Below are 115343 nucleotides of genomic sequence, written 5' to 3' on the forward strand. Positions count from 1 at the left end.
GATAGGCGCCCTCCTGTCAGCGTTCACTCCGCAAGAGTGCGCCAACTTCTTCGCCGCCGCAGGATATGACCCGGATTAAGCCGAATCCGCTCTAGCGCCAACATCGAAGACAACACCGAGTTCACGACAGCCCGCATATCTCTGGATGTCATAAATCCAGTTGCGACCAGGCCTGACCAAGCGCGTCAATGGAAACCACGACGCACTCAACACCATATGCTCAAATATATTGAGCCAACGCCCAATCAAGAACGCAAAGTTCAAAACGGCCTCCGCCAAATCAAATATGACATCTCCACTCGGCGCTGCAGACGAACCACAACGCACAAGAACGACCTTGAGCTTGGCGCTCACCACTGAGTAATAATATAAGGCTCCTGCCCAATCGTCGCTCCAGTGTATGAGGTACCCAATGCGCCATGAATATTTGAGTGTCCGTTGTTCCAATAACCGCCGACCGTGATATAGCCGAGCCCAGGATATACTCCGGTGATAATATAAGTTTCCTTGACATCAGTTGCCAGTTGCACACCGAGACCTGGAAAGAAAAGCGACGTGTCCGCAACGCGAACGACGAAGCTACCGGCTTGCGCCGACCAATCATTGGTGGGCAGCGTCTGGCCGTAGCTATAGAAGTGGTGATCGGACACAAGATTATAGTGCGGCTGGCTCCCGACATACCAGTCGCAAAGCTGATACGCTTGTCCTCCCCACAAGAGCGGATAATTGACAGCCCAACGGCCAGGACCTCCGGTGATTGGGGGAAGCGCTCCAGTCAGGGTCGACAGTTGTCCGGGTGTGATGCAGGGGCGGGTGTAGGAAGCAGGCCGAAATCCCCACATCGGCGCCTGGCCAAAGCCTGTGCTTCGATACCCATTGGCTTGAGAATTGAACAGACGCGCCAGAAAGGGAGTCCGGTCAAAATGACCGGCGCCTAGATAGGTGGACGACGTTTGGGTCGGTTGACCGTAAGAAATCCAGCCGCCAGACGATGTCACGACCCGCTCGTTGAACTGCGCCCCCAGCGACCTGCTCACGTAAAGGTCCGCCGTATTGGTTGCGGCCTCGTTGGCGAAGTCGATCAAAACCGGCTGACTGAGGCCAAACTGCGTATCGCTGATGTCGACGCTGCCATTCGATATATTGATGAAGGGATAGGCCATTTGCGCATAGTAAAGAGCCAACTGCGCTGGCGTCGGCCTGTTCTCGGGCGCAAAAGCCGCCATGCTCGCATCGTAGTTGAAATAGATGTTTTCAAGCTTGGAGAACCGGCCATTGGCGCCGAAGCCGGAGAATGAATTGATGAGCGTCGTGGGCGCCAACGGGTTTTCAATGTGAGCGCCGTTGACGCTCACCTGCTCACCTTTGATCACCGTGACCATTTCGGCGGCGTAGAGCGTCGTCGCCGCTTGAAGTTCGTCGGAAATATTTGATATCGTGGTAGCGACTAGGCGGCCGAAAAACGCATGTCCCCAGGTCGGATAGATCTGGAAATTGGCTAGGTTCGTTATGGAATTCCAGGCGGTCAAGACCACCGGGATCACGCCGTAATCTGGTGTGTAAATCGTGTAGGCGTTGTAAACGGGCGTCCCGACATAGGGGTCCGGGGACCCAATCGTCGCCGTAAAGGTATAATTGTGCAGGTTTCCGGCCGGTGCCGGCGTGAGCGCCGAAACGTTCGAGATCCTGAACGCGTTGGACTTCGCGCTGGTCACCGACAAGTTGCCGCCGAAGACATGGATATTCGTGCCGATATCGGCCATGATCGCCGTGGTCGCGCCGTTAAGCATGTCGTAAACCGAAGTAATATAGGCTTGTGTCTCCGCTGAGTGGATCCCGACGCAAGCATTGGCGGCGACAGGCCTAACAAAAGTGTTGGAATCCGCGAGATCGGGGCTGCCCTGCGCGCCTTCGCTGTAATCCGTGTAAAAATTCTCGACCCAGGTGTCTTCGATATGGGTCAGCGACGCGCCGACTGAAATTGCGACGCCGATACCCGCGGCGGGCTGCGCGCAGCGGTAGCCCTTATTGGGTCCAAGGATTGCAACACCCTTAAGCGTCATGCCCCTCCCCGGCCCGATCCACCAAGCAACGCCATCATTGAAATTCGGACGCACGACGCAGCCAGCGCCTTCATGGTTGCGGCCGGTCGGCCCTATGAAAGCCAGAGAGAAGGCGTGAATGGTCGGTTTCGCAAGATTCGCGCGCAGGTTGCCCGGCGCGTCCTGGAAAATTGGCCCGGAGGTCACGAGGTTTGCGCCGGCCGGGCAAAAAACGGCCTGCGATTTCCTCTCATAGGCGGCGTCGATCGCCGCCTGAAGGCACGCGGTCGCGTCGGATTGGCCGGAAAGCTGGGCCGAGGTGCAAAAATTGGAAAGATCGACGGCATTGGCTAAACCGAACGCCTGGGCGCGCGTCGAGGCCCCACGATTGGCGGCGGCGTCCTGCGCTATGGCCGGGAAGCCGGGACGCCTCTGGTCATGGGCGCGCAGAAGAGGCGAGTCGGATTCGGCCCGGCCGTGCTCGGCCGGAAACCCGGGACGCCTCTGATCATACGCGCGCAAAAGAGGCGAGTCGGCGCCCGCGCGGCTGTGATCGGCCGGAAAGCCCTGACGTCGCTGATCGTAGGCGCGCAGAAGACGCGACCGGGAGCCGTTTTGCGGGTCCGGTTCTGTCTGCGCCCAAGCCACGGTCTGGGTGCCGAGCACGATGGAGAGCAAGATCAGGATGGGCTTCACAACGACGCCTCCCTTCGCACAGACACAGTCTAAAAAAGGCGCTCAGACACCCCGGAGCGGCCTCCCTATTTTTCCTGGCACTCCGCGTGAATCCGCCGCACCGTCATGAAATACCATAATTTGTAGAAGGCATAATAGAATCCGGCAGAACCGTCCAATACGCCCAAGCGCAAAATATATGTATAAAAGAAATAAAAGTGCGCGAACCACCATTGATCGACATAGCCATATTTGACTTTTTGCCTGAGCGTAAGTCCGTTGGCGTTGCCCCCTTGGCGAAGTTCAAACAGGCGCCGCGCCTCCCAAGCCGCATAATCGGCATGCTTTTCGATGAATTTCAGGATCCCGCGATCATCTTCATGTCTGATCGGCATCCTGATTTCTCCGACGGGGCCATCGATAATCGGATGCTCATGCACCTCCATGTCCAGATTGCTCCAGCGCTGCTCATCGATCCTCTCATAAAGGCCTGCGCCACGCTTGATGAGCGCAATCTTGCGTTGCGGCACGCCAAAGTGCAATGTCTTGCCAAGAAAAACATTAGTATACCTAAGCCAGTAGGCGTTCGCTGCCCCTTCGCGCACAGCGCGGCTCACCTCGCCGACAAAGGCGTCGGAAACGATTTCGTCGGCATCGATGAACAACACCCATTCCGTTTTAAACGCATAATTGAGCAGCATCCAGTTTCGCTTCTTGGGGAAACGCCCGTTCCAATCAAACTGAACAAATTCGACGCCGTATTTTGCCGCGATCTCGGCTGTACGATCCGTACTGCTGGAATCGACCACCACCACTGCCACAAACTTGTCCACCAGCGCGTCCAGACAACGCGGCAGGTTCTTTTCCTCGTTCCTGACCGGCACGACGACGGTAATGTTCAGCAATGCATTCAACTCCGCACCTCGCGTCGTCCGACCACGCGGGCCGGATTGCCGACCACGATCGTGTCGGCGCCGACATCGCGCACTACGACCGCCCGCGCCCCGATGATCGCCATGCCCCCCACCTTGACGCCGGGACCAATAAAGGCGTCGGCGCAGATCCAGGCCCCCGCGCCGATGTCGATCGGCGGTTTGAGCAGTGGCATTGCAGGATCACGAAAATCATGCGTGCCCGCGCAAAGATGTGCCTGTTGGGAGATCGTCGCGGCGGCGCCGATGGAGATCCTACCGAGATTGTAAATCACAGCGCGGTCACCAATGGCGCAGGCGTCGCCCAACTCCAGATCCCACGGCGCGAAGATGCGCGCGGAGGGATAGACGTGAACGTCGCGGCCGACTCGCGCGCCGAACGCACGCAAAACGGTCCTTCTCCAGCCCCACAAGGGCCGGGGCGTCCAAGCGAACAGCGGGAGGCGCAAGCCTCCCCACAACGCGCGCGCCATGAGCACCCGCGGCGAGTATTTCTTCGCCTTTCGATTGGCGATGATGTCTGGCCGGATCAAGGATGACATCCCGCCCCTCATCAAGACTTGTAAACGGTCGCGGGCGCGTCGCCGCCCATCAACAGCCAGCGATAGACGTCAATCATGTCACGGGCGACACGATCCCAGCCAAAGTCGCGCGCCATCCAGGCGCGTCCGTGCTGGCCCATCGCCGCCCGCTCCGGCGGGGCGAGCGTAAGCGCCTGGCGCAACGCCTGCGTAAGCGGTTCAACCCCATGGTCGATCCACCATCCGCATCGTTCGCGTTCGAGGCCCGACCAGGGCGCCCCCTTGGTCGAGATCACCGGCGTTTCCAGCGCAAGGGCCTCCGCGACCGTGAGAGCAAAATTCTCATTCAACGTCGACAGCACGAACAGATCGGCGTTGCGAACCAGCGTGAGTTTCTCTGGCCCGTAGACCGGCCCCTCAATGGTCACGCGCCGCAGACCCAGGTCCTGCGCCAAGGCTCTGAGAGATCGGTCATGCCCCAACTCGGCTGGACCGACAATGCGCAACCGCCATGAAGGAAAGGCGGGCTCAATGGCGGCCCAGGCGCTCACAAGCCGATCCAGCCCCTTTTTCGGATGCACGCGCCCCAACGACAGAACGGTCGGCGCGTCGCCGGACGAGCGGGGAATCGCCTGGAGGTCTGGCAGATCAATCCCATTTGGGATAACGGCGACGGGATTCTTCAGACCCATGTCCCGGATCTCACCCAACTCAGAAAGCGCCGTGGCATGGAGACAATCGGCGGCGGCGAGCGCTGATCGCTGCGCCAGGGCCCAGACCAGCTTCTTCTTGCGCGCGGAAATCGCCAGGGCGGCAGCCCCGAGCATGCCGCGCGGGGTATGCACCAGTTTGACACTGGCCCCGATCCGGGATTTCGTCCACGCGGGATAAAGATTCGGCGCAAGCCAAAGCCCATGCGCATGCAGGATGCCGCCGGAACGCGCATCCGCTGCCAGCGCCCGCGCGAGCGCTGGCGAGGAACGCAGCACACCTCCCAAGACTGCGCCCGCCGGATGTGCGTCGCAGGCCTCTTGCGGCTTGAACGGCCTGTCGGCTTTGTTTCGGGTGACAAAGCGCGTCCGGGCCGCCAAGCCCGCATCGCGCAAGGCAGCAACGAGCGCGGGAACCGAATACGACGGCCCCCCTTCCTCAGGCGCAAGGCTGGGGACGACATGGGTCACCGAAATGGCGGAAACGACACGGCCCCTGCTCGTCATCCCGTGCACATCCCGCGCAATGCGGCTTCGACGCCGTCGACCGCGACGGAAAGACTGAAACGATCGGAGACGCGCCTAATCCGATCCGGTGTAGGCGGGTTATTGAGCGTCGCCGCCAGAGCCTTTGCCAAGGCGTTGACATCGCCCATAGCGAAAGTCCGTCCCACCTTGCCGTCGGCGGCGAGATCGGGCGCGCATCCGACGGCGTCCGACACGACGATCGGCGTTCCGCTGGCGAGCGCCTCGTTGGCGACGAGGCCCCAGGTTTCGCGTCCGGTGGAGGGCAGGACCAGCACATCGCTTGCCGCATAAGCGGCGGGTATTTGCGTCTGGTTCTGAAAGCCGAGGAGATGCGCAGGCAAGCTGGCCGCCAGCGACCGTGTCCGCACCTCATCTTGCAGCGGGCCGGAGCCTGCAACCATCAGATGGACGTTCATGCCTTCACCGCGCAAAGCCGCCGCGGCCGCGACCACGTCCAGGGGACGCTTAAACTCCACGAGTTTTCCAGCAAACAGGATCAGCTTTTCGTTTTCATTCACGCGCAATGCCCTCCGCAAGGCGAAACGGGCATCGGGGGTCGCTTGCTGGGCGAAACGTGCAGTGTCCACGCAATGCGGCGAGGCAAACAGTCTCGATTGAGGATAATGATAATGTGCGTAATAGGCGCGATTGCGCTCTCCGACAAACAGGGCGGCGTCGAAGACGCGCAAAAGGAACGGATAAACCGCGCCTTTTGCAAGGCGTTTCGGGAGACCTCGCGGCGTGTCGAGCTGGCTGTCGCCCCGCACCATGACGCGCAGGCCCAAGGTCTTGGCCGCCCAGATCGCCTGCCAATAGCTTTTAAGATGCCAGCCCATCACCAGCAGCGCGTCAAAGTGCCCTTCGGCGAGATGCTTGCCGACATCGGGCGTGTCACATCCGCCAAAATGATGGGAACCGGGATCACCGGCGACATTGTCCAAAAAGACATGATCGTAGCCGCCGAGAAGATCGACGTCCCATTCGAAGGGCGTGACAAAACCCGCAGAAGCCTGCTGCGCGGGCGTGGCGCGGTGCGCGAAAAACACGCACACATCCATTCGCCACGCAAGCTCCCGACAAAGCGGAGCATAATATTGGATTGGATGTGAAACGACGACAGCAAGTCGCGACCGCATTGCCGGCTCTCGATCTTCAGTCTGCCGAACGGAACGCCATCAACGCCCGACCGACGCAAAAATCTCGGCGAAACGCCGCGCGACCGAACTGGCGTGATAATCAGACCAGGACTCCGGCTTGGCCGGCGAATATCGCTCCGCATCGCTCGCCAGCCTAACGATTGCGGCGCCAAGGGCCGGTTCGAGCTCGGCCAATTCCTCCTGCCCGGCGAAAGCCAGACTTTCGCCGCCGCCCGCGCCGGACAGAATTTGGTGTGAACTGCTCGCTTGATGGAAAATTGAAAGATACGGCCGCCCGGACATGAGCGCGGGATAGATCTTTGAGGCGGTGTAGTGCGGCTCGTCGGAACCGATGAGAAGAAGCGCATGCGAGTTGGCGAGCAGACTCAAGGCTTCGAGATAGGCGACGCGCTGCGGGGTCTCGTGGACGAGGTCGCCGACGCCCTCCTCAACCGCCAGCGGCGCTACTTGGAACGCGCCATAGCCATTGGGCTGGTTGCTTGTGCCGACGAAATTGAAACGGATGCGCGCGGCCAGTTCGGGGTGTGACCGTCGCACTTGCGCCAGGGCGCGAAACACCGTCCGCGCCGCCGGCCCGGTCCGTGGCATAAAGGCTCCGACAAAGCTGAAGTTGATTTTTCCAGGATCGAGTCTCACCTGGGGATGAACAGGGGGATTGCGGCGCAGGGCGGTAAAATCGTCGGGATCGCCGCCGATGGGAACGGCGGCCATCCGCGCGCGATCGAGCCAGGAATAGCGCGCGGCCATTTCATCGTTCTGGCGATCGGACACCGAAGTTATGTAGCTTGCGTCGCGTATCGCGCGTGGTTCGAGCGCCACCGCGAGGCGATGCGCAGCGCCTCCCTTCGACCATTTCGGCCGCGACGAACCCTCGGCGGAAACCCAGGGATCCTGGAAATCAAGAACCACAGGGAGGCCAAACGAGCACCTGATCCAGCTCGTGAGCAGCATCTGGTAAAAAGGCCACCCTGTGAAGAATACGACGTCAGGCTGCTCAGCCTTCACGAGCTGCTTTATTTCATGCCACACCTGGAACATCGAGCGAAGCGCGAGATCGCCGACGCCCAAAAGTTTTCCAAGCTTGACCGGGAGGGCCCGAACCCTTCGCACATCGACGGTTTCAGGAACCAAACGACCCAATGCGAAATCAACGGGCTCTTTATGGAACTTTTCGTCCACGGCTAAGACGATCGGGCGCCATCCAAATTCCGGCAGGTGCTTCGCCAGGTGCCTTGCACGATGGACACTCGCGATGGAACTGGGTGGAAAATTAAGCGAGACGAGCAATGATGTCCGCTGTTTCATCGCGCCCTCGAAACAATCGGAGATTTCTCGAGCACCCAATTTCCGTTGGTCAGCGCGATGGCTTGAATGCGTGGGTCTTCGCTTCCCTTCAAGAGCGCCGAAAGTCGTTCGCAATTGCTCGCATTCACGATGCAGACAATGTCGGGCGAATGATGCCGTAGGCACGCCAGTACGTAAGCATACGCAAGACCGACATCGTTCAAATAGTCCACGCCGGAAAGTATTTTTTTGAGGGCAGGCGCGAGCATATCTTCGCCCTCCAATATTCGCGTTGCCAGGTGACCTAATTGAAAATATCTTTTTTCCGCAATATCCGGAGCACAATGGCGATCCAAAACGGAAATCTGCGCGATCGAAGCGACGCCATTGATGTTGTCGAGCATGGCTGAGACATTTTCGATCTCGCCGGAGCACCCGGCTCGGCCAATGCGTCCGACATGGATCAATTCCGCGAGTTCGTCGCGAATGTGATTCGTCACCTCCGAAGGGAGACGCTCGTGGGTCAGCAATCCCCCTAACCTATCCAAATTCATATTGATCAAACTTGCGCTCGCGGCGGCTTTGGCGGACTTCTTCCATCCTGCCGACGATGCTGAAGCTTGCCGCGTAATTGGAAGGGATGCGCTTTTGCAACGGCCGCGAAGAGAACGGTAGGGTTCTCGAAACCATGCCAAAAGCGGACCATATTTCGGAGGCGCAATCCCAAACTTAGTTGTAATGTCAACTTCAGGATCAAGTCTTCGTCGACCCAGCGCCTTTGCAAGCGTGTTTTCCGCGGTCCCCAGCCCATAGGAAGGCGCGACGTCAAATCTACGGATACCCAAGTCAAGCGCGCAGTGAACCAGCCGCTCCGATCGCCGGTAAGAACTGCCGCCCGTTAAATTGTGGCAACCTAAGGCAATTTTGTTCATGAACATTGAAGCGCCCGCTGATTTTCAATGATGAGCTTGTCCGCCAGACGCGCAGCCAAAGCCATTGCGAGCAGCGTCGGGTTGGCATATCCGCTGCGCGGGAAGACGGAGGAGCCACAACAATAAAGATTATCTGTTCCAAATACTTTCAGGTGGGAATCGACAACGCCGTCGGATGGCCGGGCTGCCATGCGGGCGCCGCCAGCGTGATGCAAGCCGTCATCGGCACTTTCGGCAAAGCCAAGCGGATCCTCCAGCAATTGAGAGGCGATCTCAATAGAGGCAATTCTATTGCTTTCCGCCCATCGTTTGACCTTTTTTGTTGTTTCAAGGAATGCGTCCGCCTCTTCTTGTCCCTTTATCCAGTTTATGCGGCTCAAGGGAATGCCCCTGGTGTCGACACGGTCTGTCGAGAGTTCAATTTTACTATCGAAACGGATGGGTTGCTCGACAGCGATCCGCAACAGGCCTTCTCCGCGCAACACAGTTCCAATCCGCTTGTGTCGCAGATACCGCAATGCAAGCGGCATCGTTTCCCGCGCTGAAGCCATGATAGCCCGAACCAATCGCCGACGTTCTGTCACCTGCATTTTCGGAGACAAGCCGCGCAACAAAATCCGCAACTCGGAAAGGGAATTGCGTATATTTCCTGGCATAGCTAGCATCGCCACCGAAGAGATGGCATTTGTTTGCGTAAACAGCTTGTATGTATATTTTGTCCCCTTGACGATTATTGGATCAAATACATTCATTAGACGACGTGCATCGAGCGGCTTGATCGTTGCGGTCATCGCGTCCAAATGTTCGTTAAAGCCTCGACCAAGCCATTTGAGCGATGACCAGCATTGTGGTCGCCCCTCGATCGAAAGTTGTAACAGCAACCGACTCGTCTCGATGGCTCCATTGGCGAGAACGACATGAGAAGCTCCAATGGAAATCTTTTTCCCATTCTGGCACAGAGCCGAAACGCCTTGAACCCGCGCGGACACGGGATCGACCAAGATTTTGTCTACAAACGCACCGTGGAGCAGGTGAATCCGCGAGGACTCTCTGATTTCATTCCAGATCTCCGGCCCTAATTTCGGCCGTTTCAACCAAGCCGTTGCAATGAGTTCGAGTTCCTGTTCGCGCAAAGCGCCCATTTCCGCGAGTATGGATGTGTTGTTTGGCGGGAATGCTACGTCGATTTGCGCCAACAATCGCGTGACCTTGGAGAAATAAGGAGTCAATTGCGCGTAATCGAAAGGCCAACTGTTCTGTCCGGCCACAGTCAGTTCGCAAAGGTGCGGACTGGCCAACTGTCCACCCCACAGGTTCAGCCCACCACCGATTTGACGCGTTCGGCCGACGCTCGCGCCGCTCAGGGGAGACGCCGAAAATTCGGCCTCCAAATCCAATGGCTGATCCAAAGCTGGAAGTTCGCCCCCTCCTTCAACAAGCGTGACGTTGATGCCGGCTCTAGCGAGGCACAAGGCCAGCACAATGCCTACGGGTCCGGAGCCAACGACCAGCGGATCACGCAATTGCGAGAGATCACCAGCTCCGTCTGCGTATCGCACAGGCATAAATCTATCCATTCCTATAAGCGCTCAGCAACGGCGAGGTCGCGGCGGTGAAAAGGGAGAGTTTTCTTGCTCGCCTTGAGCTGCTCGAAGCTTCGGATGTGACGATGATGCACAGCGCAAATATTCGTGTTGGCGCATTGGCGCGGAGTTATTGTTTCTGCGTATTTTGTCCGAACCAAACTTCAGCGCTAGCGAAGACCGGACACATTTTTTCAGGATTGTGCACTAGGTGATTCGCAAGATCTTGAGCAGTGATCTCAGTCGTGAGACCACAAACATTGCCAGAAATGTCAATGCAAACCCGCCAAGTATTTTAGCGGAGTTCGATTCATATTTGTAGAGCGCCGACCACACCGCCGCGACGAAGGCGCTGGCCACCAGCATCGGGACATCGGCGGTTAGGAAAAACCTTGTCGCCCGCCCCCACAAGAATCCCAGCAGGGCCAGCGGCGCCGACATCACCAACGGGCCGAAATCGGCACTCGCCTCGGCGACGTAGCCGATGCTGACCGACGTGTTCGATCCAAACTTGACGCCGGTCAGCATGGTCGTGATGGCGGTGTCGTCGAGGATCGCCTTGTCTGGGAAAAACACGCGAGGCATAAGGACGTTGGTGAGCGCGTCGCGCCAAAGGTGCATATCGGGCGCAAGGCCCGTAGCCTGCCGTTCCAGCAGCAAGGCGAAAAATTTGGTGTAAGAAACGCGCTCAACCAGCCGCTTCGCCGCCTCGCCGTAGTCAATCCGGCCTTCCGTGATCTGGCCAAGCACCCAACTGAGGCGCTCCGACGCGGGCATATCGGCGACAGCGATCAACTCGCGGAACTGTGGCTTGACCGCGGTCCAGACCACAGCGAAGAACACCAGAATGGCGCCGGCGATGGTCAGGGCAAGCATATCGCTCGCGCGCGCCGAGCTTCGTCCGCCATCGTTCACAAGCAAGGCGGCGATGATTGTGAAGAACGCTATCTGGAACGAAGCGATATAAGAAATTGTGCCGAACGCGCCTTCCACCAGCATGACGCCGGCGATCAGAGCGAGCCCGTTCGGCGAGCGCTTCAGACAATGAGCCAGGATGTACAGAGCGACAAGGCGAACAGCGGCAATCGCGGTGATCGGTTGCGCCAGGGATGGAACCGCCCGCGCGGCGAGCCCCAGCGCGACGGCCGCGATCGTCGTGGCGCCATAGGCCGCCCAAGCCCGCCGAAGATCCGGCTGCGCATATTGCTTCACCCGCCTCATGCGCGCCACGACGACGGCGCGATAGCCGAATCCCATCTTGACGCCGACCGCAAGCACAAGCAGCGCGATCCAACTGTAATAGATCGCCCATGCGCGATAGACGCCGCCGTCGAGAGAATCCAGCGCAGCCCCGTCTAGGTCGGCCACCAGAATGTCGCCGGCGACCGCGCTCCAATATAGTGAGATGAACAGGAAGATCGGAGGCGCCATATTGATCTCGCGGCGGAGCAGGACGCCGGTGAACAACACCGTCAGGCCCGACACCATCCACTCAAACAAATTTTTTGATGAGACAATGCCGCCAACAAAACACAGCAGCGCTAAACAAATGCAAAGTGTAAAAGGCAAGCCGCGCTGCGGTAAACGCAATGAAGGACCAGCAGCAGCCCTTGTCAAGGCAAATCGGGACAGCGTGAATTTACTGCCGGTCGATCGACCGTACATCAATTCACTATCTTGATACAAGCTTGTTCACGCATATTCTTGTGGATCGACCCCCTTAATTTAGCACCCCATTCATTTTCAGCCTGCGTTTATTTAGTACTGAATCTTGGGTGGTGTATGCAGGCACCTCATGCGCAGCATTGCTCAATTTTGCCATTCCTATAGTTAAACTCACCGGGACGGAGGCGCGCTTACTCTTCTATAACGAGACGCGATCTCGACCTTCTTATTTGCCTGACACCAAACATAGCCCGAAACACTCTCCGAAATCTATTCTTAAATGCCGCTTCAATAAAATACGGAGATGCAAATACACTGCTCAAAAGACCGGGAAATGGCAGCTTTTTCGCGTTTAACGCCAATGTCAAGGCCGCGCGCTTATACGCTGCAGAGTCGACGTGCTGGCCGAGGAAGTGAACAACCAACGGACTCGCCACCGCAGCCGGATAGCGTTCTTGCCGTCGAGGGTCTGGAGCGGGAGGGTTTCTCATAACACACCGCCCCTTGAGCACATCGAACTCTATTAGGTCGGGCCACCATTGAAAGTCTGCATAGTATCGCCCGTCGTTAGGCACGGGATAAATTGCATTTTTTGCTAAAGCTGCGCCAATGAGCATCTCATCATTAGGCTGGCCTCTCAAACGAACAAACCCAACGTCGTCGTAGCGAGGCTCCAACTGACGAGCTTCAGCAAAAATAACCTTCGCCTCTCGACTCTTGTCAATATAGTATATTCCACCATTGAAGTTCGGCATAAAGCTAATTCCTAGGCGCTCATTGTAACTTGATACATTTCCAAATCGCTCACCATCGCACAATACTTCGCCGAAAATGCCCACTGAGCTATCCGAAAACGCGTCAAACAATGGCTCGACGGAACCCAGAACAAAACAGTCTGCGTCAATAAAAATGGATTGCATTGTCGGGGCAAATCGATCAATTAGCAGCTTTATACTGAAACCAATACGCAGGTCATCGCACTTTAAAACTGACAGCCGAGAATGCTTCAAGTCAGAAGGAAGACGTCTTTCGACATCAGTGAAAATGTAAAACGCAATATCATTATTGCCTGCATTGAAATACTCAAATGACCTCGCAAGGTTAATCGCCATTTTAAAGAACGACTCCGACCCAGTAGCAATTGTGAAAACGGAACGATCCATGACTTACCCTCTCGCTGAGTTCAACACTTACTGTGAGGAGAAGTATATCAAATTTTAGAAATATATATTTATATAAAAATTATCTGCAAGCGTTAGCATTGACGAATAAACAAATCTACATAGGTCGCTTGTTCTCAGGAAGCCGCCATATTACGGATGCATGCAATAAAAGACGTAAGCTTCGTTTCATCGCAAAGAACAAAGATGAAATTGAAATACGCACGTAATCATCTGGGCTGGTCTTGTACATCCCGAGCGAGCCGACCGGCGGCAACCAAATCCTGTAATCCTCGCGGGATTGAAGGTGTTTGATGCTCCAAGCCAGCCTCTTGCCGCGTCCATGGACCATTTTTACGGCCCCGAGCAGCCGCGCGGAATCAAAGGTATAGGCTTGCCAAATGTCCGGCAGCATCGTTAGCCGCACATTGGAGTAATAGAGGGCGGCGCGCAGGCTGCGTTGATCCCACGCCCCCTCGCCCTCGGCACTCTGGATCAGGTCATAATGATGCGCCCACAATTCGAACAGCCTGTCGGTGCGCTCGTTCTTCCTCCAAGCAATAATGCCGGCGCTCGGTTCCGGGAACGCCTCCATGGGCACGCCCGGCAAGGTGTAATGCAGGCCACCGCTCGCGGGGCAAAATGCGATATCGAACACATCGAGAAGATCGAAAATCTGGTCCAGCGAACCCAAAATTGTCGTGTCCGTGTCCAAGAACACGGTTTTGCTGTATGGGCTTTGATTAATAAGTACCTTGTCTTTGTATGAATTCTGCAATTGTAAATTCACAACGCTATCAAATTGGCCGGGCTCAATCTCGTGATTCGTTATAAGTGTGCACGGGATTTGGTTATGGCGCTTCACGCTGGAAACTGAATTGCGGGCTTCTGAAATGAACTTCTCGCCCCAGGCAAGATATACGACGCCCTTCGAATAACGACCTTGCATATCCATTCAAGCAACTTTCTTAAGATATTGCTCAACCAGCCTAAGCAGCGTTTTCTGCTCTTCTTCCCAACAAAACCGCCCTGCGCCGAGCGACCACGACGCTTGGCGCGCCTGCGCGAGGCGCGAGCTATTTAATAGCAGATCGTCGAGCGCTTTCGCCAGGGCCTTGCCATTGGCGATCGGAACGACGGTCATCGCCTCACCGAGCGGCCCGGAAACCTGCCGGTGCGCAGTCGTACTCGACGCGCATATTGCAATCCCACTGGAAAGATAACTGAAAAGTTTATTCGCCAGCGCTTTGTCGTTGTTGAGTGAAAATCCGGTTTCACCACAATAACCAACGTCGAATTGCGCGCCGTCTCGTTCGAGTTCACCGGGCGCACAGGGTTCGAGAAAGTGCAGCCGGTCGGCGATGCCTAACCGGACAGCATGTTCTGCTAGGTGGCTTCGATAATCGGCAGAGACGGCGCCGCGAAGATACAGATGCGGACGGCTTTGCGCCAACGCCGCGCCTTCCAGCGCCGTCTCCAGCCCGCGGCCTGGTCCGATGGTCTGCGAGAACCAATACAGACTCGGCCCCGGCTCGACCGAACCGCACTCGGTGGGTGCCGGCGCCGCGTGAGTCCTCGGAAACACGTTCAGCAAAACAGTTGGCGCAGCGACCTCATACGTATGTGCGTAAGCCTCGCCGATCAGTGGCGCGGCAGCCGTCAAGAAGGCGGCACCCCGCAGAAAACGCTCCTCGATCGAACGGATCAGCCGTTTCTCAAAATCATATTCGGGGCGCTCCGGCAGATCGCCGAGATGGAAGTCTTCGGCGTCGAATGCATAAGAGGCGCCGTGGAGGCGTGCGGCGCGCGCCGCAGCAGGCAGCGCGGCGACATAATGCCCAATGTAGAGGTCGGCCTTGATCTTGGAGGTCGCCGCGGCGAGATCGAGCGCCACGGGGGAATGGGCGGCGGCGCTCACGGCGGGCGTACTCATCCCCATCCGCGCCAGCGCGCGCGCCAAAACCTGCGTCGCCTTCTGCCGCACGTGAACAGCGGGGCGCGCCATCCTGCGCCCGAACGGCGTGGACACGACACGCCAATCACTCGACGCCAACGCCCGGTCGTGTTCGGCGCCCCAAGGCAAATAGCTGCCGCAAACGATGGTGATGCGATATCCGGCGTCGTGCAGCGCCCGCGCTTCCTTGACGACGCGGGGGTTGGTGGACAGGTGGCCCGGCGTGAGGATGCAGATGTGCGGGGTCACGCTAGCCTTTGTTCCTGTCCACCGCCGCGTGATACATTGCCTCATAAGCGGCAACGATCGGCTCGGCGGAAAAGCGCGCCTCCGTATCCGCGCGGCACGCCGCGCGCGACAGACTTTCGACATGCCCCAGCGCCGCGACCAAACCCTCGACATCGTCCCGCACAAAGCCCGTGACGCCATCGACCACCACCTCCGGTACGGCGCCTCGCCGCAGGCCGACCACTGGCGTGCCGCAGGCGAGCGCCTCCGCCATCACAATGCCAAAAGGCTCCTCCCACAGGATCGGCATGAGAAAGGCCGCGGCGCGACCCAAAAGGGCGTTCTTCTGCGCGTCGTCGACCGGCCCGATATAGCGGATCGCGTCACCATCGACATGCGGCAGCACATGTGCCTCGACCCAGGCCTTTTTCTCTGCGGGGATGTTGCCAGCGATCACGAGGCGTCGCCCGGTCCGCCGCGCAATTTCAATGGCCAGGTGCGGCCCCTTGATCTCCTCGATCCGGCCGAGAAACACCAGGGGCGCGTCCGTCGCCGCCTGCGGCTGGAACGTGTAGGTCGCGAGGTCCACCCCGTTGGGGACGATGCTCCAAGAACCGATGTGCTTGACCGGCTCGATCATCCAGCGGCTGATGGCCGAAAACTGCAGCGTGCCGCGCGATGCCGCATGGGCGAGACGGGTCGTGCGCGGGCTGATCTCGCGCTGGTAGCTCATGATTTTCGGCGTACGCGCAGGCAAAATTGGCGCCAGATAGGCTAGGCGGGAAAAGCTGTGCACCACATCGAACCGCTCGCGCGCGACGTGCGCGGCAAGGATGGAGGCGTTGCGCAGCGTGTCCAAGCGCGAACCGCTCGATCGCCCAGGCCAAGGCACAAGCCGCCCCGCCGAAACAGACTCTTCGTGCGCGAAAAGGGTGACCTGGTGTCCGCGCGCCTCCAGACCACGCGCCAGCATATCGACGATCCGCTCGATGCCGCCGTAGAGTTTGGGCGGAACCGGGAGTTCGGGATCCGCAGTCAGGGCAATGGAAAGAGGCATGGTCAAAGAGGCGATCGATTACGAGATTTTACGCGCGGCGCGATTCAGGCCAATAGCTTCGGCGTAGCGCTGCGCCCGGCGCGCGAGCCGCCAGCCGACCAAGCGACGCAGTTTTTGGAATCCGGGCGGGCCATCCGGCTCCAACTTGGAACCGCCCAGCTCCGCGACGCGGGCGCGGGCGCGGGCGCGTAAATCCGGATGCTCGGGATAATAGGTGAACTCGAAATCCTGAAGCAGGGTCGCACATGAAGCTCGGGCTTCCGGCGTGTCGCAGACCTTTAGCAGATGCTGGGTTCCGAGAAGGAGCGACAGCAAGGCGGATTCGACTGCCGCGCGGCTCTTGCGGCTGGAAAGGCTGCCGGCCAACCCGGAGCGATAATGCATGCGCGCGCCGGGCGTGTAGAGTATTTCGGAAGCGCCCAGAAGCAGCCGGGAGAAATATTCGAAGTCGTTGATCAGAGACAGCCGCTCGTCCCAAAGTCCGTGCGCGTCGATGATCGAACGCGGGATCAGCCAGAGTCCGCATTGCATCATCGGACGGGCATTCGCCCATTCCTGAACAAGCCACTCGGCTGGCGGGCAATCACGGTACATCGGCAAACGCGGAAAGGGTTCCTGATCTGGAGCGTCGCCGTGAAACCGTTTCCACTCACCCATTGCGATCGCATCGGTGCGACCGGCGAGGCGGGCCACCTGAAGCGCGATCATCTCTGGCGCCATGACATCATCGGCGTCGAAAAACTTGATAAGGCCCCCGGTCGCCTCGCGATAGCCTCGGTTGCTAGCCGCGCATTGGCCCCGATTGGCCTGAGCGATCACCCGCAAGCGAGGATCTGAGATGGCGCGGAGCGCTTCAAGCGAGCCATCGGTCGATCCATCATCGACAACGATGAGCTCGACCTCCCGCCATGTCTGGCCCAAAACGCTATCCACGGCCGCTCGTACATAGCGCGCGGCATTGAAACAGGGCATGATAATGGAGACGGCTCGAGACGACATATTTAGGCAGACCGGCGCCGCAGTTGAGGTTTAAGCAGCCGAATGGCTGCCTCGCGCGCCGCCAACGCCGCAACAGGATTGATTGAGGCCAGAGCGCGAAACCAAGGCTTTCCGGCCGTTGCCGGAGGAGACCCCAGCGAAGCCGCGAGTTGAACGGCCGCCTTCGCGATCGACCATTCGCCGAGTGCAGCGAGAATGCCTGCGTTCGCCCAGAGTTTGGCCGCTATTTCCACATGGTAAGCAGTAGCTCCCGGCAATGCGAGTGTCGTTGTCAGCACGTGAAAATGCGCGATTGCACAACGAACTGGATTCGCGCCTGACATCGATCCGGCAATCCGCCAATTGATGATCGACACTTCATCTTCCGCGGCGAAGGTCAGACCGGCGAACGCCATCCGGATATGAAAGGCCACGTCCTCGTTGTAAAGGGTTTTGGGATCGAGGGCATACCCGCCCGCGGCAAGCATGCGCTCGCGCCGATAGAGTCCGCAAAACGGATTGATCTGCCTCGTGATTGCATAGCGCCTGGGATCGGCGCGCAGTGCGGCGTCGTCGAAAGTCGACACAGCCAGGAGTGCGCCCGACTCTTCGTCGCGATATTCATACGCGAACAGCACAGCGTCCCGATTGTCGGCGTCGATCCACTTGCGAGCGAGCGACACGAAATTCGGCAAGAGTTCATCGTCGGCGTCGTGGAAGTGGACCCAATCCGCGTCGACGTGGCGCGCCAACGCCTGTTTGCCGGCGCTGCAGCCTTTGTTCACCTCGCCACGCAGGACTTTTGCTCCGTATTTAACTGCGACGGCAGCCGTGTCGTCACTTGAGAAGTCATCGTAGACCCAGATCTCGTCAAATGGCACGGTCTGGCGATGCGCTGACTCTAAGATGCGCGGCAGGAAGCGCGCTGCATTGTAGGCCGGGATTAGAAGCGAAAGCGTCGGACGCTGGGTCATGCCTTTAGGCCGGCCTTGTAAAGCGACCGTTCGACGACATAGTTTACAAGCTCGCGAAGCGCGTGTTGGTCAAGATGAGTATGACGCGAGCCGCCATGCTCACGCGGCAATGCCATAGCCTTGAACCAATCGGGAATGCCGACAGCAGGCAGGTCGGACGCTCGGATGGCCGCCGCATAACCGTCAAGGTGTTCCAGTGCTCGGGTTTCCGGCCGAAGGGCCTCAACAATGCACGCTTTCCCCTCCGCACCGATCTGCGCGAGTCGTTTGGGTCCCAACGAAAGTGCGGATCGAACCGCATCAGCGAGAGCATGCGGCGAATCGCCATCGTAGACGAAGCCATTCCGTCCGTCCTCGATCATCTCACTGGCGCCTGCTTTGTCAGAGCAGAGAACTGGCCTGCCAGACGCCATCGCCTCGACGGCGGTAAAGTTGAATACGTCCCAAGTCGAGGGGACTAGATTGAGAAGTGAACGACTCTGAAGGCGAGCAACCTGCTCCGGGGCCACAGGTTGCCGGGGGTGGATTCGAACACCCCAGGTGTGATGATGGTTCCGACGCAGTTCAGCATCGGTCGATCCTCCCCGCGCGCTCGTGGCGACATCGCGACCGTGCCAATCAATATCTGGAAGGTCCGGCGCGCTGGACCAAGCTTCGGCAACAACATTCGGTCCTTTCCAAGCCTGGATACGCCCGAAAACGCGAATTAGACCATCTACCTCCGACCGACTGGTAACCTCGGAGATTGGTTTCCAGCAGGGACGGACGCATCTGACAGGGCGACCCGATTGACGCTTCCAATAGTCAGCATTCGCCACGGACGGGGTTTCGCAGGCGTCGACATGCTTCAGAATTTCCGTTTCGAGCGCAAACGCAAGAGCGTGATCGACCGCCAGCCCCGAATTTGGCTCGAACCGGGAGATTTGACCCATGCTGCCGTGCAGGCGAAACAGCGTCGGCGCGATGGGTTCAAGTATGGCGGGGGTAGCCAAGAGCGCGAAGTCGACCACCTCGATGACATCGAACGGACCGGCGCGTCGCACTTCATTCCAGACCCGCCACGCCGCCCGCAACATTCGCTTCAAACTGGGCGCCGCGTCCAAATGCTGGAATTCGTCTCCGGCGCTTTCGACCTGAACCACAATGTCGCGGGGCAGAATCCAGCGCGGCTGCGCGAACCCAGACCCCTCGATCAACGATACATCCAGGCCCATATCGCGAAGCGCGTGGACCAGATGTATATAATAGGTTGCAATGCCGCCGTGAGCAGCGCCATATTCTGGAACGATGAAGCAAATTTTCATAGAGAGCTACGACGACCGCCACAAGACACTCGCTTCAGCGCGGGAAAGGCCTGCTTCTAATTTCCGTTGGATTTCCAGCGCGGAAAAATCCGTCGCCGCGAGCATTCTAATGCGTGACGCGGCGATCCGCCATCGGCTCGCGTCTCGCAGCGCCTCGACCATCGGGTCCAGGCAGTCAGCATTCAGGTCGGACACAAACAGATCGAAGCCTGTTTTCCTGCACCAATGACCAATCGCAGAGTCTTCGGGAGCCAAGATAAGCACGGGGACGCCAGCGCGCGAAAAGTCAATTAGCTTGCTTGGAAAACTGCTCGCACCCCATGGTTGCACGTCACGATCCAGAGCATAGGACACCAGACAAGCGGAAGCTCTCTCGGCAATCGCTTGCACCACCAGATCGTTTTCCCGCGGGGGAGGCATACGCTCGGTTTCCGGAAAGCGCTCCGAGACAATTCGATAAACCTGGTTGCCAGCGTCCGTTACAAGCACGAGCTTCCCGCCCCGCGCCGAAAGACTCGACGCGAGCGCAAGGAAATTGTCCGCTTGCCAGGGATGCAGGCTCCCCGCATGAAAAACCTTGAGCTCCGGGGGGGGGACGAGGTGATCGGGAGAGAAGAAAATCGTTTCGCCTGGTGCCGGGAGCAAAATTTCGCCTTTTTTACGGCAAACGCCATAGGCATTGAGGATTTCCTCAGAGACCCCAAACACGATGTCAGCTCTGGAGAGAACAGCCTGATTGCGGCGAACGTAATATGCGCGCCTCGCAGGGGACGCCGCCCAGAACTCCTGCTGATCGTGGACGATCGCGATGAGAGGTCGACCGATCCGGCGCGCAAGCATCGCCGCTGAATACGACTCGACGCCCCATAACACAGTCAGGATGTGGGTTGGGAGATCGCGCCCAAGGGCACCAGCGACTTTGCGCGCGATCAGCGCCGCACGACAGATGTTGGAGGCATGGACATAATCCCGGAAAGGCGGCCACCACCAAACCCGCGGAGGGATCGCGATGGTCCGCCAGCCCGGGGAGACGTCCACGGCGCTGGCCAGTTCCCGCTCTGGTGCGCAGATCGTGATCCTCCATCCCGCCGCATCCAGGTTCTGCAAATGCCTCAGCAGGACGATGCCGCTGCCCGTTCCCTGGCCAGGCGCAATGAAACTGATCACCAGCAGATGGCGCGTCTTCTTGTTACGGCACTCGCGCTTGGCTTCGCTTGCGCTCGTATCCAAATCGTTTGAAGCTACAATTTCCAAATGAACCCCAAGTGTCTTGACCATCGTAGCTGCGAATTTAGGCAATCTTGCCATCTGCCGCGAGACCGTTACGAACAAAGAAGAGACTAGACAATCGCGCGAGCGTCAGGAGATCCTTCTAACCGTGCATCGAGCTGTAGAGAACCAAACCCATAAGATTGATCGAGGCACCTTGTCGAACCATCAAAGGACAGAGGTTCGACGGCAACCGAAAGAAAATCATCTGCCTTATCGAAATAGTAAAAATTAGGATTTGTAATATCAATAGATATGAAATAGCAACCCCTCGCAAGATTTTTGGCTGAAATGATTACTTTCAATATGCATTTGCCTTTCGGAAAGAAAATGATATCATTTGGATTAAATCCTCCTATCGTCGCAAAGGCGACAGGACTGCCTAGCGTGTCTCTTAGCCTGATTTCAAGCGCCGCCTTTGAATTAAGTCTCGCTATAATATTCAATTCCAACTTGATATTTGCGTCTTCGTTTATATCAGATGGGTAATAGGCAGCGGAACCAGATGACAGATAAAGCTGAGCACCGTCGTTTTCTCTCGGACTCGCCGCAGAAGCCACAATAGCGCCGCCTACATATCTACTGATAATATCCTCGGCTTTTGATACCTCTGAAGATCTTCCTTTCTCCAAGAATATCGCGTGCGAGCATAAAGCCTGAATTGCGTTCATGCTATGACTAACAAACAAGACCGTTCGTCCGCAGCACGCAACATCGCTCATCTTGCCGAGACATTTTTTCTGAAACTCTGCATCGCCCACGGCTAGGACCTCATCGACGACCAGGATTTCAGGGTCCAGATGCGCCGCTACAGCAAAAGCCAACCTAACGTACATGCCGCTTGAATAATGTTTGACCGGAGTGTCCAGAAATCTCTCCACTTCTGAAAAAGCGACAATCTCGTCGAACTTCCTTTGTATTTCAGCTCGACTCATGCCGAGAATCGCGCCGTTCAGAAAGATGTTTTCGCGGCCGGTGAGTTCCGGATGAAAGCCGGTGCCGACCTCCAGTAAGCTCGCCACCCGGCCTCTAATCTCGACCCGTCCTGTGCTCGGCTCCGTGATGCGAGACAGTATCTTCAACAGCGTCGACTTGCCGGCTCCATTTCGTCCAATGATACCCACGGCGTCGCCGCGCTTGATCTCGAAGTTGACGTCCTTCAGCGCCCAGAATTCCTCGACCTCGTCGCCTGAGACAAGCTGACGGCCCTGGAGAATGTCGCGCGCCGAATGCAACAGGCCCTTTGCATTGCGTGCGACGACGTCGCGCAAAGCCGTGTACCGCTCGTTCCCAGACTGGTGGCCGATGAGATATTTCTTGCCGAGTTGGTCGGCGCGGATGACTACGTCGCTCATCGGTTCAGACCATGTCCGCAAAAGTTCGTTCCGTCGCCCGGAAGTATCTTACGCCAAACCAAAGAAAGCCGGCGACGACGCACAGGCTCGTCGCGAAGCCGGGCAAGTACAGCGGGCTGTCGCCGCCCAGGATGCACCACCGGAAGCCGTCAATGACCCCGACGACGGGATTGAGGCTGTACCAGAACCGCCAATCCTCGGGCACAACGGCGCTCGAAAAGCCCACCGGCGAAACATAAAGGCCGAACTGCACGATGAACGGGATGATGTAGCGGAAGTCGCGATATTTCACGTTGAGCGCGGTGATCCACAAGGCGGGCCCCAGGCTCGCCAGCACCGCCAGCAGGACGAAGGCGGGCAGCAAAACGACCCGCCAGCTCGGCGCAAACCCGCACCATGCCATGATTGCGACGAGCATGACGAGGTTGATCAGGAAATCCGTCAGCGCCACCATTGCCGATGCAGTCGGAATGATCAGCCTTGGGAAATAGACCTTGGTGATCAGGTTGGCGTTGCCGATCAGGCTGCCTGAAGCGTCCGACAGAATGCTCGAAAACAGAAACCACGGCAGCATGCCGGCGAAGACCATCACCGGATAGGGCGCGGCCCCGTCGCTGGGCAGTTTCGCGACCTTGCCGAACAGGATCGTGAAAACTACCATCGTCAGGAACGGCCGGATGACGGCCCAGGCGACTCCAATCACCGTCTGCTTGTAACGGACGGAAATGTCGCGCCAGGCCAGAATGGCGAACAGTTCGCGATAGTGCCAGAGATCGGACCAGTAGTTGCGCTCTGCGCGACCGGGTTCAAGAATCAGGATGCGTTCGGCAGCCGGGCTCGCGGGTTCCGAATCCTTCGCCTGTTCCCGCTCCATCGCGATTGCGCCGGCTTGCTCGCTCAAATTCTCATGTCTCCGCATGTCTTGTTCGTCACGCTGCCGCAGCAAACCGCCGGACGAGCTGGTCCTCGACCTGTTGCGCAAAGACGTCGAAGCCGAAGCGCTTGCGGACGGCCTGAAACATCTTCTCGGAGTCGGGGCGCGGCATCGCTATCATGTCGTCGAGCGCTGCAAGCAGTTGATCCGCAGCGATCGCTCTGCCCCAGTCGCCGAAATCCAGCGGATCGGTCGCTCCGCCGATCGCGTAGCCGAGAGCCGGCGTTCCCGAGGCCATTGCTTCGAGGAAGACAATTCCAAACCCTTCCCCCCTGGACGGCATGACGAACACGTCGGCGGCGCGATAAAGATCGGGCAGTTCGTTGCGCGGCGTGAAGCCGAGGAAGAGAACGCGATCTGACACGCCCCGGCGTTCGGCCAGCGTTTCGAGACGAGTCCGGTCGTCGCCGTCTCCCGAAATGTAGTAAACGATTTTGCGATTTTGATCCGCAAGCTCCGGTATGGCGTCGATAACTTGGTCGTGTCCTTTGTACCCCTCACGGGAGTCGAGCCTTCCCACGCTGAGGAGAACGAATTCGTCGCGCAGGCCCCATTTGCGCCTCGCCGCCTCGCGATCGCCGGGTCGGTAATCCGCGCCAACCGTGTTGGGTACAACAATGACGCGATTCTGGGCGGCGCGTGTGAATTTCACCGTTTGCGCCCGGGTGTGCCGGCTCACGCACAAGACGGCGTCGGCTTTCTCCAGCGCCGTCCGCTGCGCCGGCGATGGTTCCCGCCAGACTTCTGTTCCATGGAGTTGCACGACGTACGGTGCGCCAATGAGTTTCGCCAGATGACGCGCGAGAGGCGCCGTGTAGAGATGACCAGAAAAGATAAGGTCCGGCCGACGCCACAAGGCTTCGGCAAACACATTCAGAACATAGCGCGAGCGGGCAAAGATCGGATCGGCCTGCGTCACCTTCGCTGGCAACTCTCCGACGGGGCCTGCAGCGAGACGGGGCAGAATGCGCACACTTTCAACGCCGCCTGAACGCGCCAGGGCGGTGATCAGATCTCGGTTATATTGCGCGATACCGCCATGGCCTCCAAAAGCCTCCGGAACGAGCGCAAGCACTTTCATCTCGAGGATCGGAAACCAGTCAGGCTGCAGGTTGATAGGTGCGAAAAATGTGCTTCGCCCAGTTGCGCGAAACCAACCCTTTCGCGCCCACGGGGAGAGCCGGTTGGAACAGTGCGGCGTGGGTCCAGCTTTGCATCGGCACCACGAAGCCGGTCTTGGCGCGATGGGCCACCTCGTCCGGCAACGGATTGGAGGGCGCGTTGGCGAGCGCATATTTCCCTCGGTTACGACCGAGATGCGGCAAGAGAGGCGCGACGTCGGACAAGAATTTGGAGTCGACCAGGGGCGTGCGCAACTCGACGGAATGCGCCATGCTCGTCCAATCGGAATCGCGCAACAGCTGGTTGCGCATGTAATGGCAACTTTCGAGAGCGGCGACACGCCCCAACGCCGATCCGGGATCGGGCATCAGGCTCGCGGAAAGATTGGCGAATAGATTGAGGCGGAACAATCCGTTCCTGATGACGTCCGGCGCGAGCACTGTCTGGAGTTCGAAGGGAAGCAGAAGTCCCCTCCGCAACAGATATGCGCCGGGATAGGTTCCGCCATATTCAGGCATGCCCACAATCTTGGGCGTATTCTTCGACAAGCCAATGGCCGAACCAAGCAGGCGCAGGCCCGGCCCCAGTCCGGGGATCATCCGAACGCCGGCGAAAACGCCGACCCATCGAGGGATGTCGACAAAGCTCGGATAGCCCGCGAGAATCTCATCGCCGCCAAGACCGGAGAGCGCAACCTTCAGTCCCGCCTCGGCTGCTGCCTTGCACGCAAACCATGTGTTGACTCCGTCGATGGTGGGCTGGTCCATCGTAGCGAGAAAGTTTGGGAGATCGTGTCGAAACTCGGCCTCGTTAACATGTCTGACGATGTGCTGGGCGCCATATCTTTCCGCGATCTTCGCCGCTAACGGCGCCTCGTCTTCCTGCGTTCCGGCGAATGTCGAAAAGGCAAGCGTGATCGCCCTGACATTGGCCCCGGTGGCGTCGTGGATCAGGCCTAGGAGGGCGCCGGAATCAACGCCCGCGGAAAGAAAAAGGCCAACCTCGACATCCGCAAGCATATGGGCGCGCACGCTGTCGAGCGCCGCTGCGCGCACCCTTGCGTCGATCGTCGCGGACTCGACTTTTTCGCGTGCGCCCTTCGCGAGCGTCGTGGCGATGGAGTGATAGCGCTGTGGCTCGCGCATGCCCATGCGGTCCACCCAAAGCGTGTGGCCGGCGGGCAAGGAGGAAATATCGCGATAAAGCGTGAAGGGCTCGGGCACACTGCCGAAGAGATGAAATCCGACGATCCCGGCAGGCTCCGGATCCCGCGAGACGGCGCCTCCGGCCAGGAGCGCTTTCACCTGAGACGCGAACCGAAAGGTCCAGCCGTCGTTGGAAATATACAAGGGCTTGATGCCATAGGGGTCGCGAGCCAGGAAAATCCCGCGCTTCTTCTGGTCCCAGATGGCGAAGGCGAACATGCCTCTAAGCTTGGCCACCATTTTAGCGCCGAAGCGCTGATAGAGGTGGATCAGCACTTCGGTGTCGGAGGTGCTGCGAAACGCCGCTCCATCCCGCTCCAGCTCGGCTTTGAGTTCCGGGTAATTGTAGATCTCGCCGTTGAAGACGACGGCGAGAGAGCCGTCGGTGCTGGCCATCGGCTGGGCGGCGCGGTCAGAGAGATCAAGGATGGCGAGGCGGCGGTGCGCGAGGCCGCAGCGTCGCTCCGGCGACCACCAGATTCCTGCCCCATCAGGACCGCGCGCGCGCATGTGCTCGCGCGTGGCGAAAAGCTCCTGTTCGCGCGGGGAGCTGGCGGACGGGTGATAGGCGAATATGCCGTTCAGGCCGCACATCGGTTAAATGTAAATACCTGCGATATTGTGATTTGGTGCGTTAGACACCCGGTCGCGCACCAAATTGGCGTCGCGCACCATCATCGGTCACCGCCTTGATCGTCGCTCACTGCAGTAGCAGGAGTTTTAGCACTGTTTTCCTGCTTTTCAGGCTCCAAACCCAGCGCCGAAACGATCGGCGCGGCGGGCTTGCCCGCCAACAAAAGAGCCGCCAGGATTTCAGACCTGGCCTTCTCGGAAGCCACGGCTAGAAGCGCAGTCAACTCCTGCCGCTCCGGTTCAACCACGGCTTCCCAACCGCCCACCAGGTCGCCCACCAAACCGCGCCGCACGTCCGGCGGCAACTTGTCCCACAGCGGCAAACCAAAGACCGCGCGGCCGGCCATGATGCGGGCCTCGTTCGGGCCGGAAACCGTCGACAGAGCCAAAGCGCTCGAAACCTGCGCCATCGGCAAGCCCGCCTTCTGGCTTGCGGTCGCGAGATCGAGCCACCCGCCGGCCGCCAGGGGTTTGAGCGACAAGAATCCCTTTAAGGCGCCCACGCGCTCGGCAAAACCCTTGGGATAGTTGAAGATCAACACAAATTGCCGAGCCGCAACGCCGACACCCGTCTCGCCAAACAGCGGCGTCATCCGCACCTCAACATTTTGCGGATCGGCGCCCGACGTGGCGAGGCCGTAGCGCAAGGCCGGAACCGCAAGATTGGCCGCGAGGACGCAGAGGCCCGCGATCAGCAAACTTGTCCAGAACCTGAGTTCGCGCAGGTTGATCATTCGTGATAGTATTTCTTGTAGTAATGGTTGCCGTAGTAATAGGAATAGGCGTATTTGCCGTATTTCTGCGCCTGCGCATCCACAACGTAGTTGAAGACGACGCCGGCGACCTTGCGATGGCCCGACAAGCGCTGGATCGAGTGAACGATCATCTCGCGCGGGGTCGAGGCCCAGCGCACCACGAACACGATCTTGTCGACCAGTTGCGAAACGATGAGAGGATCGACGACTGGACCCAGGGGCGGAGTGTCGACTACGATCAGGTCGAACTTCGCGCGAAGAGCCTCGAGCAGCAGCTTGAGTTTTTCCGACCCGAGGAGATCGGGAGGATTTTGGGTCTTCGCGCCGGCCGGCAGCACCCAGAGGCGCAAACTTTCGTTGAACGTGATGATCGTCTGCAAATCCGCTCCGCCTGCGAGATAGTCGACCAGACCCGGACTCTTCTCCGCCTGGAAGTAGCGCGAGGTGGTCGGGTGGCGCAGATCGCAGTCGATCAGCAGCACGCGCTGGCCCGATTGCGCCGCCGAACTCGCCAGCGTCAGACAAACGGTCGATTTGCCTTCGCCGGGAACGGTCGACGTCGCCTGGATCACCTTCGGCGGGTGATCCACGTCGCTCATCATGACGGCGCTTCGAAGAGAGCGAATGGCTTCTGAGAAGCGCGAAAGAGGTTTGACGAAGGGATATTGCGGAATGGTGAGCACGGCGCCGTCCGCCGTCAGATCGCGCGTTTCCATCTTCGACAGCGAGGCGAGCAGGGGCAGCCCGAGCGTGTCCTCTATCTGCCGCGGCGTGGTGAAGCCCGCATTCATCATTTCGAGGAGGTAGGAGCCGCCAATGCCCGCCAGAAGACCGAGCAGCGCAGACATCATCATGATCTGTCCGGTTTTCGGCGAGCTCGGAACGCCTGGCGGCTGCGCCGGAGAGATCACGCGCGCGTCCCGCGCCTCGAACGTCGATTGCTCCTGCGTGACCTTCGAACGCTGGAGGAAATCCTCGAATAGGCTCTTGTTGACCGCCGCCGTGCGTTCGAGTTCGCGCAGGGTGATGACCTTCGTGCTGTCCTCGTCGGTCTGCCCGCTCACTTCGCGGAGCGTTTTTTCCACGGCTTCCTGGCGCGCCTTGGCGAGTTCATATTCATTCTTAATGTTGTTCGTGAGGCGGGCGACTTCACCCGCAATCGCGCGGCGTATGTCGGCGCGTTGCGCGCGCAAATTAACCACGGCCGGATATCGGTCGGAATAGCGGGCGAGCATGTCCGCTTCTTGACGCGAAATATCGTTTTCCTGCTTGCGCAAGTCGGCGATTGCACCGGAATTGACCACGTCGGGAAGCGCGGAGATGTTTCCTCCGCTGGATTGAACCCGCTGCAACAGTTCCAGCCGCGCCCTCTTTTCCGCCGTTTCCGCGCGGGCCGCGACGAGGCGTCCATTCAGTTGCGACAATTGTTCCTGGCTGAGCGTCGCGGGCCCAGCTTGGGTGAGATTGTTCTGAGATCTGAATTGCGCCACAGCTTCTTCCGAGTCGCGCAATTGCTGCTTGAGTTCCACGAGGCGATCGGACAGCCATGTCGAGGCGCGTTTGGCTGCCTCGAACCGCGCGTCGAGCTTATCGACGACGTAGGCGTTGGCGATGGCGTTGGCGAGGCGAGCGGCCTTGTTGCGATCGGCTGAGGTGAACGACACGTTCAGCACCAACGCCTGCCCCGATCGCGAGACGTTGATGGCGCCCTTGATATTTTCGATCGTGCCAATCACTTCCGGCGGAAGGGCGTCCAGTCCCGCTTCGGCGGGGATGTCCGAAGCTTTGGAGTCGTCTTGAGGGGTGCGATTGAAGAACCCCTTGATGGCCGACAGCAATCCGGCGCCCGCTCCATCAGGACCTGAGCCAAATTCAGAGTCGTTGACGAGCTTTTCCTTTGTGACCACACGCCGCAGGAATGACGTCGACTTTATGATCGCGATCTGACTCTCGATTGTCGGCAGATCGAGCGGCATGTCATTCTGCACGACGTCCTGCGCGACGGCCTTGGTCTTGGGCGGCTCGAGGAGTAGCTGCGCGCTCGCCGTATACATTGGGATCTGCCGCGATATATTCACGGCGCCGAGCAGAATGGCCAGAATCGTGACGCCCGCGATGAACTTCCATTGTCGCCAGGCGAAATTCAAAACCTCGCGCGGGTCGAATCCTGCCGGTTCGGCCGCGCGCTGATCGAACTCAGGGGCGGCTTCGCTGTTCGTGCGATCAAGCATCAAACGAATGGTCCAATCTCGACTCGAGTCGTCGATGCGACTCAATCCGACAAAACATGCCTGGAACTCTCCGATTGCGCGACGCCCGCGCCCAGCAGGGCCATGAACGTGAGAGTCACGGCTTCAATCTGAAGACTGAAATCCACCAACGAATGCACTCCAACAAGCAAGGCCGCGCTCGCCGCGACGATCGGCGCCGTAGCGTCACGGCGACGATTTACGGCGCCGCGAAGGCATTTCCACGCCAGCCACGCCAGCGACAAGATCAACGCCGCGCCGAAAACGAGGCCAAGACCTTGCAGAACCTCAAGATAGGCGTTGTGTGCCCGGTCCCAAACCCCGACGGGGCTGATCGACTGGTCGCGGTACATCGGAAACACGTCGGCGAAGGTTCCGTAGCCGAACCCCAGATAGGGAGCGTCGAACAGGGAACGAACCACAATCGCGTAAACCGCCATTCGGCTCGTGTCGGCCAGGCCAGTCTCGGAAATTCGACCGACGATCTTGTCGCCGAAAGCCAAGAACCCGCCGACGAGAACGACTGCGACGAAAAGGATCGCTTCAATCTGCTGGGCGCCGCCGCGCCGCCGTCTTGCAAAGCTCAGCACCAGGAGCGCGAACAGCCCTAGAATCGTTGAAAGGATAGCGCCTCGCGAAACCGTGCCCAACAGAGCGACCAGGTCAATGAACGCGGCGCCGATAAGCACCCACCCAAGGCGGCCCGTGGCTTCGATCAGGCGCGAGACGCGAAAAGAGCCCAGCCCCTGCAGGTCATTAGCGGCGTGCCGATAGAGTCGCAGCATGAGAGCCACGCAAGCGATGAGGCCAAGCCCTGCGAAGGTCGCGAAATTGTTGCGGTTGATGAATGTCGACCGGACAAAATGGCCGGTGTTCGGAGCGTCGAAGAACGGAATGTCGCTCCCGTAAAACGCCGCGAGCAAGAGCCCGTAGCCGGCATAGACCGCGACGATCGCCATGACCGCTTCGATGGTCAGCATCGCGCGCTCGGAACGTCTGCACAGCTGCACGATCAACCACAGCAGGCTAGCGTCGGTGAGGAGGCGCATGAGGGCCAGGGCCGTCGCGCTCGGGTTGACGGAGATCGCGCCGTTCAACTGAACGCCGAGAGCGTCGCCCGCCATCATCCAGATCGGATGCGATAGGCTGGAATTTCCCAGCGCGAGCATCTGAATGCCGATCCATGCGACGACAAGCAGGAACAGACCGAAGGGAACGGCGATCCGCTTTGCTGAAACAGGATGCTTTCGCCCGCGCAACAACAGCGACACTTCATAGGCGAGCGCCAGGCTGGGAAACAGGATACCGTTCACACCCCAGGCGACGGGGCGGTTGCTCCCAAGACAGAACGGCGCCCAGGCGAGACCCGCCAGAGTGGCCGCAAGCAACGCTGTTTCGACAGGCTCCTGCCGCCAGGCCGCGAGCCATGCAGAACCTACGCGTGAACGCGCGCCATCAGCGGTGGGCGTCTGAAATTCAGAGCGCACTGACTCAGCACCGACTATGACAAATTCTCCATGCTACCGCCGTTTGGGTGAAACGCGTGCTTCACCCATCAAGACTTTGCAACGGACCGCCCGTGGGCGATCGTGATCAGGCCGCCTGCAGGCCCGCGCGGTCCAAAGTGGCCAGCACTTGCCCCCCCAGGATTTCGAGCAGCACGCGCACGCGACCATTGGCGTCGAGACGCACCAGTTTGCCAACCATTTCGGCGAGCGGACCATTGACGATCCGCACCGACTGCCCTTCGATCAGATCCCGATCAAAACGACAGACGCCATTCGCATCGCAGTAATCAAGCAAAGTTTCGACCACGCCACGCGGCACGGGAATAGGCCCCTTGTCGCCTGCTATAATGCGCGAGACCCCGATCGTACCGTTGATCGAACGCCACCGATCACGCTCCAGATCCAAGGGGACAAAGAGATAACCAGGGAAGGCGGCCGCCTTGACGTCTCGCGCCTTGCGCGCGTGCCGAACCGTACGGATCATGACAGGCAAAAACGGACGAAATCCCTGCTGAGCGAGCTCGCGATGCGCCCGAACCTCGCGCCTCGCCAAAGACTGAACAGCGTACCAGCGCTCCCCAGCGGCAAGATCACAGTTTCCCTTGAGGACGACGGAAGCCTCGCCAGAAATTTCCGAGTTCATGATACGCTCTGCCCCCAGAAAACAGCTGAGAAAGGGCGATGCGTCCAACGTATCCCAAATGCAGTGCTCAGCATCATTCGTGCGCAACGCCCCTACTTTACTGCCGTTTTCACGATCAGACGCGCGGTGCAGCGCCCACTTTCGAAATATCACCGATAGCACGCCCTTTTTAGTCGAAGCCTTGGGCGATCGTAAAGCAAAAAGTGCCGGACGACGCGCGAGCCCTCATGTCGAAGGACTATTGATTGTGGCTCCGCCGCCGCCGACGAAGCCCCCGCCGCCGCCGCCGCCCGCAGCGACTCCGCCGCCGCTTGCGCCGCCAGCGCCCGCGCCAGAGCCCCCACCAGCGCCGCCGGCCTGACCGAGGGCTTTCTGCGCGTCCAGAACCGCAGCAACCACGGGATTAGAGCCATTATTATCAAGATAGGACTGGATAATCGCTGCTGCCGGGGGATCTGACACTTTCAAGGTGGCGAGCGCCTGCGCAACACCCTGTTCAATCGCCAAAGCCTGCTTGGGATTGGCCACGGACGCCGCGCAGACGACCCCAGCAATGGCGTTCGCGTCGCGCTGCAAAAGGCTTTGCACCGCAGCAGTTAAGGCGGCGTCGGTCAGCCTGGTATTCCTGAGCAAGCGTTGCATGGCTTGCGACACAACACACTCACCGCCATTCTGCTCGCGTGCGTTTGCGGAGGGCGCAGCCATATACAGCAAGATTGCCACAGCTGCAGCGACATGAACGAAACGACTGATGAGCGCCACAGCGCCCTCCTCATGCTAGTAGCGGTACGTGACGCCAAAAGACGCAAGATTATCCGAATAAGCCAATTGGCTTGAAACACCTGAAGTGACCCAAGTATATTGATAATCAAGCGTAAGGGCGAAATTACGCCAAAAGTTATAGCTTACCCCGCCTGCAGCCAACCAAGTTTCCGAGACTGACGAGCTTCCCGGATACGTGGTGCGGGCATAACCTCCACGAGCGGACGCCGTCCAGTACTCGTAGAGCTTATAATCCGCCTGCAGACGGGCCTGCAGTGTTTGATTATTCGAGGAAACCGCGGAACCAACCGTGTTGAATACACCCGCAGCACCGAAGGAATTATCAAGACTGGCAGCGATTGTGAGATACTCAAGCGGATAATACGTCACACGCCCGCCAAACGCTGGAGCAAGGTACGCGGCGAATACGTTATACGCGCTGAACTGCTCCTGCACGCCACCGTAGACCTCGCCACGAAACAGCCCGATCATGTCAGACGACAACCCGCCAATCACACGATACGAATTGGTATCGGAAAGCGGCGCGCTGAAATACCGGCGAAGATCGCCACCGGCCTCCACGAATGCATTGATTTGCGGAGTCACCCAAAAACCACCGCGGATTGAAGCATTATAGTCGTCGCCGCTATAACCCCCAGAATAGCCATTAGGCGCACGCTCGTATACTAGGTTTTGCATCCCGCCGCCGATACGAACGAAAGTCTGCTCCGTCACGTTTTTCTGGACCGACAGAGCCAACGTCGTCACATCTGAAAATTGACGGAAACCAGACGAATTCAACGATGTCGAAGAGTTTACGAAACTCGTCGCCGAATTGATCAAACCAGCCGTCGCGAGCGTCGAGCCAAAAGGACCATCCTGACGCGTATAATCAACGGAAAATCGAGCGACAACATCACTGGTAGGCGACCAGATGTACGCCAAACCCGTGCGCGCCGCCAGCGTTGAGGCCGCCAACCCCAAGCTGGCGTTGCGCCCCGGATACATTTGCCCATCCGCCATGGCGTAAGCGGTGGCCTTGTGAATACCCACATCAAGATCCGCCTGAATATTAGGCGTTAACCGAAACCCAAAAGCACTCGTTCGATTTGATGCGGTTTGATAGACATTGTCGTTGAAAACGCCACCGACAAACAACGATGGATAAAGCATCCAACCCTCGAACGGGATTCCACGATCAGGCGAAGGACCCATCGCAGCCCCACTCCCCGACGACGAACCACCGGAGGGGGGCAGCCCAGCTTCATCAGCAACCGCAGCAACCGGCAAAAGAATAGCCGCCACAATCGGAACAGCCCTTATTATTAGCCTGTTTGCTGATGAAATCATTTCTATTTCCGCCCTTGCCGTCGGCTCATCGAACCAGCACTCACCGACCAAGCCTTGAGCGGTAAGCCCCACGAGGACCTCTGGCGAAATCACAAAAGCTTGACTTGACAATACCAGATCTATCACCAAACGGCAATAAGAAAATAATTAACAAATAAAAACCATTGTAATGCGCTCTGACACGCAGACACCCTGCGCCAGACGGACACAACCTTTTCAAAGATCCAGACTTTATTGTCAGAAATAACGCTGCGGAACGCGGATCAAGTCGCCCGGCAATACGGGAATTGTCGGGGCTAACGGGTATTCCGTGAATGCCTCTTCACCAACATGCTGAATCATCACGGTAGATTGCTTCGCCCGATAAGTCGCGCCGCCAGCAAGCGCCACAGCGCTCATCACATTCAAGCCGTTTCTGTAAGGGTACTCGCCCGGCTTCGACACTTCGCCCATAATGTAGAATGGACGAAAGCTCGAAATATCTACAGTCACCTTCGGATTACGCAAGTACTCGCTGTTGAATTTCTTCGCCAGCGCCTGCTCCATCTCTTGCTTGCTGAGGCCTGCCGCCTTGATCGTACCAGCCAGAGGAAGGGAAACATAGCCGGCAGAATCGATCTCAAACTCGCCCGACAGCCGATCTTCGCCGAAGACCGTGACCTTGATCTTGTCTCCGGGCTGCAACTGCGGCGACGTTTTCGAGGCTTGGTTGATCAACGCCGTCTGCTGTTCCTGCGTGGCCGGCCCAAGGCTCGCGACATTCTCACAGCCGGCGAGCGCCAAAACAAGAAAAGCGCCCGTCATTATCAATGCTGGTGAAAATCGCATGACTCGTCCTCGCACAGCCCTCCGCACGGAGGGTAAATAGAGCCTCATCCGGCCAAACGTCAACAGCGGGACGGCTCATCGGCAGTTACCGTAGCAAATTAACCACAGCAAGGTTAATGATGTTTGAGTGACCTTTCTGTTCTCACCCCGCCCGACAGATCAGCGAATTACCTCCATGCCCCTTCGGAAGCCGATAGGCTGATGATCACGCGGCATCAATTGAGAGTTTTGGAACGCCATTGTCCTGAGCGTGCTCAAGCGCGGTTTCGAGGACCCGTTTCGCCGTGGCCAGCGCCTGCATGAGAGAACGCTCCACCTCGTCAGGCGGCATTCCTGGGGCCGCCGCGCAATTGGCGATATCCTTAGCAGCGTATTCGATTTCATGGAGCAGCGATTCGAGATGGTCCGCAACGATAGTTTTCGACATGAGCCCTTCCAATCCGACAAACAAATTTGGCAGATCGTTGTTCTCAAATCTTAATTCCAGCTTAAGCCAATGTATTTGAATTGACCCGATATGGATAAACGATTAGGCCTCCATCTCGAATTAGATAACTTTTTGGCGCCATTCCCGGATATCATCTTACGTACGTAAGGTGCTCGATCTCATGAACCTGAAGCGGACCGGCGACGATCGGCGTCGCGAATCGTCTTACCGCGTCCTAAGATTGCAATGCCCAACCGGCTAGACTCGAATTGCGCCGATTGCCGCCGTCTTCCCAGCCGAACTCAGCAAGCCGTCGAAATAGGCGATTGTCTTGATCAATCCGTCGCGCAAAGAGATTTTGGGCTCCCAGTCGAGCACTTTGTTGGCCTTGGAAATGTTGGGCTGGCGCTGTTTTGGATCGTCAGCAGGCAAAGGCTCGAACACAAGCCGAGACTTCGATCCAGTGATCTCCAAAACGAGTTCGGCTAAGTCGCGGATGGTGAATTCCGTTGGATTTCCGATATTCACCGGCCCCGTCACTTCAGGTCCGGTCGACATCATCCGGATTTTCGCTTCGATGAGATCGTCGACGTAACAAAACGAACGCGTCTGGCTACCGTCGCCGTAAAGCGTGATGTCACGCCCCTCCAGCGCCTGCACGATAAAATTCGAGACGACACGACCATCGTTCGGATGCATGCGCGGACCGTAGGTGTTGAAGATCCGAACCACTTTCGCCGCCAGCTTGTGCTGCCGAACGTAGTCAAACACCAGAGTCTCGGCACAGCGCTTGCCCTCGTCGTAACACGAACGCAAACCGACGGCGTTGACGTTGCCCCAATATTCCTCCGGCTGCGGATGGACCGTGGGGTCGCCATAAACTTCAGACGTAGACGCCTGCAGGAGCTTGATCTTCAATCGCTTGGCGAGGCCAAGCATGTTGATCGCGCCGATCACGCTCGTTTTAGTGGTCTGGACCGGATCGAACTGGTAGTGAATGGGCGACGCTGGACACGCGAGGTTATAGATTTCATCGACTTCCACGTAGAGCGGGAAGGTCACGTCGTGCCGCAACAGCTCGAACGATTTGTGATCGAGCATATGGGAAATGTTACGACGGGTTCCTGTGAAGAAGTTGTCGACACAGAGGACGTCGTGCCCCGAATCGAGCAATCGCTCGCACAAATGGGACCCGAGGAAGCCTGCTCCACCGGTTACGAGAATACGTTTGTGCATTGGATCAAGCGCCTTCCAAAAGGTCAGATTTCGAGCAATTTTTATTTGGCCATTCTGTAACGCCTGACGCTGGGCAAGACAACACGCGCACTGCTGGTTTGCGCTCTTCAAACCCGGACGCAATGTTCGACCATGTCCGGTGGCGCAAGCGACCTGGCCCCTGATAGATAGTCCAAGCGACGTCGCTGGCCCCCGATTGGTGGAGCGACTGCGGGATCAGCTCGATTCAAGAGAGGACTTGTCGTGAAGATTGCGGTTGCGGGGATGGGATATGTGGGCCTGGCCAATGCGGTCCTGCTCGCCCAGGCGCACGATGTAGTGGTGCGCGACACCGTCGGAGAAAAGGTGGACGTGCTAGGCTCCGGACTCATAACCAGTAGCTGACGGTCGCGGCGAGGCAGACGGTTGCGAGGTAATTGATGGCGTTTCGGTCGTATCGCGTGGCCACACGCCGGAAGTCTTTCAGGCGGCAAAACATGCGTTCGATGGCGTTGCGGTTGCGATAGAGGAACGGCGAGAAGCAGTTCTTCCATTTGCGGTTGGCCTTGGGCGGGATGTTCGGCATGACGCCTTTGTCCTCGACCTGTCGGAGGAGCTCGTTGGCGTCGTAGCCCTTGTCTGCATGCAGGATGTCGCAGTCAGGCAGCCTCTCCAGCAATGTCGCGCCAGCGGTGCAATCCGCGATGTTCCCGCCCGTGAGCATGAAGGCCAAAGGACGGCATTGCGCATCGGTCAGGGCGTGGATTTTCGTCGTGCGCCCACCGCGCGAGCGGCCGATGGCCTGACTTTTCTCCCCCCTTTTCCGCCCGCCGCGCAGCGGTGAGCTTTCACGGCGGAACTGTCGATCAGGACTTCCGCGGTTGGTCCGCCGGCCCGCGCCAACTCTTCGAAAAGCGTCGTCCAGACGCCCTTCGCCGCCCACCGGACGAACCGGTTGTAGAGCGTCTTCCGAGGACCATAATCCGGCGGCGCGTCCACCCAGCGCCCACCACTTTTCAGCACATGCACGATACCGCTGATCACGCGGAGATCGTCAACCCGCTCCTTGCCGCGCGTGTCGGTCGGAAGATGAGGTTGGATCTTGGAAAACTGCTCGTCCGTGACCCAGAACTGATCTCGATTCATCCGCGCTTCCTTTCGGAAGCCCTGAATCATAACCCGCCGCTCAGGCCCAAGCAATTTATGGGTCCGAAGCCTACGACTATCAGCGCTTCCAGCGCGGAGACAGGGATGAATCTTTTCAGAGATAGCGCAACGACCACGTTTGGATTGGTCGTTTAACGGATCGAAACTGCGCCGCTGGCTGCCGCCAGACTTGCCGCGATGCACAACGCCAAAAAACGAAAAACCCTGAGAGCTGATTTTCTCAGCGATCTCAGGGTTTTAAAATGGTGGGCGCGACAGGGATCGAACCTGTGACCCCTACGATGTCAACGTAGTGCTCTCCCGCTGAGCTACGCGCCCAAAACCGTTGTTGCGGCCCGTCAGGGTGAGGGGTGTATATCGACTAAAATGCGGTCGCGCAACCCTCAAGCCTGCAGAAATTGTTCAATCCGTTCAGGCCGCCAGCAGACGCGTCACTTCGTTGACCAAATCCTTCAAATGGAAGGGTTTCGACAAGATCTTGGCCTGGCGCGGCGCCTGGTTGTCGGGGTTCAGCGCCACAGCCGCAAAGCCGGTGATGAACATCACCTTGATGTCGGGATCGAGTTCCGTCGCCCGGCGCGCCAGCTCGATTCCGTCCATCTCCGGCATCACAATGTCGGTCAAAAGCAGTTCGAACGGCTCTTCGCGCAGGCGGTTATAAGCGGACAGGCCATTGTCGAAGGATATCACGGCATAGCCGGCGTTCTGCAGCGCCTTCACCAGGAAACGCCGCATGTCCGAATCGTCTTCGGCCAGCAAGATTTTGATGGATCCAGTCTCAAAGCGGTCGTTCATGGCGTCCTCGTTTCCACCTCTCGATAAAGACCCATCGTGGTAAAAAACAAGTGAAAAGACCCGTTAAGGTTGCCACAAAAAGCGGCGGCTTCGCCAGTGGGCCTTCTTAAAAGTTTTTTCGCGCGCGGAAGGACAGGTGGACAAATTTGGCCACAGGGCTCATCTATAGTGCGACGGTTCGCCACACCACCCACCAGCCGCGTTCGAGACCCCTCCATGCAGGCGATCCCGCCGAGCAAAGACCAGACCCGCCCCCTGCCCTGGGAGACGGCGGAGCCGGACGCGCTGACCTCGCCGCTGGTGTTTTCCTCGCCGCATTCCGGCAGCTTCTACCCGCCCGAATTCCTGGCCGCCTCGCGACTTTCGCCCCAGGCGCTGCGCTCGTCCGAAGATTTGGGCGTTGACACCTTGTTCGCCGCCGCGCCCGCTCATGGCGCGCCGCTGCTCAAGGCCGTTTATCCGCGCGCCTATCTGGACGTCAACCGCGAGGCCGACGAGCTCGACCCCAAATTGTTCGACCCGCCCCCGCCCCTGACCGCCAAATGCTCGTTGCGGGTCGCCGCCGGGCTTGGGGTCGCGCCGCGGGTCGTCTCGGAGGGGCAGGCGATCTACGCCGGCAAAATCCCGCTTTCCGAGGGTCTTGCGCGCATCGACAGCGTCTACCGGCCCTATCACGCCGAACTCGAGCGGCTCGCCGCGCGCGCGGCGCAGAAATTCGGCGTCGCCATCGTCATCGACTGCCATTCCATGCCCTCGCGCATGCCGACCGGCGACGCCCGGCGCCCTTACGAGCCGATCGCGGCGGACATTGTGCTCGGCGACCGCCACGGGGCGAGCTGCGACGCCGGCTTCGCCCATCGCGTCCACGCCTTCCTCACCGGGCTCGGCTATCGCGTCGCCCGCAACAAGCCCTATGCCGGCGGCTTCATCACCGAACATTACGCGGCGCGCGCCCGCAACCGCCATGCGCTGCAGATCGAAATCAATCGCGCGCTCTACATGAACGAAAAAACCCTCGAGATGCTGCCGGGCTTCGCGCGGGTGCGCGACGACATGACCCGGCTGATCGCCGCCATGGCGGCGGCGCCGGTCCCGCGCGCCCTGCCCCGCCAAGCCGCGGAATAGCGCGCAAAAAAGCCGCTGAATCGCGCGCAAAAAAAAGAACCGCTGACAGCGTCAGCGGCCCAAGTCTAGGGAGGAAACGCCCAATGAGGGCACGGCGGCGCGAACGCCGCACGTCCTCAATATGATGCAGCGCAGCACAAAATGCAAGATCACTTTTCTTAGGAGTCTCATAGTTTCCTAAGCTCATGATTTACCAAGCATTAACAAATGCATGGGTCCGCGGCTTCCCCGCTGCATCGCAAAATATCGGGCGCAGCCCCTCTGGCGCTGGCCTCGCGCGACGGTTCGTGTCATGTGTGACCGGCGGAACCTGGAGAACGGCATGACGGCGATTGACTTCATTCCCTTCGTGGAGCGACTGGCCACGGTGTCAGGCGAAGCCATATTGCCGTTCTTCCGCACCGCCTTCGCGCTCGAGGACAAGAATGTCGGCGGCCCCTTCGATCCCGTGACCGAAGCCGACCGCGCCGCCGAAACCGCCATGCGGCGGCTGATCAGCCAGACTTTTCCCAGCCACGGCCTGATCGGCGAGGAATTTGGCGCCCGCGAGGCGGAAGCGGACTATGTCTGGGTGCTCGACCCCATCGACGGCACCAAGAGCTTTATTTCCGGCCTGCCGCTGTGGGGCACGCTGATCGGGCTGCTGCACAAGGGTTCGCCCTGCTACGGCCTGATGAATCAGCCTTTTACCCGCGAGCGGTTTTATGGCGACGGCCGCGCCGCCTTCTGGTCGGGGCACAATGGCAATGGCGAGCGAAGCACGCGCAAATTGCGGGTGCGGCCCTGCCACGGGCTGGAGCGCGCCACGCTGATGACCACCTCGCCCAAACTGATCCCGCAGGAGCTGCGGCCGCGCTACGACGCGCTGGAGGAGAAGACGCGCATGGCGCGTTATGGCGGCGATTGCTACGCCTATTGCATGCTGGCCGCCGGCCATGTCGATCTGGTGGTCGAGGCCGGTTTGAATGTTTACGACATTGTCGCGCTGATCCCGATCGTCGAGGGCGCCGGCGGCATCGTCACCAGCTGGGACGGCGGCGATCCCGCCAAGGGCGGCGCCGTGATCGCCGCCGGCGACAAACGCGTCCATGAGCAGGCGCTGGAGATTTTGCGCGCAAAATAGGGTTTCTGCACGACCCATGGACCGCCCCCGCCCTTCGAGACGCCTGCTTCGCAGGCTCCTCAGGGTGAGGGCTATTTATTGACTCCCTGTCATTGCCGCATGGTCATGCGGTTGGTGTATTCGAAATTGCAGGCCTGATCGACTCTCCAGGACGAGGCTTGCGGCGGGCCCAGCGTCACCAGCCGGCGCAACAACTCCCTGTGGCGCGCGCGAAACGGCGCGCGCAGCGCATAGGAGACGAGTTTCGCCAGAAACAGGGCGAGCCAGCTGAAAAATCCCTTGTTTTTCCGCACGACGTAAAGCAGCGCCAGGTCCGATTCCGGCTTGGTGTCGGCGCCTCTGAAACTGGCCTGGCCGATGTGCCGGAAGCTCGCGCCGGGGTCGAAGACGATCCGCCATCCCGCGGCGCGCAGGCGCTGGCAAATGTCCATTTCCTCGTAAAACAGGAAGATCGTCGGGTCGAAGCCGCCGCATTGCGCCAGGGCCTCGCGGCGGAACATCATGAAGGCGCCGAAGACATAATCGACGTCGAGCGGCGCGACCGGAAGCGCCGCCGGATCGAACTTGCCGCGCCGGCCCAGCCGGGCGCACAAACCGTCGTCGAAACCGTAGGAGCGCGTCGGCGCGCCCTCTTGCGACAGATGTTGCGGCCCGATCACGCCAATGGCGGGCTCGGCTTGCATCCGCCTGATCAAAGGCGAGAAGCAATCCGTGTCGAATTCCGTGTCGCTGTTGATGAAGGCGATGAAACCGCCCGCGGAAAAATTGAGCGCCATCATGCAGCCGAGGCCGAAGCCCGCATTGATGCAATTGCGGAACAACAACACTTCCGGCGCGGCCAGGGCGGCGATCTCCGCTTGCAGACGCTCGAAATGGCTGGGGTCCGAACGATTGTCGACCACGACGATGCGAAAGGCCTCGCCGAAGGCCGGCCGGACCACATTCAGCGCCGAGGCGACGCAGCGCGCCGTCGCCTGCGGCGTGTTGAAATGCACGAGGACGATGGTGAGCGTCTCGTCAGCAGCGGGCGTGGCCACGAGCGGTCTCCTGTTGCGCGGGCGCGGCGGCGAGGAGGTCGCGGGCGCGTTGGCCGTCGAGCCCGGCCCTGTGCAGGACCGCGACCCAGTCGGAGAGATCGATATTGTCCGGCGTCTCCGTGAGCAGGCGCAGTTTTATGAAGGGATAGCCGCGCGCGGCGAGGCGGCGCCATCCCCAAAAACTGGGATTGCCTGTTCGCTCGTCCTCCGGCGCGCAGGGAAAGATCGCCTCATGCGCCAGGCCGGCGATTTCGCACAAGCGGATGGTGTTGACTTCGTAAGCCGCGATCACCTCGTCCTTGTCGTCGAGATTGCGCACCGTTCGCCAGAACGCCCGCAGCGTCGGATTGCGTAGCGCTTCGGCCTTGTAGAACATCCAAAAACTTTGAATGTGTCTTTGGACGTCAAAACTTTCCACCAGACCGAACACGCTGGCGGGCGATTGCGCGATTTTCAACCAGATGTCGTCCATCGCGCGCAGCGGGCCGATCACGCTGTCGTTCATCAAGAGCAGGCTGTCCGCCTCCCAGAGGCGCGGATGGCGCGCGAACATGGCGGCCCAGGCGCCGAAGTCCCAGCCCGCATTGGCGCGCGCGCAAAAGGCGTCGGCGATATCGGGGCCGGGATCGATCATGGGCGCGTCGACATCGTCGCGCACGGCGAGGCAGATCACATAGAATCCGTCCTTGCGCAGCGCCGCCATGGCGTGGGCCGCATGCGGCGCCACCTCGGCGTCGCGCATGAAAGCCACATAGACGCAGACGCGCATGTCGTGCGTCCATACGGGCGCGCGGATATCGCGCCAGGCGGTGCGCGCGGGCGCCTGTTCCGCCGGCGGCGCGCTGTGGCCCTCTCGGGCGAGCGCCTCGGCGAGCTGCAGCCGCAGCGCCATTTCGACGTTCCGGCGCGTCAGGATTTCGACGAGGCGCCGCGCCTGATCACGCTGACGCAGCGCCCGGGCCAAAAAGGGAATTTTATACGCGATCTGTAACGCCATGACTCTTCTGAGCGCGGATTGCGGCCCCCCCGACGGCGAAAGCGACGTTTGGGGGCGCGTTGACGACGACGTTCAAGCCTGCCGGCTGAACCTTGGATGAATTGCCGAGGCGCCGCCGGGCCCGTCGAAGGCGTCGACGTCGCCGATCTCATAGCCGGCGAGCCTGACGATGGCGCAGAACGCGGTTTCGAACGCGACCTCCAGCCCGTCATAGATTCCGCCGGTCTCCGGCGCGAACTGGGCGGAAAATTTGTGCGGCTTCAACGCCGCCAGCGCCGCCGGGCGCGCCCAGAACATGGCGCCGGCGAAAAAATCCGCGGCAAAACGCCTCGGGTCGCCGCCGAGCGTCGCAAGAATGTGGTCCGGGCTTTGCGACGGCGCGCGCCATGCGTCGGGCGCGACGGGATTGCGGAATTTGCGGAATCCCCTGGGGCCGACCAGGCCGAGCCGGGGATTGGCGGCGAAGGCTTCGGCGATGCGCGGCAGCGCGCCGGCGCCGGCCAGGAGATCGAGGATGATTTTTCGCCGCCAGAGCGCGCCCACCACCGCCGGCGCGTTCACAGAGCGTTTGCCGTGGATCTTGCAGACGAGGTCATAGCCGTCGAACGCGCCCTCCTCCAGGAGCGTGAGGAACGGGCGGATGTCCCGCCCCCGATTTTCGACGCGGCGGAACCGCATGTTCGGGAAGTCCGCGCGCAAAACCGGTTCGATGTCCGCATCGGGCCCGGACCAGGTGACGAAGAGATCGCAGGCGTAAGGCAGGGCGCGCAAGGCGGCCGCGAGGTCCGGCCAGATCTCCTGGTAATGCAGGTGCAGGGCGATCGCCATTTTCAACGGCGCGGCGGCGGCGGGGGACGGGACGGGGGCGAGGCGATGGAAACCGTCGAACAGTTCGGGATGGGCGCTGACCTGCGGACTGTCCAGACGCAAGCCGTTTTCCGCGAGAAAGCGGCTGGCGCCGGCGAGGTGGCGGCGGGCGCGCGTCGGCCCGCGCATGTCGAACACCAGCCCGGCGTGAACCAACCTGTATTTCATCTTGCGGGAGAGCCGGCTGCGCGCGAGGGCGAGGAGCGAGGCGATCGGTCCGAGTTCGACGATTTCGGCCTGCGCGCTGGAAAGGCTGGCGATCTCTTGGGGTCCTTGCGGCGGGATGACATAGGACACGGCGGGATGAACGGGGAGGCGCACGCTCACCACGGAGGCGTCGCGGCGGCGCAAGACCGCCTCGACCGCCGCGGCTTCGCCGTTTTGCGCCCGCGGCGTCAGGCGCAGAGCGCGCCAGGGCCTGCGCGTCACATGCGAGGCGTCCTGCCCTGCCCCGGCGTTTTGGGCGTCACTCACCGGAATGTCGAATCTGATGCTGACGCTCGTCCCTCATTTCCAGATAGGTTTCCCACGCGACGACGCCGATGAACAGGCCACAGCCGCCGAACAGAATGCCAAGGCCCGCAAGAAACGTCGTCATCCCCTATCCTATCAATGGCCGTCCTCGCGCAGGATTGCGGCCCGTCCCTGAACTTCGCCTGAACGCGGCCTCGAGGAATCCGGGCCTGTCCCGGGCGGCGGCTTGGCCAGAAGTCGACGCGGAACAGGCAGAAATTTCGACCTGAGGTTGTAAACAGCCTGTTCAAAGCGGGCGAAATCGAGTGAATTTCCGCCGATTTTCGTGAATTTTCATGGAAAAATCATGCTGTTTTCACACATGCAACCGGCGGGTTGCGCACGACATCTGCGCGGTGGGGCGGCGAGGACCGGGGGCTCGCGGTCAAGCGCGCGGCATTATTGTCGTTCTATAACAGAAATTTATGCTGTTCTGGATTTGAGCTGTGGTTTCACGTGGAACATATGGTGAACAATATCTTGTGTCCCAGGCGTTTTCACTTTCGACCGAGCGAATCCAACGCATTCCCTTCGTCCCGGTCCCGCCCTATTGCACGCTCACCTTGTCCCCGTCCGTGATCGCGTCCGGCGGGTTGATGATCAGCTTGTCCTCCGGCGTCAGGCCGCCGGCGATCTCCAGCGAGGCGCCGAGGTCGTTGACGATGCTGATCGGGCGCAGATGCGCCTTGCCCTGCGCGTCGACCACGACCACCGACGGGCCTTCCGAGCGGAACAGCAGCGTGTTCGCCGGGATCGACAATGGGCCCTTGGGGGGCAGCGGCAGCGACACCTGCACATAGGCGCCGGGCGTCAGTTCGCCGTCGGCATTGGGCAGAGCCAGTTCGATCGTCTGCGAGCGCGTCGCGACATTGATCGCGCCGGCGATGCGGGTGACTTCGGCGGCAAAAACCTTGCTCGGCAGCTCCGGCTGGGTGACCTTGACCTTGTCGCCGACCTTGATCCCGCCCGCATAGGCCTGGGGCGCGTCGATGAAGACGCGCAGCGGATCGGGCCGCGCCATGGAGAACAGCGCCGAGCCGGTGCTGCCCGCCGTGATCAGATTGCCGAGGTCGACATTGCGCTGGGTGATGACGCCGTCGAACGGGGCCTGGACGTGCTTGAACGCGGTCGTTTCCTGCAATTGCCGGAGATAGGCCTCGGCGGAGGTTTGCAGCGCCACCGAAGTGTCATAGGCGTTCTGCTTGACGTCGAGATCCTGCTTGGCGACGGAATTCTGGGTGAACAGGGTTTTCCAGCGTTTGAGCGCGACGTCCGCCAGGGCGACATTGGCCTTGGCCTGTTCGAGTTGCGCCCGGGCCTGGGCGACCTGCTGGTCGAGCTCCGGCGTGTCCAGCTCCGCCAGAATCTGGCCCTTCTTCACCCTGGCGCCGATGTCGACGGCGAAGGCGCGGACATAGCCGGTGACGCGGGCGTAGATCGCGGTCTCGTTGTCGCCGCGCAGGGTCGCCGGCAGGGTGAGCGCATTGCTGCTCTTGCTCGGCGTTGGCGTCACCGTCTTGACGAAAATCTTTTGGCCCTGCGCCGATTGTTCCTCCAGCGCCGCCTGCGCCGCGCCGCGGCCGAGCAGCACGCGGCCGGCGCCGACCGCCAGAACGATCAGAAAGATCAGCGCAAAGGCTTTGGCGGTCTTCGCCACCCCGCCGCGTTTGGGCAGGTGCATCTGGCCGTCCGGGCTTTGCAGCCCCATGGACTGGTGGGTCTTCTTGGTCACGGGCGAGTCCTGCGGCCGATGGAATGCGCGCCGGCGAACACCAGCGGCACGAACAGCAAAGTTGAGAAAGTGGCGAAAATCAGACCGCCGATCACGGCGCGGCCCAGCGGCGCGTTCTGCTCGGCGCCTTCGCCCAGGCCCAGCGCCATCGGGATCATGCCGACGATCATGGCGAAGGCGGTCATCAGCACCGGGCGGATGCGGGTGGCGCCGGCTTCGAGCGCCGCCGACAGCGGCTCGAGCCCTTGCGCCAGTTTTTCGCGGGCGAAGGAGACCAGCAGGATGGAGTTGGCGGTGGCGACGCCGGTGGTCATGATCGCGCCGGTGAGCGCGGGAACCGACAGCGGCGTGCCCGTGATGAACAGCATCCAGGCGATGCCCGCGAGCGCCGCGGGCAGCGCGCTGATGATGATCAGCGGATCGAGCAGCGATTGGAAATTGACGACGATCAGCAGATAGACCAGCACGATGGCGACGAGCACGCCGACGCCCAGCCCGAGATAGGAGCTCTTCATCGTCGGCGCCTGTCCGCGCAGCGCGATGTCATAGCCGCGCGGCAGTTTGGCCCTGGCCTGCGCGACGATCTTCTCCACCTCCGCGCTCACCGCGCCGAGATCGCGGCCCTCGACGCTGACATAGACGTCGATCGCCGGACGCAGATTGTAGCGCGACATCAGCGCGACCTCGGCGCCGGGGCGCACGGTGGCGAGATTGCCGAGGAGTTGCGGGGTCGCGCCGGTTCCCGCCGAGACCGGCGTCGCCAGGAGGTCGTCGACGGTGTTCATGCGATATTGCGGGGTCTGCGCGGTGACATTGTAGGTGATGCCGTTGCGCGGATCGAGCCAGAAGGTCGGCGTGGTCTGGTTGCTGCCCGACAGCGAGATCAGGACGTTCTGCACCAGGCTGCTGGCGTTGAGGTTGACCTGCTGCATGCGCACGCGGTCCATGTCGAGGCGCTTGCTCGGCGCGTCGAGCCTCTGCAGGATATGCACGTCGACGGCGCCCGGGATTTTCCGGATGTCCTGGGCGATCTCCGCAGCGCGGGTAAAACTCTGGCGCAGGTCGGCGCCGAGGATTTGCACGTCGATCGCCGCGGGCTGGCCGAAATTGAGGATCTGGCTGACGATGTCGGCGGGCTGGAAGAAGAATTCCACGCCGGGGAATTGCTCCGGCAGGGCTTTGCGCAGCTCCCTGACATATTCGCTGGACGGGCGATGCTCCCCTTTCAGCGCGATCATGATTTCGGCGTCGAGCGTGCCGATGGTGCCGGCATTGCTGTAGGACAGGTTGATGCCGGAATAGGGCAGCCCGATATTGTCGAGGATGGAATCGAGTTCGCCCGGCGGAATTTTCGTGCGGATGAAGGCGTCGACCTGATCGGCGATGCGCGCCGTCTCCTCGATGCGCGTGCCCGTGGGGGCGCGCATGTGCAGGCGAATGGCGGGCGAGTCCACCGCCGGAAAGAAATCCTGGCCGAGCGTGAAGAACAGGCCGAGCGACGCCGTCCAGAACAGGATGAAGCCGCCGCCGATCAGTTTTCGCCGGGTGAGCAGCGTGCTCAGCAGCACCACATAGAAGGCGCGGATTTTTTCGAAAAAGGCTTCAAAGGCCTGCTGCATGCGCGCGAACACATTGCGCGACCGCCCCTGTTCGGCGCTGGGGGCGCGCAGCAGCAACAGCGCAAGCGTCGGCACCAGCGTGCGCGACAGAATGTAGGAGGCGAGCATGGCGAAGACCACCGCCTCCGCCAAGGGCACGAACAGATATTTGGCGACGCCGGTGAGGAAGAACATCGGCGTGAACACGATGCAGATGCACAGGGTCGAGACCAGGGCGGGCAGCGCGATTTCGCCGGCGCCCTCGTAGACCGCGTCGTACAGCCCCTTGCCCATGTGCAAATGGCGCTCGATGTTCTCGATGGTCACCGTCGCATCGTCGACCAGAATGCCGACCGCCAGCGCCAGGCCGCCGAGCGTCATGATGTTGATGGTCTGGCCGAGCGCGTCCAGCGCCAGCAGCGACGACAGGATCGACAGCGGGATCGAGATGGCGATGATGATGGTCGCCCGCCAATTGCCCAGGAACAGCAGGATCAGCGCCGCGGTGAGGCCGGCGGCGATCGCCGCCTCCTTGACCACGCCGGAGATGGCGGCGCGCACATAGACCGACTGGTCGAACAGGGCGCGCACCGTGATTTCAGGCGGCAGCAGTTTTTGCGCGCGCTCCATCGTCGTCTTGAGATTGTCGACGATGGTGAGCGTGGAGGCGGAGCCGTTCTTCAGCACCGACTGCAACACGCCGCGCACGCCGTCGAGCCGCACCACATTGGTTTGCGGCGCAAAGCCGTCGCGCACATGGGCGACTTCGCGCAGATAGGTGACGGCGCCGTTCACTGTGCGCACCGGCAGATTGTTGAGGCCCTCGACAGCCGTGGGCGAGCCGTTCATGCCGACGATGAATTCGGTCGGCCCCATTTTCGCGGTGCCCGAGGGCAGGATCAGGTTCTGCGCGCTGACCGCATTGACGACGTCGATCGGCGCGAGGCCCTTGGCGAGCAAGGCGGCATTGTCGAGATCGACGGAAATCAGGCGCTGCTTGCCGCCGAACGGCCAGGGACTGGCGACGCCGGGAATGGTGACGAGTTGCGGGCGCAAAACGTTGGTGGAATTGTCGAACACCACCTGTTCCGGCAGCGTCGCGCTGGAGAGCGCGAGCTGCGTCACCGGAATGGCGGAGGCGGAATAGGTGATGATCAGCGGCGGCTGCGTGCCGACCGGCAACTGGCGCACCATCACCTGCTCGCTCGCCAGCGTCTGCGCGATCGCCGTGCCGATATTGGCGCCGGGCTGGAAGAAGATCTTGATCACCGACACGCCGTTGTAGGATTGGGACTCGACGTGCTCGATGTCGTTGACCGTGGTGGTCAAAATCCGTTCGGCTGGGCCGGTGATGCGGTTGCCCATCTCCTGCGCGGAAAAGCCGGTGTAGTTCCAGATCACGCTGATGACCGGGATGTTGATGTCCGGCAGGATGTCCACCGCCATGGTCAGCAGCATGTAGGGGGTGGCGAGCAGGATCGTCAGCGCCATGACGATGAAGGTGTAGGGGCGCTGAAGCGCTATTCTGACGATCCACATGGGTGACGCACATCCCGGCGCGCCCGCCCGCATGGGGCGCGCTTGTTTTATGACTGGCTAGTCGATTTGCTGAAGCCGTTCAACCCCGCAGCAAGACGCGCAGAATCGCTTCTGAAACCTTGCCATAAGGCGGCCTCAGCAGGATACGGCTGTTGAAGCGGCTTTGCAGCAAGACCGGTTTTGCATGAGAGAAAGCGCGGAAGCCGGCTTCGCCGTGATAGGCGCCCATGCCCGAGGGACCGACGCCGCCGAACGGCAGGTTCTCGGCGATGAAATGGCTCAGCGTCTCGTTGACGGTGACGCCGCCGGAATGGGTGCGCGTGAGCAGCTTTTGCAGGTTCTGGTCCTCCCGCCCAAAGTAATAGAGGGCCAGGGGCCGGGGCCGCGCGTTGACGAAATCCAGCGCCGCCTCGAAGCTCTCGTAGCCGACAACCGGCAGAACCGGCCCGAAAATCTCCTCCCGCATGACGCTCAAGTTTTCCCCGGGATCGACGATCAATGTGGGCGCCAGCTTGCGGCTTTGCGGCGGCGGGTTTTCCTGCGCGGGGTCGAGGACGATGACCTTTGCGCCGGTTTGCCGCGCCTCGTCGATCATCTGCGCCAGGCGCGCGTAATGATGGTCGTTGATGATGGAGGTATAGTCGGGGTTGGCGAGCAGAGACGGGAAGAGTTTGTTCACCGTCTCGGCGAAATGCTGCGCAAAACTGTGCTGGGCGCCGGCGGGCAGCAGCACATAATCCGGCGCAATGCAGGTCTGGCCAGCATTCATCAGCTTCCCCGAAGCGATGCTGGCGGCGGCCTCGGCGAGATCGGCCTCCGGCGCGATCACGCAAGGCGACTTGCCGCCGAGTTCGAGCGTGGTCGGCGTCAGATTGTCGGCGGTCGCCGCCAAAACCTTGCGGCCGACCGGCGTCGAGCCGGTGAACAGCAGGTGATCGAAGGGCAGCCGGCAGAAGGCGGCGCCGACCTCCGGGCCGCCCTGGACCAAGGCGACTTCGTCGGCTGAGAACAGGCCGCCGAGCATGTCGGCAAGCGTTTCCGCCGTGCGCGGCGTGAGTTCGGATGGCTTGATCATCACCCGATTGCCGGCGGCGAGCGCCGCGACCAGCGGGGCCAGCGCCAGTTGCGCCGGATAGTTCCAGGGGCTGACGACGCCGACCACGCCAAGCGGTTGCTGAACGATGCGGCCGCGGCTCGGCGCCAGTTCGAGCCCCGGCCAGACCAGCCGCGGGCGCATCCAGCGCCACAGGTGGAAGCGGGCGTGGCGCACGGCGGCGAGGACGGGGAAAATCTCGGCCATCAGGGTCTCGTGGCGCGACCTGTGGCCGAAATCGGCGCAAATGGCGCCGGCCAGTTCGTCGGCGCTCGCCTTCACCGCATGGGCGAGACGTTTCAATGTCGCGCGCCGCTGCGTGAGGTCGGGCGGTCCGTCGCGCAGGAACGCAAGCCTCTGGCGCTCGAGGATCGATGCAGGCGACTGGTCGTTCATGGCGCACTCCCCCAAAATTTTTAAGAAATAGTTTACACCTTGACGAAAATCTCGGCCAGCAATTCAGGCGGGGCTTAAGAACTCGTGTGCAGGTTGCCTCCAGGTGGCAATCCGATCGAGGTTTTTATGGCGTCACTTTCGTCGCTTGCGCGCAATCACGCCCTGTTCGACCAGGACGATGTCTCGATCGCGCCGATCCCGCCGGTCGTTCAGGCCGGGACGGCCGACTGGGGCGCGCTGCTGTTCGCCGCCGCGCCGGCGCCGAGCCCGAGCGCGACACCGTCCACGACGTCGACGAAAACCACCGCGCCGCTGGTTTCGGCGAGTTCGAGCCTGCCCTCCTGGATCAGCACGATCACCACGGCCGCCATCGCCACCGACATGAAGGCGGCGATCGTCAACGGCGCCGTGACGGAGGCCGGACTCGCCACACTGATGACCGATCTGGCGAAGAGCCTCGGCTCGGGCAAGCTGACCGCCACCCAGTTCGCCGATCTGAAAACCATCGCCGCCAACCTCAATGCCGGAGGCGTCTCGACCTCGGCCTATCTGACCTATGTGTTCAACGCGCTGGTCAACGGCAATCCCGCCAATGCGACCTGGACCGGCGGCAACGCCGCCTCCGTCGCGCTCGGCAATCTCGCCGCCGGCGCCACGGCCACGCAGGTGTCGGAACTCACGGGCAAATGGCTGCTCGGAACCGATCTGCCCAGCAGCAGCGTGACGATGGGCGGGACCAAATTCACCGTGACCGCATCCGCCCCCAACCTGCCGCTGTTCGCTGCGGGCGGTGCGAGCATGAACGACGTCAACCAGGGCTATCTCGGCGACTGCTATTTCCTGTCGAGCTGCGCGGAAGTTGCGTTGCAGAACCAGAGCCTGATCGCGTCGATGTTCACCGACAACGGCAATGGAACCTATGGCGTGCGCTTGTACGAGAACGGCGTCGCCCAATATGTGACCGTGAACAGCCAACTGGCCAATGGCGGCGCCATTTTCAACCACGCCTCCGACCTCTGGGCGAGTCTCGCCGAAAAGGCCTATGCGCAATTGCAGGCCGGCGGCGCCTATACCGGCAACAGCTATGCCGGCGATTCCTATACCGCAATCGGCAATGGCGGCAGTCCGCTCTACGGGCTCGAAGCCCTGACCGGCTCGAAGGTCTTGCAGGAGTTCGGCGGCACATCCTCCGGCTGGACCGGCTACACGCTCAACGCCTCGTTTTCGGTGACCGGCTATGCCGCCAACCAGTCCACCTCGACCCTGCTGGCGGAGCTGATCGCCGACCTCAAGGCGCATGACGACGTCATCTTGTGCTCCAACACCAACGCATACGATTCCCTGGGCAGGCAGACCCTGGTCGCCAGCCACGCCATGTCGATTTACGGCTACAACACCGCGACCGGCCTGTTGCAGGTTCGCAACCCCTGGGGCGTCGCGTCCGGACAGAAATGGGCGACCACTTTTGAGGTCAGCCTCGACACATTGCGCGCGGCGGGCGACTGGATCATGGTGGACAGCGCCGGCGGGGTCCTCGCGCCCATGCTGCTCACCCAGACCGCGACGCAGACGTTTGTGAAGGGCGCGGCGGGCTCGTTCTCGATCGCCGGCGCCTTCTCCGATCCGACCGGCAAGGCGCTGACCTATACGGCGACCCAGGCCAATGGCTCGGCCCTGCCGAGCTGGCTGGCGTTCAACACGTCCACAGGCCTGTTCTCCGGGACGGCGCCGACGACGGCGTCAGGCGTCACCGTGATCGTGACGGCAAAGAATTCGGCCGGCCTGACGGCGAGCGAAACCTTTGGCGTCGCCGTCGCAGCGCCGACCGCGCCGAAACTGAGCGCGCAGACCGCCAACCAGACCGTGACAGGAGGCAAAGCGGTGAGTTTTGCGCTCGCCGCCAATACGTTCACCGATCCGCAAGGCGAAGCGCTCACCTATAGCGCCACCCAGTCCAATGGTTCGGCGCTGCCGAGCTGGCTCACGTTCAACGCGGCGACGCGGCTGTTCTCCGGTACGGCGCCGACCTCCGGTGGAACTTTTGCTCTGAAGGTGACGGCGACGGATACGGGCGGCGCTTCGAATTCGGAAACCTTCAATCTCACGGTGTCGTCGAGCGCCGCGAAGGTCGCCTCTTTGCTGCACGCCGTGTCCGATGGTTTTTACAATCCGGCGGCGCAGGCGGTGGACTCCTCCGCCGTGCTCGGCCTGCTCGCGCCCGCGCACTGACCAGGTGAAACGGGAGCCCCGCGCCTTTCCGCGGGGCTTGTTGAGACGGGATAAAACACAAAAGCCCCGCGCTTTTCGAGCGCGGGGCTTTTGTTTCACGGTTGGTCAGCCGAACTTGAACAGAATGCCGTAGCCGCCGCGCGGATAGTTCCAGCTGATCTCGCCGGTCTCCTCGCACAGCACGCGGCAGGTGCCGCATTCGAGGCAGCCGTCGGCCGCGATTTCGACCTGGCCGGATTCGGCTTCGGTGTAGCAGCCGGCCGGGCACAGATGCGTCATCGCCAAGAGGTTTTTTGACGGCTTTTCGTGCGGCGCGATCTTGATGTGCGGCTGACCGGCGTCGACCAGATAGCGGTTCTGGTAGAGCTTTTCTTCGACCTTCTGGAATTGCGCCTCAATGCCCATGTGAGACTCCTCCGATCTGTAATGGCGGGCCTGTCGGATTTGTCCGGTCGGCGCGCCTGCTAAAGGGAATTACGCAAGTTCGGCGCCAAGGGCGCCGAACCTTGGCTTACCGCCAGGCCCGCGCAAAGCGGACGGCGTCGCCGAGCAGACCGAGGGCGCCGCGCTTCTTGCGGAAGCTCGAGAACGTGCTCTTTTCCTTCTCGATCTTCGGCGTGCCGTCGACGCGGACGAAATTCTCCATCGCCTTGGCGACGAGCTGCGGATAGGTGAGGAACAGGTTGGAGGCCTGCGTGTGCAGCAGCTCCGGCATGTCCTTGTACTTTTTGAGATCCTTGATGACGAAGCTGTCGTCGAGCATCTTCTTGTACAGCGACAGGTTGTCGGCGGTGAAGGGGTCGCGGCGCGACTTGATCTGGTAGATCGCCTCACCGGCGATGCGGCCGGAGGTCATGGCGAGATTGGAGCCCTCGCGATGCACGGCGTTGTTGAGCTGCGCGGCGTCGCCGCAGATCACATAGCCATGCCCGAACAGTTTCGGGATCGCGTTATAGCCGCCTTCCGGGATCAGATGCGCGGCATATTCCTTGACTTCCGAACCGGCGATCAGCGGCGCCACCGACGGATGTTTCTTGAACATTTCCAGCAATTGCGCCGGCGAGCTCTGGTTTTCGGCGAAATCCGACACCAGGCAGCCCAGGCCGATCGAAATGCTCTCCTTGTTGGTGTAGATGAAGCCCATGCCGGCCATTCCCTTGGAAATGGTTCCGGCGGCTTCGATCACCACGCCTTCGTCGCCCTTGATGTTGAAGCGCTGCTCGATCACTTCGGCCGGCAGGAAGTGCATTTCCTTCACGGCGAGCGCCACCTGCGAGGGTTGCGGGCGCGGGCGCAGTTCGGCGCGGGTGCCGAGCAGGCCGTTGACGCCTTCCGCGAGCACCACGACATCGGCGTGGATCGGACCGCCGGAGCGGTCGGTGCGCACGCCGACAACCTTGCCATAAGCGTCCTGGATCAGCTCGACGGCGGTCGTCTCGCACAGCAGGATCACGCCCTTTTCGCGCGATTGCTGCGAGAACCAGCGATCGAACTGCGAGCGGATGATGGTGTAGCGGTTGCCCTTATCCTCGTTGAAATCCTCGTTGCGGTAATGCATGCCGGTGTGGGCGGTATCCGACATCAGCCAGAAGCGCTGCTCGATCAGATGGCGCTCCAGCGGGGCCTCGTTGCGGAACTCGGGGATGATTTTTTCCACCATGTCCGCGTACAAAATGCCGCCCTGCACGTTTTTCGAGCCGGGATATTCGCCGCGCTCGAGTTGCAGCACTTTCATGCCGCGCGAGGCCATGGTGTAGGCGGCCGCATTGCCGGCCATGCCGGCGCCGATGACGATCGCGTCAAATTTTTCGTCGATCATGTCGATCTCCTTAGCCGGCCAGCCGGTCCTTGGAATGGGGGGACAGGCGCTTGCGGAAGGCTTCGGTGAGCGCCGGGAGGAAACGGACAGCGTCGGTGACGATGCCGATATGGGCGAAGTCGTAGATCGGCGCGTTCTTGTCGGTGTTGATGGCGACAATCAGGTCGGCGCCCTCGCAGCCGACGCGATGCTGGATCGCGCCGGAGATGCCGGCGGCGATGTAGAGCTTGGGCCGAATCGTCTTGCCGGTCTGGCCGATCTGGCGGTCGGAGGGCACCCAGCCTTTTTGCACCAGCGGGCGCGAACACCCGTATTCCGCGCCGAGCACGGAAGCGAGATTCTTCACCAGCTGGAAGTTTTCGGGGCCTTGCAGGCCCATGCCGCCAGCCACCACCACATCGGCGAAGGCCAGATTGCTCTTGCTGGAATCGCGGTCCGGAATGAAGGACAGGATTTTGGTGATGATGTCCTGTTCGCGCAGGTCGATGGCGAAGGGCACGATGCGGCCCTGGCGGCCCTCCTGGCGCTCCGGCATGGGCATGGCGCGCGGGCGGGCGGTCGCCATCTGCGGGCGGAAGTTCAGCGTGTAGATGGTGCACAACAGCGAGCCGCCGAAGGTCGGTCGGGTCGCGGCCAGAGACTTGTCGTCATCGACGTTGAGCTCGGTGCAGTCGGCGGTGAGGCCGGTGAGCAGGGTGGTGGCGACGGAGCCGGCGAGGTCGCGGCCGAGCGTGGTGGCGCCGAGCAGCAGGATTTCCGGCTTATGCGCCTCGACCACCGCCGTCAGCGCCTTGGAATAGGGCTCGTTGCGGTAATCGGCGAGCACGGGATTCTCGACCGTGTAGCAAAGGTCCGCGCCATAGGCGAAGGCCTCCTGGCAGGCGTGCAGCATGTCCGGTCCGGGCGCGCCCAGCACCACGCCGGCCAATTCCACGCCCAGCTTGTCGGCGAGCTTGCGGCCTTCGCCCAACAATTCGAAGGAGACGGGATGCACGACCCCGCGCTCCATTTCGACGAACACCCAGACGTGCTTGTGGTTGCGGAATCGTTCCGGCAACTCTTTCTTCATCGAGGCGCGGCCGCCGGCTGCGGCGGGGGCGGCGGGTTTCGCATCGCTCATGGTCTGCTCCTAAATCCTGAATTTTCTTCGCGGCTTCAGAAGCCGGAGGCGAGTTTGACGAGATCGTCCTCGATCTTCGGGGTTTTGGCGAAAATGGCCTCGATCAGCGCTTCGGCGGAATCGCGCGGCGTCTCGCCCAATTCGACCAGCGCCGCTTTTTCGGCGCGGGGCGTGGGGGCGAACACTTTTTTCACCACGGTCGGCGAGCCGCGCAGGCCGCATTTGGTGACGTCCTCGATACCGGCGTCCTTGGCGCTCCAGGTGACGATCTGCGCGCGGGCGGCGCGCAGCGCGTCGTCGATCCGGCCGCGGCGCACGGTGTTGGAGCCTTCCAGCATGGTGATCATCGCCGGCAGGTTGGTCTTGAGCACCTGAACGCCGCCTTCCGAGCGGCGCTCCAGCGTCACCGTGCCGTTGTCGCCGTTCACCTCGTTGACGGCGGAGACATAGGTGATCTGTTCGAGGTTCAAGCGCTTGGCGATGCCGGGGCCGACCTGCGCGGTGTCGCCGTCGATGGTCTGCTTGCCGCAGAACACGATGTCGATTTTGCCGAACGTATCGCTGATCTTCTGCAGGGCCGCCGAGAGCGCGAACGAGGTCGCCAGCGTGTCGGAGCCGGCGAAGAAACGGTCGGTGAGCAGCACGGCGCGGTCGGCGCCAATGGTCAGGGCCTTTCGCAGCGAGTCCGCGGCCATGGGTGGGCCCATGGTCAGGACGGTGACCTCACCGCCCACCTTGTCGCGCCAGCGCAGGGCTTCTTCCAGCGAGAACAGGTCGTAAGGATTGATGATGGTCGGCACGCCCTGCCGCATGATCGTGTTGGTCACCGGATGGACGCGGATTTGCGCCGAGTCTGGGACCTGTTTGATACAAACGACAAAATGCATTTTCGCCTCCGGCGGATCGGTCCGTGATTGCGGGACCAAAGCTTCGCGCATAGTTCGGGGGTCGCGTCGCAAGCTCCGTACCATCATGATGATTTTCGGGAATCAGCGGAAAACCGGGAGAAAATCCGCCCGCACGCGACGGCGGCGCGCGCGGGAGGCCACCAAGCTGTCACACTTGCGACAGGCTTGTTGGACGATGGGCGCGAGCGCGCCAGACGTGTCGGCCGGCGCAGCCCACCATTCGCTTGAGGTCAGGCGCGGTGGACGGGCGGTTGGCGCAGCGTCTCGACCTTGACTTTGCATGCCGCAACGGACATCTGCTCGGTTTAGAGCGCGTTATGGTATCCATCGCTGGTGTCGCTGAAATACAGAGCTGAAATCGACGGCTTGCGCGCTGTCGCCGTCGTTCCCGTCATTCTGGCGCATGCCGGGGCGACATGGCTGCCTGCGGGCTTTCTCGGCGTCGACGTCTTCTTCGTCATCAGCGGGTTCCTGATCACCGGCATTATTGCCCAGGAAGCGCAAAGCGGCGCGTTTTCCTTCGTCGCCTTCTACGAACGCCGCGTCCGCCGCATCCTTCCGGCGCTCTATCTGGTCATGCTCGCGTCCGCATTCGCGGCTTTCGTATTGTTGTATCCCAACGAACTCCGGACCTTCGCGGAAAGCGTGGTCGCGACCGCCCTGTTCGGCTCGAACATCTATTTCAACGGAAAGATCAGCTATTTCACGCCCAATGTGGAGACCTATCCGCTCATCCACACCTGGTCACTGGGCGTCGAGGAGCAATATTACGTCCTTGCGCCCTTGGTGCTCGTTTTCGCCCTCCGTTTCGGGCGCAAGGTCGCGCTCGGCGTGGTCGCCTTGGTGTCGCTGGCGAGCCTGGCCGCGGCGCAAGTCATGTCGGGGATCGACCCGCAGGCCAATTTCTATCTCCTGCCGTTTCGCGCCTGGGAGCTCGGCCTCGGCGGCTTGCTGGCGCTGGCGTCGACGCATTTCGGCGCCTATCCCAGAAAATTCCGGCAGGGCGCGGCGCTGCTCGGCGCTCTGCTGCTCATCGCCAGCTATGTCGCGCTGAGCCAGGATTTGAACATGCCCAATGTCTGGGCGCTCGCGCCGACTGGCGGCGCCGCCCTCATCCTCGCTTTCGCGCGCGCGGATACATGGATCGGCCGTTTGCTCGGCTCGCGTCCCTTGGTTTTCATCGGCGCGATCAGTTACAGCGCCTATCTCTGGCACCAGCCGCTGTTCGCCTTCGCGCGGGTGAAAGTCGATGGTGCGCCGCCGTTTTTCGTCATGGCGGCGCTGATTGTGCTGACCTTCGCGCTCGCCTGGGCGTCCTGGCGGTTCGTCGAGCGCCCGTTTCGCAACCGCGCTTTCCATTCCCGGCGCTGGATTTTCGGGAGCGCCCTCGCCTGCGGCCTCGCCCTGATCGTCGCCGGCCGCATCACCGTCCTGCAAAATGGTTTTCCCGCGCGCTCGCCTGAATTCGCCGCCATCGCCGACTGGCAGGATCGTCACCTCTCGGCCGCCGCCGCGCGCTGCCAGTCCGACATGTGGAAGATCGCGGTCAACGAAAACTCCTGCGTGTTCCCCGCCGGGCGCGCGCCCACCATGGCGCTGCTCGGCGACAGCCACGCCGACGTGCTCGCCGAGAGCCTGGGCGAGGCCGTCGCGCCGTTTTCGCAAGCCGTCAAGGAACTCGCCCACGGCGGCTGCCCGCCGGCGCGCGGCCTCATCTTCAACGATTCCAAGCGGCGCATGTGTCCGGACTTCATCGACAGCGCGCTGCGCTATCTCGACGATCATAAGGACCTGACGACGCTCGTCGTTTTCGCGCGATGGCCGGTTCCCTTCGAAAGCGAGTTTGTCGACAATGGCGAAGGCGGCGTCGCCGGGGTTCCCGGCCAGGGCCTTGCGCTGCTGGACAAGGTTCCACACTTCGCCGATGCGGACGCGCGCGACGCGGCGCTCGGAAAAGCTTTTCGCGACCAGATAGAAGCCTTTCTGCAAGCGGGGCGTCGCGTCGTTCTCGTCTATTCCGCGCCGGAGACCGGGTGGAACACGCCGCGCCGCGTCATTCACAACCAGTTCGCGAAAAACCTGTTTGGCGCGCCGCCGCTCAGCATCAGCCATGATGTCTATCTGCGGCGGACGCGGGCCGTTCATGCGCAATTGGATCGGATCGGCGACCACCCCAACCTTTTGCGCGTCAAGCCGGAGGAGATTTTCTGCAATCGCGCGCGCCCCGGCCGATGCGTGATCGAGCAGGACGGAGCGCCGCTCTATCTCGACGACAATCACCTCAACAGGATCGGCAATGCCCTGCTCGCGCAAAAAATCGTCGCGGCGATGAAGGGAAAAGGCTGGCTCTGATCAATTCGGAGTTTCGTCGCGCCGCTCCTTCGCCCGCCGCGCCACCTCCTCGTCCATGTCGTTGACCAGTTTGATGGCCACCTCGCGCGGGGCGCGGTCGGCGACGACATAGCGCAGCCGCAGGTCGGGATCGTTGACCAGCAGGCTCAGCGAATCCGGCGCGGCGCGTTCGGCGGCGGCGCGGCGCACCAGCGCGTCCTCATCGTGCAGCAGAGGATAGAGCCGGTTGGTCGCGATCCGCGCGGCGACCTCGCGGCGGACGCTCGGCGCGGGATCGTCGAGAAACATCGGCAGCAGCGGCGGATCGAGCCGGCGCGCCACGGTCAGACGCACCTGCTCGTTTTCATCCCTCGCCATGGCGACGAGATCGGCGCCGTCCAGACGCAGCGCGCAGGCCTGCCGCACGGCGCTGCTCTTGTCATGACGCATGTCGCGCACGCGCGCCAGCGGGAGCTTGAGCGCCGCGACGGCGCGGACCTCCGCCTCCGGGTCCTTCATCAGCCGGGTGAGCTGGAAAGGATTCGCGTATTTCGCCGCCAGCGCCCGCACCTCGAAATAAAGATGGTCGAGATAGTCGCCGGCATATTCCGGGTTTTTGGCGAAAAAGCCGTCGATGCGCCGCGCGCGCTTATCGCGCACGCAAATGCGCCCAAGACAGCAACGCCCCCCCTCGCGCAAATTCTGGTGCAGGCAATCCTGACAGGAAAATGTACGGCCGGTCCAATCCTCGGCCGCCTCGTTCTCGTCGGTCAAAGTCATGAAAACCTCGTTCGAGTGTGAACTCAAGCAAGGCGCGCGCCAGGGACTGCGGCTCTTCTCACGCGGGAAGGATAAGGGGAGCTGAGCTGGGGCGCTGGCGACGCGATCGCCGGGAAATCGACCGTTTCAAATGAATTGCGCGCCGGTTTCGCGGCGAATGCCCCCGCCCCTTACCCCGGCGCGGGGAAAGGGAATGGCGCCGTCACGTACAATCAGGCGCCATTCCGTACACGACGTGTCAGAACTTCTTAATGTCGATATTCTGCTTGCGCAGGGCATAGCCGATCTGGCGCGGAGTGAGGCCGAGCAGGCGCGCCGCCTTGGCTTGCACCCAGCCGGTTTTTTCCAGCGCCTCGATCAGCCGTTCGCGCTCGCTCTTGCCCGGATGCACCACCGGACAATGGTCGGGCGAGGGACAGTCGATCGGCAGGCCGCGCTCCAGGGCCTCCGCCGCGTGATCGGCGCAGGCAGAATGCGCGCCGACCGGTTCGAGCGGCGGCGGCGCGGCCGGCACGAAGGTTTCGGGCGCCGGGCGGGGTTCGGGCGCCGGCTTGTGAGGCTCCGGCGCGGGGCGCGCCGTGATCGGCGGCATGGTGGGTTGCGGCGTCGGGCTCGTGTGCAGCCCCGTCAGCGCATTATGACCCTTCCACAAGGTCGCGGAGAGGCAACAGCCTTGCGCGCAGGCCAGATCCGCTTCGGCGATTTCCCCGCCGGCGGCGAGCGTCGCCGTGCGGCGCACGCAGTTTTCCAGCTCGCGCACATTGCCGGGGAAGGCGCAATGCGACAGCCGTTCCAGCGCGGCGCCCGAAAAGGTCTTTTCGAAGCCGTTCTCCTGGCCGAACTGTTCCAAGAAACGCTTGGCCAGCAGCTTGATGTCGCCGGGGCGCTCGCGCAGCGGCGGGATCAGCAGGGTCACCACATTGATGCGGTAATAAAGGTCGGCGCGGAAATCGCCGCGCGCCACCGCCTCTTCGAGGTTGCGGTTGGTGGCGCAGACGATGCGCACATCCACTTTGAGGGTTTTCGCGCCGCCAACGCGCTCGAACTCGCCCTCTTGCAGCACGCGCAACAGCTTGGCCTGGAACGAGGCGGAGATTTCGCCGATTTCGTCCAGAAACAATGTGCCGCCATCGGCAAGTTCGAAACGTCCGGCGCGCTGGCCGACCGCGCCGGTGAACGAGCCTTTTTCATGGCCGAACAGTTCCGATTCGATCACGCTTTCCGGCAGCGCCGCGCAATTGACCTTGACGAACGGCCCCTTGGCGCGAGGCGAGTTTTCATGCACCGCTCGCGCGAAAAGCTCCTTGCCGGCGCCGGTTTCGCCGCGCAGCAGCACGGTGGCGTTGGAGCGCGCCGCCACTTCGATCTTTTGCAGCAGCGTACGGATCGCGGGGCTCTCGCCGACGATGAAATCGAATTTTCCACGCGGCGCCGCGGAGGACGGCTTGGAGCCGCCGACTTCGACCAGCGCCTTTTCCAGCCTATGCTGCTCACGAATGAGGCGGTCGCGGTCGCGGGCGATCAGCGCATGCATGCGCATCGCCTGGCCCACCAGATTGGCGACCATGGTGAGCAGGCGCACGTCGTCTTCCAAACGGAAGTCGAGCTTGTTGTTCCATTCGCGGTCGACGGTGAGCGTGCCCTTCGACACGCCGTCCACTTTGATCGGCACGCCGAGGAAGCTGACCTTGGTCATCGGCGGCAGCAGATGCCGGTAGGCGGTGCCGGTGAAATATTGGTGGGTCGAAATGTCCTCGATCACCAGTGGGACTCCGGTGGCGACGATATGGTCGATCACCTTCTGCGGCAGCAGGGTTTTGGCGCCGCCCTTGGCGGAGGCGTCCGACGAGGCGGTGATTTCCGGCTCGCCATCCGCGTCCAGAGCCAGGATGAAGCCGCGCCGCATCTGCATGAACGAGGCGAGCACCGCGATCACCGCGCCCAATGTGCGTTCGAGCGATTGCGCGCCGGTGAGGATTTTCGAGATTTCATAGACGCCGGCGAGCGCGACGTCTTTGTAAGCCGGTTCGAACATGACTTTTTCGGCTGAACTCATCGTTCGGCTCCTTCCACGCGCCAACACACCGAAGGATCGCCCTTCAGGCTGCGCCATGCGATGACGGGCCTCGCCCGCTTGCCGTCTTCGAGATTTGAAACACGTATATGGGTGGAAGGCGTCACACCCAGCCGCGTCCGATATGCGACAAAGATACGCCTCGGCATCGCCTGTGGAAACGCCAAAAAACAGGCGCCAAGCTCAGCTCGCGCCTAAAATTGTCGCAAATTGAACATGGGCATCTCCGTAGCCGCCGCAAAAGCCTAACAATCCGCGACAATGGTCACTGCAACATCCTTGGGCGGGGCGTAATATGGCGACGATGTGACAAGAATGTCCGCGCCCCCTAGCGCATAGGCGCGGGCATTGTCGCGCTTCACGCCGCCGGCCGCCGCCAGCAAGGGCCGGCCGTGCAAGCCGCTGAGGGACTTTGACAGGCGCGCAATCTCTTCGGGCGAAAATTTTTCCGCCTGGATCAGGTGAAAGCGGGCGCGGGCGGCGGCAAGCGCCTGGTCGTGGTCCTTGACCTCGATCGCCAGTTTTTTCTCCGGCAATTTTTTGCGCAGTTTTGTCGCGACCTCGTCCAGAGTCACGCCGGGCAAGAAGCGCAAATGTTCGGGGAAGACCAGAACGGTTTCCGACAGGCCGAGCCGGTGCATGACCGCGCCCCCGGCCTCGACGGCGGCGGCGGCGAATTTTTTTGTCCCCGGCGTGTTCTTTCGCGTGCAGGCGACGCAAATGTCGGGCGCCGCCGCGCGGGCCTCGTCCAGAATGTCGCGTGTCGCGCTGGCGACGCCGGACCAGATTTCGATCAGGGTTTGCGCCACTTTCCAGCCGCGCAGCAAGGCGGGCGCGGGGCCGCTCGCAGACAGGATCGGCGCGCCCGCCGCGAGCCGGTCGCCGCTGTGGGCGGCCAGCGTCACGCGCGCGCCAGCGAGCTCAAGCAGACGCGCCGCCGCTTCGGCCAAGGCGACAACCATCGGGCTTCGTGCGGAAAAATCCATGCGGCCGCTGGCGCTGGCGAGGCCGAGCTGGTCGGTGGTCAAATCGCCGAAGGGGACGTCGTCGTCCAGCAGGCGCTCGAGTTCTGAATCGGAAAAAAGAATCGGCATCAGCGTGAATGGGGGGCGGCCCTAAAACCTCGTTTCGCTGTCCCCTTTATCGCCGCGAGCGCGGCCTTGGCAAGGTTTTTGGCGTCGGGGTCCAGCCCCCGGCAAGTCCGACCCTCGTCGGGCGCGATTTCGGCGACCGGCGAGCCCTCGGCGAGCATCAGGCCGTCGCGGGCGAGCCCGACCAGCACGCCATCGAGGCGCGCCCGCACCGAGGCTTCGCCGATACGGCCGATCAAATCGCCGCGCGCCACGGAATCGCCGATCTCGAGCGCCGTATGCCAGACGCCCCGCGCCGGCGTGACGGAGAAAGCGGGGTCGTCGCGACCGACTGCGCTCTGGCACGGCTGCTGCGCGACGCAATGATGCACGGCGCCGCAATGGGTGGGCGCCGCCTCAAGGGCGAGATCGCAGTTTTCGCCCACCTTGAAATGATCGCCCAGTCCGACGGAGAGGCCGACGTAATGGCGGTAATCCGGCGTGGCGGTCGAGGGTTTCAGCCGCGCGTCGATCAGCAACTGGATGCGGCGCAGCGCCAGCAGATCGCTCAATTGCAGCGGCGTCACCGCGACACAGGCGTCCTCGGCGGCGATTTCGGCGAGATGCACCGCGTCTTCCGCTCTGCGCGCGCGCACGCCGTCCAATTCGCATTCGTCGTCGTAGAGGGCGTCATCGAAAGACATGCCCCGACGCAGAACCGGCGGGCAGGGCTCGTGGGTGAGGATGACGTGATAGCCGCCCTTGCGCAGTCTTACGGCCAAGGCCGAGGCAATCTCATTGGTCCCCAGGATCACCGCGACATCCGCGTCGGTGGCCGAGACGAAATAAGGAAAGGAAGTCGCGTTCATGGCCCCGCCCCTCAAAACCCAACCCGCAACGCCCGGCTTTCTTTTGTCCGGGTCATGTTGTCCATGCATGGGTCGCGCCATGCGCCGAGGGCCTGACTTGTCGGGATTGTGGGGCCGAATGCGTCCGTTTCGTCGTGAGAATGTCGCAGTGTTTACGAGGCCGTCATGTCCGCGACGGCGCTTAAGCCTTGCGTGTTTCCGAAACCGCGACAAAACCCTCGAAGCGCGGCGGTCCCAGATATAGCCCTTGCGTTTTGGGCGCGCCGGAATGGGCGCGTCGGAACGCTTCGGATTTGGTCCAGGCTTCAAAAGCCTGTTCGCTTTCCCAGATTGTGTGGGACACGAATGTGGTCGCTTCCTCATCGCTGGCGCCGCGCAGCAGGTGGAAAACGACAAAACCGGGCATGGCGGGCAAGTCGCTCTGGCGATTGCGCCAGACCTCTTCAAATTGCGCCTCGCGGCCGAGCGCAACGCGGAAACGGTTCATGGCGATAAAGGTCATCGGTGCTCCCTCAGGCGCGGCGGGCGAGCGATCGCAAGAAACCCGTGGCTTCCTCGGACAAATCCTGCTCGATGGCCGGGGCCATTTTCAGCAGGACATTGGCGACGAAAGCTTCGTCATTGCGCGGCTCCGCCAGGATGTCGCGCAGGATCGGCACATTGTCCTCGATATGGGCGAGAAAGGCGACGCCTTTTTCCAGCGTCTCGGTCCAGCGCGTCCGGGTCCACAGCGCCAGCGCATAAATGATTTCCTGGGCGAAATTGGAGCCGCGCGCCTTTTCCAGAAAGCGCAGGCCGGTATTCCAGTTCTCCTTGGCGCGCATCGGCGGTGGAACCGGGGCGTTGTCGAGCAGTTTTTGCGCGGCCTGGCCGACATGGTCTTCGAGGCTGACCGGCTCTTCGATATCGCCGTCAAAGCTCCAAAAAGCCGGGGCGCCCGGGAAATCCGCGCCATATTTTTGCAAAAGGCCGGACTTGAGTTTTTCCAGGCCGGCGCGGTCGCCCTTGAGCGCGGCGGTCATGGCGAAAGCGAACAGCGCGTCCTTGGCCACCGCGCCGACGCCGCCGCTTTTCAATTGCTGGGGCGTGAGCGCCGGGGGCTGGCCGTCGGCGGCGGGCGCCGCCTCGCCGGCGCGCACAGCGGAGACATGGGCGGTGATTTCCAGCCACGGCTCAAAAAGGGAGAGGAACAGGTCGGGATCGGCGAAGACCACGCTGATGTTGATCGCCTTCTTGCGCTTCATCAATTCGGTCATGTCGAGCATTTTGGTCTCCATCTGCCGGTCGGATCGGTTTTTTGGGGGCGCCTGCTTTGTTGTGAAGACAGGCGCGCGCAAACGTTCAGGCTTTGCGGCCTGTTCAGTTTCGACGATGGTTTCGAAAAATCAGTCGCTGGTGATCATCACGCCGGGGCCCTCGTCTTCGAGGTCGAGCCCGTCTTCCTCAAAAAGTTCGACGCCGGTGATGCAGACGTCTCCGTCATCGACGACGACTTGGATGGTCTTGAGATTTTGGCCCTGGCAGGGGCCGGAAAAACAGGCGCCGGTGTCGAGATCGAATTGCGCCCCGTGGTGGCGGCAGACGAGGAAATTTCCGGCCTCGTCCATGAACTCTTCCAATCCGGCGTCGAGGCGCTTGCCTTGATGCGGGCAGGAATTTTCGAAGCCATAAAAATTCTTGCCTTTTCGCGAGATGACGATGGGCCAGGGTTTTCCGACCTTTTTGCCGTCCTCCTCCACCGCCTTTTGCAAGACAAACCCTCTTGCGGAATGGTCCTCGATCTCAAACGTGCTGCAAACGGCGAAGAGTTCCATCCTTGGCTCCTGTGTCCAGCGCCGCGACCGTCCGGAAGGGCGAAAATGTCAGTGGCCGTCATGGCCGGGCGTCGTCCCGGCCATCCACGCCGGCATGGAATGCGGCGCCTTTCACAACGGGACACCCCTCTATCTCCAAAGCCGGTCGTACTCTCCTCCATGCCGGCGTGGATGCCCGCGACAAGCGCGGGCATGACGTTTTTTTGCTGGGGCGCGAGGCTAAAGCATCCCCAATTCGAGCTTTGCCTCGTCGGACATGGTGGCCGGGCTCCACGGCGGGTCGAACACCAGGTTCATCTTGACCGCCTTGGCGCCGGGGGCGAGCAGAACCGCCCGCTCCACGCGCTTCAGCATTTCCCCCGCGACCGGGCAGCCCGGCGCGGTAAGGGTCATGTCGATCTCAATATTTTCCGGGTTGGAGACGTCGAGCCGGTAGATCAGCCCGAGGTCATAAACATTGACCGGGATTTCCGGGTCGAACACGGTCCGGATCGCGGCGATGGCGTCCTGCTCCAGATCGCCGGTCCATTCGGGCAGTACGACGTCTTCGCGAAAAACAGGCGCATCCATCATGCAAACAACTCCAGCACGCGGCGCAGACCCTTCACCAAAACTTCCACCTCCTCATGGGTGTTGTAGAGCGCGAAGGAGGCGCGGGCGCTCGCGGTGAGGCCGAGCTTCGTCATCAGCGGCTGCGCGCAATGCGATCCCGCGCGCACCGCAATGCCGGCGCGGTCGAGAATGGTTGACACGTCCTGCGGGTGCGCGCCCTCGACATCAAACGTCACCAATGCGCCCTTGTTCGGCGCGCGGCCAAAGATGCGGACTTTGCCGAGCTTGTCGATTTCCTCCGTCGCATGGGCGAGCAGAGCGGCTTCGTGCGCGGCGACCGCCTCGCGGTCGAGCCCCATCATGAAGTCGAGCGCCGCGCCGAGGCCGATGGCTTCGACGATCGGCGGCGTGCCCGCTTCAAAACGGTGCGGCGGGGCCGCGTAAGTGACCTTGTCCTTGTAGACATCGGCGATCATTTCGCCGCCGCCCTGATAGGGCTGCATCTGCGCCAGCAGATCGTATTTGCCGTAGAGAAAACCGATGCCGGTGGGGCCATAGAGCTTGTGGCCGGTGGTGACGTAGAAATCGACGCCGAGCGCCTGCACATCGACGATCTCGTGCACAGAACCCTGGCAGCCGTCGATCAGCACCTTGGCGCCGACGCCGTGCGCCAGTTTGACGATCTCCGCCACCGGGGTCAGCGTGCCCAGCACGTTGGACATGTGAGTGATCGCGACGATTTTCGTCCGCGGCGTGAGCAGCGCGGCGAAGGCGTCGAGATCGAAGGAACCGTCGTCCTTGATCGGCGCCCATTTCAGCACCGCGCCCTTGCGTTCGCGCAGAAAATTCCACGGCACGATGTTGGAGTGGTGCTCCATTTCCGAGACGATGATTTCGTCGCCTTCGGAAATTTCCGCGCCGAGGCTGGAGGCGACCAGATTGATCGCTTCCGTTCCGCCTTTGGTGAAGACGATTTCATCGACCTTGGCGGCGTTGACGAAGGCGCGGCAGGTTTCGCGCGCCTGTTCAAAGGCGACTGTGGATTCGCCCGACAGAAAATGCGCGCCGCGATGGACGTTGGCGTAAATGTCGGAATAGCCGCGCATCAACGTGTCGAGCACGATCTGTGGCTTTTGCGCGGAGGCGCCGTTGTCGAGATAGACCAGCGGCTTGCCATGAACGTTGCGCGAAAGGATCGGGAATTGCTCGCGGATGGCGCGCACGTCGAAATGCGTGGTCTCCTTGAGGAGGGCGTTACTCGACATGGGCGGCCTCGCCGGCGTGGGTGGTCAGCCAGGCGTTGACGCTTTTCGCCATCGCCTCGCGCAAAACCTCGTTCTCGATCTTGTCCAGGGCCTCGCCGAAGAACGCCTCGATCAGCATGGCCCGGGCCTCGGCTTCAGGAATGCCGCGCGCGCGCAGGAAGAACAGGGCGTTGGCGTCGAGTTCGCCGGCGGTGGCGCCATGGCTGCACTTCACGTCGTCGGCAAAGATTTCCAGTTCCGGCTTGGTGACGATTTCGGCCTTGTGCGACAGCAGCAGGGCGCGGCTGAGCTGGCGCGCGTCGGTTTTTTGCGCGACCTGTCCGACCTTGATGCAGCCCTGATAGACCCCGCGCGCGGAGCCGGCCAGCACCGAGCGGAACACCTGATTCGACGTCGCATTGGGCGCGGCGTGCTCGATCACCGTGGTGTTGTCGCAATGGCGGCTGTCCGCGACCATCACGGCGCCGTCGAGTTCGACATGCGCGGTTTCGCCCGCGAGTTTGAGCAGCGCCTCGTGGCGGGCGAACTGGCCGCCTTGCGAGAAATAGAAGGCGCGATAGGTCGCCTCTTCCGCGATTTCGCCCAGGGTGACCGCCGCCTGACGCGCGCCCGCCAAAAACGATTCCTGGCGGATGTGGGTGAGTTTCGCGCCCTTGCCGAGCGTGAATTCGGTGACCACGGTCGAAAACAGCGGCGCGCCATCATGGGTCTCGTAAACGGTGAGTTCGGCGCCCTCTTCAAGCTGGATCAGCAGGCGCAGATGGCGGTCCGAACCGGCGCCGGTCCAGAGGAAGCGCAGGTGCAGCGGCAGGCTGACTTTTTCGCCAGCGGGCACGCGCAGGGCGAGCCCTTCCTCCAGCAAAGCGGTGTTGAGATTGACGATCGGGTGGTCGACCTGCGGATAGACCTTGCCGATGATGCGGGCGAGCGGCGAATCCTTTTCGCCGAGCGCCGTGCGCAGGTTGAGCGCGCCGACCCGGGCGTAACTGGATTTGTCGTCCAGCACGCCATCGACGAAGGCGGCGACCGCCGCTTGTTGCAGTTCCGGGGCGACGACCGGCGTCGCGTCGGCAACGGGATCGTCGCGCAAGACTTTGGCGAGATCGGAATAACGCCAGGCTTCCACGCGGCGATTGGGCAAGCCCTCGCGCTTGAAAAATTCCTGGGCCTGGCCCTGCAGGTCGCCGAGCCAGGGAGCGACGGCGCCGCGTCGCTTCTCCATGGTGGCGAGCAGGTTTTCGGAGAGCGAACCTGTCATGAAAACCTCACGCTGCTTTGGCGATCACGGCGTCATAGCCGTTCTGTTCCAGTTGCAGGGCGAGGCTCTTGTCGCCCGAAAGCACGATTTTGCCGCCGGCCAGAATGTGGATGACATCCGGCACGATATAGTCGAGCAGGCGCTGGTAGTGGGTGATGACGAGGAAAGACCGGTCGGGCGCGCGCAGCTTGTTGACGCCTTCGGCGACGAGTTTCAGCGCGTCAATGTCGAGGCCGGAATCCATTTCGTCGAGGATCGCCAGTTTTGGCTTGAGCAGCGCCATTTGCAGGGTCTCGTTGCGCTTCTTCTCGCCGCCGGAAAAGCCGACATTGAGCGGGCGCTTGAGCATGTCTTCCGAAATGTTGAGTTCCTTCGCCGCGGAGCGCACCGCACGCAAAAACTCGGCGGCGTTGAGTTCCCTCTCGCCGCGCAATTTTGCTTGCGAGTTCATCGCCGTCTTCAAGAAATTCATCGTGGAGACGCCGGGGATTTCCAGCGGGTATTGGAAGGCCAGGAAGATGCCGCGGGCGGCGCGCTCTTCCGGCGCCAGCGCCGTGACGTCCTCACCGAAGAAGTCGATTTCGCCCTTGGTGACTTCATAGCCGGCGCGGCCCGCCAGCGTATAGGAGGTGGTCGACTTGCCCGCGCCGTTCGGACCCATGATGGCGTGCACTTCGCCCGGCGGCACCTTGAGGTTCAAACCTTTGAGGATTTCCTTGCCGTGGACGTTGACGTGCAGGTCTTTGATCTCGAGCATTAACCGACGCTCCCTTCGAGGCTGAGTCCGACGAGTTTTTGCGCCTCGACGGCGAATTCCATGGGCAGTTGCTGCAGCACTTCGCGGCAGAAACCGTTGACGATCAGCGAGACGGCTTCCTCGGTCGGGATGCCGCGCGACAGACAGTAGAACAGTTGATCATCGGAGATTTTCGAGGTGGTGGCCTCGTGCTCCAAAATGGCTTTTGGATTCTTGGACTGGATGTAGGGCACGGTATGCGCGCCGCACTGGTCGCCGATCAGCAGCGAGTCGCATTGGGTGAAATTGCGCGCGCCATCGGCCTTCTGGTGGATGCTGACGAGGCCGCGATAGGTGTTTTGCGCCTTGCCCGCAGAAATGCCCTTCGAAATGATCCGGCTCGAGGTGTTTTTGCCCAGGTGGATCATTTTCGTGCCGGTGTCGGCCTGTTGAAAATTGTTGGCGATGGCGATGGAGTAGAATTCGCCCACCGCATTTTCGCCGCGCAGAATGCAGGACGGATATTTCCAGGTGATCGCCGAACCGGTCTCGACCTGGGTCCAGGACACTTTGGAATTCTTGCCCCGGCAATCCGCGCGCTTGGTGACGAAATTATAGATGCCGCCCTTGCCGTTCTCGTCGCCCGGAAACCAGTTTTGCACCGTCGAATATTTGATCTCGGCGTCATCGAGCGCGACCAGTTCGACGACAGCGGCGTGCAACTGGTTTTCGTCGCGCTGCGGCGCGGTACAGCCTTCCAGATAGGAGACGTAGGAGCCGGCGTCGGCGATGATCAGCGTCCGCTCGAACTGGCCGGATTTGGCCGCATTGATGCGGAAATAGGTGGACAGCTCCATCGGGCAGCGGACGCCCGGCGGGATATAGACGAACGAGCCTTCTGAGAAGACCGCGGCGTTGAGGGTGGCGTAAAAATTGTCGGTGTCGGGGACGACCGAGCCGAGATATTTCTTCACCAGTTCAGGGTGGGTTTTGACCGCCTCGGAAATCGGGCAGAAGATGACGCCGACCTTGGCCAGTTCATCCTTAAAGGTGGTGACGACGGAGACGGAGTCGAACACCGCGTCCACCGCCACCTTGCGCTGCTCGACGCCGGCCAAAATCTCCTGTTCGTGCAGGGGAATGCCGAGCTTTTCATAGGTCCGCAGCAGTTCGGGATCGACATCCTCGAGCGTATGCGGACCTTCCTTCGCCTTGGGCGCGGCGTAATAATAGGCGTCCTGGAAGTCGATCTTGGGATAATGCAGTTTGGCCCATTTGGGCTCCTCCATGTTCACCCAACGCCGATAGGCCGAGAGGCGATAGTCGAGCAGCCAGTCCGGCTCGTTCTTCTTCGCCGAGATGAAGCGGATGACGTCTTCGTTCAGGCCTTTCGGCGCAAATTCGGATTCGATATCGGAGACGAAACCGTACTTGTATTTCTGTTCGGTCAGTTCTTGCAGGGCTGCTGCTTCTTCGCTCATGTCCGAATCCCGACGGAGAATTTAATTGATCTAGTCGTACCTCAAAATGCAAGGGCGGCGCCAGCGGCGTTTCAGCCGGCGATTCCCTCGCAAAGCGCTGCGATCACCGGCCAGCCGACCTTGCCGGCGGGATCCAGCGTTTTCAGGGCATTGAGTATGTCTTGGGCAGAATCGACCTCCTCGCGCCGCAGATGGATGAAAGCCGTCGCCTTGAGGGTGTAAAGGGCGAAGCGACCTGCGCCCTCAGGAAAGGGGTTTTGCGGGGTCCATTGGCGCCAATCCTCGGGCCAGCCGGCTTGCTGCGCCGCCTTGCGCAGACCGGTCCGCGCCATGTCCAGCGCCACGTCGAGATCGCCGTGGTAAGTGTGAATTTTGTAGAGGCAGAAGTAACTTGCGAGTTCTTCGGGCTCGACGTCCAACGCCTGCCTGAACAGGTTTTCCGCGCGCGTAAAATCGCTGCGATAGGCGACCACGCCCTGTTGCAGCAGCGCGTCGATTCTTGGGCTGATCGCTCCGAAATTGACCTCTTCGCTTCCGGGAAAATTGAGCAGCATGGGGGAACCTCCACGGATCGTGCGATGGAGAGGGCTGCAAGTCCGGGGCCGGGCGTTGCGTCGTGTTTCGGACACGGGTCTCTGTCGATGTTGCGACGCGGCGCCATTGGCTGTGGTCCCGCTTTTGCATTGATCCAGATCAAACGCGCCTGCACAGTCGCGTTCGTTCAGCCAAGAGGTCATTTCATGTCGGAAAAAACCAGCGAGCGCATCAAGGGCATTGTCGAAGGCTCGGACATTGTCCTGTTCATGAAGGGCGTTCCCGCCGCGCCGCAATGCGGTTTCTCCGCCGCCGTCGTCAAAGTGCTCGACGGGTTCGGCGTCAAATACGATTCGGTCAACGTGCTCGCCGATCCCTTTATCCGCGAAGGCCTGAAGGAATATTCCAACTGGCCGACCTTTCCGCAGCTCTATGTGAAGGGCGAGTTCGTCGGCGGCTGCGACATCGTTCGCGAAATGGCCGCGAGCGGCGAGTTTACAAAACTTCTGGCCGACAACGGCATTGAAAAGGTGAGCGCATGAACGTCCACGTCGCCCCCTCTTTCGCCGATGTGCCGCAGGTCTACACCCGGCATGTCTTCGCCTGCTACACGCAGCGCCCGCCGGGCCATCCGCGCGGCTCCTGCGGCCAGCAGGGCGCGCAGCCGCTGTGGGACCGGCTGTCGAAAAAGCTCGAAGCCGAGCGTCTCGGCGAGGTCGGTTTTACGCCGGCGGGCTGCCTCGGTTTTTGTCGCGCCGGGCCGCTGATGGTGGTCTATCCCGAGGGCGTCTGGTACGCGCCCAAAACCCCGGAAGACATTGACGAGATCGTCGAGACCCATCTCAAGGGCGGCGCCCTGGTCGAGCGCCTGGTGATCGTGCCGACGCGCTGATTATTTTGGGCGCCGACGGGCGCTTTCGGGCCGTGGCGACGCGGCCCGAAAGCGCGGCATTTTCAATATTGATTTGAATTCCCTAACGCCCTAGCTTCTGCGCCTGATCCGCGCGACTTGCGCGGCAAGAAAGGGCAAGACAATGAAAATCTCCGCGCGCAACGTGCTCGCCGGCAAGATCGTCGAGATCAAAAAGGGCGCGACCACCTCCCATGTCCTGATCGACGTCAAAGGCCTGATCGTCACCTCCGCCATCACCAACGAAGCGGTCGAGGAACTCGGCTTGAAGGTCGGCGGCGAAGCCAGCGCCGTGATCAAGTCCTCGGACGTCATGGTGATGGTCCCCTGAGCGGATTTAGCAGGCTGCTGAAAAACCCGTGGACCGCCCCCGCCCTGGCGCGCGCGCCCGAGACGTCCGCCAAGGCGGGCTCCTCACGGTGAGGGCTACGCGATTATTCTATATAAGGAAAATCCCTCATGGTGAGGAGGCTGCGAAGCAGCCGTCTCGAACCATGGCCATCGGAACGGGACTTTTTCAGCAGCCTGTTAGGAAGGCTGGGGTCTCCCCGGCCTTTTCTTTCTCAGCGCGCCCGCTGCGCCGATCGCGCGGCGCGCAGCAGCGCCAGGATTTCGGCGTTGCCGGCCATGTCGAGCGCGGAAAAACCGTCGAGGGTTTCAGCGGATATGTCGGCGCCGCGCGCCAAAAGATGCCGCACGATGGCGGTGCGCGACGAGGAGGCCGCGAACATCAGCGCGGTCGCGCCATTGTCATTCGCATGGTTCATGTCCACGCCCGCGTCGATCAGCAGGTCGAGCAGATCGAGGTTTTCGCCGAAGCAGGCGAGCCATAGCGCATTATTCCCGTCCGCGTTGAGCGCCGATGTGTCGCCGCCCGCCAGCAGGATTTTTCGCGCCATGGCCGCATCGCCTTTTTGCGCGGCGCGCATCAAAGGCGTGGACTTGTTTCTCCGCGTGCGAAAAGATTTTCAAAACCTTCGGCGCGCAAAAAATCGTCAAGCGTTTGATCCGTCATGGGCGAAAAACTCCGGGCGGCTTTTTGTGGGATAGGCCGGCTCGGTCGCAATGCGCGAGTCCACATAGGGCAGGCCGACCGTGAAGTGGTACAGGCTCTGCAAATTCTGGTCCTTCAGCCCGAACAGGGCGTGGGTTTCGTCATCAAAATAGCAGCCAATTCCGGTCCCGCGCAGGTTTTGTCGCTCGGCTTCGAGATAAAGGACCTGGCCGATGAGGCCCGCCTCCCAGTGCAATTGCCGGTAGCGCCAGGGGTTTTGCGCCACCAGGGGCGAAAATTCCGCCAGCAGAGCGACGCCGAATGAGGAATCGCCGCCGATCCCCTGGTTGCAGAACAGCCGCCGGGCGAGGCCGCGCGCGTCCATTTCCTTGAGCAGATAGAGCGGCAGGTTCGCCTCCTCCACCTTGCGCCAGAGGAAATCGGCGAAAAAATTTTGGCGCATCAGCGCCTCGCCCGCGGCGCTGCGCGGCAGGGCGTAAAGGCCCTGCGGCAGCCCCTCGACGCGGTGGACGAACAGCAGCGGATGGACGCGGGGCGAAAAACTCCACAGGTCGAAGGGGGATTTTTGCGGCGCCAGCGCGGCGAGCATGGCGAAAAATTCGTCCGGCGCCATGCGATGCTTGGGATTGAAGGCCTGCGCGCTGCGCCGTTGCAGGATCAATTCGGCGGTGATGTCCTTGGCCTCGCGTGGGGCGGTCGCGACAAAATTTTCGCCGGCGGAGCCGAGTGTCGCCTGTACGACATCGTCGATGACGGGCCAGCGATACATCGGCCGGGCGTCGAGCAGATTGGCGGCGCCGCTCCACAAGCCGATCTTGTCGGCCGGCGCCGAGGGCGCGCCTTCGCGTTCGAAAATTTCGATCAGCGCGTCGGCGTCCTCGCGTTCGGCGCGGCCAAAATCCTCGGCGCGATCCAGGCCCAGAAGGCGCGAAAGCGGGGCGCTGTCGAGATTTTCGACCATTTTGGCGGAAAAGCCGAGAGTGTTTGCGGCATAGGCGAGCGCGCCCAGGGCGTGGCCGAGGTCGAGCTGGCAATAGCGAAAGGCGCGCTCGCCATATTTCCAGGCTTCGCGCCAGGGGATCGAGCTGAGGCCGATCCACAGCCGCGGCGGCCCCTCGCCCGGCGGATCGGCGCGGCGCTGTTCGAGCACATGGTCGCGGCTGAGATAGTGGTGCAAGCCATCAGCCACGCCCGGAAAATTTTCACTTAAAACGTAAGACTCGGTCGGGTGCAGATTGCCGCTCGACGGATTGCAGCGCAAAGCCCAGCGGTCCGGGCCAAAACTTTTCCAAGCGGAAAGACCGAAGCTCAGATGCAGCAACGCGCCGAGACCGGCGCGCGAAAAGGGGGCGGATGAGCAGTTTTGCGGCGCGAGATCGAGGTCGATCTTTTCGGCGCCCAAAAATTCGCGGAACGGATTGGGCTGCGCGTCCCAATCCAGCGTATCCGGGCTGGCGGCGAAGCCGCCGAACCCGTGTTTTGTTCGTTGGTGATAGGCGAAGGCTGTTTCGGTCATTGCGGCGCCTTCAAGCGAAGCAGATGCCGCTTCGCTTGCAGAAAACGCGCCACATAGAGATCAGCGCGGCAGCTCGCTCTCGCCCATCAGGAACAGGTCCACCGCGCGGGCCGCCTGGCGGCCTTCGCGGATCGCCCAGACCACCAGCGACTGGCCGCGACGCATGTCGCCGGCGGCAAAAACCTTGTCGACGCTGGTGCGGTAGCCCTTGGTGTCGGCCTGCACATTGCCGCGCGGGTCCGTGGTGACGCCGAGCTGTTGCAACAGCCCCTCATGGACGGGGCTGACAAAGCCCATGGCCAGCAGGACGAGGTCGGCGCGCAGCTCGAATTCGCTGCCGGGGATTTCCTTGAAATGATCGTCGACGCGGACGCATTTCAGACCCTTGACGCCGGAATCGCCGACAAAGGCCTTGGTCATCACGCCAAAGTCGCGGTCGGCGCCTTCCATGTGCGAAGACGACGTGCGCAGCTTCAGCGGCCAATACGGCCAGGACGTCAGCTTGTCTTCCTTGGCCGGCGGCTTCTGCATGATTTCGAGCTGGGTCACCGACAGCGCGCCCTGGCGCACGGAAGTGCCGATACAGTCGGAGCCGGTATCGCCGCCGCCGATGACGACGACATGTTTTCCGGACGCGAGGATCGGGTCGTTGGTGAGCCGCTCGCGCGACACCCGCCGGTTTTGCTGCGGCAAAAAGTCCATGGCGAAATGGACGCCGGCGAGATCGCGGCCGGGGATCGGCAGGTCGCGCGGCTTTTCCGAGCCGCCGGCGAGGATGACGGCGTCGTGGCTGTCATGAATCTGCTTGGCCGGGATGGTGACGCCAATGTTGGAATCGTAGTGGAACACGACCCCTTCGGCTTCCATCTGGGCGACGCGGCGGTCGATCAGGCCCTTTTCGAGCTTGAAGTCCGGGATGCCATAGCGCAGCAGGCCGCCGGCCTTGGCGAATTTTTCATAGACGTGGACCTCGTGGCCCGCGCGCGCGAGCTGCTGCGCCGCGGCCAAGCCCGCCGGACCCGAGCCGATGATCGCCACCTTCTTGCCGGTTTTTTTCGCGGCCGGCTCGGGGCGAACAAAACCGCTTTCCCAGGCGCGGTCGACGATGGCGCATTCCACGGTCTTGATGGTGACCGGAATGTCCTCGAGGTTCAGGGTGCAGGCGGCCTCGCAGGGCGCGGGGCAGATGCGGCCGGTGAACTCGGGGAAATTGTTGGTGGAGTGCAGGTTGCGCGCCGCCTCTTCCCAGTCGCCGCGATAGACCAGATCGTTCCAGTCGGGGATCTGGTTGTTGACGGGGCAGCCGTTGTGACAGAACGGAATGCCGCAATTCATGCAGCGCGAGGCCTGCTCGCGCGTGGCCTCTTCCGACAGCGGAATCACGAATTCCGAGTAATGGCGGATACGGTCGGCGGCGGGCTTGTAGCCGCGGTCCTGCCGGTCGATTTCCAGAAAACCGGTTACCTTGCCCATCTTATTCTCCGGCGGCGGCGGTCGGCCGCTGTTCGTTCTGCGACATCAGTTCGGCGAGCGCGCGGCGGTATTCCACCGGCATGACCTTTCTGAACTTGGGCAGGTATTCGGCCCAATTGTCGAGGATTTCGCGGGCGCGGGTGGAGCCCGTGTAGCGCATGTGATTGGTGACCAATTGCTTCAGACGTTCGGCGTCGAAGCGGGTCATGTCGCTCATCACGTCGACGCGGCCATGCGCGGCGAGATCGCCGCCCTGATGGTTGAGGCGCTGGTTGAGGTCTTCTTCCTCGACGACCGGCTCCAGATCGACCATGGCCATGTTGCAGCGCGAGGCGAAGGCGCCGTCGGCGTCGAGCACATAGGCGATGCCGCCCGACATGCCCGCCGCAAAATTGCGGCCGGTCTGGCCGAGCACGACGACCACGCCGCCGGTCATATATTCGCAGCCGTGGTCGCCCACGCCCTCGACCACCGCGACAGCGCCCGAGTTGCGGACGGCGAAACGCTCGCCGGCCACGCCACGGAAATACACTTCGCCGCCAATCGCGCCGTAAAGCACCGTGTTGCCGACGATGATCGAGTTTTCCGGCACGATTTTCTTGGCGTCGCGGGAGGGATAGATGACGATGCGGCCGCCCGAAAGCCCCTTGCCGACATAATCATTGCCGTCGCCTTCGAGCTCCAGCGTCACGCCATGGGCGAGCCAGGCGCCGAAGGACTGACCGGCCGTGCCGATGGCGCGGACATGAATGGTGTCGTCGGGCAGGCCCGCGTGGCCATAGATGCGCGCCACCTCACCCGACAGCATCGCGCCGAAGGAGCGGTCGACGTTGCGGATGTGGGTCTCGATGCGCACCGGGGCGCCGCGCTCCAGAGCGGGAGCGGCGGATTCGATCAGCGCGCGGTCCGCGGCCTTTTCCAGACCATGGTCCTGCTCGATCGAGCGATAGATGGTGTCGCCCGCGATCGGGGTCGGCTTGTGGAACAGGCGCGCGAAGTCGAGACCCTGCGCCTTCCAGTGCTTGATCGCCTTGTCGCGGTCGAGCATTTGCAGCTGTCCGACCATTTCGTTGAAGGTGCGATAGCCGAGCTTGGCCATATATTCGCGCACTTCCTCGGCGACGAAGAAGAAGTAGTTGATGATGTGCTCGGGCGTTCCCTTGAAACGCTTGCGCAGAACCGGGTCCTGCGTCGCCACGCCCACCGGGCAGGTGTTGAGGTGGCACTTGCGCATCATCAGGCAGCCCGCCGCAATCAGCGGCGCGGTGGCGAAGCCGAATTCATCCGCGCCGAGCAGCGCTCCGACGACCACGTCGCGGCCGGTGCGCAGACCGCCGTCAACCTGAACGGCGATGCGCGAACGCAGACGGTTGAGCACCAGGGTCTGGTGGGTTTCGGCGAGGCCGATTTCCCAAGGCGATCCCGTGTGCTTGATCGAGGTCAGCGGCGAGGCGCCGGTGCCGCCCTCGAAACCGGAAATCGTGACATGGTCGGCGCGTCCCTTGGACACGCCGGCGGCGACGGTGCCGACGCCCACTTCCGACACCAGCTTTACGGAGATGTCGGCGCGCGGATTGACGTTCTTCAGGTCGTAGATCAGCTGCGCCAGATCTTCGATCGAATAAATGTCATGGTGCGGCGGCGGCGAGATCAGGCCGACGCCTTGCGTGGAATGGCGCACCTTGGCGACGACCGCATCGACCTTGTGGCCGGGCAACTGGCCGCCTTCGCCGGGCTTCGCGCCCTGCGCCATCTTGATCTGGATCATGTCGGAATTGACGAGATATTCCGTCGTCACGCCGAACCGGCCGGAGGCCACCTGCTTGATGGCCGAGCGCATAGAATCGCCATTGGCCATCGGCTTGAAGCGGTCGGATTCCTCGCCGCCCTCGCCGGTGTTGGACTTGCCGCCGATGCGGTTCATCGCGATGGCGAGCGTGGTGTGCGCCTCGCGCGAGATCGAGCCGAACGACATGGCGCCGGTGGCGAAACGCTTGACGATTTCCTTGGCCGGCTCGACTTCGGAAATGTCGATCGGTTTGCGGCCGTCTTCCTGCGCGTCCTTGATGCGGAACAGGCCGCGAATTGTCAGCAGGTTTTCCGACTGCTCGTTCAACAGCTTGGCGAAGGCGCGGTACTTGTCCTGGCTGTTGCCGCGCACGGCGTGCTGGAGCAGAGCAATGCTGTCGGGCGTCCAGTTATGCGCCTCGCCGCGCGTGCGGAACGCATATTCGCCGCCGACATCGAGCGCGGTGCGATAGACGGGCGCATCGCCGAACGCGGTTCTGTGGCGCTCGACGGTTTCGCGGGCGATCTCTTCCAAACCGACGCCGAAGATCGGCGTGGCCGTGCCGGTGAAATAATCGTCGACCAATTGCTTGGACAGGCCGACGGCGTCGAAAATCTGCGCGCCGCAATAGGACTGGTAGGTCGAAATGCCCATCTTGGACATGACCTTGAGCAGGCCCTTGTCGACCGCCTTGATGTAGCGCTTCACCGCCTCATAGCCGTCGACTTCCGCCGGGAATTCGTCGGCCATTTCGGCCAGCGTCTCGAAGGCGAGATAGGGGTTGATCGCCTCGGCGCCATAGCCGGCGAGCAGCGCGAAATGATGGACTTCGCGGGCTTCGCCGGTTTCGACCACCAGACCGACCGAGGTGCGCAGGCCCTTGCGGATCAGGTGATGATGCACGGCGGCGGTGGCCAGCAGCGCCGGGATCGGGATGCGGTCGGGGCCGACCATGCGATCCGACAGGACGATGATGTTGTAGCCGCCGGTCACCGCCTGTTCGGCGCGGTCACAGAGGCGGTCGAGCATCGGCTTGAGGCCGTCGGCGCCCAGGCCCGCTTCATAGGTGATGTCGAGCGTCTTGGTGTCGAAGGCGTCCTCGACATGGCCGATCGAGCGAATCTTTTCCAGATCGGCGTTGGTCAGGATCGGCTGACGCACCTCGAGACGCTTCTTCTCCGCCGTGCCCTCGTGATCGAGGATGTTGGGACGCGGGCCGATGAAGGAGACCAGCGACATCACCAGCTCCTCGCGGATCGGGTCGATCGGCGGGTTGGTGACCTGGGCGAAGTTTTGCTTGAAATAGGTGTAGAGCAGCTTCGACTTCGACGACAGCGGCGAAATCGGCGTATCCGCGCCCATCGAGCCGATCGCTTCCTGGCCGGTGACGGCCATGGGCGCCATCAGGAAGGACAGATCTTCCTGGCTGTAGCCGAAGGCCTGCTGGCGGTCGAGCAGCGGCACGTCGGTGCGCGAGGCGCCGGCTTCCACGGGCTTCAAATCTTCGAGAACGATCTGCGAATTGGCCAGCCACTCCTTGTAGGGGTGATGCTTGGCGAGCGCGCTCTTGATCTCGTCGTCGGCGACGATGCGGCCCTGTTCGAGATCGACCAGCAGCATGCGGCCGGGCTGCAGACGCCACTTGGTGACGATCTTTTCCTCCGGGATCGGCAGCACGCCCATTTCGGAGGCCATCACCACCAGGCCGTCCTCGGTGACGAGATAGCGGGCGGGGCGCAGGCCGTTGCGGTCGAGCGTCGCGCCGATCTGGCGACCATCGGTGAAGGCGACGGCCGCCGGGCCGTCCCACGGCTCCATCAGCGCAGCGTGATATTCGTAGAAGGCGCGGCGGTCCTCATCCATCAGCGGATTGCCGGCCCAGGCTTCCGGGATCAGCATCATCATGGCGTGCGCCATGGAATAGCCGCCCTGCACCAGGAATTCGAGCGCATTGTCGAAACAGGCGGTGTCCGACTGGCCCTCGTAAGAGATCGGCCACAGTTTTGAGATCTCGTCGCCGAACAGCGGCGAGGCGACGGAGGCCTGACGCGCCGCCATCCAGTTCACATTGCCGCGCAGCGTGTTGATTTCGCCGTTATGGGCGACCATGCGGTAGGGATGCGCGAGCTGCCAGGACGGGAAAGTGTTGGTCGAAAAGCGCTGATGCACCAGGGCGATGGCGGTGACCACGCGCTCATCCTGGAGATCCAAAAAGTATTCGCCCAGCGCCGTGGCGACCAGCAGGCCCTTGTAGACGATGGTGCGCGAGGACAGCGAGACCGGATACCAGCCCTTGGTCTTCGGATTGCCCAGGGCGCGCAGGTCGTTGGACACGATCTTGCGGATCAGGAACAGCTTGCGCTCAAACGTGTCCTGGTCGTGGGTCGAGTCGCCGCGGGCGATGAAAACCTGCTTGCAGCTCGGCTCGGTCGGCTTGACGGATTCGCCGAGCACTTCCGGATTGACCGGCACGTCGCGCCAGCCCAGCAGCTTTTGCCCCTGGGAGGCGATGGCGCGCTCGAAAATCTCGCGGACGATTTTCTGTCCTTCGGGATCGCGCGGGAAGAACAGGCTGCCGGCGGCGTAGAGGCCGGGCTCGGGCAGCGCAAAGCCGAGACGCTTCGCCTCTTCGGAGAAGAAGCGGTGAGGAATCTGCATCAACATGCCGCAGCCGTCGCCGGCCTTGGGGTCCGCGCCCACCGCGCCGCGATGGTCGAGGTTGAGCAGGATCTGCAGGCCCATGCGCACGAGGTCGTGCGACTTCTCATTATGCATATTGGCGACGAAGCCGACGCCGCAGGCGTCATGCTCGTTGCGGGGATCGTACAGGCCCTGCGCGACAGGCAGACCATTGGGCGACGTCTTCATACCTTCATCCCTCTCGGCGCGAGCGGCAGCAGTTTTTTTCGCCGCCATGTCCCCGTCCTGCGGAGCGACATTGCGCGAAAAATCCAGACCCTGCTGCTTGTTCATGCCTGTTCATCCTGCCCGTTGCTGCGGCCAATTCCGTTTCGACGCCCCGACGGGTTTCAGCCTCTCCGGCGTCTCAGATCGCCGAATGGTCAGTAAGGCTGTCCTATTTGGCGGCGCGCGACCATGCCAGAATTGCTCTGCCCATACAAGACGCGCGGGCAAGATTCCATCGCGAATTTCACCTTGTGCGGCGCGCCCATTTTACGCGCAAGGCTCGCGGCAGGAAAGCGCTCTAGCTTGCCCCGCATATGGTTTGCATCCGCCGGGGTTTTCGGCGGAATTTCGAGAGGGACACTATGTCGCGCTTTGCGCCTGTGTGCATCGGGGCGCTGCTCCTCGCCGGCCTGCTCGGGCCTGCGCCGGCCGGGGCCGATCCTTATTCCCATTTGTTCTTCGACCCGCCGGACCCGCCGGAGCCGGTGATCCCGTTGCCGCCGGAAACGGTGCGCGAGATCCTGCGCCGCCAAGGCGTGCAGATGATCGGCGCGCCGCAATGGCGCGGCGACAACATCATCGCCTGGGGACGGGACCGCACGGGCGCCGAAAGCAAATATACGCTGGACGCCCCGACCGGCTGGCTGTTGACCGTGGTCCTGGTGCGCCCTGCGCCTGTCGCGGGGCCGCCGCCGGTCAATCCAAGGTTTCCGCTGCGCCGGCCGCTGGGGCCGCCTGTCCATCCCGCCGGCAATCTGGACGCCGACCATCTGATGTCGCCGCCGCCGCCTCCGCCGCCTCCGGACGAGGTGATGCCCCCGCCGCCGCCGCGACCGCCGCCAGCGCCTCAGCAGCCGCCCATGGATATGGATATCGAGCCGCTGGTCGTGGCGCCCGAGGGCGGGCTCAGCCCGATCCGGCCGCTGCGGCAGCCGGGCGCGCCAGGAGTTGGAGGCCCAGGAGGAGTTGGAGGCCCAGGAGGCGTTGGAAGCCCAGGAGGCGTTGGAGGCCCAGGGGGCGTTGGAGGCCCAGGAGGCGTTGGGGCGCCAGGAGGCGTGGGAGGGCCGGGAGGAGTCGGTCCGCGAAGATAGCAGGCAAAAAAAAGCGGGCGCGAAAACCCTTTTCGCGCCCGCCAGTCTTCGCTTGAAGGGATTAGGCGGCCTTGGAGTCCACGGCGCGCGGGCCGGCCTTGCCGATCGGAATCTGGCGCGGGCGCTGGGCCTCGGGAATTTCGCGGACCAGATCGACGTGGAGCAGGCCGTTTTCGAGCCGCGCGCCCGTGACCTGAACGTGGTCGGCGAGTTGGAAGCGGCGCTCGAAGGCGCGGGCGGCGATGCCCTGATAGAGCATTTCACGGGCTTCGCTGTCGGCCGGGGCCTCTTTGGCGCCCTTGATCGTCAGCGCGTTCTCGCGCGATTCAATGGAAAGTTCGGTTTCGCCAAATCCCGCGACCGCGAGAGTCAGGCGGTAGGCGTTCTCGCCGGTGCGCTCGATATTGTAGGGCGGATAGGCGGCCGGGGCCTCGGCGCCGACGTTCTGGTCGAGCAGCGAGAACAGCCGGTCGAAGCCGATGGTGGAGCGGTAGAGCGGAGACAGGTCGAAAGTGCGCATGTCATATCCTCCATTGAGCGACATGGTTTGCCAAATTCCGGCCGGGCCAGCCTTGTGTTCGGCCTGACCGGGGCGCGTCCGTTACGGCCCGCGCAGCTTCGATTTGGGCGCCCGAAACAGCTTTTCAAGAGTTCTGCGCGCGCTATGGTCAAAAAAAGGAGTCGCGCCCGATGGAATTGATCGACACGCCCGCCAACCCGTGCCCGCCCGGCGCCTGCCTCGTGGGCGCGCGCGCGCGAGACGGCGTCGTCTTGCGCGCGGCCTATTGGCGTCCCGAACGCCCGGCGCGCGGCACGGTGGTGATCGCGCAGGGCCGCTCCGAATTCATCGAGAAATATTTCGAGGTGATCGGCGAGCTGCTGGCGCGCGGCTATTTCGTCGTCGCCTTCGACTGGCGCGGACAGGGGCTGTCGCCGCGCCTGCTGCGCAATTCCGCCAAGGGGCATGTGCGCCGCTCCACCGATTACCGCCTCGATCTGGAGGCGCTGATCGAACAGGTTCTCATCCCCGACGCGCCCAAACCCTGGTTCGCCCTCGCCCATTCCATGGGGGCGGCGGTCCTGCTCGATTTCATCGCGGCGAGCGAGACAAGCGCGCCGTTCCAGCGCGTCGTCGCCACCGCGCCAATGCTGGCGCTGCGCGGTTTTGCCGCTTCCGATTACGCGCGCGCGCTCGCCGGCCTGTTGATCGGCTGCGGCCTGTCGCGGATGTTCGTGCCCGGCGGCGGTCGCGCCAGCCATTTCGACAAGCCTTTCGCCAACAACATTCTCACCACGGACCGCTTGCGGTTCGAGCGTTCGTCCCGGCTGATCTCCGCCTTCCCCGCGCTGCGCATCGGCGAGCCGACCGTGGGCTGGGTTCACGCCGCCTTCCGGATCATGGACCGGCTGGCGCGGCCGGGATGCGCCGAGCACATCAAAATTCCGCTGCTGATGGTGGCGGCGGGCGACGAGCGGCTGGTCTCCACGCCGGCGGCCGAGGCTTTTGCGCGCCGGCTCAAAAATGCCGATTGCCTGGTGCTGCCCGGCGCGCGCCACGAAATCCTGATGGAGCGCCCCGAGATCAGGGCGCAATTCTGGGCGGCGTTCGACGCCTTCGTGCCGGGCGAGTCTCTTGCGCCCGCAACCGAGGCGGCGAACCAGGTTTGACGCGGGCCCTCGCGCTGCGGAGCTTTGGAATTGAGCGATTTTTTTCCGCGGCTCATCTGCCCCGCCTTGACCCTCTCCTTCGTCAGGGACAGGATCAACAGCGAAGCTTGCTTGATCAAAGGCGAAGCTTTCTTGGAATTCCGGCCGCGCTGTTCGCTGCGCCACAATGAATTTCAATCCTGGGCTGGCGTCCCCGGACGCGGCCATGCCAATCGTCGAGGGAAACTCCGATGCTGAACAAGCGCCATTTGTTGAAATCCGTCGCCCTGGCCGCCGCGGGCGCCGCGCTGGGCGGCCGCGCTTTCGCGGAGGGCCCCGTCTCCGAATTCCTCAGCAAGGAGATTATCGCGCCCTTCCTCGAAAGCAGGGACATTGCCGAGGAAGGCTTCATCTTCGGTCTGCCGATCGTGATGAATTATGCGATCATGTATGATTTCGTCATCAACAAGAATTCAGGTCAGTTCAAGGCGCCCTTCAACACCATCTACAACACGCATCGCGTGTTCACCTACAAGGATACGGCGGTCATCACGCCCAACAGCGACACGCCCTATTCCTTGCTCGCCATGGATCTGCGCGCCGAGCCCATGGTGATTTCCGTGCCCGACGTCGATCCGAAGCGCTATTATTCGGTGCAACTCGCCGACGCCAGCACCTATAATTACGGCTATATCGGCTCGCGCGCGACCGGAAACGGCGCGGGCGATTATCTGGTCGCCGGTCCCGACTGGAAGGGCGAAGCCCCGAAAGGCGTCAAAAAAGTCTTCCGGTCCGGATCGCAATTCTCGCTGGCGATCTTCCGGACCCAGCTCTTTGATCCCGACGACATGCCCAACGTGATCAAGGTGCAGGAAGGCTACAAGGCGCAGCCGCTTTCGGCCTATCTCAAGCAGCCGGCGCCGCCCGCCCCGCCCGCCGTGCATTTCCCCAGGATCGACAAGGAGCTGGCGAAAAAGGATTTTTTCAAATACCTCGACTTCATGCTGCAATTCATTCCAGCGGCGCCCAATGAAGCGGAGATCCGCGCCAAGCTCGCGGAAATCGGCGTCGGTCCCGGCAGAAGCTTCAGCTTCAAGGAGCTGCCGCTCGAAAAGAAGATCGAGATCGGCCTCGGCATGAAGCGGGGCGACGACAAGGTGAAAGCCGCCGACGCCGGCATGGGCGTGAACGTCAACAATTGGCGGCTGGCCGCCGCGGGCGGCGACCGCGCCTTCTATGACGGCGACTGGCTCAAGCGCGCGGCCATCGCCAAGGCTGGCATTTTCGGTAACGATCCGGAAGAGGCGACCTATCCGATGACGCGCGTCGACGGCGACGGCAACAAGCTCGACGGTTCGAAGCACGCGTACACGCTGACCTTCCCAGCCGACGCTCTGCCCCCCGTCCACGCCTTCTGGTCGATCACCATGTATGACGGCGTCAGCCAGTTGCTGATCGAGAATCCGATCAACCGTTATCTGATCAATTCGCCCATGCTGCCCGGCATGAAGCGCAACGCCGACGGGTCCTTGACCCTCTATATCCAGCGCAACTCGCCCGGCGCGGACAAGGAGTCCAACTGGCTGCCGGCGCCGAACGGGCCGATCTATCTGGTCATGCGGCTTTATTGGCCGAAAACCGAACAGCCTTCGGTCCTGCCGCCCGGCGCGGGCGAGTGGAAGCCGCCGGCGGTGAAGAAGGCGTCCTGAACAGGACGCCTCCCGCCCGAGCAACGCGCGGGCGGCGATTGCGCCGCCGCCCGCGAAAAAAATCAGGCCGCGGCCTTCAGCGCCTGCTCGAGATCGGCGAGGATGTCGTCGATGTGCTCCAAGCCGACGGACAGGCGGACATAGCCGGGCGACACGCCGGTGGCGAGCTGCGCCTCTTCGGCAAGCTGCGAATGCGTCGTCGAGGCCGGATGGATGGCGAGGCTGCGGGCGTCGCCGATATTGGCGACGTGATAAAACAATTGCAGCGCGTCGATGAATTTCCGTCCTGCCGCGGCGCCGCCGGCCAGTTCGAAGCCGAGCAGCGCGCCATAGCCGCCCTTCAGATATTTGTCCGCGCGGGCGCGGGGCTCGCCCGTCTGCACCGAGGGGTGGATCACTTTGGTGATCTCCGGCCGCTTCGACAGCCAGGCGGCGACGGCGGTGGCGTTGGCGCAATGGCGCTCCATGCGCAAAGGCAGGGTTTCGAGCCCCTGCAGGGTCAGGAACGAGTTGAACGGCGAGGCGGCGGCGCCGAGATCGCGCAACAGCGTGGTGCGCGCCTTGATGATGTAGGCCACGGGGCCGATCGGCTTGACGGCCTGCGTCCAGACCGCGCCGTGATAGGAGGGGTCGGGCGTGTTGAGCGCCGGCTGGCGTTCCGCAAACTTTTCCCAGTCGAAATTGCCGCCGTCGATGAGCGCGCCGCCGATGGCCGCGCCATGGCCGCCGATGAATTTGGTCGTGGAATAGACGATAATCGCGGCGCCGTGGTCGAAGGGCCGGCACAGGATCGGCGCGGCGGTATTGTCCATGATCAGGGGAACGCCGACCTCCCGGCCGATCGCCGCGACGTCCGCGATCGGGAACACGGCGAGTTTCGGATTGGGCAGGGTTTCCGCGTAATAGGCGCGGGTGCGCGCATCGGTGGCGCGGCGGAAATTCTCGGGATCGCTTGGATCGACGAAGCGGACCTCGATGCCCTGGTCCTTCAGCGTGTTGGCGAACAGGTTCCACGTTCCGCCATAGAGATCGGTCGACGACACCACATTGTCGCCGGCCTTGGCGAGGTTCTGGATCGAGAACGCCGAGGCCGCCTGTCCCGAGGACACGACCAGCGCCGCCGCGCCGCCTTCGAGCGCGGCCAGCCGCTGCTCCAGAATGTCGGTCGTGGGATTGCCGAGGCGGGTGTAGATATTGCCCAGCTCCTTCAGCGCAAACAGGTTGGCGGCGTGCTCGGTGTCGCGGAACTGGTAGCTGGTGGTCTGGAAGATCGGCGGCGCCACCGAGCCGGTGGCCGGATCGGCCCGCCAGCCGGCATGGAGGACGAGGGTTTCGGGTTTTTTGCTGTTGACCGCCATGGTGTTCCCCTTGTTGCGGCGCTTTGCGAACGCAAACCTCTTGTAGCGCAATATTCTACCGTTTTGATAGACTATTTTTCCGCGAAAGCGGTCAGGGCTGAGGGGAAAAATCCAGGAGATCGCGCTGATAGACCTCGTCCACCTCGGAAAAGGGGAGGTTTTCGCTGGTGTAGAGCACGGCGCGATGTTCGAACAATTTTTGCGGGATTGGCAGGTTAGGCGCATCGCCGCCCGCCTTGGCCGCCGACCACAGGGTTTGCGCGGCAAAGGTGCGACGGAAAGGTGTGAGCGGCTTGACCACCTTGCCGAACGGCGTGTCGGTGGTCTCGAGCGCCCGGTTCATTTCCGGCGTGAGCCGGGCGGGCACATAGAAATTGTCGGCTTCGGAGAGCACGCGGCCGCCGCACCGCAAGCGGACGTGGCGATATTTGACGAGCTCGTCCGGTCCGACGCCCAGCCGCTGGCGCTGTTCGGCGGTCGGCGTCTTCGCCGGCGCGTCCGCGACCGGCTCGGCGATGATTTTCGCCTCATCGGCCAGATGATGCGCGGCGCACCAGCTTTCCAGCACGGCGGTGGCGCTGGGCGCAGCCAGGATTTCGGCGTTGAGGCTCTGCACCATGGCCTCGGCCTGCCAGCGATTGGCGGCGCTGTTGGGCCAAGCGGGATCGGCCTGCGCGGGCGTCGAAACGGCGCAAACCCATCCCCCGGCGACGATCAGCCAGAAACGCATGGTCTCAGAACGCTCTCGATCAGGAAAAGCCCTCATGTCTGGACGACACGAGGGCGATCGGCGGGTTTACAGCGCGACGGAAAAATCCGCTTCCGTTTTCGCCTTGATCTCCTCGACGGTCACGCCATCGGCGAGTTCGATCAGCTTGACGCCGCCCGACCCGTGCTTGTCGATGGTGAACACGCCGAGATCGGTGATCAGCAGATCGACGACGCGCGAGCCGGTCAGCGGCAGGCTGCACTTTTTCAAGAACTTGGGGCCGTCCTTGGCGACATGCTCCATCACCACCACGACCTTTTTCACGCCGGCGACGAGGTCCATGGCGCCGCCCATGCCCTTCACCATTTTGCCGGGAATCATCCAGTTGGCGAGGTCGCCGCTCTCCGCCACCTGCATGGCGCCGAGGATCGACAGATCAATGTGTCCGCCGCGAATCATCGCAAAGGAATCGGCGGACGAAAAATAGGACGTCGTCGGCAGTTCCGTGATCGTCTGCTTGCCGGCGTTGATCAGATCGGGGTCTTCCTCGCCCTCATAGGGAAACGGGCCCATGCCGAGCATGCCGTTCTCGCTCTGCAACTGCACATGCACGCCGTCGGGAATATAGTTCGAGACGAGCGTGGGAATGCCGATGCCGAGATTGACGTAAAAACCGTCACGCAGCTCTTTGGCGGCGCGCGCCGCCATCTGGTCGCGGGTCCAAGCCATTAGACTTCTCCTCCGGTCGCGGCGGGGGCGCTGGTGTGCTTGCGCGTCGTGCGCTGCTCGATGTGCTTGGCGGCGTTGGGCACATGGACGATGCGCTTCACATAAATGCCCGGCGTGTGGATGTGATCCGGATTAAGCTGGCCGGCGGGCACGAGATGCTCGACCTGCGCCACCGTGATCTTTCCGGCGGTCGCCATCATCGGATTGAAGTTGCGCGCCGTCTTGCGGAAGATGAGATTGCCCTCATGATCGCCCATCCAGGCGTGGACCAGCGCCACATCGGCGACAAGCCCGGTCTCCATGACGTAATTCTCGCCATTGAAGACCCGAGTCTCCTTGCCCTCAGCCACCAGAGTACCGAAACCCGTCTTGGTATAGAAGGCGGGAATGCCGGCGCCGCCGGCGCGGATGCGCTCGGCCAGCGTGCCCTGCGGGTTGAATTCGATCTCCAGCTCGCCGCCCAGAAATTGTTGCGCGAACAGCTTGTTCTCGCCGACATAGGACGAGATCATCTTCTTCACCTGCCGCGTTTCCAGCAGCACGCCCAGGCCAATGCCGTCGACGCCGGCGTTGTTGGAGATGAAGGTGAGGTTTTTGGCGCCGGACTGTTTGACCGCCTCGATCAGGGCCTCAGGAATGCCACAAAGTCCGAACCCCCCGGCCATGAGTGTCATTCCGTCCTTGACCAGACCGGCCATGGCCGTCCCGGCGTCGGGATAAACTTTTTTCATGAGCGAAACTCGCTTGCTGGAATGCGCTGCAGCGCAACACTAGGGCCGGCGGGCGCGCCGGTCCATCCGCCTTTCTGCGATTTCAGGCGGATTTGCGCAGCACCGCAGCCCAGCCGGGCACATCGACGCCCCGGTCCTTGCGCGTCGAAACCGGGAACAGCTCCGCGACGGTAAAGCCGTGGGCGGCGGCAAGGTCGCGCAGATAGGATTCGCTGTGCGAAAACCGCAAATCCTCGCCGACGACAAACCCGTGGGACGGCCCGCTCTGGGTGGTGAAGGCGAACAGGCCGCCGGGTCGCAGCGCGCGAAGAACCTCGGCGAAGACGGCGCCGAGATCGCCGATATAGACGAACACATCGGCGGCGGCGGCGAGGTCGGCGTTTTCGCATGGCTCGGCGGCCAAGAACTCGGTCAGGTCGGCCGCCGCCAGCCGCTCATACAAGTTTTTCGCCCTCGCCTGCTCGATCATGGCCGGGGAAAGATCGACGCCAGTGATTTTTTGGGCGCGCGAAACAATCGCGGCAGCAAAAAGCCCGGCCCCGCAGCCGAGATCGAGGACGTGAGCAAAATGCCGGCCGGGCGCGACACGGTCGATCGCCTCGCACAGCACTTGCGGGCCGCAATAGGCGAGCTTTTCCACCAGATGCGAATCAAAGCGCGCGGCATATTGGTCGAACAGGGTTTTGACATAGGCGCGCGGGGCGGTCGCGGGTCTTGTCCCGCCCAGCCGCGCCAGCGCGAGCGCCGCGCCCTGCGCATCCTCGGGATCGAGCGCCAGGGTTTTCGCATAGGCCTCGCGGGCCTCGCCGGTTTTTTCAAGACGCTCCAAGGCCTGAGCCAAGGCGAACCAGCCCGCCGGCCAATCCGGCGCGCAGTCGAGCGCCTGCGCGAACAGGTCGCGCGCGCCTTCCGCATCGCCGGCGGCCAAAGCCCCCTGGCCCCATTCGTAGCGCCGGTCGGCGGACAAGTCTCCGGACGACCCGATCGGTCTCACAATGGTTACCCCGTCTTAACTTTTGCCTTATTTTTCGACCAGTTGGTTCAACTCTGGTTCAGATGCGGCGACTAGACTAATATCAAGCTGGTTTTCGCCTTTGAGGCAAGTTCACGGAGATCCTCATGACGCTTTCCATCAAGAAAACCGCGCTCGCCACCCTGGCGGTCGCCACCCTGGTCACCAGTCTGTCCGCCCCGGCGTCCGCCAATGACGGCGCGGCGGTCGGCGCGGGCATCGCCGCCGGCATTTTGGGCGGCGCGATGATCGGCGCCGCCGCCGCCAACGCCGCTCCTCCCGCGCCCGTCTATTACGACGCCCCGGAATGCTGGATGGAGCGCCGCCCGATGTATGACGAATTCGGCAATTACATCGGCCGCCGCCGCGTGCGCGTCTGCCGCTGATTCGGAATCGGGCGCGCGCCGGACGCGCGCGCCTGTTCTTTCAGGCCCGTTCGCGCGCCGAGATTTTTTGGACCGCGTCCTCGTCTTGAGACGTTTCTGCTTGAGACGTTTCTGCTTGGGGCGCTTCCCGCTGGGCCTCCCCGCCGTTGCCGTCCTGCTCGGCCACCCGGCGGCCAATATCCAGAATGGCCGCGCGCAAATCCGACATTTCCGCACCGCCGCCGCGCGCCAGTGTCTCCCGCAAGGTCGCGGCTTCCGCCTGCGCCGCCTCGGTCAGCTGGCGCTCTGCTTCGATCTTGGCCATCAGCCGCTCGCGGCGCGCCTCGAAATTCTCGTTGCGCCCCTCCGCCTCGCGCAGGCGCGCCTGCAGGCGCTCGCTCTCAATCTTTAGCTGGCGGTGGACCTCGGCGAGCGCGTCGAATTCACCCGACTTGTCGCGCAACTCAGCGTCGCGCTCCGCCAGGCTCGCTTTGGTCGCGCCCAATTCGGAGAAGAGTTTTTCGCTTCTTTCGGTCATTTGCGCCAGCGCGTCCTCGCGCTGCCGGAGTTGCTCCTCCGTGGCGCGCAAAACCTCCTCCACGCGCACGATATCGGCGGTGCGGCGCCCGAGTTCGGCGCTCTCTGAGACGCGCAGCTGGCGCTCCCGCTCGGCCACCAGCTCCAGTTCGCGCCTCTCCACGGCGAATCGCGCGCGCAAAAGGTCGCGGTCGGCCTCCATCTCGTCGAAGGTCATGGGAAGGAGCTGTTCGACGCCCTTGAGCGTCAGGCGCCGCGCGCGGGCGGAGACCAGGGGGAGAAAGGCGAGGCCGATCAATCCGCAGATGGAAAAGCCTAGGGCGAAGGCGACGAGTTGCTCGACCAAGGAAATATCCTGCTGACCCCGAATGGGTCCAAGCCTTCAATAAAGCAGGATCAGAACGGATTCCATGTCGAATTCGGCGTGAACTTGAGATAGCCGAGATTGACGCCGAGCCGCGCGCCGACGCCGGTGCGGATCGGCACGACCATCACGCCATTGGCGCCCAGCGCCGTGACGCCGAACCCGCCGATCAGATAGGCCGAACCGTCGATCCCGCCGAACCGCTGGAAAATAGCGTCGACGGAGGGAAGGCTGTAGACCAGCATCATGGTGCGGTCGCCGTTCGCGCCCGCGTCGAAGCCGACGGACGGCCCCTGCCAGTAGACGCGCCGGTCGCCGGCGTTGCGCGTGTAGATCGAGCCCTCGCCGTAGCGCAGGCCGCCGACGAAGGCGCCGCCGGCCTCCTGGCCCAGAATATAGGCGTTGGGCTGCCCCCAGCGCTTGGTCGCCGACTGAATCGCCTCGGCGAGGCCGCGCGACAGACTGCCGAAGAATCTATGGCCGTTCTCGACCAGCTCATTGTCCGAATAGACGGAACGATCCTGGGCGAAGGCCGGGGCGGCGGTCAGGGCGGCGAGGGCGCAAAGAATGGCGCGCCGGGAATTTTGAGACGGTCGCATCTTTTCCTCCCAGGGAGCGCAAAACTATCGCGGCCTCGAGTGAACGATTGCTTAACGATCTGTTATAACCCGTCGCTAACCATTTGCCGCCATAGTCCGCGGCGATGCTCAAGAATGGAAAAGCAACAATGACGACCGTGCTTTCTCTGGAACCGCTCGACCTGGCCGCCCTGCTGTGCTCGCGCGTCTGCCATGACGTGATCAGCCCTGTCGGCGCCATCGTCAACGGTCTCGAGGTTCTGGAGGAGGACAAGGACGAGGGCATGCGCGAATTCGCCATGGACCTGATTCGCAAGAGCGCGAAATCGGCCTCGGCGCGGCTGCAATTCTGTCGTCTGGCCTTTGGCGCGGCGGGTTCGGCGGGCGCGTCGATCGACACCGGCGATGCGGAAAAGGTGGCGCGCGGCCTGTTCGGCGACGAGCGCACCGTGCTGAACTGGGACGGCCCGCGGGTGTTCATGGCGAAGAACAAGGTGAAGCTTCTGCTCAACCTGTGCCTGATCGCCAGCGCCTGCATCCCGCGCGGCGGCGCGATGAATGTGAAGATCGAGGGCGACGGCGACGACGTGCGGCTGTCGGTCGCGGTGAAGGGCCCGAACTTGAAACTGGCGAGCCATGTGGCGAGCCTGCTGGACGGGGTTTCGGAGAGCGGCGCGGTCGATGCGCATGGCATCCAGCCTTATTTCACCGGGCTTGTGGCGCGCGACTGCGGCATGGCGGTCGAGGTGAGCGCGACGTCGGAAGAGGTTCAACTCAAGGCCGAGCCGAGGAAGGTGGAAGCGGCTGTTTCGGCCTAATTGATTTTGACGGACGCGCGCCTCTTGCGCTGGCGCGCGATGCGGCTATAAGGGGCCGCGATTGCTGCTTCGCGGCGATCAGGAGGGGTGGCCGAGTGGTTGAAGGCGCACGCCTGGAAAGTGTGTATACGGGAAACCGTATCGCGGGTTCGAATCCCGCTCCCTCCGCCATCTGATCAAACCAACAACCAAGTTTTATAGCCGTCGTATCGCCTGCGCGACGCGGAACGCACCGTACCGCGCCGCCTCGCCGATTTAGCTCACGCCGGATCGAAGCGATGTTTCTCAAGCAACATCATGGCTTGCGCCTTAGCGTCGGGCTTCGGTATGAACACGGACAAATCTTCCGCCGAGGCGATTTCGCGGGCGAGGTCGTAGACGCCGTGGTAGTGCTTACGCGACGCGAAGTCATGAAAACAGATCAGCGCATCCGGGCGGCAATGCAATACAACTTGCGCGAAACACGCAACCCGGAAGCGGCCATCGACCATGAAGAGATCGGCGTCCCGAACCGCCTCGATCGTCCAAATGGTTTCGTGATAGGTCGGCCAGCGTGATCTTGTGCTGGGATCGCTGGGATAACCCCACTCGCGCGTTGCTCCTATATCGGCGAACAACAGCTTCGGCTGCACAGACTTGTCGAGGCACGCCTGCTCCACCGAACCCAGCCATTCCTGCGAAGAATCGACGGCGAAGATTTGCTGTTTGACGCAACTGGCGGCGAGGACGGTGCTGCCGCCTGTGCCGAATTCAACGAAAGTGTTGCACTGCCCGATAAAGGCCCGGTACAATTTATATTCGTTATCACTCATTCGAGGTTGCATGTGTGTGCCCTTTTGGCGATGTCGATCGATTATATTTCAGCTATTTAAGAGCAACCATCTCGTGCATGGCTTGTCACATTTTTTCGCCGCAACCGTAGGAAAATGCCCTCAGACGCAAATGGTGGGCGAGGCCCTAAACGCCGTACGAGAGTCAATGCAACGAGCGCGACTAGGCGACAATGCAGCACGAATTTCACGGGACACGCAACCAGGAAGCGGCCCTCCGTGATGAAAAAGACGGACATATCGGCCGATTCCTCGTGCACGCCGTTAGGGCGTGCAGTAAGGTCCATTAGGAGCTTACGGATTGCAAAAGAGCTCAAAGCGAGCGATAATTTTGCATCAGCATTTGGGCAAGTTCGTTTTGTCCGTTTTCATGCAACGCGCCTGATCACGTCACTCGGAACGTTCTCGCTTTCACGGCATCTGTCCTGCTGAACCCTGGTCTTAAAGACTATTCAAGCCGGTTTGCTCGGGCTAATGCGATTTGTTGTATCGGCCTGGCTATGCTCGATTACGCTTGCACACGCAAGCATTGTCCCAGGAAGGATGTTCAAATGTTCACCATCTCGGATAACGAAACTCGAGCCATAACTGATTACTACATATATTTTGGTAACCTTTCACCGAACGAAGAACAGTACAAGTCTGGACTGTTCTATGCTATAGCATTGAACAAGCGGTTCGACCGTGACATTGCGCATGATGCGAGATTGCCGATGCCATTCGAGACCGAAAGTATCAAGGGATTTCAATCTCAGGATGTTTTCGAGCACATTCCGTATCCCGAACTCCCACGCATTCTTGACGATGTATTCCGGTGTCTTCGTACTGAAGGCATATTTCGCCTAAGCGTTCCGGATTACAACAGCCCTCTATTACAAAAGCGATCCGTGTATGATTGCGACGGAAATATTTTATGCGACCTTGCTATAGGTGGAAGCGTATCAGCGAAGACGAGCGAGGGTGTAAAGGTCGCTTTCGCGCCAGGAGGCGACGCTCATCTCTGGTTTCCGACCTATGCGAATCTTATGCAGCTCATAGTATCTTCTGAAATTAGAAAGTGCAGCAAAATTACAACCCATCACGCCTGGATTGATAGGCGAAACTGGATTTGCAATCCATTCGATGACAGCATCATGCCAGTTCTCAGAACGCCGCCTCGCGACATGCGAGCTGACGGCAAGCCGATATCCATTGTGATTGACTTCATTAAGTGACGCCCGCACGCAGCTTTGAAGCGCGACACCCACGAAAACCCTTGAAACATTTAGCTCTGGTTCAGATTGGAGACGATCCATGCGAAGGCGCGAATTTCTCCTCGGGGGACTAGCTTCCGTTGGCGCGCTATCGACATTCCCGGCGGCATCGCTTCAAGCTTTCTCTCCGACGCCCGCGTCCGAGCGACTTGTAGGCGTGTCCTATTCGATATGGTTCAACTCTCTCCCGGGCTTGTGGCGGAAGGCTTGGGGAACCCCTAAGTACGGCATTTATAATTCCGCCGATATCGACGCGATCGACCGGCACATCCAGGAACTGCACGCCGCGAACGTGGATTTTCTTTTGTTAGATATTTCGAACGAAATCGCTATCGACTGGACCAGCAATGTGGGCGACAAAGGGTCTCTTGCTCGGCGGGACATCACGAAAATACTTTTGGAGCGGTTGCTCGAATTCGGTAAGCTGAAAATTGTGTTTCTGCTGGGTGGCAACCCGCCAACCGTCTTCGACTCGGGGCTACTGCAAAAGCAAATCGATCGTCTTTATCCGCTCTTCTTCGAGCCTTACAACGAGGTTTTTTTACGTTACAAGGGCAAGCCGTTGCTGGTTGTTTTCCTGGGTCCTTCGGCGACCCTTCAGATTGGTCAGCCAGCCAATACGGGGATGTATATTCCATCTCACTGGCAGGGCGCATACCCGGCTTGGAAAGACGACCGGTTCACGACACGGTTCATGGGTGGTTTTCTCACTGACCAACCAAGGATGATGGATGGACCGATCAGCAAATACGGCTACTGGTCTTGGGAAGATAGGGGCACGCCCTCTTTCAGCGTGAAAGACGGGCGCGTGGAAGCAATGACGATCATTGCGGCCAACGAGGCGAGTTCGCTTCACCCTGCTCGCCCCCGAAATAATGGCCAGACTTTCATTGAGAATTGGGAGTATGCCCGGAAGATCGGCCCCAAGTTTGCGCTCGTCACAACATTCAACGAATGGATACGATCTGAGCAGCACGATCCCGAGTTTAGCCGAGATATCGAGCCCTCGGAGGAGTACGGAGACACCTATCTACGAATCCTCGCGAGCCAAGCGGCGCTATTCAAGAGTGGCCGCTGAGCATTTGCCGCGGATGCGTTCAACTTGCGCGGCGACCGTTTCGGCCTGCCCAACCAGAGCGCGATCTTGAATTTGATTCTGATCGTAACCGGAGAAGTAGTCTTGGCGTTGCTTCACGAGAGAGTTGTTCGCTGAAATTGCGCTGCCCCGTTGGCCCTTGATCTGAAATTCCTCACGGGACTTGATGGTGTAATGATTGATCCGAAGCCCGTTCCAAATGACGGCATTGGTGATGCCTCGCCCAAGGTTGGACCAAACGACCTTAGAAAAATCCGATTGCAGGTAATTGCCCCATTCAAGAGACACAGCGTGGGGGTTTCCCACAAATGCATGAGCCCTGCCACCTCGGACAAACGTTTTCACATGCCGATTCGCTGCATAATTCTGAGGTGCTCTGCTCGTAAAACGTTCAATGACCAGGCCTGGCGTCTTGCTGGTATGCCCGGAGCTTCCGTAACACGCCCAGTTGAACCCAACGGCTGAAACGCTCCAGTCGGAGAAATATTCCGCAACAATCATGCCTGCGCTATGGCGATTGGACACGGGCGTAAGAAACTCGTCGCAATCGAGAAATCCAATAATCGTGTTCTCGTCGCGAAATCGTTGCAGAGTCGCGTCGAAGAACTGCATCTGGGCGTAAGGCACGCCAATCAAGTCGACGCGCTCGATTTCACCCGCTGAATGCAATTCGGCCAGCAATCGAGACTGCAAGTCCCCGGCATCGTCCGAGTTGTCCCCAACAATGATGTTGAAGCCGTGGAGACGGTGGTAAGCGATCCACTCCAGCAGGTAGTCTTCCTCACGCTTCATGATGCAGACAAGCACCATGTTTAGGGGCGACTTGCGCTCGCCGGCGACAAAGCGCACGCCTCCATTGACGGCGGCCTCGGATTGCACGTCGATCACACTCACGCGGTCGCCGACTTCGAGGGCGACCCGAAAATAAAAGCCCGTTCCGGAAATATTCTTACTGTCCAGATCTTTTCGCGGCCGCGCCTCGGCAACGTGGCCGGTCCTTTGCCCATTCACTACGAGAGCCAAACGCGAGGGAATTTCTTCGGACGTAACAGGAAACCAACCAACAACTTCGCCGAGACGAACAATATCGAGCCAACCTGCCAATTTTTAGTCCTTCCGATTTAAGACTGTTCGGAAATAACTGTGAAAACCATCTGCCGCAACGGCTATCGCCTCTACCCACACGGTTCAGTTGGCGAGCGTACCGTACCTGTGGCTCGTTCGATCACCGGCGCCTCGCGTGAGATCCATTCCAAAATCCTCTCGCGCCAATGTCAGCGATGGGCTGTAGGCCGGATCGTTGTCCAGCGCGTCTCCCCATCTCCGGCGCATGTAGGCGACCTCCCTCTGCGCCCGGACGATCTTGGCCGGGGTGTTGTCCTCGCCTCGCGAATAGGATTCGTGGTGAACCAGCGTCGCGTGAGGCGCGTAGACAATTCCCCAACCCGCTTCGCGGATGCGCAGACAAAGATCGACGTCGTTGAACGCGACGGGAAGACTGATTTGGTCGAAGCCGCCCACGCTCTCGAAGACTTCTCGGCGGATCAGCAGGCAGGCCGCCGTGCAGGCCGAAAGCTCCTGCGCAACCACCAGACGATTGAAGTAGCCGCCCTCATGGCCGTCGGCATATTTGTGCGAATGCCCCGCGACTCCGGGATTCTCCGGTCTGCCGCCGAGACCGAGGATGACGCCGGCGTGCTGGACCTTTCCGTTGGGATAAAGCAGCTTGGCGCCGACAGCGCCGATCTCCGGGCGCAAGACCTGCGCGACCATTTCCTTGAGCCAATCTTCATTGCCGGGGCGAACTTCGATGTCGTTGTTCATCATGAGCAGCAGATCGCCGGTCGCGTGCTCGACGCCGAAATTGCAGATGGCCGAATAGTTGAACGGGCGGTCATAGCTGACCACGCGAACGCGGCTATCCTTGCACGCCTCTTCGAACAGCGCTGCGGTGGCGGGCTCCACGCTGCCGTTGTCGATGATGATGATCTCGAAATTGTCGTAGTCGGTCCGGTTCAGCAGGCTGACGAGACAAAGGCTGAGAATGTCAGCGCAGTCGCGCGTGGGAATCACTACGGACACGCGCGGGTGTTCGGCCGGCACGGGCCATCTCACGTGATAGTAGCCGTTCTCCGGGATGACGGTGACCTCCGGAAAACCGGTCGCCCTCAGATGATCGGACAGCGCGCGCTTCGCGGCGGCGATGACATAGTCCTTGGCGCCAACATCCAGCGCCGTGCTCGCCTGGTGGGCGCGCCAGTGGTAGAGCACCCGCGGCACGTGGACGATTTTGTCCCGCTTCAGATGCTCGCAGAGCCGCAGCAGAAAATCATGGTCCTGGGCGCCGTTGGTTTCGGTGCGGAACCCGCCGATCTTCACAGCCAGGTCTCGCTTCACCACCACGAAGTGGCAGATGTAATTGTAGGACAGCAGCAGGGTGTAGTTGAAAGCGGGCTTGAAATGCGGCTCGAACAGCACCTTGCCCGTGTCGATCTTGTCTTCGTCGCTGTAGAGGAGTTCCGCGCCCGTTTCATTGATGGCCTTGGCCATGTAGAACAGCGCATCCTCCGTCAGTTCGTCGTCATGGTCCATCAGGGCGATATATTCGCCTGTGGCCTGACGCAGGGCGGAGTTGGTCGCCTCCGAAATATGACCGTTGCGCTCGCGGTTGATCACGACGACGCGGACATCCAGCCGCGCGTATTCGTCGAGGACGCGCTTTGTTTCTTCGTTGGTCGAACAATCGTCCGCGATGCAAAGCTCCCAGTGCGGGTAAAGTTGCGCGCGCACCGACTCGATCGCGGCGCGCAACATGCGCGGCTCCGTGTTGTAGGCCGGCATCAGGATCGAAATCAGCGGCAGTCTTGGCAGAGAGACGATGGATTGCAGGATTTCATGCCGGCGCTGCACCGTCATGGCGACATGCGCATCGTACCATTGACGATAAAAACTGACGGCTTTGCCGGCTGAACTGATGTGTGACGCTTCGCTCTGAAGCTGCGAAACGTTGCGCCGCACCTCTTCAATCATCGCCGAAAGTTTTGATTGGAAATGGGTGACGTCGTGCAAGGGCGCCACGGCGTGCAGGCTTCTGTCCTGGGGCGAACCGCCGAGATCGCCGCCGAGGTTTGACGGAAGAACCTGGATCCGGTGTGAGGCGCCGTCACGAAGGTTGAACGGAGTGACGAAGTAGAAGGCGCATTTGCCGTCGCCGAGTCCGGCGTCGCGGAGATCGCGCCGAAACTGGTCGGCGTCGGTTCGGGCGATGAAAGCGCCGTCGACAAAGAGATCGACGGAAACCGGGACGTTGGGGCGACCGTGATCGAAGGCCCAGCCTCGGATGAACGTGTTCGAGATGTCCTCGAGATTGCCGGCAATGCGCGTCGGCTTTGGCGCAGGTTTGGCGACCGGCGGGGACGCCGCCCCGGGCAGCAGGCGCGGCGCGCCGGGCAGCAGGCGATCGCGTCCCGCGACGCGCACGCCGATGGAGAATTCGCTGGTTGGCAGGGCGCCCAGCACTTCGGTCGCGACGGCAAAGCCGTGCGCGCCGCCGCCGACACCCGCCTCCTCAAGATCGCGGCGGTGCGCATTGGCGTCGCCCTGCCAGCGAACTTCCCCGTCGACCTCGATTTCGATACGCAATGGCTTGTCCGGCGCGTCCGAATCGAAGGCCCAGCCAACGACGAAATCCCTGTCCGCGCGCTCGAAATAACCCTTAACCATTATATCCCCGGAAGCATCGTCCTGGCGTGAAAGAGTTATTGCCGAAGTCAGGGCTCGGTGCAAGAATTATGGCGAGATGGGATTGGGGGATGGTGAGAAAATATCCGTGCTAAGGTCCTATGAAGATTACGGTTTTCCAGGCTTGACGCGGTACGATTTGTACAATCGGCGTCTCGCGGGCATCCCGCGCAATGGCCATGATGCGGAAAGACGCGCGAAAATTGCTTTGGTTGCTACGTCAAGCACCGTCCTCATCCCTAAGCATTGTCCCCATCCCTGCACTTCACCGCCTATTGCAATGATTACGGTTATCCGCGTACACAGCTGTCGGCTTTCGCGGATGCTGTTAGGTTCCAACGGGTCATGCGAATGTCATTAGCCGCCAATTCAGAGTCCACAATGACGAAATCGTTTCCGCGCCTGCCTCCCTGGTTCGAGCCGGGCGTGCGACTTGCCGGCTCCTTGGACGACGTCAATTTGCCTGACGGGTTCGTCGGATGGGCGCTCGACATGAGCGAGTTGGCGCATCATTTCGAGATTTCTGTGATCTGCGCGGGACAGACCATCGCGCGCGGACGGACCGGGTTGGCCCGCCCCGATCTCGGTCGGTTGATCGGCGTCGACGTCGCTTGCGGCTTCCAGATCGGCTGGGCGGACTTCGACAGGGAGGCGGTCCGCGCGCTTGTCGAAAGCGGAGAGGGGCGGGCCGAGATCGACGTCCGCGTTGACGCCCAGGAGGCGGCGCTCTCGGGTCCTCGCGATCTTCCCACCCTGACCGCGGCGGACTGCTGGACCTTTCTTGGGGGCGCCCCAGCATTTTCCGACGCCTGGAGCGAAGAGGCGCCATCGGACGACGAAATCGTCATCCGGGCCGAGGCGATGGGACTGTTCGACATGGGCTGCTACATGCAGCACGCGGGCGTCGCCGGCTCGCAAGCCATCGACGGAACGCTGGTCGCCCACTATTTCGCTGAAGGCGAGCGTGAGGGCGCGCGGCCCAATCCGTATTTCGATCCGAAATGGTACGCGGGCAAATATATGAGCGGCGCCCGCCGGGGCGCATTGAGGCATTATATCGAGATCGGCGAGGCCAAGGGCAACAAGCCCTGCCCGGTCTTCGATCCGCAATGGTATCGTGAAACCTATCTCAGCGACGCCGCGCATGTCTCGCCTCTGGCGCATTATCTTGCGAACAGACACGCCAACCAGCACAACCCCAACGCTTATTTCGACATCGAATTCTACCTTGCCGCGTATCCCGATGTCGCGGAAGCGCGGATGGACGGGTTTTCGCATTGGCTCAAGCATGGGATTTTCGAGGGGCGTTCGGGATCGCCGAATTTCAGCGCCGAACATGTCTGGGAGCGCTATCTCGGCGGCCAGAAGGAACGCAACGCCTTCGAAGTCTTCATGGATGTCGGCCTGGATTTCGGCTGGACCGCCGTTTCGCCGTCGGACCTGTCGGCCCATCGGGCAAAGTCCGGCAATCCCAGGCGGTCGATACGCCCCACCGAAAGCCGTGGCGTCGTGCTGATCGGGCATGACGCATGTCCGTCGACCCCGCAGCGCTTCCTGCTCGCGCTTGGCGAGCTGTTCAAGAAGCGCTTTGGCATGGAGATGCGCTTCGTCCTGCTTGAGGGCGGCGCCCTTGCGCAGGACTATCGCGAACTGGCCGAAACCTATGTCGTCAGCGAGACGCGCGGCGACGCTTGGTCGGATCTGCGCGCTCATCTCGGGGAGCTGGTCCGCTCCGGCTTCACCCATGCGATCAGCAATACGGCGATGAGCGGGGGCGTCACCGCCATTCTCGAAGAGTTGAAATTCGATTTTTGCTCTATTGTCCATGAACTGCCGAAGCAGATTCGCAGCCGCGATCTCGCCGGCGCCTTCGCCGCGCTCCGACAGCGCGGGCGCGCGGTGGTCTATCCCAACGCCTTCGTCAAGACTGCGCTCGACGGAGCCTTCGGCGCCGATGACGCCCGCGCCATCGTTATTCCCCAGGGGCTTCATGACGCCCCAATCGTTCCCGAGGGCGCCCGGACGCATCTTCGGCGCGAACTCGGGCTGCAACCCGATGCGGAAATCGTGCTGAACGTCGATGTCGGCGACCTGAACAAAGGCGTCGACCTGTTCCCGCTACTGGCTGAGCGCCTCAGAACGCTGAGGCCGGGCGCGCACCTGGTCTGGCTGGGCGATGTTCCCCCCGTTCTCGCGCCCTGGCTCAAGCACGACATCAACGAGCGCGGCCTGACCAACCTCACGATCCTGCCCTATGACCGCGAGGTCGGCCGCTATTTCGGCGCCGCGGACGTCTTTGTCTCAATGTCGCGCGAGGACCCGTTCCCGTCCGTCATGCTGCAGGCCCTGCAAACGGGTCTTCCCGTGGTGGCCTTCGCGGACTCGGGCGGACATGCCGAGACGATCGGGGACGATGCGCGCCTGGGCGCCCTCGCGCCGCCTCAAGATGTCGAGACCGCCGCGTCCCGGATCGTCGAATTTCTCGAGCGACGCGCCAGCGGCGATCGCGAAGACGCGGCCTATCGTTCGCGAGTGGTCAAGGAACGCTACGATTTGGCCCGCTACGGCGCCAAGCTTCTCAGCCTGATCGATCCTGATTACCGCACGGTCTCCGTCATCGTTCCCAATTACAATTACGCCGAACACTTGCGCGACCGATTGACCTCGGTGTTTTCCCAAACGTTTCCGGTGCTGGAACTGCTGCTCCTGGACGACGCCAGCAAGGACGACAGTCTCCACGTGGCGCGCGAGATTGCAGCCCAGGCCGGCCGCGACATGGAGATCCGCGTCCGCGCCGAAAACTCCGGCAGTCCGTTCCGGCAGTGGAAAGCGGGTCTCGACGAAATCCAATCGGAATTCGTCTGGATCGCGGAGGCGGACGACATGTCGGAACCCCGCTTCCTCGACGAATCTGTCCGCCGTCTCGCGGAGGCCCCGAACGCCGCCTTCTGTTTCACGGATTCGAAGGCCATCAACGCCAAGGGCGCTCTGCTTTTCGACAGTTACAAGAGCTATTACAGCGAGTTCGGCGACCGCGGACTGGAGAAATCCGGCAGCTTCTCGGGCGCCGATTTCCTGCGCCGCTTCCTGGCGGTGCGCAATGTCGTGGTGAACGTCAGTTCGGTGGTCTGGCGCACGCAGGCGCTGCGCGAGATTTTCGCCAGGCTGGGAGAAGAGCCGTTTTCACTACGCTGCGCCGGCGATTGGCGGATCTATGTCGAGGCCTGCCGCTCGGGCAAGGACATTCTTTATATCGCCGACACGCTCAACATTCATCGCCGCCACGAGCGCAGCGTGACACAAAGCCTGGATCGCCGCGAACACATCAAGGAAATCGAAGCCGTGCAAACGGTCGCTCTCGAGGGCGAAAGCGCGAAATCCGAGTTGCGGACGCACGCCGCGGCCTGGCGGGCCAGAACCGCGCGCGAGTGGCGCCTGGATACGGCTAATGCGCCGGCGCCGGTTTGACCGGATCGATTTTTCATCATCTTGCCCATGTTCACAGGGACCCCCATGACCGCCTCGTCTACCCCGATTTTGCCCACCGTGGTCATCTCCGAGAGCGCGGTGTCGAGATTTCCAGGCGAAAGGATCGGCGGCTTGCGCCGCCTGACATTCCGCGTCGGCCAGACCGGTGAGGCCGCCTTCTCCGCCGAGGCCGGCGGTCAGGTCCTGCTCGCCATTGTCGAAACCGAGGCGGAGCGTGAGACTCTCGAGCGACATTTCGCCGACCTCGGCAGAAAGGCGCCAACAGTGCTCGTCGCGCCGACGCGCGACGAGGCGCTCGAGCGAGTCTCGGAGGCCCTGGCCGCCCTCGCCGAGGCCGCCGCCAGCGATCCGCACGGCCTGATCGCTCTGCCTGGCGGCGCACTTGGCGACGCGGCCAGCGTGATCGCGCGCGACGCGCCGTTCGAACTGGTCGCTCCCCTTGAGATCGGTGTTTCCGGCCTGGCCGCCATCGCCTTGAAGGTCGCGGGCGAGGGCCTCAGGCCCGACGACGGGCTTGAAGTCGCCTTCCTCGACGCGCACGAGGAGACGCTTGGCGCCTGGCGCATTCCGGCGCGCGCGCTTCCGGCTTCGCTCGAATGGTTGGCGCTGGACTTCGCGGCTTCGCTCGCGCAGGCGCCGGGCCAGGCTTCGCTCGTGGTGCGCGGCAAGATCGGCGCGGGCGGAAAAATTCTTATATCTTCGGCTGTCGGCGATGAAACGCGTCCTGCAGCCCGCCTGTTTTCGACGCGCGCATTGCGGCTGGCGACGTCGCCATATTGGGTTTGGCCCGGCGCGAATGGGCGTCCCGTCGTCCCGGCCGCTCGCCTCGACGCCTCCAGCTGGCGCGCGGCGCGGCTGCTCGGCAAGGCGGTCGAGGAGGCGTCGCCGGCCGATGAGAAACGTCTGCGCCTCGAACCCGGCGCTGACGCGCTGCTGATGTTTTATGACATAGACCTCACGCAAAGCGCCGCGATCACGGCGCGCGCGCGTGGCGAGGGGGAGGAGCCGGTCGAGGTCGCGCTGGCCCTCGTGCCCGCAAGTGAATTGGGAGACGAGGTCGAGAAGACCCAAAAAGTCGCATTCGCCTGGTCATCGCCGCAGCGGGCCAGCGGCGATGGCGTCGCGCTCTCCCTTGTTCTTCCCCCCGACGCGCCCGCTTTCGCCCATTTGGCGCTGTCGTTCCGTCACCTCGGCAATGAGGGCGCGCGCCCGGCGGTTCTGTCATGCGCGGATGTTCGGCTGGCGCCGAGACGGCTGCGCAAACCCTTGTTTGTCCGGCGGAGCAACGCGCGGTTCAACAAGGTGCGCCTTGACGGCGTGTTCGCCAACGAAACATATCGGCATATTGATCTGTCGGTCGACACGCTGTCGAAGGACGGGCGGCTGTGGCCCAGGGTGAAGTTCAAGGTTTACGAGGAGCGCGGCCAGGTCGGCCTGGAATTCCGCTCGGGGGCCACGCATCCGACCTTGTTCTCGACTTGGCCGGGAACGACCTCCGACAGCTACGGCCCCTATTTCAAGGTGAAAGGCAACGAGGAGTTTGATCAACTCGTCGCGAGCTTCGCCCGGGAAAACGACCGGCTTCTCCTCCTCGCGCTCAAGGAAGCTTTGCCTTCTCTGGTGCAAAAGCTGCGCGAGACCAACCAAATCGACGAGGACGGCGCGCAGGGTTGGCTCCAGCGCTTGGAAACCTTTGCGCCTCAGAGCCAGGCGGCCTGACGGGGCCAGAGCCCGTTGGTGAACGAAGCTTCGCCGAACGGGCTCTCATCAGCGGCGTTTCCTGACAAGCAGAAGGAAGTCGAGCAAGAGCTGACGACACAAAGCTGGACTCGCAAGTTCAGCAAAATGGAGCCCCATGGCCGACGCCCAGACCGATTTCGCCGCCCTCGCCGCGCTTTTCATCGCAACCGCCCTGGAGGCGGGCGCCGCGATCCTGCCGTTCTGGCGCGCGGAGGCTCAGGCGCGGGCGAAAGCTGACGGCAGCCCGGTGACTCCAGCCGATCTCGCCGCCAATGCCGTCATCCTTTCGCGGCTGGCGGTCGCGCTGCCCGGTATCCCTGTGGTTTCGGAAGAGGCCGAGACGCCCGAATTTGACGGCGATCGCTTCATCCTGGTCGATCCGCTCGACGGCACCAAGGAATTCTTGAAGGGCGCGGACGAGTTCACCGTCAACATCGCGCTGATCCAGCATGGCGCGCCGGTTTGCGGCGTGGTGTTCGCGCCGGCGCAAGGGCGCATCTGGGTCGGCTACGAAACGCGCGCCCGCGCCGGCGTCCTGCCCTTGGGCGCCGCCGATCCCGCGCGCATCGTCTGGACCGAGATCGGCTGCCGGACAGCGTCGGACAAGCTTGTCGCAGTGGTGAGTCGCTCGCATCTCGACATGGAGACGCAGGACTGGCTCACCGATCATGACTGCGCCGCCGCGCCCTCGGGCTCGTCGATCAAATTCTGTCTGATCGCTGAAGGCGCGGCTGACGTCTATCCGCGCCTCAGTCGCACCATGGAATGGGACACCGCCGCCGGCGACGCGGTGTTGCGCGCGGCGGGAGGACAGACCGAAACCGTCGATGGCGCGCCCTTCGTCTATGGCAAGAGCGGCGCAGGCTACGCCAACCCGGGTTTTGTCGCGCGGGGTCGGGAGGCGAACGCCGCGTGAAGCGCCTGCCGATCGAGAGGAGTCGGGATGATTAACAACGCCTTTCGCAACATCCGTTGGTGCGATATTAACAATGGCCCTTGTTGCCTAGGCGCCGCGCCTATGGTTCACTGCGGGCGAATTTGAACAGGTTTGAGAGCGTATGGAGCACCAGACATTTGAAATCGCCGGTCCCGTTCTGCTGACCCCGAAAAAATTTGGCGACGAGCGCGGCTTCTTTTCCGAAACCTATAACGAGCGCGTTGTCGCGCCGCTGATCGGCCCCCAAAAATTCGTGCAGGACAACCAATCGCTGTCAAAGCCGGCGGGGACGCTGCGCGGCCTGCATTTCCAGATTGATCCCATGGGCCAGGGCAAGCTGGTGCGCGTGACCCGTGGCGCCATCTTCGACGTCGCGGTCGATCTGCGCCGCTCATCCCCCACCTTTGGCCGCCATGTCGCGGTGACGCTGAGCGCCGAAAACTGGCGGCAGTTCTGGATTCCCGTCGGCTTCGCCCATGGCTTCTGCACGCTCGAACCCGACACGGAAGTGGTCTACAAGGTCACGGAATATTACGCGCCCGAATGCGACCGGGGGCTGGCCTTCGACGATCCCGCGCTCGGCATCGACTGGCCGCGGCCGGCCGAAAATTACCTGCTGTCGCCCAAGGACCGCACCCACCCCAAGCTTTGCGACCTTCCCGCCTGTTTTTCCTGAGTTTGTTCCCTGGAGTATTCGATGAAGGGCATTGTTCTTGCAGGCGGTTCAGGCACCCGGCTGCACCCGGCGACGCTGGCGATCAACAAGCAATTGTTGCCGATCTACGACAAGCCGATGATCTATTATCCGATCTCGGTGCTGATGCTCGCCGGCATTCGTGAAATCCTGATCATTTCCTCCCCGGAATATATCGACAATTACCAGCGCCTGTTCGGCTCCGGCGAGCAGTTCGGCCTGGCGATTTCCTACAAGGTGCAGCCCAAGCCGGAAGGACTGGCCCAGGCCTTCGTCCTCGGCGCTGAATTCGTCGGGACGGACCCGGTCTGCCTGGTGCTGGGCGACAACATCTTTTTTGGCGCGGGCATGCGCGCCGCGCTCAACCGCGCCCGCGAACGCAGCTCGGGCGCGACGGTGTTCGGCTATCACGTCGAAGATCCCGAACGCTACGGCGTCGTCACCCTCGACACCGAGGGCCGCCCCCTCGCCATCGTGGAAAAGCCGACCCAGCCGGACTCGCCCTGGGCGGTGACGGGCCTGTATTTCTACGACAACCGCGTCATCGACATTGCGGCCAATTTGAAGCCCTCGCCGCGCGGCGAACTCGAGATCACTGACGTCAACCGCATCTATATGGAAATGGGCGCGCTTCATGTCGAGCGCCTGTCGCGCGGCTACGCCTGGTTCGACACCGGCACGCATGACAGCCTGCTGGAGGCCAGCGAATTCGTCCAGGTCATCCAGAAGCGCCAGGGGATTCAAGTCGCCTGCCTCGAGGAAATCGCTTACCTTAACGGGTTTATCGGTCGCGATCAGCTGATCGCGCGCGGCCAATTGTTCGGCAAGACGGCCTATGGCCGCTTCCTGCTTCGCATCGCCGAGGGCGGATTGATATAGGGTGGCGTCAATGCGAATTCTGGTCACGGGCGGCGCGGGTTTCATCGGTTCCGCGGTCTGCCGTCATTTGATCGGCGAGGGCGCGACGGTGCTCAACGTCGACAAACTCACCTATGCCGGCAATCTGGACTCGCTGCGCGCAGTCGCGAGCGATCCCAACTACCATTTTCTCAAAGCCGACATCTGCGATCGCGCCGCCATGGACGCGGCCTTCGCCGAATTCAGGCCCGACGGCGTGATGCATCTGGCCGCCGAAAGCCATGTCGATCGCTCGATCACCGGCGCCGGCGATTTCGTCACCACCAATGTCGTCGGCAGTTTCACTCTGCTCGAAGCCGCGCGCGCCTATTGGAGCGCCTTGCCGGCGCCAAAGCGCGACGCCTTTCGCTACCTGCACGTCTCCACCGACGAGGTCTATGGCTCGCTTGGGCCTGACGGGCTTTTCGAGGAAACGACGCCCTACGATCCCTCCTCGCCCTATTCGGCGTCGAAGGCGGCGTCCGACCATCTGGCGGTGGCCTGGGGCCGCACCTATGGCCTGCCGGTGGTGATTTCGAACTGCTCGAACAATTACGGCCCCTATCACTTCCCGGAAAAGCTCATTCCGCTGGTGATCCTCAACGCCCTGCACGGCAAGCCGCTGCCGGTCTATGGCGACGGCTCCAATGTGCGCGACTGGCTCTATGTCGAGGATCACGCGCGCGCCCTGCTGACCATCCTCACGCGGGGACGGCTCGGGGAGAAATATAATGTCGGCGGGCGCAACGAGCGCCGCAACATCGACATCGTCCGGCGCATTTGCCAGATCCTCGACCGCGCCCGCCCGGGCGCGGAAAGCCGGGAAAAGCTGATCACCTTCGTCACCGATCGGCCCGGCCACGACCATCGCTACGCCATTGACGCGACCAAGCTGGAGACCGAGCTCGGCTGGCGCGCGCAGGAGAATTTCGACACCGGCATCGAAAAGACCGTGGCCTGGTATCTCGACAATGAATGGTGGTGGCGGCCGCTGCGCGACAAAGTCTATGCCGGCGAACGGCTCGGTCTGGTGACTGCGCCATGAGGCTGGTCGTCACCGGCCGCGACGGGCAGGTCACCCGCGCCCTGCAGGCGCTCGCCGGCCCGGATCTCGAGGTCGTCGCCTTGGGCCGCGACGCGTTCGACCTGGCCGCCGAAGGCGACGCCACGGCTGTTTTCGCCCAGGTGCGCCCCGACGTCATCGTCAACGCCGGCGCCTATACGGCGGTGGACAAGGCCGAGAGCGAGCGCGAACTGGCCTTCGCCGTCAACGGGCGCGGGGCCGGCCGGGTGGCGCGCGCCGCCGCGGCTTTGAACGTGCCGGTCATCCAGATTTCCACCGACTATGTGTTCGACGGATCGGGCGAAAAGCCCTGGCGGGAATCGGATGCGGTCGGGCCGCTCGGCGCTTATGGCGCATCGAAATCCGCCGGCGAGGAGGCGGTGAGGGCGGCGACGCCGAACCATGCGATTCTGCGCACCTCCTGGGTCTACGCGCCCTGGGGCGCGAATTTCGTCAAGACCATGCTGCGGCTGGCGCAGACGCGTCCCGAATTGCAGGTGGTCGCCGACCAGTGGGGCGCGCCGACCTCTGCGCTGGACATTGCCCAGGGGGTGGTCGCCGTGGCGCGCAACCTTTTGGCGCGGCCGCACGATGAAACCTTGCGCGGCGTGTTCCACATGACGGCGCAGGGCGAGACGACATGGGCGGATTTCGCCCGCGAGATTTTCGCCCAATCCGCCGCCCACGGCGGAGCGAGCGCGAACGTGGTTTCGATACCCACCAGCGGCTATCCCACGCCGGCGAAACGGCCGCCGAATTCGCGGCTGTCCACGCAAAAGCTCGCGGACACGCATGGCGTCCGCCTGCCGCACTGGCGCGACGGGTTGAAGCGGGTGATGGCCGCGATGGCCGAGGGCGAGCGCCAAAGCGCGGCGTCCCTTGGGTAGCCCGCCTGGGTAAGAGAATGTTGACACGCGCGGGCGCATGATTTCGGGCGCGCATTCTTGCGGCGGCTGAACGGACGTTGCGACGCCCATGGCTCTTTCCATAGCATTGCTGGCCCTCGCCGCCCTGCTCGCGGGCGCGGCGGTTCTCGCCGTAAAACTGCGGCGCTGCGCCGCGCGGCTTCACGCGGCGGAACAGCGGCTGGAGTCCGCCCAGGACGAAGTCTGGGAGCTGAAATCCGCCGCCGCCGCGCGTGACAAGGCCGAAGCCGCGAGCGAAGCCAAGTCCCGCTTCCTCGCCACGGTCAGCCATGAGTTCCGGACGCCGCTCAACGGCATTTTGGGATTGGCGGAACTCCTGGCGGCCACGCCGCTGAACGCCGAGCAAGAATCCTATCTCGCCGCAATCCGCGCCTCCAGCGAAGCTCTGTCGTCGCTCATCAACGACATCCTCGATTTCTCCCGCCTGGAGGCGGGAAAGCTGGAGCTGCGCCCCGTCGAATTCGACCTTCCCGCGCTGATCGAAGGCGCGGTGGAGCTTTTGGCGCCGCGCGCGCAGGACAAGGGCCTGGAGATCTGCAGTTTTGTCGACAAGGACCTGCCGAGATTGGCGATCGGCGATTCCGGCCGGTTGCGGCAGGTGCTGATCAACCTCGTCGGCAATGCGGTCAAATTCACCGAATCCGGCGGCGTCGCGCTCGAAATCGGCGCGGGCGCCGAGGGCCGGCTGCGTTTTTCCATCCGCGACACCGGGCCGGGCGTGCGCGAATCGCAGCGCGCGACGATTTTCCAGGATTTCGAGCAGGGCGACGGCTCCGCCACCCGGCGCTATGAGGGAACCGGCCTGGGGCTGGCGATCTCGCGGCGGATCGTCGAGCAGATGGACGGCAGGCTTTGGCTGGAAAGCTCGGGGCCGCAGGGATCGCATTTCTGTTTTGAAATCCCGCTGGCGCGCGGCAAGTTCTCGCCGCGCGAGATCGGTCGGCGCCTTGCGGAGCGGCGCATCCTGATCGTCGGCGATGCGCCGTTTGGCGGCGAATTTCTGGCCCGCCGCCTCGCGGACGAGGGCGCGCGAACGCATGTCGCGCGCGACCAGGCGCGCGCCGCGTCTATGCTCGCGCAAAATTTCGACATCGTCATTTTCGACTGCTCGTTCGGCGAAAAAATCATCGGAGAACTCGCGGCGCTGTCGCGCCATTTCCCCGGCTGCAAGCGCGTGCTGCAATTCTCGCCGCTGGAGCGCCGCGCCTTCGGCGAGGCCATGCTCAAACATTTTGATGGCTGGCTGGTGAAGCCGGTGCGCCTGGAATCGGTCGCCAAGAAACTCGTCTACGCCACGGGCCGGGCGAACGCCGGCGAGGCCAGGAGCGCGGAAGCGCCGCCCCCCCTCCTCTACGGAAAAAACATCCTGTTGGCGGAGGACAATGACATCAACGCTTTGCTCGTCGAGCGACAGCTCGGCAGGCTCGGCGCCGTGTTTTTGCGCGCCCGCGACGGCGAGGAGGCGGTCGCCCTCATCGAGAACAGCCTGGACGGCCTGATCCCGCGCTTCACCGCCGTGCTCATGGACCTGCGCATGCCCAGGCTCGACGGTCTCTCCGCGGCGAAAATGATCCGCGCGATCGAACAGGCGCGGTTCGAAAAACCCGTGCCGATCCTGGCGCTGACCGCCAATGCGTTCGACGATGACCGCGAGGCCGCGCGGGCTGCGGGCATGCAGGGCTTTTTGACCAAGCCCGTCGACCTCTCATTGCTGGTCGGCGCCCTGGATCAGTTGGCCGTGGAACCCGTCAGCGCCAGCCCTGGACGTCCCGCAGCAGGCTCTTCCATTCCCGCAGCCGCTTGCGCTGATGGCGCCGCTGTCGCGGCAGCGGATACATCAGAAAGCGCTTGATCCGGCACAGCAAAATTTCGCGCTTGGCCGCCTTGATCAGCAGGCGGCGCGCGGCCTCGCGCGGCATGTCGAAGGGACAGACGTCGATCCGGTGTTCGACCACCACAGGCGGGACCGGCGGCGGCGGCGAGAACGCCAGATAGGCGAGAGGCGGCAATTTCGACACGTCCACCGCATTGCGCAGCATGTCGTGGACGAATTGGGCGCGCCGCGCGGGATCGCGGTCCTCCTTGACCATGGAGGCCGGGCGGTTGCGGTAGAAAAACAGCGCATCGGTCGTCACCAGCACGCGCACGTCGCGCTGCACCAGCCGCAGATAGAGCGACCAGTCCTCATAGGCGCGCATCGCCTCGGCATAGGGGTTTGCGCGCAAAAGCTCGGCGCGGATCAGCGCCGAGCAGGTCGAAAACCGGTTTTCCCGGACGCCGGCAAGCTTGGGCTCGCCGATGAACACGGCGAAATCGTCGAGATCGCGCGCCTCCCCCGGCGCCGGGATTTCCGCGACATGTTCGAAATAGGCGGCCTGGGTGACGACCATATCGAACTGTCTATGGCGTTCGAGCGCGCGCACGGCGAGGGCGATGAAACGCGGATCGATCACATCGTCGGCGTCGAGCGGCAGGATGTAGCGGCCGCGCGCGGCGGCGACGCCGAGATTGCGGACGGCGGACAGGCCAACATTGCCGGGCGATTCGATCAGCCGGAATTTTTCGTGCTGTTCACCGCGCAAACGCGCCAGCAATTTGGCCGAGGCCTCGTCGGTGGAGGCGTCGTCGATGACGATGATTTCGATGTTGTCATAATCCTGCGCGCGCAGGCAGGCGAGCGTGTCGGGCAGATAGTCCGCAAGATTGAAATGCGGAACGATCACCGACACCAGCGGCTTTTCGCCGTCTAACGGCGCTGTCGCGGCAACAAAGGGCGCCGCCGTCCAGGGCCAGGGATTGTTCGAAACCTCGACGGCGGAGAGCGGCTGCGGCAGCGCCAAAGCGCGTTGCAAGGCGCGGCCAAGGTTCAGCGCGCCGCCCTCGAATTTGATGCAGTTCACGCCGTCAATCCACGGCGTCCCCTCGCCGAAAGCCGGATTGTCGCGGTTGAGCACGGGAACGGCGCCGCGCCGCGACGCCTCATAGGCAGAGAGGCAGAATGCGTCGAAGACGCCGGGCGCGACAAAAATGCTGTGCGACAGGGCTTCCCCGGCGCGCGGCGGGACAAGATCGTAACGCGCCGCCAGTTTGGCCGGGATCAGCCGCAGCGCGGCCTCGCGGCAGATCGGATCGTCGCCCTCCGCTGGCGCCAAAAGCTGCGCCCTGCCGCGATAATCCGGATTCGTGTTGCAGAAGGCGGCGAAGCCGCGAATGAACAGATCGGGCCGATTCACGCCCTGCATCTCGGCGTCGAACACCACCGGCGTCTCGGGCGACGGCAGGAGGGCGTCCCCGCGCTCGGCCAGGACCGGGGGCGCGTGGAGCAGGACGCGCGGCGTCCATTCCTCCGTCGAAAACCCCAGCCATTTCGCGACATAGTCGGCGACGGGCGCGAGCGGGGCGACGATCACGTCGCAATCGCGCAGCGCCTTGCGCTCCTGATCGGCCAGCGCCAGCGACGGGCAGGCCCTGGCGGAGGACTGCTGATGCAGCAGCAGAGCGGTGGGGCCATAGAGCCGCACCGCGATCCGCGCGTCGCCAAGCGCGGCGGACAAATATTTCTCTTGAGTGGCGACGAAACCGAGGCCGCCCCGGTCGGGAAATTCGATGTAGTCGAGCGGCTGTTCCGCCGCCAGCCGACGCAAAACGCGGAACACGGCGGCGGAATTCCAGTGCCAGGGCGTGGTCTGCTGATAGATCCAGCGCGCCGGATGGCGCCCGCCGAAGTCGAACCGTCCGCTCTCGTCGTGAGAATCCACCAGGACCAGCCGCGCGCCCGGAAAATTTTGCGCGAATTCCGCGGTGTCCATGGCGACGTCGAGCGCGACCACAATGGCGCGGGCGCGATCCTGCGGGCTCATCGCTTTGAGCAGATTGTGCAGCGTGCGGCCGATTTCGCCCGCGGCAAAAGGAACGGAAGTGACGAAAACCAGCGCGCCCATGGAAAACTCCGCGCGCCCGGCAAACGGCGCCAGGTCGCGGCGCCCTCAATAGGTGGTTTTTGGCCAGCTCACCAGAGCCAGAACAGCATGATCCAGGCGCCGACCCCGGCGCCGATGGCGGCGAGCATCGGGACCATGGCGAGAGCGCGGCGCGGCGCGGCGGCGTAAAGGCCGCTCACCCGCCAGGCGAGGCCGGCGGCCCAAAGCCCGGCCCCCGCCAACAGGAACGCCCGGATTTGCGGCACGAAGGTCAGGCGCACCCCCTCCTGCTTGAGCAGGGTCACGGTCAGCGCGGACAGGCCGAGGAACACGCCGCAGGCCGCAACGGGAATCAGGCATTGGGCGAGATGGTGCAGCCGCGCCGAAATTTTGGCGGGGCCCAATGCGCGGGCGGCGAGCCCAAGGCAGGCCAGCAGAAAACCGCCCATCACGGCGGCGGTCCCGGCGACATAGGCGAGCAGCATGGCGCCGTCGAGCAGCGACATGGTGTCGTTCTGGTCGGGATAATTGGTCAACAGCCACCAGGGCGCGAGCGGCTTGAGCATCCAGACCGCGCCGAAATCCACCAGTTTTTCCGCGGCGATCTGCTTGGCCGCGACATACCAGGGGCTCGCCGACCAGTGGAACGCGCCGACCGCCACGCCCATCAGCCCGAACACGATCAGCGCCGTTTCCCAGGGCCGAGGGGTCTTGCCGGCGACATGGACGATTTCGCTGCCCGGCGCGCGGAACGACAGAGAGACCGAATCCTTGAAACCGGAGCAGCGGCCGCACATGTGGCAGGCGCTCGCCCCCTTCATGATCTTGACCGGCACCAGCGGCGCGCAATTGAGTTTCGGCGTCGGCGCGCCGCTCTCATTATGGGCATGCCAGGCCTGCTCATCCACCCTGAAATGGATCGGCGCCAGTTTGGAAAGCAGCCCGAACACGCCGGACACCGGGCAGAGATAGCGGCACCACACCCGCTTCGAGCGGCCCCACAAATAGCCGACGATGATGGCGGCGATTGTCGAGCCGCCGAGCACCAGCAAGGCCGGCGCGGCATATTGATAGACGCTGACCATCTGGCCGTAGATGGTGGTGAGCACGAAGGCCAGGAACGGCCAGCCCTTCCATGACAGCCAATGCGGCAGCGACAGGCCGCGGCCGTGTTCGCTCGCCACTTCGGTCAGCGCGCCTTCCGGACAGAACAGGCCGCACCAGACCCGGCCGACCAGCACCATGGACAGCAGCACGAACGGCCACCACACCCCCCAGAAGGCGAATTGGGCGAACAGGGTGAGGTTGTTCCAGAGATGGGCGTGGGATTCGGGCAGCGGCAGAAAGGCGGGTACCGCGACCAGCAGCAGGTAGAAGCCGACCACCACCCATTGCATGCGGCGGATGAGCGCCTGATGGCGCATCAAGACATTACCGAACCCGGCGAGCGCGCGGGCGGCGCCGCCTGTTCGGACGGGCGCCGGTGTCGCGTCTGGCTCGCGGATCGCCATGTTCATGACGGACTCATTTCGCCACAAGGATCGCCGGGGGCGCGTCGGGGTGGAAATCGTCGAAGAACGGATATTCGCCGGGATCGAGCGTGCGGAACACCAGCACGGATTCGGAGTCCGCGGCCAAGACCTTTTCCTTCTTCAGCTCCTTGCTCTCGAATTCCGCCGGGGTTTTTCCCACATTCTTCAGCTCAAGGCGGAAGCGGGTGTTGGCGGGCACTTCCAGCCGCCCCGGCGTGATCGCGCCGTCGTTGAACTCGATGCGAAACGTCGGGTCGTCCACCGCGCGCGCGGGCGCGAGAGCCACCAACGGCGCCAGCAAGCCGCAAACCAAAGCCAGCCCCAGTCCCCTCGCCCGCATCGTCATTCTCCGTTCAATCCTCATCCGCAAGCAGGATGCAGGCCAATCAATAGCCGCCCTTCTTGCCGATGCCGGCATAGGTAAACTCATAAACCGCCGTCTGCGGCTTGAACCATTCGCCGACGCCCGTCTCCTTGTCGGTGTGGCGGCCGAAATGGTTGTGCATGGACGAGTTCGGCGGCGAGATTTTCAGCGTCAGCTTATACTTGCCGGGGCCGAACATTTTGACGTTCTCGCCGTAATGCGGGCCGTCATTGGCGACCATGGGCATGAAATCGCCCTTCACCGTCTGGCCGTCGTCGAGCTTGGTCAGCTCAAAGGCGATGGCGAGATAGGGAATCCAGTCGCCTTCGGCAAAACCGTTGGGATTGCCCTTGGAGGCGTGAATGTCGGCCTCCAGATGCACGTCGGAGTCCTTGGCCGCGCGCATCATGCCTGGCGGGTCCATTTCGATCGGCTGGAGATAGACGGCGCCGACCTCCATGCCGCCGATCTGCTGTTTCTGCCCGACCGGATATTCCTTGGCGGAGGCCGCGCCCGCAAGAGCGAGGGCCGCGACAAGGGTGGAGGAGAATATTTTGCGCATTCGACAGGCTCCAGTCCAAAATTCCTGCCCGCAATCTCCGCGAGCGGAGCCGGCGGCGCAAAAGATTTTCGGCAGTTTAGAGGTTTTCTAATCTGATGGCGATGCGCTCCCAATAAAAAACCCCGCCGGATCGGGCGGGGTTTCTGACGTAGGTCCGCAGCGTTCAGCGCGGGGCCCAGCCGATGGGATCGCCGGGCGCCGGCAGAAGGCCCTGGTGGAGCTCGTCGCGCCGGGCCGCGCCGCCGGGCGCGGCATAATTCAGATTGGCGCTGTCGACGGC

97 protein-coding genes, 2 tRNA genes and 1 pseudogene (1 of these 100 running past the window's edge) are annotated in these 115343 nt (G+C 62.1%); 23 read left to right on the top strand and 77 right to left on the bottom strand.

What is annotated here, in order from left to right; genetic code table 11:
* Positions 1 to 350: 350 nt before the first annotated feature.
* From M2320_RS10210 to cpdR, 33 genes are all read right to left on the bottom strand, one after another.
* Positions 351 to 2738: a hypothetical protein gene (locus M2320_RS10210; RefSeq protein WP_264597185.1), complete on the bottom strand. Its 2388-nt coding sequence runs from the start codon at positions 2736 to 2738 to the stop codon at positions 351 to 353.
* Positions 2739 to 2803: 65 nt separating this feature from the next.
* Positions 2804 to 3622 (bottom strand): glycosyltransferase family 2 protein, encoded by an 819-nt coding sequence (locus M2320_RS10215; RefSeq protein ID WP_264597186.1) that lies wholly within the window; start codon positions 3620 to 3622, stop codon positions 2804 to 2806.
* Positions 3623 to 3627: 5 nt separating this feature from the next.
* Complete coding sequence (locus tag M2320_RS10220) at positions 3628 to 4182, bottom strand: colanic acid biosynthesis acetyltransferase WcaF (RefSeq protein ID WP_264597187.1); 555 nt, start codon at positions 4180 to 4182, stop codon at positions 3628 to 3630.
* Positions 4183 to 4202: 20 nt separating this feature from the next.
* Positions 4203 to 5351, bottom strand: coding sequence for a glycosyltransferase (locus M2320_RS10225; RefSeq protein ID WP_264597188.1), 1149 nt, complete (start codon positions 5349 to 5351; stop codon positions 4203 to 4205).
* A 32-nt stretch (positions 5352 to 5383) separates the two neighbouring features.
* Complete coding sequence (locus M2320_RS10230) at positions 5384 to 6454, bottom strand: glycosyltransferase family 4 protein (RefSeq protein WP_264597189.1); 1071 nt, start codon at positions 6452 to 6454, stop codon at positions 5384 to 5386.
* Between the two features lie 129 nt (positions 6455 to 6583).
* A complete protein-coding gene (locus M2320_RS10235) occupies positions 6584 to 7870 on the bottom strand; it encodes a glycosyltransferase (RefSeq protein ID WP_264597190.1) in 1287 nt (428 codons plus the stop codon).
* Positions 7867 to 8787, bottom strand: coding sequence for an aldo/keto reductase (locus M2320_RS10240; protein ID WP_264597191.1), 921 nt, complete (start codon positions 8785 to 8787; stop codon positions 7867 to 7869). Before M2320_RS10240 ends, M2320_RS10235 begins: the two co-directional genes overlap by 4 nt.
* Positions 8778 to 10346 carry a GMC oxidoreductase gene (locus tag M2320_RS10245; protein WP_264597192.1) on the bottom strand — a complete coding sequence of 523 codons (1569 nt, stop codon included), beginning with the start codon at positions 10344 to 10346 and terminating at the stop codon, positions 8778 to 8780. The genes M2320_RS10240 and M2320_RS10245 overlap by 10 nt, the downstream gene beginning before the upstream one ends.
* Before the next feature lie 225 nt (positions 10347 to 10571).
* On the bottom strand, positions 10572 to 12032 hold the full coding sequence (locus tag M2320_RS10250) for a hypothetical protein (protein ID WP_264597193.1): 1461 nt from the start codon (positions 12030 to 12032) through the stop codon (positions 10572 to 10574).
* Between the two features lie 188 nt (positions 12033 to 12220).
* Positions 12221 to 13192: a hypothetical protein gene (locus M2320_RS10255; protein WP_264597194.1), complete on the bottom strand. Its 972-nt coding sequence runs from the start codon at positions 13190 to 13192 to the stop codon at positions 12221 to 12223.
* 115 nt (positions 13193 to 13307) lie between these two features.
* Positions 13308 to 14144 (bottom strand): hypothetical protein, encoded by an 837-nt coding sequence (locus tag M2320_RS10260; RefSeq protein WP_264597195.1) that lies wholly within the window; start codon positions 14142 to 14144, stop codon positions 13308 to 13310.
* Positions 14145 to 15392: a glycosyltransferase gene (locus tag M2320_RS10265; protein ID WP_264597196.1), complete on the bottom strand. Its 1248-nt coding sequence runs from the start codon at positions 15390 to 15392 to the stop codon at positions 14145 to 14147.
* A gap of 1 nt (position 15393) precedes the next feature.
* A complete protein-coding gene (locus M2320_RS10270) occupies positions 15394 to 16428 on the bottom strand; it encodes a glycosyltransferase family 4 protein (protein WP_264597275.1) in 1035 nt (344 codons plus the stop codon).
* An 18-nt stretch (positions 16429 to 16446) separates the two neighbouring features.
* Positions 16447 to 17400 (bottom strand): glycosyltransferase family A protein, encoded by a 954-nt coding sequence (locus M2320_RS10275; RefSeq protein ID WP_342395050.1) that lies wholly within the window; start codon positions 17398 to 17400, stop codon positions 16447 to 16449.
* A 29-nt stretch (positions 17401 to 17429) separates the two neighbouring features.
* A complete protein-coding gene (locus M2320_RS10280; RefSeq protein ID WP_264597198.1) occupies positions 17430 to 18380 on the bottom strand; it encodes a glycosyltransferase family 2 protein in 951 nt (316 codons plus the stop codon).
* Entirely contained in the window at positions 18377 to 19684 is a 1308-nt protein-coding gene (locus tag M2320_RS10285; protein WP_264597199.1) for a glycosyltransferase family 4 protein, read from the bottom strand. The genes M2320_RS10280 and M2320_RS10285 overlap by 4 nt, the downstream gene beginning before the upstream one ends.
* A gap of 6 nt (positions 19685 to 19690) precedes the next feature.
* The gene (locus tag M2320_RS10290) at positions 19691 to 20962 is read right to left on the bottom strand and encodes a glycosyltransferase (RefSeq protein ID WP_264597200.1); all 1272 of its coding nucleotides are present in this window, start codon (positions 20960 to 20962) and stop codon (positions 19691 to 19693) included.
* 62 nt (positions 20963 to 21024) lie between these two features.
* A complete protein-coding gene (locus M2320_RS10295; protein ID WP_264597201.1) occupies positions 21025 to 22308 on the bottom strand; it encodes an ABC transporter ATP-binding protein in 1284 nt (427 codons plus the stop codon).
* Positions 22309 to 22312: 4 nt separating this feature from the next.
* Complete coding sequence (locus tag M2320_RS10300; protein WP_264597202.1) at positions 22313 to 23209, bottom strand: ABC transporter permease; 897 nt, start codon at positions 23207 to 23209, stop codon at positions 22313 to 22315.
* Positions 23210 to 23237: 28 nt separating this feature from the next.
* A complete protein-coding gene (locus M2320_RS10305; RefSeq protein WP_264597203.1) occupies positions 23238 to 24323 on the bottom strand; it encodes a glycosyltransferase family 4 protein in 1086 nt (361 codons plus the stop codon).
* Positions 24324 to 24342: 19 nt separating this feature from the next.
* Complete coding sequence (asnB, locus tag M2320_RS10310) at positions 24343 to 26163, bottom strand: asparagine synthase (glutamine-hydrolyzing) (protein WP_264597204.1); 1821 nt, start codon at positions 26161 to 26163, stop codon at positions 24343 to 24345.
* An 80-nt stretch (positions 26164 to 26243) separates the two neighbouring features.
* Positions 26244 to 26936: a hypothetical protein gene (locus tag M2320_RS10315; RefSeq protein WP_264597205.1), complete on the bottom strand. Its 693-nt coding sequence runs from the start codon at positions 26934 to 26936 to the stop codon at positions 26244 to 26246.
* The gene (locus M2320_RS10320; protein ID WP_264597206.1) at positions 26933 to 29233 is read right to left on the bottom strand and encodes a GumC family protein; all 2301 of its coding nucleotides are present in this window, start codon (positions 29231 to 29233) and stop codon (positions 26933 to 26935) included. The genes M2320_RS10315 and M2320_RS10320 overlap by 4 nt, the downstream gene beginning before the upstream one ends.
* Positions 29230 to 30594 (bottom strand): O-antigen ligase family protein, encoded by a 1365-nt coding sequence (locus tag M2320_RS10325; RefSeq protein WP_264597207.1) that lies wholly within the window; start codon positions 30592 to 30594, stop codon positions 29230 to 29232. Before M2320_RS10325 ends, M2320_RS10320 begins: the two co-directional genes overlap by 4 nt.
* Before the next feature lie 205 nt (positions 30595 to 30799).
* Positions 30800 to 31357: a transcription termination/antitermination protein NusG gene (gene nusG, locus M2320_RS10330; protein ID WP_264597208.1), complete on the bottom strand. Its 558-nt coding sequence runs from the start codon at positions 31355 to 31357 to the stop codon at positions 30800 to 30802.
* Between the two features lie 225 nt (positions 31358 to 31582).
* On the bottom strand, positions 31583 to 32119 hold the full coding sequence (locus tag M2320_RS10335; RefSeq protein WP_264597209.1) for a hypothetical protein: 537 nt from the start codon (positions 32117 to 32119) through the stop codon (positions 31583 to 31585).
* Between the two features lie 15 nt (positions 32120 to 32134).
* The gene (locus M2320_RS10340; RefSeq protein WP_264597210.1) at positions 32135 to 33541 is read right to left on the bottom strand and encodes an outer membrane beta-barrel protein; all 1407 of its coding nucleotides are present in this window, start codon (positions 33539 to 33541) and stop codon (positions 32135 to 32137) included.
* Positions 33542 to 33706: 165 nt separating this feature from the next.
* Positions 33707 to 34297 carry a polysaccharide biosynthesis/export family protein gene (locus M2320_RS10345; RefSeq protein ID WP_264597211.1) on the bottom strand — a complete coding sequence of 197 codons (591 nt, stop codon included), beginning with the start codon at positions 34295 to 34297 and terminating at the stop codon, positions 33707 to 33709.
* Positions 34298 to 34502: 205 nt separating this feature from the next.
* Positions 34503 to 34724, bottom strand: coding sequence for a hypothetical protein (locus tag M2320_RS10350; protein WP_264597212.1), 222 nt, complete (start codon positions 34722 to 34724; stop codon positions 34503 to 34505).
* 258 nt (positions 34725 to 34982) lie between these two features.
* Positions 34983 to 35960 carry a UDP-glucuronic acid decarboxylase family protein gene (locus tag M2320_RS10355; protein ID WP_264597213.1) on the bottom strand — a complete coding sequence of 326 codons (978 nt, stop codon included), beginning with the start codon at positions 35958 to 35960 and terminating at the stop codon, positions 34983 to 34985.
* Positions 35961 to 36327: 367 nt separating this feature from the next.
* Positions 36328 to 37085 (bottom strand): IS5 family transposase gene (locus M2320_RS10365; protein ID WP_264597276.1). Its coding sequence is split into 2 segments (ribosomal slippage): positions 36328 to 36752 and positions 36752 to 37085, totalling 759 coding nucleotides; the frame shifts between segments, so codons are not numbered across the junction.
* 264 nt (positions 37086 to 37349) lie between these two features.
* A tRNA-Val gene (locus M2320_RS10370) sits at positions 37350 to 37424 on the bottom strand.
* A gap of 93 nt (positions 37425 to 37517) precedes the next feature.
* The gene (cpdR, locus tag M2320_RS10375) at positions 37518 to 37874 is read right to left on the bottom strand and encodes a cell cycle two-component system response regulator CpdR (RefSeq protein WP_319801428.1); all 357 of its coding nucleotides are present in this window, start codon (positions 37872 to 37874) and stop codon (positions 37518 to 37520) included.
* Positions 37875 to 38117: 243 nt separating this feature from the next.
* Between cpdR and M2320_RS10380 the strand changes: the two genes are divergently transcribed.
* Together M2320_RS10380 and hisN are read left to right on the top strand one after the other, a co-directional pair.
* Positions 38118 to 39026, top strand: coding sequence for an N-formylglutamate amidohydrolase (locus M2320_RS10380; protein WP_264597215.1), 909 nt, complete (start codon positions 38118 to 38120; stop codon positions 39024 to 39026).
* A gap of 322 nt (positions 39027 to 39348) precedes the next feature.
* Positions 39349 to 40149, top strand: coding sequence for a histidinol-phosphatase (gene hisN, locus M2320_RS10385; protein ID WP_264597216.1), 801 nt, complete (start codon positions 39349 to 39351; stop codon positions 40147 to 40149).
* Positions 40150 to 40238: 89 nt separating this feature from the next.
* On the opposite strand, the gene M2320_RS10390 is transcribed toward hisN, so the two are convergent.
* The 7 genes from M2320_RS10390 to M2320_RS10420 form a co-directional block, all read right to left on the bottom strand.
* The gene (locus M2320_RS10390) at positions 40239 to 41186 is read right to left on the bottom strand and encodes a glycosyltransferase family 2 protein (RefSeq protein ID WP_264597217.1); all 948 of its coding nucleotides are present in this window, start codon (positions 41184 to 41186) and stop codon (positions 40239 to 40241) included.
* The gene (locus M2320_RS10395; protein WP_264597218.1) at positions 41167 to 42183 is read right to left on the bottom strand and encodes a rhamnan synthesis F family protein; all 1017 of its coding nucleotides are present in this window, start codon (positions 42181 to 42183) and stop codon (positions 41167 to 41169) included. Before M2320_RS10395 ends, M2320_RS10390 begins: the two co-directional genes overlap by 20 nt.
* Before the next feature lie 72 nt (positions 42184 to 42255).
* Positions 42256 to 43524 carry a rhamnan synthesis F family protein gene (locus tag M2320_RS10400; protein ID WP_264597219.1) on the bottom strand — a complete coding sequence of 423 codons (1269 nt, stop codon included), beginning with the start codon at positions 43522 to 43524 and terminating at the stop codon, positions 42256 to 42258.
* Complete coding sequence (locus M2320_RS10405) at positions 43517 to 43648, bottom strand: hypothetical protein (RefSeq protein WP_264597220.1); 132 nt, start codon at positions 43646 to 43648, stop codon at positions 43517 to 43519. Before M2320_RS10405 ends, M2320_RS10400 begins: the two co-directional genes overlap by 8 nt.
* Before the next feature lie 462 nt (positions 43649 to 44110).
* On the bottom strand, positions 44111 to 45295 hold the full coding sequence (locus M2320_RS10410; RefSeq protein WP_264597221.1) for an efflux RND transporter periplasmic adaptor subunit: 1185 nt from the start codon (positions 45293 to 45295) through the stop codon (positions 44111 to 44113).
* Positions 45292 to 48432 (bottom strand): efflux RND transporter permease subunit, encoded by a 3141-nt coding sequence (locus M2320_RS10415; protein ID WP_264597222.1) that lies wholly within the window; start codon positions 48430 to 48432, stop codon positions 45292 to 45294. Before M2320_RS10415 ends, M2320_RS10410 begins: the two co-directional genes overlap by 4 nt.
* Before the next feature lie 79 nt (positions 48433 to 48511).
* Complete coding sequence (locus tag M2320_RS10420; protein ID WP_264597223.1) at positions 48512 to 49921, bottom strand: coniferyl aldehyde dehydrogenase; 1410 nt, start codon at positions 49919 to 49921, stop codon at positions 48512 to 48514.
* A gap of 126 nt (positions 49922 to 50047) precedes the next feature.
* On the opposite strand from M2320_RS10420, the gene M2320_RS10425 reads away from it, so the two are divergent.
* Complete coding sequence (locus M2320_RS10425; RefSeq protein WP_264597224.1) at positions 50048 to 52150, top strand: putative Ig domain-containing protein; 2103 nt, start codon at positions 50048 to 50050, stop codon at positions 52148 to 52150.
* Positions 52151 to 52255: 105 nt separating this feature from the next.
* On the opposite strand, the gene M2320_RS10430 is transcribed toward M2320_RS10425, so the two are convergent.
* From M2320_RS10430 to M2320_RS10445, 4 genes are all read right to left on the bottom strand, one after another.
* Complete coding sequence (locus tag M2320_RS10430) at positions 52256 to 52555, bottom strand: ferredoxin family protein (protein WP_184426473.1); 300 nt, start codon at positions 52553 to 52555, stop codon at positions 52256 to 52258.
* Positions 52556 to 52661: 106 nt separating this feature from the next.
* Complete coding sequence (locus tag M2320_RS10435; RefSeq protein ID WP_264597225.1) at positions 52662 to 53969, bottom strand: FAD-dependent oxidoreductase; 1308 nt, start codon at positions 53967 to 53969, stop codon at positions 52662 to 52664.
* Positions 53970 to 53979: 10 nt separating this feature from the next.
* Positions 53980 to 55089, bottom strand: coding sequence for an electron transfer flavoprotein subunit alpha/FixB family protein (locus tag M2320_RS10440; protein WP_184426469.1), 1110 nt, complete (start codon positions 55087 to 55089; stop codon positions 53980 to 53982).
* A 35-nt stretch (positions 55090 to 55124) separates the two neighbouring features.
* On the bottom strand, positions 55125 to 55976 hold the full coding sequence (locus tag M2320_RS10445) for an electron transfer flavoprotein subunit beta/FixA family protein (RefSeq protein WP_264597226.1): 852 nt from the start codon (positions 55974 to 55976) through the stop codon (positions 55125 to 55127).
* 354 nt (positions 55977 to 56330) lie between these two features.
* Between M2320_RS10445 and M2320_RS10450 the strand changes: the two genes are divergently transcribed.
* Positions 56331 to 58349, top strand: coding sequence for an acyltransferase family protein (locus M2320_RS10450; RefSeq protein WP_264597227.1), 2019 nt, complete (start codon positions 56331 to 56333; stop codon positions 58347 to 58349).
* On the opposite strand, the gene M2320_RS10455 is transcribed toward M2320_RS10450, so the two are convergent.
* The 13 genes from M2320_RS10455 to M2320_RS10515 all read right to left on the bottom strand — a co-directional run bounded on the left by M2320_RS10455 (position 58350) and on the right by M2320_RS10515 (position 70781).
* Positions 58350 to 59108: a 4Fe4S-binding leucine-rich repeat protein gene (locus M2320_RS10455; protein WP_184426464.1), complete on the bottom strand. Its 759-nt coding sequence runs from the start codon at positions 59106 to 59108 to the stop codon at positions 58350 to 58352.
* A 238-nt stretch (positions 59109 to 59346) separates the two neighbouring features.
* Positions 59347 to 61164, bottom strand: a complete 1818-nt coding sequence (gene nifA, locus M2320_RS10460) for a nif-specific transcriptional activator NifA (protein WP_264597228.1) — start codon at positions 61162 to 61164, stop codon at positions 59347 to 59349.
* A 263-nt stretch (positions 61165 to 61427) separates the two neighbouring features.
* Positions 61428 to 62276 carry a ModD protein gene (gene modD / locus M2320_RS10465; RefSeq protein WP_264597229.1) on the bottom strand — a complete coding sequence of 283 codons (849 nt, stop codon included), beginning with the start codon at positions 62274 to 62276 and terminating at the stop codon, positions 61428 to 61430.
* The gene (locus M2320_RS10470; protein WP_264597230.1) at positions 62276 to 63121 is read right to left on the bottom strand and encodes a xanthine dehydrogenase; all 846 of its coding nucleotides are present in this window, start codon (positions 63119 to 63121) and stop codon (positions 62276 to 62278) included. Before M2320_RS10470 ends, modD begins: the two co-directional genes overlap by 1 nt.
* Before the next feature lie 181 nt (positions 63122 to 63302).
* Positions 63303 to 63623, bottom strand: coding sequence for an antibiotic biosynthesis monooxygenase family protein (locus tag M2320_RS10475; RefSeq protein ID WP_264597231.1), 321 nt, complete (start codon positions 63621 to 63623; stop codon positions 63303 to 63305).
* Between the two features lie 10 nt (positions 63624 to 63633).
* Complete coding sequence (locus M2320_RS10480; RefSeq protein WP_264597232.1) at positions 63634 to 64386, bottom strand: hypothetical protein; 753 nt, start codon at positions 64384 to 64386, stop codon at positions 63634 to 63636.
* 120 nt (positions 64387 to 64506) lie between these two features.
* On the bottom strand, positions 64507 to 64935 hold the full coding sequence (locus M2320_RS10485) for a Rieske (2Fe-2S) protein (RefSeq protein ID WP_264597233.1): 429 nt from the start codon (positions 64933 to 64935) through the stop codon (positions 64507 to 64509).
* A gap of 219 nt (positions 64936 to 65154) precedes the next feature.
* Positions 65155 to 65508, bottom strand: a complete 354-nt coding sequence (locus M2320_RS10490; protein ID WP_319801427.1) for an iron-sulfur cluster assembly protein — start codon at positions 65506 to 65508, stop codon at positions 65155 to 65157.
* Positions 65505 to 66752, bottom strand: a complete 1248-nt coding sequence (locus M2320_RS10495; RefSeq protein ID WP_264597234.1) for a SufS family cysteine desulfurase — start codon at positions 66750 to 66752, stop codon at positions 65505 to 65507. Before M2320_RS10495 ends, M2320_RS10490 begins: the two co-directional genes overlap by 4 nt.
* On the bottom strand, positions 66742 to 68010 hold the full coding sequence (gene sufD / locus M2320_RS10500; RefSeq protein ID WP_264597235.1) for a Fe-S cluster assembly protein SufD: 1269 nt from the start codon (positions 68008 to 68010) through the stop codon (positions 66742 to 66744). The genes M2320_RS10495 and sufD overlap by 11 nt, the downstream gene beginning before the upstream one ends.
* Before the next feature lie 7 nt (positions 68011 to 68017).
* The gene (sufC, locus tag M2320_RS10505; RefSeq protein ID WP_264597236.1) at positions 68018 to 68767 is read right to left on the bottom strand and encodes a Fe-S cluster assembly ATPase SufC; all 750 of its coding nucleotides are present in this window, start codon (positions 68765 to 68767) and stop codon (positions 68018 to 68020) included.
* Positions 68767 to 70227: a Fe-S cluster assembly protein SufB gene (gene sufB / locus M2320_RS10510; RefSeq protein ID WP_184426437.1), complete on the bottom strand. Its 1461-nt coding sequence runs from the start codon at positions 70225 to 70227 to the stop codon at positions 68767 to 68769. The genes sufC and sufB overlap by 1 nt, the downstream gene beginning before the upstream one ends.
* 71 nt (positions 70228 to 70298) lie before the next feature.
* The gene (locus M2320_RS10515) at positions 70299 to 70781 is read right to left on the bottom strand and encodes a tetratricopeptide repeat protein (protein ID WP_264597237.1); all 483 of its coding nucleotides are present in this window, start codon (positions 70779 to 70781) and stop codon (positions 70299 to 70301) included.
* A gap of 186 nt (positions 70782 to 70967) precedes the next feature.
* Here M2320_RS10515 and grxD point away from each other — a divergent pair, with 186 nt between their 5' ends.
* The 3 genes from grxD to M2320_RS10530 all read left to right on the top strand — a co-directional run bounded on the left by grxD (position 70968) and on the right by M2320_RS10530 (position 72002).
* Positions 70968 to 71303, top strand: coding sequence for a Grx4 family monothiol glutaredoxin (gene grxD, locus M2320_RS10520; RefSeq protein ID WP_184426436.1), 336 nt, complete (start codon positions 70968 to 70970; stop codon positions 71301 to 71303).
* Positions 71300 to 71653: a (2Fe-2S) ferredoxin domain-containing protein gene (locus M2320_RS10525; RefSeq protein WP_264597238.1), complete on the top strand. Its 354-nt coding sequence runs from the start codon at positions 71300 to 71302 to the stop codon at positions 71651 to 71653. The genes grxD and M2320_RS10525 overlap by 4 nt, the downstream gene beginning before the upstream one ends.
* A 142-nt stretch (positions 71654 to 71795) precedes the next feature.
* Positions 71796 to 72002, top strand: coding sequence for a TOBE domain-containing protein (locus M2320_RS10530; protein ID WP_184426434.1), 207 nt, complete (start codon positions 71796 to 71798; stop codon positions 72000 to 72002).
* Positions 72003 to 72234: 232 nt separating this feature from the next.
* Here M2320_RS10530 and M2320_RS10535 read toward each other — a convergent pair.
* From M2320_RS10535 to gltB, 4 genes and pseudogenes are all read right to left on the bottom strand, one after another.
* Positions 72235 to 72609: pseudogene (locus M2320_RS10535) on the bottom strand (ankyrin repeat domain-containing protein); the annotation flags it as partial.
* A gap of 57 nt (positions 72610 to 72666) precedes the next feature.
* Positions 72667 to 74202, bottom strand: a complete 1536-nt coding sequence (locus tag M2320_RS10540; RefSeq protein WP_264597240.1) for a nitroreductase — start codon at positions 74200 to 74202, stop codon at positions 72667 to 72669.
* Between the two features lie 60 nt (positions 74203 to 74262).
* Complete coding sequence (locus M2320_RS10545) at positions 74263 to 75675, bottom strand: glutamate synthase subunit beta (protein ID WP_184426431.1); 1413 nt, start codon at positions 75673 to 75675, stop codon at positions 74263 to 74265.
* A 1-nt stretch (position 75676) separates the two neighbouring features.
* The gene (gene gltB, locus M2320_RS10550; protein ID WP_425540673.1) at positions 75677 to 80437 is read right to left on the bottom strand and encodes a glutamate synthase large subunit; all 4761 of its coding nucleotides are present in this window, start codon (positions 80435 to 80437) and stop codon (positions 75677 to 75679) included.
* A 296-nt stretch (positions 80438 to 80733) separates the two neighbouring features.
* Between gltB and M2320_RS10555 the strand changes: the two genes are divergently transcribed.
* Positions 80734 to 81462, top strand: a complete 729-nt coding sequence (locus M2320_RS10555; protein ID WP_264597241.1) for a hypothetical protein — start codon at positions 80734 to 80736, stop codon at positions 81460 to 81462.
* 61 nt (positions 81463 to 81523) lie between these two features.
* On the opposite strand, the gene M2320_RS10560 is transcribed toward M2320_RS10555, so the two are convergent.
* A complete protein-coding gene (locus M2320_RS10560) occupies positions 81524 to 81982 on the bottom strand; it encodes an Hsp20 family protein (protein WP_184426427.1) in 459 nt (152 codons plus the stop codon).
* Between the two features lie 170 nt (positions 81983 to 82152).
* On the opposite strand from M2320_RS10560, the gene M2320_RS10565 reads away from it, so the two are divergent.
* On the top strand, positions 82153 to 83130 hold the full coding sequence (locus M2320_RS10565) for an alpha/beta fold hydrolase (protein ID WP_264597242.1): 978 nt from the start codon (positions 82153 to 82155) through the stop codon (positions 83128 to 83130).
* Between the two features lie 230 nt (positions 83131 to 83360).
* On the top strand, positions 83361 to 84818 hold the full coding sequence (locus M2320_RS10570) for a DUF1254 domain-containing protein (RefSeq protein ID WP_264597243.1): 1458 nt from the start codon (positions 83361 to 83363) through the stop codon (positions 84816 to 84818).
* A 62-nt stretch (positions 84819 to 84880) separates the two neighbouring features.
* Here M2320_RS10570 and M2320_RS10575 read toward each other — a convergent pair whose 3' ends face one another.
* The 5 genes from M2320_RS10575 to M2320_RS10595 form a co-directional block, all read right to left on the bottom strand.
* On the bottom strand, positions 84881 to 86176 hold the full coding sequence (locus M2320_RS10575) for an O-acetylhomoserine aminocarboxypropyltransferase/cysteine synthase family protein (protein ID WP_264597244.1): 1296 nt from the start codon (positions 86174 to 86176) through the stop codon (positions 84881 to 84883).
* Between the two features lie 91 nt (positions 86177 to 86267).
* Complete coding sequence (locus M2320_RS10580) at positions 86268 to 86906, bottom strand: hypothetical protein (protein ID WP_264597245.1); 639 nt, start codon at positions 86904 to 86906, stop codon at positions 86268 to 86270.
* A 66-nt stretch (positions 86907 to 86972) separates the two neighbouring features.
* On the bottom strand, positions 86973 to 87614 hold the full coding sequence (locus tag M2320_RS10585; RefSeq protein WP_184426417.1) for a CoA transferase subunit B: 642 nt from the start codon (positions 87612 to 87614) through the stop codon (positions 86973 to 86975).
* The gene (locus M2320_RS10590) at positions 87614 to 88345 is read right to left on the bottom strand and encodes a CoA transferase subunit A (protein WP_184426415.1); all 732 of its coding nucleotides are present in this window, start codon (positions 88343 to 88345) and stop codon (positions 87614 to 87616) included. The genes M2320_RS10585 and M2320_RS10590 overlap by 1 nt, the downstream gene beginning before the upstream one ends.
* An 82-nt stretch (positions 88346 to 88427) precedes the next feature.
* On the bottom strand, positions 88428 to 89312 hold the full coding sequence (locus M2320_RS10595; protein WP_264597246.1) for a class I SAM-dependent DNA methyltransferase: 885 nt from the start codon (positions 89310 to 89312) through the stop codon (positions 88428 to 88430).
* A gap of 152 nt (positions 89313 to 89464) precedes the next feature.
* Here M2320_RS10595 and M2320_RS10600 point away from each other — a divergent pair, with 152 nt between their 5' ends.
* Complete coding sequence (locus M2320_RS10600; RefSeq protein ID WP_210304396.1) at positions 89465 to 89743, top strand: hypothetical protein; 279 nt, start codon at positions 89465 to 89467, stop codon at positions 89741 to 89743.
* Positions 89744 to 89783: 40 nt separating this feature from the next.
* Here the strand turns inward: M2320_RS10600 and M2320_RS10605 are convergent, their stop codons facing one another.
* Both M2320_RS10605 and M2320_RS10610 read right to left on the bottom strand, forming a co-directional pair.
* A complete protein-coding gene (locus M2320_RS10605; RefSeq protein WP_264597247.1) occupies positions 89784 to 90605 on the bottom strand; it encodes a hypothetical protein in 822 nt (273 codons plus the stop codon).
* Positions 90606 to 90655: 50 nt separating this feature from the next.
* Positions 90656 to 91222 (bottom strand): DUF1134 domain-containing protein, encoded by a 567-nt coding sequence (locus M2320_RS10610; RefSeq protein ID WP_264597248.1) that lies wholly within the window; start codon positions 91220 to 91222, stop codon positions 90656 to 90658.
* 128 nt (positions 91223 to 91350) lie between these two features.
* Here M2320_RS10610 and chpT point away from each other — a divergent pair, with 128 nt between their 5' ends.
* Both chpT and M2320_RS10620 read left to right on the top strand, forming a co-directional pair.
* Positions 91351 to 92019 carry a histidine phosphotransferase ChpT gene (chpT, locus tag M2320_RS10615; RefSeq protein ID WP_264597249.1) on the top strand — a complete coding sequence of 223 codons (669 nt, stop codon included), beginning with the start codon at positions 91351 to 91353 and terminating at the stop codon, positions 92017 to 92019.
* An 81-nt stretch (positions 92020 to 92100) separates the two neighbouring features.
* Positions 92101 to 92190: transfer RNA gene (locus M2320_RS10620), tRNA-Ser, on the top strand.
* An 89-nt stretch (positions 92191 to 92279) separates the two neighbouring features.
* Here the strand turns inward: M2320_RS10620 and M2320_RS10625 are convergent.
* Positions 92280 to 92831, bottom strand: coding sequence for a hypothetical protein (locus tag M2320_RS10625; protein ID WP_264597250.1), 552 nt, complete (start codon positions 92829 to 92831; stop codon positions 92280 to 92282).
* Positions 92832 to 93400: 569 nt separating this feature from the next.
* Here M2320_RS10625 and M2320_RS10630 point away from each other — a divergent pair.
* Both M2320_RS10630 and M2320_RS10635 read left to right on the top strand, forming a co-directional pair.
* Entirely contained in the window at positions 93401 to 94063 is a 663-nt protein-coding gene (locus M2320_RS10630; protein ID WP_264597251.1) for a hypothetical protein, read from the top strand.
* Between the two features lie 79 nt (positions 94064 to 94142).
* Positions 94143 to 95180, top strand: a complete 1038-nt coding sequence (locus M2320_RS10635; protein ID WP_264597252.1) for a hypothetical protein — start codon at positions 94143 to 94145, stop codon at positions 95178 to 95180.
* Here the strand turns inward: M2320_RS10635 and M2320_RS10640 are convergent.
* Together M2320_RS10640 and M2320_RS10645 are read right to left on the bottom strand one after the other, a co-directional pair.
* Positions 95160 to 96302, bottom strand: a complete 1143-nt coding sequence (locus M2320_RS10640) for a glycosyltransferase family 2 protein (protein WP_264597253.1) — start codon at positions 96300 to 96302, stop codon at positions 95160 to 95162. The genes M2320_RS10635 and M2320_RS10640 overlap by 21 nt on opposite strands.
* 84 nt (positions 96303 to 96386) lie before the next feature.
* Entirely contained in the window at positions 96387 to 98921 is a 2535-nt protein-coding gene (locus M2320_RS10645) for a glycosyltransferase family 2 protein (protein ID WP_264597254.1), read from the bottom strand.
* A 399-nt stretch (positions 98922 to 99320) separates the two neighbouring features.
* Between M2320_RS10645 and M2320_RS10650 the strand changes: the two genes are divergently transcribed.
* From M2320_RS10650 to M2320_RS10685, 8 genes are all read left to right on the top strand, one after another.
* On the top strand, positions 99321 to 102407 hold the full coding sequence (locus M2320_RS10650) for a glycosyltransferase (RefSeq protein ID WP_264597255.1): 3087 nt from the start codon (positions 99321 to 99323) through the stop codon (positions 102405 to 102407).
* 45 nt (positions 102408 to 102452) lie between these two features.
* A complete protein-coding gene (locus M2320_RS10655) occupies positions 102453 to 104147 on the top strand; it encodes a hypothetical protein (RefSeq protein ID WP_264597256.1) in 1695 nt (564 codons plus the stop codon).
* 136 nt (positions 104148 to 104283) lie between these two features.
* Positions 104284 to 105084: a 3'(2'),5'-bisphosphate nucleotidase CysQ gene (gene cysQ / locus M2320_RS10660; RefSeq protein ID WP_264597257.1), complete on the top strand. Its 801-nt coding sequence runs from the start codon at positions 104284 to 104286 to the stop codon at positions 105082 to 105084.
* A gap of 142 nt (positions 105085 to 105226) precedes the next feature.
* Entirely contained in the window at positions 105227 to 105781 is a 555-nt protein-coding gene (rfbC, locus tag M2320_RS10665) for a dTDP-4-dehydrorhamnose 3,5-epimerase (protein ID WP_264597258.1), read from the top strand.
* A 21-nt stretch (positions 105782 to 105802) separates the two neighbouring features.
* Positions 105803 to 106678 carry a glucose-1-phosphate thymidylyltransferase RfbA gene (gene rfbA, locus M2320_RS10670; protein ID WP_264597259.1) on the top strand — a complete coding sequence of 292 codons (876 nt, stop codon included), beginning with the start codon at positions 105803 to 105805 and terminating at the stop codon, positions 106676 to 106678.
* A gap of 10 nt (positions 106679 to 106688) precedes the next feature.
* A complete protein-coding gene (rfbB, locus tag M2320_RS10675) occupies positions 106689 to 107741 on the top strand; it encodes a dTDP-glucose 4,6-dehydratase (protein ID WP_184426528.1) in 1053 nt (350 codons plus the stop codon).
* Positions 107738 to 108646, top strand: a complete 909-nt coding sequence (gene rfbD, locus M2320_RS10680; RefSeq protein WP_264597260.1) for a dTDP-4-dehydrorhamnose reductase — start codon at positions 107738 to 107740, stop codon at positions 108644 to 108646. The genes rfbB and rfbD overlap by 4 nt, the downstream gene beginning before the upstream one ends.
* 88 nt (positions 108647 to 108734) lie before the next feature.
* Positions 108735 to 110537, top strand: coding sequence for an ATP-binding protein (locus M2320_RS10685; RefSeq protein ID WP_264597261.1), 1803 nt, complete (start codon positions 108735 to 108737; stop codon positions 110535 to 110537).
* Here M2320_RS10685 and M2320_RS10690 read toward each other — a convergent pair.
* The 5 genes from M2320_RS10690 to M2320_RS10710 all read right to left on the bottom strand — a co-directional run.
* Positions 110434 to 112626 carry a glycosyltransferase gene (locus M2320_RS10690; RefSeq protein WP_264597262.1) on the bottom strand — a complete coding sequence of 731 codons (2193 nt, stop codon included), beginning with the start codon at positions 112624 to 112626 and terminating at the stop codon, positions 110434 to 110436. The genes M2320_RS10685 and M2320_RS10690 overlap by 104 nt on opposite strands.
* Before the next feature lie 68 nt (positions 112627 to 112694).
* A complete protein-coding gene (locus tag M2320_RS10695; protein WP_425540674.1) occupies positions 112695 to 114116 on the bottom strand; it encodes a 4Fe-4S binding protein in 1422 nt (473 codons plus the stop codon).
* 13 nt (positions 114117 to 114129) lie between these two features.
* The gene (locus tag M2320_RS10700) at positions 114130 to 114477 is read right to left on the bottom strand and encodes a cupredoxin domain-containing protein (RefSeq protein ID WP_425540672.1); all 348 of its coding nucleotides are present in this window, start codon (positions 114475 to 114477) and stop codon (positions 114130 to 114132) included.
* Positions 114478 to 114523: 46 nt separating this feature from the next.
* On the bottom strand, positions 114524 to 115063 hold the full coding sequence (locus M2320_RS10705; RefSeq protein WP_264597264.1) for an iron transporter: 540 nt from the start codon (positions 115061 to 115063) through the stop codon (positions 114524 to 114526).
* A gap of 163 nt (positions 115064 to 115226) precedes the next feature.
* On the bottom strand, positions 115227 to 115343 hold the end of the coding sequence (locus M2320_RS10710; protein ID WP_184426540.1) for a hypothetical protein. 147 nt of this gene lie beyond the right edge of the window; 117 of the gene's 264 nt are visible here — the last part of the coding sequence; the start codon falls outside the window, past its right edge — the gene reads right to left on this strand; the stop codon is at positions 115227 to 115229.

This window comes from Rhodoblastus acidophilus (genome assembly GCF_025961575.1).
GTDB lineage: Bacteria > Pseudomonadota > Alphaproteobacteria > Rhizobiales > Beijerinckiaceae > Rhodoblastus > Rhodoblastus acidophilus_C.

Bases quoted from the DNA above. Each gene is read 5' to 3' on its own strand.
- M2320_RS10235 (WP_264597190.1), bottom strand. From the start codon at position 7,870: ATGAAACAGCGGACATCATTGCTCGTCTCGCTTAATTTTCCACCCAGT.
- M2320_RS10240 (WP_264597191.1), bottom strand. From the start codon at position 8,787: ATGTTCATGAACAAAATTGCCTTAGGTTGCCACAATTTAACGGGCGGC.
- M2320_RS10245 (WP_264597192.1), bottom strand. From the start codon at position 10,346: ATGCCTGTGCGATACGCAGACGGAGCTGGTGATCTCTCGCAATTGCGT.
- M2320_RS10255 (WP_264597194.1), bottom strand. From the start codon at position 13,192: ATGGATCGTTCCGTTTTCACAATTGCTACTGGGTCGGAGTCGTTCTTT.
- M2320_RS10260 (WP_264597195.1), bottom strand. From the start codon at position 14,144: ATGGATATGCAAGGTCGTTATTCGAAGGGCGTCGTATATCTTGCCTGG.
- M2320_RS10270 (WP_264597275.1), bottom strand. From the start codon at position 16,428: ATGCCTCTTTCCATTGCCCTGACTGCGGATCCCGAACTCCCGGTTCCG.
- M2320_RS10275 (WP_342395050.1), bottom strand. From the start codon at position 17,400: ATGCCCTGTTTCAATGCCGCGCGCTATGTACGAGCGGCCGTGGATAGC.
- M2320_RS10280 (WP_264597198.1), bottom strand. From the start codon at position 18,380: ATGACCCAGCGTCCGACGCTTTCGCTTCTAATCCCGGCCTACAATGCA.
- M2320_RS10285 (WP_264597199.1), bottom strand. From the start codon at position 19,684: ATGAAAATTTGCTTCATCGTTCCAGAATATGGCGCTGCTCACGGCGGC.
- M2320_RS10290 (WP_264597200.1), bottom strand. From the start codon at position 20,962: ATGGTCAAGACACTTGGGGTTCATTTGGAAATTGTAGCTTCAAACGAT.
- M2320_RS10295 (WP_264597201.1), bottom strand. From the start codon at position 22,308: ATGAGCGACGTAGTCATCCGCGCCGACCAACTCGGCAAGAAATATCTC.
- M2320_RS10305 (WP_264597203.1), bottom strand. From the start codon at position 24,323: ATGAAAGTGCTTGCGCTCGTTCCGGAGGCTTTTGGAGGCCATGGCGGT.
- asnB (WP_264597204.1), bottom strand. From the start codon at position 26,163: ATGTGCGGCCTGAACGGCATATTCGCCTATCACCCGTCCGCCAGCTCC.
- M2320_RS10315 (WP_264597205.1), bottom strand. From the start codon at position 26,936: ATGATCAACCTGCGCGAACTCAGGTTCTGGACAAGTTTGCTGATCGCG.
- nusG (WP_264597208.1), bottom strand. From the start codon at position 31,357: ATGAACTCGGAAATTTCTGGCGAGGCTTCCGTCGTCCTCAAGGGAAAC.
- M2320_RS10345 (WP_264597211.1), bottom strand. From the start codon at position 34,297: ATGCGATTTTCACCAGCATTGATAATGACGGGCGCTTTTCTTGTTTTG.
- M2320_RS10350 (WP_264597212.1), bottom strand. From the start codon at position 34,724: ATGTCGAAAACTATCGTTGCGGACCATCTCGAATCGCTGCTCCATGAA.
- M2320_RS10355 (WP_264597213.1), bottom strand. From the start codon at position 35,960: ATGCACAAACGTATTCTCGTAACCGGTGGAGCAGGCTTCCTCGGGTCC.
- M2320_RS10380 (WP_264597215.1), top strand. From the start codon at position 38,118: ATGCAGGCGATCCCGCCGAGCAAAGACCAGACCCGCCCCCTGCCCTGG.
- hisN (WP_264597216.1), top strand. From the start codon at position 39,349: ATGACGGCGATTGACTTCATTCCCTTCGTGGAGCGACTGGCCACGGTG.
- M2320_RS10395 (WP_264597218.1), bottom strand. From the start codon at position 42,183: ATGGCGTTACAGATCGCGTATAAAATTCCCTTTTTGGCCCGGGCGCTG.
- M2320_RS10405 (WP_264597220.1), bottom strand. From the start codon at position 43,648: ATGACGACGTTTCTTGCGGGCCTTGGCATTCTGTTCGGCGGCTGTGGC.
- M2320_RS10415 (WP_264597222.1), bottom strand. From the start codon at position 48,432: ATGTGGATCGTCAGAATAGCGCTTCAGCGCCCCTACACCTTCATCGTC.
- M2320_RS10420 (WP_264597223.1), bottom strand. From the start codon at position 49,921: ATGAACGACCAGTCGCCTGCATCGATCCTCGAGCGCCAGAGGCTTGCG.
- M2320_RS10425 (WP_264597224.1), top strand. From the start codon at position 50,048: ATGGCGTCACTTTCGTCGCTTGCGCGCAATCACGCCCTGTTCGACCAG.
- M2320_RS10430 (WP_184426473.1), bottom strand. From the start codon at position 52,555: ATGGGCATTGAGGCGCAATTCCAGAAGGTCGAAGAAAAGCTCTACCAG.
- M2320_RS10435 (WP_264597225.1), bottom strand. From the start codon at position 53,969: ATGATCGACGAAAAATTTGACGCGATCGTCATCGGCGCCGGCATGGCC.
- M2320_RS10440 (WP_184426469.1), bottom strand. From the start codon at position 55,089: ATGAGCGATGCGAAACCCGCCGCCCCCGCCGCAGCCGGCGGCCGCGCC.
- M2320_RS10445 (WP_264597226.1), bottom strand. From the start codon at position 55,976: ATGCATTTTGTCGTTTGTATCAAACAGGTCCCAGACTCGGCGCAAATC.
- M2320_RS10455 (WP_184426464.1), bottom strand. From the start codon at position 59,108: ATGACTTTGACCGACGAGAACGAGGCGGCCGAGGATTGGACCGGCCGT.
- nifA (WP_264597228.1), bottom strand. From the start codon at position 61,164: ATGAGTTCAGCCGAAAAAGTCATGTTCGAACCGGCTTACAAAGACGTC.
- modD (WP_264597229.1), bottom strand. From the start codon at position 62,276: ATGCCGATTCTTTTTTCCGATTCAGAACTCGAGCGCCTGCTGGACGAC.
- M2320_RS10470 (WP_264597230.1), bottom strand. From the start codon at position 63,121: ATGAACGCGACTTCCTTTCCTTATTTCGTCTCGGCCACCGACGCGGAT.
- M2320_RS10475 (WP_264597231.1), bottom strand. From the start codon at position 63,623: ATGACCTTTATCGCCATGAACCGTTTCCGCGTTGCGCTCGGCCGCGAG.
- M2320_RS10480 (WP_264597232.1), bottom strand. From the start codon at position 64,386: ATGCTCGACATGACCGAATTGATGAAGCGCAAGAAGGCGATCAACATC.
- M2320_RS10485 (WP_264597233.1), bottom strand. From the start codon at position 64,935: ATGGAACTCTTCGCCGTTTGCAGCACGTTTGAGATCGAGGACCATTCC.
- M2320_RS10490 (WP_319801427.1), bottom strand. From the start codon at position 65,508: ATGATGGATGCGCCTGTTTTTCGCGAAGACGTCGTACTGCCCGAATGG.
- M2320_RS10495 (WP_264597234.1), bottom strand. From the start codon at position 66,752: ATGTCGAGTAACGCCCTCCTCAAGGAGACCACGCATTTCGACGTGCGC.
- sufD (WP_264597235.1), bottom strand. From the start codon at position 68,010: ATGACAGGTTCGCTCTCCGAAAACCTGCTCGCCACCATGGAGAAGCGA.
- sufC (WP_264597236.1), bottom strand. From the start codon at position 68,767: ATGCTCGAGATCAAAGACCTGCACGTCAACGTCCACGGCAAGGAAATC.
- sufB (WP_184426437.1), bottom strand. From the start codon at position 70,227: ATGAGCGAAGAAGCAGCAGCCCTGCAAGAACTGACCGAACAGAAATAC.
- M2320_RS10515 (WP_264597237.1), bottom strand. From the start codon at position 70,781: ATGCTGCTCAATTTTCCCGGAAGCGAAGAGGTCAATTTCGGAGCGATC.
- grxD (WP_184426436.1), top strand. From the start codon at position 70,968: ATGTCGGAAAAAACCAGCGAGCGCATCAAGGGCATTGTCGAAGGCTCG.
- M2320_RS10525 (WP_264597238.1), top strand. From the start codon at position 71,300: ATGAACGTCCACGTCGCCCCCTCTTTCGCCGATGTGCCGCAGGTCTAC.
- M2320_RS10530 (WP_184426434.1), top strand. From the start codon at position 71,796: ATGAAAATCTCCGCGCGCAACGTGCTCGCCGGCAAGATCGTCGAGATC.
- M2320_RS10540 (WP_264597240.1), bottom strand. From the start codon at position 74,202: ATGACCGAAACAGCCTTCGCCTATCACCAACGAACAAAACACGGGTTC.
- M2320_RS10545 (WP_184426431.1), bottom strand. From the start codon at position 75,675: ATGGGCAAGGTAACCGGTTTTCTGGAAATCGACCGGCAGGACCGCGGC.
- gltB (WP_425540673.1), bottom strand. From the start codon at position 80,437: ATGAACAAGCAGCAGGGTCTGGATTTTTCGCGCAATGTCGCTCCGCAG.
- M2320_RS10555 (WP_264597241.1), top strand. From the start codon at position 80,734: ATGTCGCGCTTTGCGCCTGTGTGCATCGGGGCGCTGCTCCTCGCCGGC.
- M2320_RS10560 (WP_184426427.1), bottom strand. From the start codon at position 81,982: ATGCGCACTTTCGACCTGTCTCCGCTCTACCGCTCCACCATCGGCTTC.
- M2320_RS10565 (WP_264597242.1), top strand. From the start codon at position 82,153: ATGGAATTGATCGACACGCCCGCCAACCCGTGCCCGCCCGGCGCCTGC.
- M2320_RS10570 (WP_264597243.1), top strand. From the start codon at position 83,361: ATGCTGAACAAGCGCCATTTGTTGAAATCCGTCGCCCTGGCCGCCGCG.
- M2320_RS10575 (WP_264597244.1), bottom strand. From the start codon at position 86,176: ATGGCGGTCAACAGCAAAAAACCCGAAACCCTCGTCCTCCATGCCGGC.
- M2320_RS10580 (WP_264597245.1), bottom strand. From the start codon at position 86,906: ATGCGTTTCTGGCTGATCGTCGCCGGGGGATGGGTTTGCGCCGTTTCG.
- M2320_RS10585 (WP_184426417.1), bottom strand. From the start codon at position 87,614: ATGGCTTGGACCCGCGACCAGATGGCGGCGCGCGCCGCCAAAGAGCTG.
- M2320_RS10590 (WP_184426415.1), bottom strand. From the start codon at position 88,345: ATGAAAAAAGTTTATCCCGACGCCGGGACGGCCATGGCCGGTCTGGTC.
- M2320_RS10600 (WP_210304396.1), top strand. From the start codon at position 89,465: ATGACGCTTTCCATCAAGAAAACCGCGCTCGCCACCCTGGCGGTCGCC.
- M2320_RS10610 (WP_264597248.1), bottom strand. From the start codon at position 91,222: ATGCGACCGTCTCAAAATTCCCGGCGCGCCATTCTTTGCGCCCTCGCC.
- chpT (WP_264597249.1), top strand. From the start codon at position 91,351: ATGACGACCGTGCTTTCTCTGGAACCGCTCGACCTGGCCGCCCTGCTG.
- M2320_RS10625 (WP_264597250.1), bottom strand. From the start codon at position 92,831: ATGAGTGATAACGAATATAAATTGTACCGGGCCTTTATCGGGCAGTGC.
- M2320_RS10630 (WP_264597251.1), top strand. From the start codon at position 93,401: ATGTTCACCATCTCGGATAACGAAACTCGAGCCATAACTGATTACTAC.
- M2320_RS10635 (WP_264597252.1), top strand. From the start codon at position 94,143: ATGCGAAGGCGCGAATTTCTCCTCGGGGGACTAGCTTCCGTTGGCGCG.
- M2320_RS10645 (WP_264597254.1), bottom strand. From the start codon at position 98,921: ATGGTTAAGGGTTATTTCGAGCGCGCGGACAGGGATTTCGTCGTTGGC.
- M2320_RS10650 (WP_264597255.1), top strand. From the start codon at position 99,321: ATGACGAAATCGTTTCCGCGCCTGCCTCCCTGGTTCGAGCCGGGCGTG.
- M2320_RS10655 (WP_264597256.1), top strand. From the start codon at position 102,453: ATGACCGCCTCGTCTACCCCGATTTTGCCCACCGTGGTCATCTCCGAG.
- cysQ (WP_264597257.1), top strand. From the start codon at position 104,284: ATGGCCGACGCCCAGACCGATTTCGCCGCCCTCGCCGCGCTTTTCATC.
- rfbC (WP_264597258.1), top strand. From the start codon at position 105,227: ATGGAGCACCAGACATTTGAAATCGCCGGTCCCGTTCTGCTGACCCCG.
- rfbA (WP_264597259.1), top strand. From the start codon at position 105,803: ATGAAGGGCATTGTTCTTGCAGGCGGTTCAGGCACCCGGCTGCACCCG.
- rfbB (WP_184426528.1), top strand. From the start codon at position 106,689: ATGCGAATTCTGGTCACGGGCGGCGCGGGTTTCATCGGTTCCGCGGTC.
- rfbD (WP_264597260.1), top strand. From the start codon at position 107,738: ATGAGGCTGGTCGTCACCGGCCGCGACGGGCAGGTCACCCGCGCCCTG.
- M2320_RS10685 (WP_264597261.1), top strand. From the start codon at position 108,735: ATGGCTCTTTCCATAGCATTGCTGGCCCTCGCCGCCCTGCTCGCGGGC.
- M2320_RS10690 (WP_264597262.1), bottom strand. From the start codon at position 112,626: ATGGGCGCGCTGGTTTTCGTCACTTCCGTTCCTTTTGCCGCGGGCGAA.
- M2320_RS10695 (WP_425540674.1), bottom strand. From the start codon at position 114,116: ATGGCGATCCGCGAGCCAGACGCGACACCGGCGCCCGTCCGAACAGGC.
- M2320_RS10700 (WP_425540672.1), bottom strand. From the start codon at position 114,477: ATGCGGGCGAGGGGACTGGGGCTGGCTTTGGTTTGCGGCTTGCTGGCG.
- M2320_RS10705 (WP_264597264.1), bottom strand. From the start codon at position 115,063: ATGCGCAAAATATTCTCCTCCACCCTTGTCGCGGCCCTCGCTCTTGCG.